Here is a 115,343-nt window from a genome sequence, read left to right as displayed (position 1 = left end):
AAAGAGAGTTAATAATCATATCCTAGATTAAAACTATCTTCTTCCTGTTGTTTAAGTTCTGCTTCTTCTTTTTTTCTAAAATCAGCAAGTTCAGCTATTACATCAATATCTCCACCATGAGTTCTTCCTTTAAACTCATCAATTTTAACTAAAGTAGGAACTTTTGTCATCAAACCTAAAATAATAGCTTCACCAACATTTAAAGAAGGTAACTGTTTAACTAAATCAGAACTAAGGCTTTCACTAGCTGCCTGAACATGTCTTTGATCATCTGGTTCTACTAACCTTAATATAATCATATTGTTCATCTGAGAAAGAGCATCTTGGTCAACAGTTTTTGGAGATTGACTTACAAGGCATAAACCTAAACCGAACTTACGCCCTTCTCTTGCAACTCTTTGAATCCAGAACTTGGAATTAGAATCTCTCTTATGAGGAGCTAAAATATGTGCCTCTTCCAGAATATAGAAAACAGGAAAATCTAAAGTAGCTGTACTGTTTTTATGGAAAGCATTTTTCCTACGTTGAAGAGAGTTTCTTAGAATATGGCTAACAAGCACTTCAGCAGCATATTCATCTGTTTGGCTTAAATCTAAAACATTAGCTTTTCCAACTTGAATTTTACTTAAAATATTGCCTTCATTTACATTAAATAAATTACTGTACTTCTCAATTAGGTCTTCAATCTTATTTAGAACAGCCAATATGTTATTTCTCTCATCTGCAGGCTTGTCATCATCATTGTACTTAATTTCTAAAACATTTTTAATTATCTCTAAAAAGTCATTGGAATTCGCCAATCCATCTTCAACAGCCTGATTTGCCTCTTTAAATGCCTTTCTAAAATGTCTTTCCTGTTTATATGCATTATTTGGAATATTAGCTAATTTTTTAATTTCAGTAAAAGACATATAGCGAGGGTTAATTGTAGGTCTAATTACATTAACTTCACCATTTACAAATTCAGCATTAACATATTCTCCATGCATGTCAAAAATAAAGACTGGCACATTATAATCTAAAAGACCATCAATTAAAACACAAACAGTATTTGATTTACCTGCACCAGTCATTGCTAGAATAGCTAAATGACGATTTAAAAAAGAATTTGCATTAACAGAAACTTCAACATCATCCTGATTAATTAAAGTACCTAACTTTAAAGGATTATCTACTGTGAAAACCTTTTTTAAAATAGCTTCACTAGCTAACTCAATAGGAGTTCCAGGGGGTGCAGGAGTTCTTGGAAGTTTTAAATGATTGTTTATATCTCCCAATACTCTAATTTTCCCTTTAACATAAAATTCATCCAATCCATACTCTACGATTCTTTCTATATCTTCTGTGTTATAAATTTCTGAATTTAAGGCAACATTACCTCTAACCAAGTCTTCAATCATCCCTAAAATAAGTTTACCATCGTAGTTCATTGAAACATATTCACCTACATTTGGCATTTTATTTGAGATAAAAGTAAGTTCAGTTAGTGAAGTTTCACCCATACATCTTCCAATAATCATGAAAAAAACACCCTTAAATTATCTTAACATTTCCCTTCCTGATTTTTCACGTATATGCATAATCTTTAAAAGTTCATCCATATTTTTATTTGAAATAACAACATCTTTATGAGTTTTTTTAAGTAAAAATGGATATCCTCCTGTTGAAAATTTTTTAATCTTACCCACTAACTTAACAACTTCCTTAAAAGATGCCTTGTAGGGCAACTCTACTTTTAAAACATTTTTATTATCAGCTAGTCTTAAATAGAATATTGTAAAAGTTAGTTGATTGAAAAAGTCATCTTCAACTGGAAAAGATTGTTTAATACTTTTTGATACATCTTTATAAATTAAATTTGAAATTCCCTCTTTTTTGGTGTAATTATCAAAAATAGCTATGTCTGGAATTCTACTTTTAAAAATATCATTATTATCTGAGTTTTTTGAAATAGCTATTATATTTTTAGAATTGTTTAAAATATCTTTTAGTACCAATAATTTTTCAATAGAACATAAAAACATCAAATAATCATATTTTTTACCAACATATGTCTCTTTATAAAAGTGATTCACAAGTTTCTGTGAGGAGATAACCTTCTGATGTTCATTTAATCTTCTTTTAAGCTCATCTAAACTCTCTTCAAGAATTTCTTCTTTTACTTTTTTTGATAATCCAATTCCCCTAGGATAAGGATTCTGCAAATCACCATAAAGAGATCCATCAACAAGATAATAATCTACATCAAATTCATTTACAGCTCTAAATGCATTTTTAAGCTCAAAAATAGACATATAATAACTTAAAAGCTCATCAGTATACTGTAAATGTTCCAATAAGTCCAAATCATAATTTTCAATCTTTTTAAGTTCACCATCATAAATTAATGATTCAGCAGCTACTGCATAAAAATTGTAACCCATAAACTTCTTTTTATTGAAACTTCCATCTCCAGCACCAATAGAAAACTCATCATCACTATCAAAAGATAATTCATTCCAACTATTAGCAATCATATCATTACTTTTAAGATCTGGAGAAATTTCTTTTATTGAGCCTTTCTTACGAGCAGCTTCCACATATAAAGATTTTAACATAAAATCACTATAAAATAAATAAAAAAGAGAAAGAAATAGGATAAACCTATTGTGAAGCCTTTTTAATAGCTTCAGTAATTTCTAAAATTTTGGATTTAACATCATCGGTTTCTTCTACAATAGTTCCAGTAACAATGATATCTCCACCAGCTTTTGCAGCTGTGTATGCTGCTTCAGCATCTCTGATTCCTCCACCAACAATAATAATCATATCATCAGTAGCTTTTTTACTGTAAGCTATCATTTCTGGAGGTATTGGCTTATCAGCACCAGAACCTGCTTCAATATAGAAGAACCTTTGTCCTAGATATTGTGAAGATAAAGCATAAGCTGCAGTTAATTTAGGTTTGTTTCTTGGAACTAATTTTGCATCTCCAACCCAACCAACAGTTCCACCAGGTTCTACAACCATATATCCCATTGGTAAAACTTCAATACCAGACTGTTTAACTGCCATTGATGCCAATGCTTGAGCTCCAACAATCCAATAAGGATTTGTGGAATTTACATAAGTCATGAAAAATATTGCATCAGCATACTTACTTACACTATTAATATTACCTGGGAATAAAATAATTGGAACATCAATATTTTCAGATAAAATTTTACAGGTTAAATCAACTTCTTCATTATTAACAGTTGATCCTCCAATCATAATACCATCAGTTCCACCTTCAATAGCTAATTTAGCTATTTCTAATGCAGATTCAGGAGTTTGTTCATCAGGATCAATTAAAGTAAAATGAATTTTTCTAGTTTTTAATATTTCTCTAATTTGCTCTTCAACAATTTTCATAAGCATCCCAAAAAGTAACTATATAATATAATCTTTAACTAATTAGTATAAAAAACATTCTAATAATTATTATGCTATTATTAATATAATTTTAAAAATCAATTTAATAAATTTTTAGATAATTCCATTAATTTACAATAAATAAATACTATGAACAAGATGAAAATTTTATGAAATAGAAATTGGAAAATAAGTTCTTAAAATTAATTAAAATAAATATCAAAATTAAAACATAAAATAAAATTCATAAAAATAGTTTTTAATTATAATAAAAAAAGAAAAAAATAAGGTAAAGAGAATAAATCTATCCTCTTGGTTCTTTAGCTTTGAATCTTAAACCTTTGTAACCACATTTTCTGCAAGTTTTTGCACTAGCTGGGTTACGAGCATTACATTTTAAGCAAATTTTTACATTGAACATTCTGTTTTCAGCTTCTTCAAATCTTGCCATTAGTAACTCCTCCCTATATTCCTAAATTAATCAATAATAATCAACAAAACATTATGAAACAAAATCAGTTAAATTACTGTTCATAAATATTATTATAAAATATAAACTTAATAGTATTTAAACCTTTAGTTAAAATAAGGTTATTCATGAGAATTTAAGAAATCATTTTGAATTTCAACCACTTCTTTACTACTATCAGCTTCACTATATGCTTCTAAAAGGTCATGATTCAATTCTAAAAATGTATGACCCCATTTAAAACCATCAAGAAGATTCTTAGCTTCATCTTTAAAACGAGTTATATAAAGAGTAGCAGCTATTGCTTCAACAGTTGATAAAATACATGGTTTTCCATAGTTTACTGGATTGGTAGCTATTAAAAAAGGAAGAGATCTATGGTATTTAGATAATGAAAAGAATTTTTTTGATTTAGAAACTTCATTCCAAGAGCAGTCCAAACCAACAATTCCTCTCCTAGATACCATTTTACAGTCTTCATAAGAAACAGCCTTATCAGAATATGGATTTAAAACCAGTGCACCACTTGGAATTTTATTAATATTATAAACAAGTCTGCATTTACCCATCTTTTCTAATTTAATAGCAGTACATTTCTTTTTATCACATTCATCTGCATGAAAAACTGTAATTCTCATCAATATCCCTACTAAATTGGATTTCCATTAATATCTACTTCACCAGCTTTATATCTCTCCATCAAATCAACATATTGCTGGAATGTTGCTTGATCCATACCTAAAAGCTCATATAGTTCAGGCACTTCAGAGTTAGGTTTTAATTGGGAACTTTCCAATAATGGAACAACATAATTTTCATAAGCTTCACAATAAAGAGAACCGTCAACTTCAACAGAAGAACTATTTTCAAATATAGCATAGGTTAAAAAGTCCTGATTTTCTTTATTAGCAACACACATATAGATATAAACTGTTTGATTAGTTGAATTAGTGGTGTTATTACCGGCATTCATCATTCCAGTCAAAGTGTAAATATCCCATTGCTGACCATTGAATTCCCTTTCATCAGGCCCACTCATTCCTTGAACTAAATAAGTATCTATAATATAAGAAGCATTTTTACAAGTAGACATGTTATATTGAATTTTATTAGCTTCATCGGCATATGCAGATGCCCATTCAGTTGAATTATTTACTAATTTAACATTACCTGCAAATTCACCACTCATAAAAGAATTATCAAAAGGTGTTGTGGTTGATTCACCTTTATCTGACATAGTGAAAGCATAAATTCCACCAATAATGACAACTACCACAATAATAACAATAGCTGCAATTATCTTTTTATTAAATTCCATTAAGAAAAAACCTCCATCGAGTATTATTTTATTTAATTTTATTAAAAGTATTTAATATAAGTTAGTATAATTTAAAAAAACATTATTTACATTACAATAAAATTTTATTAGTTAATAGAAAATAATTTAATTAAAGTTTATTTTACCTATAAAAAGAATGTAAAACAATGTTTTTAAAGAAAAAAATATTTATAACTAAAAATAAATAAAATAATTAAATTAAATCCTAAAAGGCAATAATATGAATAGAAAACAATATAAAATCCTTTTAGTAATACTAATTGCTATAGTAATTATTAACACAGCTTTTATTATTAGTGCTGATTCTAACGTATACAGTACCGAAGAAATTGGTACAAATGTAAATGGAACTGTATACAAGATTACAGCAGGAAATAATCAAAGTGAAGATGTTGTAACATTAATATTAGGAATACACCCTAGAGAACATCAAATACATGAAGCTGTAAACTCCACTCTCGCAGAAATTTGTGGTGAAGACGGTTCTCAGAATTTAACAAAAAAATATGTAGTATACTATGTTGATATTAATGACAATATCACTTCTCGTGAGGATACAAGGCCTGCAGGTGAAGGATTAGCAAGTCAATTTATTGTTCCAAATATCAAATCAGATAATCCTTTTATTGTCGTCGATATCCATGAAATAGATGCAACTTATGAATATGCTAACTTCATATATTCCATTTCAAATACAACAGAAGGAAATGAGTATGCACAAGAAATAGCTGAGAAAATAGATGTTGCCCAATTTAACTTTACAGAGGGAACAAGCCCTGAAAAAGTAACAATACCTATTGCAGAGCAAGGAGTTACAACATTACTCTTTGAAACATCTACAATTAACTCATATGATGAAAAAATGGATGTTGCAAGAAGTCTTATTTATGCATTAGATAATCTCCAACCAAGGTGAGTTCTATGAAAACAAATAGGGGAATTCTAATTGGAAGAATGCAGCCATTTCATAATGGACATATTCAGGTAATAAAAAAGATTCTAGAGGAAGTAGATGAAATAATCATTGGTATTGGAAGTGCACAGATAAGCCATGATCTTAAAAACCCATTTACTGCTGGAGAAAGATTGGTAATGATAAAACAATCTTTAGTTGAGCATAATATTGATCCAAGTAGATACTACATTATTCCAATGGAAGACATCAATAAAAATGCAATTTGGGTATCATATATTAAAATGCTCACACCTCCTTTTAATAAAATTTATTCAGGAAACTACCTTGTTAAACAGCTATTTTATGAGGAAGGTTATGAAGTAAAAACACCACCCTTATTTGATAGATTAAAACTTTCAGGAACAGAAGTTAGGAAAAGAATGCTTAATGATGAAAATTGGCAAGAATTGGTTCCTAATGCTACCGTTGAATTAGTAAATGAAATAAAGGGTATTGAAAGAATTAAAAATTTATCTAAAAAAGAAATAAGCGACATGTGAGATGTTAAAATGGTCATTAAATTAATTGAAGATAAAGAAGAAAAAATAGAAATGGCTGATTTAATAGCTGATTTAAAAAAGAGCAGAAAGGTTGATTATTCAGGAGCAATCTTTACTTTTGAAGGTATTGTCAGAGGAAAAGAAGATGAAATGGACTTGAAAAAATTAATTTTAACAACACCTGACAAAGAAAAAACAATAAAAGATATTGAAAGAATCGTTGAAAATGCCAAAATGAAATACGGTGTTTTTGAAATCTCTGTAGTTCATCATGTTGGAGAGTTCTACACCGGAGACTCATTATTTTTAGTTGCAGTACTAGGTAACCATAGAAAAGAAACCTTAGATGCATTACATGAAGTTATAGAAAAAGTAAAACATGATGTTGAATTTAAAAAAGAAGAAATTTCCAATGAAGGAACAAAAATAATAATGGCAGGAGGATAGTTAATGCCTTTATCTGCCACTGCTTTTTTTATTATTAAACTTTTAATATTATTTGGAGTTGTATACTTAATTATTAAAAATATTAAAGTTATAGCTCTTGTAATAGCTGCATTATTCCTGTTTTTTGCACTTCAGAATGTTTTCGGATATAATGCAGTAGACGTTTTAACTCAAATTTTCACATTTCCAACAAATTAAGATATAAACCTATCATCAGCTTTTTTTGTTGATGCATCCTGATGTTTATCTTCAAACCATCCTATTTTTAACTCATCAACAGTGCCATCGTATAAATGAGGTACAAAAGGTTTAATATCTAAAATTGGTGTTCCATTTAGCATATCTACATTTTCAACATGCACAATGTTATCTTCAACACCAGTAACTTTAATTACAGAAGCCCCAATACGATTAGGTCTTTTTGGTGATCTTGTTGCAAAAACTCCATGAGTCTTATCATCTAAAAAAGGTTTAACTTCCAAAGAATGTCCTTTAACCTTATGAAGCAAGTATAACACTTCAATATGTGAAAATCCTTCAAGGTCTTTTAATCCCTCTTTAAATTCATCTTTTAAGATTAATTGTCCCTTAACACCTTTAGCACCTACTGGCTGAATAGGCATACCTTCCAATTCTTCAAAAGGTGTTTTTATAATTCCTAAAGATTCAAGTTCAATTTTCATAACAATCAATCTCCAATAAAATGTAAAAAAAAAAGTAAAAGAAAGAATTAGCTATAATTCACCATTTTTCTTTCTTTCTTCAAGGAGTTTAAGTCCAATATCTCCAAGTTTATATTTTTGAATCTTACCACTTGTAGTTAATGGGAATTCATCAACAAAGAAAACATATTTTGGTACTTTATATCTAGCTATTTTTCCAATAGCATAATCTCTAATATCTTCTTCAGTTAAATCAGCATCCTCTTCTTTAATAATGAAAGCACCAACGATTTCACCATATTTCTCATCAGGAATACCTGCAACTTGAACATCCCTAATTCCATCTATTGTAAATAAGAACTCTTCAATTTCACGAGGATAAATGTTTTCTCCACCTCTAATAATCATATCCTTAATTCTTCCAACAATAGAATAGTATCCATCTTCATCTACAGTAGCTAGATCTCCACTATGTAACCATCCGTCAGGTTCAATAACTTCTGCAGTTTTTTCAGGCATTTTGTAATATCCTTTCATTACATTGAAACCTCTACACATGATTTCTCCTTTTTCACCAACACCCACTTCTTCACCAGTTTCTGGGTCAACGATTTTAACTTCAATATTTGGGAAAGGAGTTCCAACAGTGTTAACCTTTTTCTCAAAGCTATCAGATGCATTGGTTTGAGTAAAACCAGGTGATGCTTCAGTTAATCCATAAACACTGGTAATTTCAGTCATGTTCATTTTGTCAATTACTTCTTTCATTGTTTCAACAGGACAGGTTGAACCAGCCATAATACCAGTTCTTAAAGAAGACATGTCAAACATGTCAAACATTGGATGGTTTAATTCAGCTATGAACATGGTAGGAACACCGTAAATAGCAGTACATTTTTCTTTTTGAATAGCTGAAAGTGCAAGTAATGCATCAAACTCTTCAAGCATTACAACTGTAGCTCCATGAGTTATAATTGCCATAATACCTAATACAGTTCCAAAACAATGGAAAAGAGGAACAGGAAGACAAACTCTATCTTTATTAGTGTAGTTCATGTTTTCTCCAATGTAATAACCATCATTAAGGATATTACGACTGGAAAGCATTACACCTTTAGGAAAACCTTCAGTACCACTTGTATACTGCATATTAATAACATCATTGTTGTCAAATTTCTTTTTAGCTTCAACAAGAACATCATCACTTTGGTTTTTACCAAGTAAGATTAATTCATTAGTATTGTACATACCACGATGTTTTTCTTGGCCCACATGAATTACATACTCTAAAAATGGGAACTTATCAGATTTTAAATGTCCCCTTTGACATGTTTTTAATTCAGGGACTAACTCATAAAGCATTTCAATATAGCTAGTTCCTCTAAATTCATCAGTCATAGCTAAAGCTTTCATATCTGACTGATCTAAAACATATTCCAATTCATGAGATTTATAAGCAGTGTTAACAGTTACAAGTACAGCACCAATTTTAGCAGTAGCAAACATAAAAGTCAACCAATCAGGAACATTTTTAGCCCAAATTCCAACATGATCTCCTTTTTTAATACCAATAGCTAACAATCCTTTAGCTAAATTATTTGCACGTTCATTAAATTCTTTATATGAATATCTTAAATCCCTATCAGGATAAATAAGAAACTCATGGTCCGGTTGTTTTTCTACTTGCATTTCAAAAAAATCTGCTATTGTTTTCTCGGTGAATACCATTTAAACCACCTTTAAATTATTCTTTTCCAATGTCTTCTTCATTTATTAAATGTTGGCTTAATTTTTCCCTAATGTCATCTGGAAGTTTTACGGATTTTTGTTCCATGAAATTAAAGTGAACTAAAACTGCTTTTCCTTTAGCTTTAAGTTCACCACATTGCCATGCTTCATGACCTAATGTAAATGAACTATTTCCAATTTTAAGAACATAAGTTCTAATTTCAACATCTTCATTATAATAAATTTGACCTACAAAATCATATTCAGTACGAACCATGATTAATTTCCAGTCTTCATAACTTAAACTTAAATTTGGTGTAAAAAATCTGAAGATGTCATTTCTTCCAGTTTCAAACCAAATACCAACTATATTATTATTAACATGTCTTAATCCATCAATATCTCCAAATCTTGGTGTTACACTAATCTTAAACATTTCTATCATCTATTAAAAAATTAAATTAAAATGGAGTATACAAAACAGCTAATATTTTTGCATTTTCAGTGTGTGCATGAATATGATGTGGAATAATAGAGTCATAGTATAAACTATCTCCAGGATATAAAAGGTAAGTATTTTGACCGTAAATTAATTCAACTTCCCCTTCAAGAATGTAAATAAATTCTTCACCTTCATGTGAACTTAAATCATGTTCTTCTTCATCACGTTGCATATCAATAACAAAAGGTTCCATATGCCTATCAGATTTTCCAGCACCTAAAGAATAGAATTGTAAGCTAGTATCTTCTGTTTTATTTTCCTCACCAGAGAAATAAACAATTTCTTCACTTTTTCCTTTTCTAATAATAATAGGATCATCTTTAGGGTCATCATCAAGGAAGGTTCCTAATCTTACACCTAATGCTCTAGCCATTCTAGTAAGTGGTGTTAATGAAGGGATAATTTCTCCATCTAATATTTTTTCAACAAGTTCTGGGTTAACTGCGGAATTATTAGCTAATTCTTCAACAGATAGTTGTCTAAGTTCCATTATGTTTCTAATTTTAACTCCAATTTTATTCTTATCAGCCATTTTTTCACCATATTTAATAAATCAATAACATTAAAAAATATACATTTAATTATTTAAAAAGTTTTTTGTAAAACACTATTTTTTTAATAAAAATTGAATAAATTAACAAAATTAAAATATTATAAAACTTATAAAAAATAGGAATATTAATTCAAAAACAACTATTAATCATAGTTTTCTTTATCTTAAAAGAAAAACAATACAAAAAATGAATTAAAGAATGAACAAATCAAAATACAGATAATTAACTACTAATAACTCGAATAAACCTAAAAATAAATAAAATAATTTATATATGTCAATCCTTAAATTGAATAATATGATATGTCCAAATTGTGGTAATGAAAATAAAGAAAGTGCAAAGTTTTGTCGTGTATGTGGTAAACCATTACATACAACTGCTAAAAACCAAGCTCATTCAAAAAAATCAGGCATATCTCCAATGCTAACAATTGCTATAGCGATTATACTTTTAGTTGTAGCAGTTGGTGCAATTATAGGATATATTATTTATTTTGATACATCTGATGTAGAGATTCTTCAGTTAAATACAAAAGATGCTGGAGATGTGCTTCAAAATCCACAAATAGCTGCAAATATTCCAGATTCTGAAATTTCACATCAAATCTCAGAGGCTGCTAAATCAGGAGTTCCAATTTATAAAATTAGTGATGGTGATGGCCCAGTAACTTTAATCACAGCTGGAGTCCATGGAGATCAGTTAAGCCCACAAATAGCTGCTATGGAATTAATTGACTATCTTGATGGACGTAAAATAAAAGGAACAGTTTATGTAATTCCTTTTGCTGCTCCAGGAGCTACTGCCGACAACACTAAATTATCTGATGGCAGTAACTTAAACACAGTTGCTGATGAAGCTGGAACTACATCAAATGATATTGTAAATTTTGCTAAAGCTAACTCTGTTGGAGCAGTTGGGGACTTCCATGGAACTGAAGCAGGTAAAAATCCTGGAGTTACAACAGTAATGTGTTCAAAGGTTCCAACCTATGGAAGTTATCAGTTGGCAAATGACATGGCTTTACTTTCACTTGATACAACCTGGACTTATAGTGTAGCAGGTATCCAATACAGTGGAGCTATTGAAGATGTCTGTAATTTAAATGGCATTCCAGCTGTTACTCCTCTTGTGTTATCTGTTCATGGTCAAGTAGATGAAACATCTGTTGAGGAATCTTATAACCAAATGCTTGCATTGTTATTAGCAAATGGAAACCTTGACCCTAATGACAGTTACTTAAACTTAGCAAATGCAGATATTGATGGATAAAATTAAAAAATATATTGTTAATGTACTATAAAAGAATAAAAATTTTTTTATAGTGCTTAATTTTTTCAAATACTTATTTTAAAAAAAAAGAGTTAAAAAAGGTAAATAGTTACCTTTATAAATTGTTAATAGCTGTTGTAATTAATTGAATAGTAGATTCAATATCTTTCATACTACAGACACTAACAGTAGTGTGAATATATCTAGTTGGAACTGATAAAACACCAGTAGCAATACCTTCTTTTGTTAAGTGAATAGCAGTACCATCAGTAGTTCCACCGTCACTTACTTCAAGTTGGTAATCAATGTCATTTTCATCTCCAGCTTTCATTAGCATTTCTTTAATGGATTTTGCAGTTAAAATTCCACGTCCACTTGCATCTGCTAATACAAGAGCTGGACCTTTTCCCATTACAACAGGTGCTTCTTCAGGTTTAATTCCTGGATGGTCACCAGATAAAGTTACATCAAGAGCTATAGCCATGTCTGGATCTAATTTAAATGCAGAAGTTTTAGCTCCTTTAAGACCTACTTCTTCTTGTACAGTACCTACACCATAAACAGTAGCTCTAGTATCTACTCTTTTTAAAACTTCCATCATTACATAACAACCAACACGGTTATCCAAAGCTTTACCCATTATTAAATCATTAGGGAACTCTTCAAACCATGATTTGAAAGTAATAACATCCCCAACAGATACCATTTCTTCAGCATCTTCTTTGGAACATGCTCCAATATCAATGAACATGTCAGAAGCCTTAATGACTTTATTTCTTTCTTCTGGTTTTGTAACGTGAGGTGGTTTGGAACCTATTACACCAACAACATCACCTTTTGAACCATGAACTACAACAGTCTGATTCATTAACATTTGATCGTTAATTCCACCAATTGTTGTGAATTTAAGATAACCTTTATCATCAATATAACTTACCATTAATCCTATTTCATCCATATGGGCTGCAAGCATTATAGTAGGTGCTTTTTTTTCACCTTTTTTAGTAGCTATTAAATTTCCCATTGTATCTCTTTCAATAGAGTCAACAGTATCTTTTAATTCCCTTTCAATAATTTCAGCTATCTTTTCTTCAGAACCAGAAACACCTGGTGTTAAAGAAAGCTCTTTCATTAATTCCATCTTATCACCAATTAGGTATTATTGTTTCTTACTATTTAAAGATTTAAAACCAATTGGCACAGTACTGTATTTAGTTCCTGCAGCTGATACAACATCCTGAACTCTAGAAGTTAAATATGAAACAGGCCTCCATGGTGCATCTTTATCTTCAGCAACAATAGATACCTCATCAACAACATTATTTTCAAGTAAATTAATTAGAATAGCTGAAACTACCCCACCATCTTGACCAATAATAGAATCTGCTTTAACATCTAATAATTCAATATATTCTCCTAAAGGTTTTTCATCAATATCATTAGGATAAATCTCTTCACTTACAAAAGTCCTAGGGCAAGCGAAATAACATGCATGACAGTCTTCTTCACAATCTTTTGTAATAACTGGTTTTCTATGATTTATTTTAATCGCATCAATAGGACATACATATTCACATGCACCACAAAGAACACAAGACCCTACACTAATAACATCATCCTGTAAATTGTTAAATTGACAGATAGAACATTCATCAACAAATTCTTCTTCATTAACAGCTCTTTTTGAAAGTACTGGTCTTGCAACAGCTTCTCTTTTATTAATAATTTTAGTGTTTCTTTTAATTTTTTTATTAGCTATATTTCTTAGGAGTTTCTCTCCTTTTTCATCTAAAGGTTTAGCTTCAATGGAACCATTTTTAATACAGTTATCGATGATTTCTTTTCCTTTTTCTGTCCTTACAATAACTGTTGAATGGTTTTTACCAGTACCTACTGAACCAACAGCAATATCTGAAACATCAGAAGTGTAATCAGTACAAACATGACAATTTTTACGAGTAAATGGTTCTGTTTCAGCTATAGGAATCTTAAATATATTACCATCAATTAGATATGCAATAAAATAACCTTTTTCTATTCTAAACTCTTTTACTTCATAAAGTTCAATATCATTTTCTTTTAAAAACCTTTCAAGATAAGAATAAGAAAAATTTTCCATACAAAACAATCCTATTTTAACATCAATAGGAGAGCCACCAGTGAAATCTGCATATCTATTAACTTTTGTTGCAGCTAAAATCTGACAAGGAGTTCCTACCATAGCTACTTTTTTATTACTCAATTTTATTCACCTCTTTATCTCAACTGTTAATACTATATAGGATTATTAATAGTAAATTTGAACATCATATAATTTAAAGTTATCTAAAATATAAACAAATTAGTAAAATAGCTATGAAAAATTAATAAAATCTTGAACATAGCCTTTTAATAAACTTATTTACTGAACAATGTTTGAAATAAATCAATTATTCAAAAACAATTATATATTCTCAATTTAAAATATATAACTTAAAATAGGAAGTGAGAGTATGGTTAATATTAAAAAAATCATTAAAGCACATTACAGTCCTTCAAATACAACCAAAAAAGTAGTTAATATAATAGCTGACAATTTTGAAGGACCTACTGAAGAATACAACATATTAAATATTAAAAAAGACACTGAAATTAGAACCTTTGAAGAGGACGAACTTCTAATTATTGGTGTTCCAATTTTTGCAGGTAGAATGCCTCAATATGCAAGAAGCATTATAGAAAACTTCAAAGGAAACGACACTCCTGCAATAGCTATTGCAAATTATGGAAATGCAAATATTGGAGACTGTTTACTTGAATTAGTAGATTTACTTAAAGAAAACGGATTTAAAATACTTGCAGCTTCTACCCCAGTAAGTCAACATTCATTATTCACTAAAGTTGCAGCTGGAAGACCAGATGCTGAAGATACTGAAAAACTCAATGATTTCGCTGCAAAATGTATTGAAAAATTAGCAAATGATGAATTTAATGATATTGAAGTGCCTGGAAATAGGCCATATGTAGAACTTAAAGATATGCCTTGGGTTCCTATTTGTGATGAAACTCTTTGTACATTCTGTTACGACTGTGTAAGCATATGTCCTAATGATGCTATAAGCGATGATGATCCAGTTGAAACTGATGCAAGCAAATGTGATGCATGTACTGCATGTGTTGCAATTTGTCAAGACAATGCAAGGTCATTTAACACTCCTGCATTTGAAGAAAAAGAAAAAGAATTTTCAGCTAATTTTGCACAAAGAAAAGAACCAGAATTCTACTTATAGAATTTAATCTTTTCTTTTTTTAATTAATTTCATCATACATTTTCATTAGAAAACTGACCAATGAAACAATATCCTCACGATTATGTTCCACAATTGGAACTAAAGGACCTAGATTACTATTTTTTAAATAAGTATTGTAAAAACCTGGAACAAACTGACCAGGCACATCATTTTCCCGTTCAATACCAAAAATTTCCTTTTCGATTGTTTGCAGCTGACAGTTTGGCAACTGGTCTTTCCATAGATTCCTTGCAAAATACAATAAATCAAAATGGGGCTTATCTAGCTTATCATCAGGCATTCTATAATAATTTAATCTTTGTTTAATAAAAGGAACATCAAAAAATTTCCCATTAAAAGTTACATGAACAGAATCATCATCTAAATTATCCAAATAAGCTTCTAAAAGAGCAGGTTCCTCAACTGGATCTCTTAACAGGTACTGTTTTGAAATAATATTATTATTCTTAATACTTGCAACACCAATCAAAACAATTGGAACATTAGAAAGGCCTAAAGTTTCAATATCCATAAACTTAAAGTTTTCAGGTTCTACCAGACTAGCTGCTTTTAAACTATTAAGCCCACATTTTTTAGAATATTTATTATCTTCCAACAATGATAAAATATCCTTAAATTCCATATCTTCCAAACTATCTGATAGCTTTGAAGCATTATCACAAAAAGAATCATGATTTTTTAAATCATCCCATGTACAGTAACCTTTTTTCTTAAGTTTTTCCTCTGTTTTAATACCAATTTTAGGAATCAATTTAAGGTTGCTCTTTATCTCATTTTTAAAGTTGTTATCTTTCAGTTTAAAATTAACATTGTGTTTTTTAACTATTTCTAAAGTATCCCCATTAGATGTGCTAATTTCTTTATTATCAGAAAAATCATTAAAGTTAAATCCTTTATATTCTTCTAGAAGTTCATTTTCATAAGCCTTAAAAAAACTAGGTGAATTTTTATAAGCTCTTAATTTTGTTTCATCAGAGGGATTTTCTGAAGACAAGGAATGAGATAAAATAGCTTTCAACAAATATTTTTCATGTTCTTCTCTTTGTGACATTATATCATTGTATTATATTAAACAATTAAATAGTTATTCAAATGTTTTAAATAAAACACAATCATACTCTTTACACTTATCTGTCAATATACTAAACTGTAAATCCAGAGAATAAAGAGATATTAAAGAAAAGATACATTTAATAATGAAATAAAATGTGTTTAAAAAACAATAATCTACTTTAATTAGGATTAATATAAATAATATAAATTTAATAACATTATATTCTTTCATAATTAAGTTCAATGAAAGATAAAATTTATAAAAAAAAACAAACATTGATGATAAAATGGATTTAAAACGTGCAATAATTTATGGATTTCTTTCATGGCTATTTATATGCATTATCAGTTCTATTATTGCGCCTTTCCTTGATATTGATTCACTTCCATATATTAACCTTTCAATCCCAATAACAATCATTGTTGTAACTGGTTTCTTTGGAATTTTATATATTAGGGAGTTCAATGAACATGAAATCAGAGAAGGGTTTAAAGCAGGACTAGTCTTCTTTATAATGGATATACTATGCGATTTATCCTTTTTTATATTGCCTGGAAATCCAAATGCTATTGTAGAACCATACTCCATCCATTTGGTTTCTATGTTTGTACTAATGATATTAATAACAACATTTATCGGTTATTTAGCTCAAATGACAATAAGTTTAAGGTGATATTATGATACCAAAATCACATCCACGCTATGAATCATTACTTTTAAGGGAAAAAATGGTAGAGGCAAGTAAAGAAGGCATTTTAGCTGATTCTGCTTTAATAGCTCATGGTAGGGGAGAAGCTTTTGATTATTTGCTTGGTGAACGCACAACATTTCCAGCAAAAAGAGCAATGTATGCCACTGTTGCTTCAATGCTACTTGCAAATAACCCTGTAATTTCAGTTAACGGAAATACAACTGCATTAGCTATTGATGATATAATCAAACTTGCAGAAGTATTAGATGCAAAAATAGAAATAAATTTATTCTATAGAACTGATGAACGTGTTGAAAAAATAGCTGAAATGTACAAAGAAAGAGGATGGGAAAACATTCTTGGAACTAATGATGATGAACTTAAATATATTAAAAATATTGAAAATCCAAGAGCTTCAGCTAGTAAAACTGGAATATATAATGCAGATGTAGTTTTAGTTCCATTAGAAGATGGAGATAGAGCCGAAATATTAAGCAAAACTGGAAAAACCATTATAGCTATTGATTTAAATCCATTATCTAGAACTGCAATAAAATCTGACATCACTATTGTAGATAATGTAGTAAGAGCAATTCCATTTATGTGCAAAATAGCTGAAGATTTAAAGGAACAGGATAAGGAATTCCTTGTAAACATTAAAAATGATTTCGATAACAAAGACAATCTTAAAGAATCATTAGAACAGTTCAAAGTAAAAGGTTAGTTGATTATATGAAAATATTTGGAATATCAGGATTACCGGGATCTGGAAAAAGTTTAGTTTCTGAATTAGCTGTTGAAAAAGGAGCTATTATTGTAAGTATGGGAGATATAATACGTGAAGAAGCTAAAAAAAGAGGAGAAGACTCAAAAACAACTGCAACTAACTTAAGAAAAGAACATGGAAAATACATAGTGGCAGAATTAACTATTGCTAAGATAAAAGGCATAATAGAAGATGGATTTAATAATACAATCATAGTTGAAGGTATTAGAAGCCCATTTGAAGTTAATCTTTTTAAAGAGAATTTTAAAGACTTTATAATCCTCTCTATTTTTGCAAATCCAAATTTACGTTTTAAAAGATTGCAAAATAGAAAAAGAGAAGATGATTCCCAAAATTATGAGGAATTTGTAAATAGGGATCAAATGGAATTAAATTTTGGTATAGGAACTGTTATTGCCCTTTCTGATAAAATAATAATTAATGAAGGAAGTCTTGAAGACTATAAAAATAAAATAAATGAATTTTTAGAAGAAAAAATGTGAAAAAACATTTATTTTTCTTCTAATACTGCTTTTTCAATAATATACACACCATTATCAAAATGCCAATCCTTTTTAGCTTCTTTTATGCAAATTCTTTTTTTAAATATTGGTCCATCAACAACTAGAGTTTCTGCTTCTCCACCTTCAAAGGCCAGATTAACGGCACATTTCTTATTTATCTCAATTAGCTCACTCAAAGCTTTTTTATCAATTTTACGACCTAACCAAGATTCATCTAGACCATATGCAAAAACACCACTGATAATAACTTCAAAACCTAAAGAAATAATCTTTTCCATATATTCAAGTTCATCTACATGCCAGTAAGGTGAAACTACCTTAAGACCAATTTCATCGGCCAATTTTTCAATCCTTGATTTTTGATAAACTGAATATAAAGCACCAGTATATATACACTCAACACCATAATCTTTAAGATTTTTAAATTGCTCTTTTAAATCTTGCAATTCCTCTTCTTTAATACCATTAGTTTCAGCCACAATTAGAGGAATATCAAGAGCTTCTGCAAGTAAATTAGTGAGGTCAATATTAGGCACATGAAACATATAAGATTCATCATTAATAGACTTCATAGAAAGGAGATATAGAACATCTTCTCCTTTCTCTAAAGCACTGTGTAATGCCATGACACTATCTTTCCCGCCAGAAAATAATACTGCTACATTCATGAGTTAACTACCTTTTTACTTTTGCATTAAGGAATTTTTTAAATTTTCTAAATGCAACAACAATATTATCACAGTAAACTCCACAAATTGAAACAATAACCCCAACAACACCAGAACAAAGGATAAATTCAGTGTTAGATAACATAGAACTATTTGTATTTTCAATACTATCTTGAACTGGTCCTTCAATATTGGTTGCAACAATACCTCTAGCTAGTAAGTTTTCTTCAACAGTATCCAATGCAGAAGATTTTAAAACAACTTCAGCTTGAATCTGTGCATATGAAATAGATCCTCCATAAACTTCAGTATACCAATCTGAAAATGATTTTAAAGCAGATGAAGTATCATATCCTCTTTCAATATCAATATCAATTTTTCCAGACTGATTAACAGTGAAATTTTCATAATGAGAGTCAATATTAGGAATTACAGACTGGAAGTATGCATACTCATTATCATCAAACCGCCACATTTGGAACGTTATTCCAGTAGTTGTAAATGATTCAACACCTTCAGTCTCAGTTAAATTTTTTTCTAATTCATCAATATCCAATGATGAAGAAAACATCAAGTCCATTGTTTCTTCATTAGAAGGGACAACTTTCTCAAAATTACTCATCATTTCAGGAACATCATCATAAATAGGAGACAGGAAAAATGCCCCACCTAATGAACCTATAAAAAATGCAGAAATCAAAACTAAAGCCATTTCTTTTTTACGCATGAAAGGTTTTAACATCCCTATTGAAAAAACAAATATCATTAAAATAACAAATAGCACTATATAGACTATAAAAGTTAAAAAATCCATAAATTCACACGCCAGTAAAATAATATTTATCTTTAAATTGTAATATATTATAAAATTTGTAATTAAAATATCTTTTGATAAAATAAAGATAAGTGTATTTAAATTAATTTTATTCTCATATAACAATTTAATTTAATAAATTCCTATTTATTTAAAATATTATTTAAAAATAATTAAAAAATATGATTTATACCATTATTATTTTATTACAAATTATTTTTAGCCTAATTCTAATAAGTACAGGAGTTATTTTTGACTTGAAAAAAGGAATAATACCTGACAAAATCACATTATTTTTAATCATCTTCGGTTTTGTAACAAATGGATTATTATCATTAATCACACATAACATTAAATTCATTTTAAGTTCCATTATTTCATCAGTGATAACCTACAGCATATGTTATTTAATATGGAAATTAAAGATTTGGGGTGGTGGTGATGTAAAATTATTAACAGGAATATCTGCAGTTACACCATTTGCAGTAGAAATTCCAATTTTAAATATTTATCCTCAATTATCAATCTACCCCTTTTCATTTACAGTAATAATTAACTCAATTTTAATAAGTTTTCCTTTTTTAGTTATGTTAATTTTCTACCTAAATATGAAAAATAAAATATTTTCAAAAAATGAGGAACTAGCTATCAATTTGATAAATTACAGGAACTTTCTATTATTTATTAAAACACATTTCAATAAAATAATACCCATTCCTGAATTAAAAGAAGGAATGATAATTAATAATTTCTATTTTAATGATAAGCATATTTTAGATTTGATAACAGAAAATAAAGGAAATTTAAAAGTTTATAAAGCACCAAAAGAAGAAGGATACAACTACTATTTTAAATCTTCAACAGCTGGAGGATTAACAGAAAAGGACATGTATCTCTTAAAAATCATGTATAGTCAAAATATTATCTCCAAGAACATATCTATAAAATTAGGAATTCCTTTTGCTCCTTTTATAGCTATTGGTTATGTAATTGCATTATTCTTTGGTGATTTGACAATTATATTAATAAGAAACCTATTTCTCGTGATATAAATGATAAAAGATAAAAAAGGACAGCTTTCATTGGAATTCATATTAATATTTGCAATCTCTTTAATCATATTAACAATTTTTACAATACCCTTAAGTGAAATAGCTATTGGAAACACCTTAGAGATAGCAGATATTGCAAATACTAAATCAGATATAACAAAAATAGCTAATGGAATCAGTGAAGTTTACAGTCAGGGACAAGGATCTAAAAAGACAATCAACATAGATTCCAATAGAAGTTACATATTGAAAATCTCTCCAAAATCCATTTCAACAACATTAACACTGGAAAATGGAGATACTAAAACAATAAAATCATCACATAACTATAACAACATAAATACAAATATAAACATAGAAAAAGGAAAAAATAAGATTATTATTAACTGGAAAGATAATTTAGACTACCTAACAGTTCAAAAATGAAAAAGTTAATTTTTAGAATGCTCGTGAACAGCTTCTAAAAATGATTTAAATAATGGATGAGGTCTGTTAGGCCTTGATTTAAATTCTGGGTGGAATTGGCATCCAATAGCCCATGGATGATCTGGCAATTCAACGATTTCAACTAAGAATTCATCAGGGCTTGTACCAGAAATAATTAAACCTTTATCTTGTAAATCTTGCCTAAATTCATTGTTAAATTCAAATCTATGTCTATGACGTTCAGAAATATCTTCTTCACCATAAGCTTCATAAGTTTTAGTTCCTTTAACCAGTTTGCAGTCATAAGAACCTAAACGCATAGTTCCACCCATATTTTTGATTTTCTTTTGTTCTTCCATCATATCAATAACAGGGTGTTCAGTTTTTTCATTAAATTCAGAACTATTTGCATCAGGATATCCATTACGTTTTGCAAATTGGATTACAATAGAATGCATTCCAAGACATATTCCGAAAAGAGGAACTTTATTGACAATTGCATATTCTACAGCATCAAGTTTTCCTTCAACACCTCTTTCACCAAATCCACCAGGTATTAAAATTCCATCGAGGCTTTTCATAACTTCTTCATCTAATTCATCAACATCAGAACTTACAAATTTGATATTAGCTTTAACACCAATACTTGCTGCTGCATGTAATAAAGATTCTCTTATACTGATATATGCATCTTCAAGCTCAACATATTTACCAACAATACCAATTGTTACTTCAGGCTCTTCAATTTTAAGAGATTTAACAATATCACGCCAGCTATCCAATTTTGAGGAATCAGGAATAACATCTAAATTGATTCTGTCAACAATAAGTTTTCCAATGTTATTTTCTTCAAGAACTAATGGAACTTCATAAATTGTACCTGCATCAGGAGTGTTTACAACAGCTTTAGAATCAACATCACAGAAGTGAGCGATTTTACCTTTTAAACCATCATCAATAGGTTCCTGGGATCTGCAGACAATTACATCTGGATTAATACCCATACTTCTCAATTCTTTTGTAGAATGTTGAGTTGGCTTAGTTTTAAACTCACCAGCTGCATTTAAGTAAGGAATAAATGTAACATGTACAAACATTACATTATCAGAGCCTTCTTCATTTCTTAATTGTCTTAAAGCTTCTAAGAAAGGTTGGCTTTCAATGTCCCCAACAGTACCACCAAGTTCAATTAAAGCAACATCATATTCCCTTTTATCAGAAATATTACGTATCATCCTTTTAATTTCATCAGTAATATGAGGAATAACTTGAACACAAGCTCCTAAAAATTCACCTTTTCTTTCTTTAGAAATAACAGATTTGTAAACTTTACCAGTAGTAATGTTTGACAATCCAGGCAATTCTACATCTAAAAATCTTTCATAATGTCCTAAATCTAAATCAGTTTCCATTCCATCATTTGTAACAAAAACTTCACCATGTTGATAAGGATTTAATGTTCCAGAATCCCAATTTAAGTAAGGATCAATTTTGATAGCTACCACATTTAAGCCATAGGAACGTAAAATACGACCCATAGAAGCGGAAGTGATACCTTTACCAATGGAACTTACAACTCCCCCAGTAATAATAATATATTTTGTCAGAAAAATCCTCTCCATTAAAAATAAAAAAAAACTTTTTCTAATTTATTAATAAAATATTAGATTTATCTATAATATAAATTTTAGTAATTGCTTATAACCTAACAGAAAATCTAATTAAATTTTAAAAAAAGAAAAAATAAGAAAAGATAAAAAATTATTTTCTTCTATACTTCTTAATAGCAACAACACAAATAGCTAAAACAATTATTAAAACAGCTAAACTGTAATAGAAAAATATTGGTGTTGGAGCCTCATTCTTTTCTATGTTAAATGAATATAGATAACCACTTTCATCAGCAAATAACACATTATCTCCATAAATAACAGGAGAAGAAGATATTGGAGAATTAAATAGTATTGTTCCTGGATTATATGTGAAATCAGGAATTCCAGTATATTTATTTAAAACATATATGTTTCCATTATTGGAACCAACAACAATTTGATTATCCTTTATAGCTGCAGTAGATTCAACTGGTGAGCCTGTATTAAAGCTCCATTTTTCTGTTCCATCTCTTAAGTCAAAACATGTTATATTTCCACCATCTGACCCAATAAATAGGTTATTATCATAGATATCCATTGTTGGTGATGCTTTTACACTGTTTCCTAAATCTTCACTCCATAAAAGAGAACCTGTTGTTGAATTAAGGACATAACTAAAGCTATCTTGTGAACCAAATGCTATTCTTCCATCCGCATAGGCAGGAGAAGAAGTGATTTGGTCACCAGTAGTATAAATCCAATTTTCATCCCCATTCATTGTTAAAGAGTAGAATTCATTATTGGTTGAACCAACAAAGATTGTGTCATTTACAATTATTGGAGAAGATTGAATTTTTCCGCCTAACTCTACATCTAAAACTTTATCTCCATTATCTATATCTAAACCATATAAATGGCCATTATCACATCCAACATAAATTGTATCGTTATTTATGAAAGCTGTTGAATTAACTGGTTTTGTTGTTTCAAATTTCCAGCTTATTTCATGAGAAGTTAAATTAACAGCTATTAAACCATCATTGTTTCCAACAAATAGCTGATCATCTTTAATCACAGGAGAAGATAAAGTTGATGAGTTAATATCTAATTGCCAACTTAAATCACCATTTTCCATATTAAATACTTTTAAAATTCCTTCTTCTGAAATTAAGTAAATGAAATTATCTGAAATAGCTGGTGATGAAAGAACAGATGATTCTACATTAGAAAACCAAATATTAGATACAAAATCGGCATTTTCATCACTAAAAGCCTGATGGTCTACACTTCCCTGAAAAGATAACCAATTAGACTCGGCTGAAACTGGTGCAATTAATAATAAAAGTGTAAATACTGCTATTAAATATTTTTTATTGAAAATCATCTTTATACATCCCTATTAAATCTTTTAACACCAACTATGAAGAATACTATAGTAAAACCTATTAAAACTAATAAATCTAACCAAATATCTCCTAATCCTAAACCTTTAATCATGACTCCCCTCATTGCATCATTTAAATATGTAAGTGGGAAGATATAAGCTATTTTTTGGAAAATCCAAGGCATTGTTTCAATTGGGTAAAATACTCCTGAAACAAACATCATCGGCATACAGAAGGGCATTACTAACTGAGTGTAATCCTCTTGTGTTGATGCTCTTGAAGACAGCATAATTCCGAAACCAACGAAACATAAAGCACCTATGAAAAGAACGATAATTGTATTTATAATTCCTCCTTTTATAGTTACTCCAAATAGAACAATAGCTGCAAATAAAAGAACCAGTGTTCTCATAAATTCAACTGATAATTTACCCGCTATTTTTCCTGCAAGCACTGTAGCAACAGAAGTTGGAGTCATGAATAATCTTGCAAGTTCCCCAGTTTCACGCTCTCCAGCTACTGAAGATCCCATACCCATCATACAGGACATCATAACAGTCATTCCTAAAACAGCAGGAACTAGGAAATCAATATACTTAATTTCACCGAAAATCTTGTTAATGTGTAAAGTTATACTTTCCTGAACATCTTCTATTGAATTAGAAATAGATGGTTCGACTGTGGCATTTTCAGTAGTTATTGAAGTGGTCATTGTACCTGCTGAGGAACCCATAGCTGTGGAATACTCTCCAGCCATTGCAGATACTTTTGCGAATAATTGCTGAGCAACTGGAATGATTACTTGAGATGCCATCTGATCAGAAGAATCTAAATATAATGTTGCTGCCTTCGATTGGTCTGTTGTAAAATTATCAAATTCCTTTGGCAGTATAATAGCTGCTTTGACTTCACCAGAGTCAACTTTTTCTTTAGCAGTATTAACATCCGTAGTTATATCCTCAACATGAAATGTATCCGTTGATTTTACTGCTTCTAAGGTTGCATTTGTTAATACACCATCATCTTGAGCTACAACAACCACAGGCAAATTAGTTAAATCTCCCCCCATACCATAACCAAATAAAAGAATCATAATAATAGGAAAAGCTAAGATTGAAACTAAACGAGATGGATGTCTTTTTAATACAATAAACTCTTTTTTAATCATCCATTTAATTTTTTTAAGCTCTAGCATCTTCATCAACCTCTGAAGTAGTTCTTATAAATACATCCTCTAATGAAGGTTCTTCAGTAGAAATAGAAGTTATTACACCATCATTATGTGAAATAGTTTTAATAACACTATTAACAGCATTATCATTGAAATTATCAATAGCTAATGTAATTCTTCCATTATCTGAAACATCCATTTCATGAACATGTTCATTTTCCCCAATAGCTTTTAAAATATTCTCTGATGAATTATTAAGGATAAATGACATCTTTCTATATTTAATTTCATTTTCTCCATTAACATTAATATCACTAAGAGCTGAAACAATGTTATTTTCATACTCTTCTTTTTCAAGTTTAAGTAAGCTATCTTTAAGACCTTGAGGACTGTCATAAGCAACTAAATTACCTGTATTGATAATTCCAACATTATCACAAAGCATATCAACCTCATGCATATCATGGGAACATAGAATAATTGTATGACCACTATCATTTAAGTCAGTGATTAAATCCCATAATATCCTTTTTGTAGTTGGATCAAGACCAATAGTAGGCTCATCTAAAAACAGTATATCGGGCCTGTGAACTAAACTTGCAACTAGAGAAGCTTTCTGTTTCTGTCCACCAGACAATTGCCCAATTCTCTTATCTTTTGCATATTTAATGTCAACAAGTTCCATTAAATCATTAATTCTGTCATATTTAACATCCTCATCCACTCCATAAAAATCAGCACATAACTCTGCATTTTCAAAAACAGTTAAATCTTTATAAAGACTTACTTGCTGAGGAACCATTCCTAAAAGATTTCTAACTTCATTAGGGTTCTTTTTAATATCATAACCTCCAACAGTAGCTGTTCCTTCAGTTGGCTGGATTAAACAAGTTAACATTTTAATTGTTGTTGTTTTACCCGCACCATTAGGACCCAACATTCCAAAAATAGTCTTATTAGGGACTGTTAAGTTCAAGGAGTTAACTGCTGTAAAATTTTTATATCTTTTAGTTAGATTATTAGTTTCAATAGCATATTTCATAAGATTAATTTACCTCCTCTGTAACTGCTAATTTAAAAAACAATAGTTTAACATATATTTCCTTTTTATATTAAAAAGTTAACTTTTAAATGAATTGGAATTTTAATTTTTAAAAAAAGATATTGCTTAACCTATAAATATTTGATTTTTGTTTATAAAAATAGTGTAAATATTAATTTTTAATTCAAAAAATAACTTAATAATTTAAATATTTTTTAAATAATATTAAAAGTGTGAAATAAATATATTTAGAGGTAAGCTATGAAAGGAAAAGAACATGATGCTCATTTTAAGAATGCATTTCAAATCAATGGCCCCTATTTAAGTAGCATTATAAATCCCGAAGACGAATTTGGAGAAATAGGCCCGACTGAAATAATAAGTAACAAGTATAACAATTATAGAGCAGATTATACCTACTTTACAAAAGATAAAGAATATATAATAAATATTGAATTTCAAACCAATCTGCCCAACTCTGAAGATTATTTCAGATTTTACATTTATGCCTCCAATTTACACATTAATTATAAAAAGAAAGTTAAAACAATAATATTGTGTACTGAAAACATTAAAAATGAAACATATGTTTATAATTTTGGAAAAGGAGATTATGAATTCATTTTAAAATCACTGAAAAATTACAATGGAGACAAAAAATTAAAAATAATTAAAAAGAAAGTTATAAACAATAAGGAAATAAACAATAAAGATTTAGCTATTTTATTATTAATCCCCTACATGAACAGTGTTAACATAGCTGAAACATTATTCGAAAAAGTATGTCAAATAACAAACAATATCAAAACTGATTCGCTAAATAAAAACATATTAAAAGCATCACAAATAACATTGCTAGAAAAATTCATTAAACACAAATCTAAACAAAAGGAAATAATGGAGATAATTACAATGAATAGTGAATTATTAAATGAATTTATTGAAGAGAAATATGCAGAAAAAATAGAAGAAACACGCCAAAAAGCAATCAAAAAAGGAATTAAAGAAGGAATAGAACAAGGCATAGAGCAAGGCATAGAGCAAGGCATAGAACAAGGAGAAGAAAAAATAATAAAAAAACTGTTAAAACAAGGAATTCCAACTGAAACAATACAAAAAGCAACTGGAAAAACACTAGAGCAAATAGAAAAATTAAAATGAAAATAAAGTTATTTAAAAATTTAACCATCTAATAAATTCTTTGATATGTTCATCACAAAATTCCCATGTATGTTCACCAGAATCTATTTTAAAAGTTGGATTAATATTTTTTTCTTTTAAATAGCTATAATAATCTTTATTAAATTCCAGTAAAAAGTCATCTTCACCAATTGCCATGAATATACTTGGAACATTCATTTTGTTATCAATTAATTTATCAATAAGAAATTTAGGATCATTGTCACTATTTTTAATTTTATCTAAATCACCAAAGCAAGATTCAGCGAATTCACGAGATCTTAAAAGATATTTTTCTCCAGATTTCCAGTTTAAAACATCTTCAGTAATTAATGCTGCTGAAATCGCCCCAATATGGCCAAAAGTATTGTTATATTTCAGACCTAATTTAAGTGCTCCATATCCACCCATTGAAAAACCTGCAATAGCAGTATCTTCTTTTTTATGAGATAATGGAAAAATACTTCTTGTAAATTCAACCAATTCTTCACCTACATATTGTGCATAAAGTTCATGTGATTCAACTTTATCAACATAAAATGAATTGCCACAAGAAGGAATTACAACAGCAATATTATTATCTTCAGCAAATTTTTGAATGTTAGTATTTGCTAAGTAGATGTCATCACTTCCAAAAAGCCCATGCAATAAGTATACTGTCTTATATGGCTTTTCAACAACCTCTTCTTCGCCTCTAAGGAAATGAATATTGTCTGCTGGAAGAACAATACTAATTGAGGTCCTTCCCTGTAAAGATTTAGATTTAATATCTCCTCTAAATAGAACCATAGCTATTACCTAGATTATTTTTGATAATTTATCTTCACAAGTATCAACCTGTGATGAAGTAATGCCCAAACCTTCAAAAACTTCTCCATCAGTTAATTCTTCAATAAAAGAAACACTATTTCCTAATCCTCCACCACCATTGGTACAGATAGGTTGAATGGTTTTTCCTGCAAAGTCATGAGTTTCAAGGAAAGTTGCAACAACCATTGGAACTGTTCCAAACCAATTTGGGTATAAAAGGAATAGCTTATCATATTCTTCAATATTAATATCCTCTGCAAGTTCTGGTCTTTGGTTTTCTTCCCATTCCACCTTGCTTACATCCACAAGACTTCTGTATTCAGTTGGATATTCTTTTTTAGCTTTAATTTCAAAAATATCTGCATCCACTAAACTATTCAATTTTTCTGCAACTTTTTTTGTATTTCCTGAAATAGAAAAGTAAGCTATTAAATCCATACGCTTTTCTCCTTAAATATTTTTACCCATATTATATGCTTCTTCCATTGCAACAGTTCTTTTTACATCTCCTTTAAGCCAGGAGCTAACACCATAAATAGTTCCTTTTTCCTGAGCACCAGGCAAACAGTCCAAGTATCCTCTCATAGCTTCAAAGGTTCTTTCTAGGGCAAATCCTTCATTTACTGCTGCAGTAGCTATTAAATAAAATTCCTTATTTGTAATTTCTTCATATTTAGGAAGAGTTCTATCAATAAATGTTTTTAGCTGACCAGACATTGAATAGAAGTATACAGGTGTTGCAAGAACAATTACCTCTGCTTTCATCATTTTATCAATTAATTTATCCATTCCATCATCATGTACACATGGACCTTTTTGACATGCATAACAGCCTAAACAATAATTCAATTTGTAATCAGTTAAATATATTTTCTCAGTATTGTGATTTGACTCTTCTGCACCTTTTATTAATTGATCAGTCAATATATCTGAGTTTCCGCCTTTTCTTGGACTTCCTTCTATAATCAAAATATTTTTACTCAAAATAATCACCTTAACTCTATAAAAATCTAGTTAAATATTAAGTAGTGAAAAAAAAATAAAAAAAAGTTATCTGATAAAGTTAGTTTTAACTTTTGGCTCAGATTCATCTACTTTAAGACCATTTTCATGCCCTAATTTAATGCACTGTAAAAAGAAAGCCATATTGCGACCTAACTGTCTCATAATATAAAGACCTTCTTCATCTTGCCTAACTTCCTCAGGAGTGTTTCCATGAACCACATTCCAGTAGCAAGAAGAAATGATTGGCATCTGACTAATTCCAAAGAACTTATTTAATTGATCATAAGTTACTGTAGTACCTGCTCTTCTTGCTGATGCAATAGCTGAAGCAGGTTTAAATTTAAATGCTTTACTACCATCACCATTACTGTTAGAGTAAAAGGCTCTTCCTAAAAATGATGTAATTTGACCAGTAGCTGCTGCATAGTGTACAGGTGAACCAAATATAAATCCATCAGCATCATATGCCTTTTTAACAAATTCATTTACTTTATCATCAAAAGCACATTCGCCTAATTCACTACATTTACCACAAGCCATACAACTAGCTATTGGTTTAGTACCTACCCAAAAAATCTCTGTTTCAATACCATTTTCATTTAAAGTCTTTTCCACTTCGCATAACTCAGTGTAAGTACATCCATTTTTATGTGGGCTTCCATTTAAAAGCAATACTTTCATAATCAAACCTCTTAGAAATCATCATTAATAAGGCGTTTAACTAAATTGCAGCCTCTCTGTTTTTCAATTGAACCTTCACAAACATCCACTTCATTAAAACCAGCCACAGAATCTCCATCTTTATTACAGGAATACATTATGATTGGCACATCATCTCTTGTATGGGTTCCAACAGACAATGGAGTTGGATGATCCGGTAAAATAGCTGCTTTATATTCATTACCTTCTAAGAAATCTAAAACAGGGCCAACAATATGTTTATCAATCTGTTCAATAGCATTTACTTTTTCCTTAATGTCACCAGCATGTCCTGCTTCATCTGGAGCTTCAACATGAATAAAAAGTAAATCATGGTTTTTTAAAGTGTCAATTGCATACTTTCCTTTTGCTGCATAGTCAGTATCAAAGTATCCTGTAGCTCCAGGCACTTCAATAACATCCAAACCTGCAAATACACCAATTCCCTTTAATAAGTCAACACCAGTGATTACAGCACCATCAAGCCCATAAGTTTCCTTAAAGTTAGGTAATTTAGGAGTGACACCTTGACCCCATAACCAAACCATGTTAGCAGGTTTTTTACCTTCGGAAATCCTTTTTTGATTGATTTCATGGTCTTTTAAAACTTCCTGGGATTCAATCATTATATTTTTAATTTCCAATGCCAAATCTTTTCCCCAAGAATCATCAATTTTACCAGATGTATTTTCATCTAGATTCTGAGATGCAATATCATGAGGAGGCATGGTCTTAAGATTAGAAAGGAACTTTGCATCTTCTTCATTATCACAGGAGTATACAAATACATGCCTATAGCTTATACCTGGATAAAATTTTCCTTTGAATCCTTCATATTTTTCATTGAAATACTCATTTAATGCATCCATAAGTACTTCAGCTTCCTGTGATGTGATGTGGCCTGCATTGAAATCATCCATTATTCCATCTTTTTCAGTTATGGTGTTACATCTAAAGATTACATCAGTAGGTTCAGTTTCAATACCCATGCTTCCAGCTTCTAGGGGACCACGACCTGTATAAAAGTCATTAGGGTCATAACCAAAAATACTCATATTTGCAACATCAGAACCTGGAGTTAATCCTTCAGGAACATTATTAGTAAATCCTCCACATCCTTTACTAGCTAATTTATCAATATTTGGAGTGTTAGCATACTGTAAAGGAGTCATACCATCTAATTCATCAACAGGATAATCACTAGACCCATCAGGGATAAAAACAACATATTTCATAGTATCAAGAAAAAAAAATAAGAAAAATTAGTATTTATTTTTTAAAATACTAATTAAATCAGTCAACATTGCAGAAGCGGTTTCAAGAGAACCTGCACCTAAACCAACAACAGTAACATCACCAGCTAAATCAGTGTGAACAGTAGCCATGTTTAAAGTTCCATTTACATCATAAGAGCTACCTTGTTTAACTAGACGCGGAGACACTTTTAAGTTATCTGGTGATACTTCAGCTATTAATTTAATTAAATAACCATCTTTTTTAGCAAGTTCAATAGCTTGAGAGGTAATATTAGAGATACCTTCTACATCTACATCACTATATGTAGCATCAATTCCAAGTAAGGAATTAGCTAAAATAACAGTTTTACATGCAGCATCAATTCCTTCAACATCCTGAGTAGGGTCTGTTTCAGCTATTCCTAACTCTTGAGACTCATGTAAAATATCCTTATAGGAAGAACCTTCAGAAGTCATTCTAGATAAAATATAGTTAGTAGTACCGTTTAAAATACCTTCAATGGAAGAAATTTTACAGCTGGAAAGAGTATCTTTAACAAAATTAATAATAGGCATTGCTCCCCCAACAGTAGCTTCATATCTGAACTGAACATTATTTTTTTCAGCTGCAGAAACTACATCTTTGAAGAATAATGCTAAGTGTCCTTTATTAGAAGTTACAACATCTTTACCTTCTTCAAAAGCTTTTAAAGTTAAAGATAAAGCAGGTTCACCATCTTCAATGTTAGTTGGTGTTGCTTCTATTAAGCAATCATATTCAACACTATCTAATACATCTATTCCACAAACATCACTACCATATTCTGGATATGATGCTAAACTTCCATTATCATTTTTAACACTAACAAGTAACTGTTCATCTAACCCATCAGCACAAATAGCTGAAGATGATGAATCAGCTGCAGCAACAACCTTCACCTCGACGTTGTGCTCTTGTTTAATCATATCTTTTTTAAGAGAAATGGCATTAGCGACTCCTTGTCCTACTGCACCAAATCCCATAATTATGACTTTACATTCATTCATAAATATCCCTAAACCTCATTAATCACTAATAAATCCTTTTCAACGGCAATTTCATTAATTCTATCAAATACAACTTGTTTTTTGCCTACATCCGTCTCAATATTGATTAATGCAGAGGATTTAGCCTCACCATCTAATTTAATATCAAATCCAACAATATAAATGCCGTCTAATTCATTAATTCTATCCATAGTGTCCCTAATATCTTTATCAACAATGTGACCAATTAAGATAGTGCTAACTTTTTCTTTGCGAACAACACCATCCATTTCCAAAATAGAAACACCAAGTTCATTAAATTTGTCAATTACACGGTTAAGGTTTTTACGTTCACCTTCAATAGTCAATTGAACAGGAATTCTTCCTTTTTCATTTTTAATGTCTCTTTTATGGATAACAGTAACTAAATTAGCACCAAGTCCACTAATAGGTTTTAATACAGACACTAATTGTCCTGGAACATCTAAAAGCTCCAAAACCAAATCCATTCTCATTATAAAGTCCCCTATTTTTATATTTAATTAACCCAATCTGCTTTTTTAACAATAAGATTTCCATCTTTGTCAATATTAGCATTTCTCAATATTTTTTCAGGATTTTTCTCGTGAGATTCATCCTTACGTGTGAGATTTAAATTATCTGTAATATACCATGTTTCTTCAAGATCAGGAATATTATCTAATGTTTTTGAAAATTCTTCTACAATTTTTTCCGCGTCTTTTTCTATTTTCATTAATAAATCTCCTAAACGATTAATTATAATAATATTAATTTATTGTTTAACACTAATAAATGTTTAAGATTTCACAGATTAAAATTTTATAAAAAAGAGTTTAAATCATAATTTTTAATGATTTTTTTACGTAGAATCTTATCAATTCCAGTTCCATATTGTGCTGCTTTCTTAGGCCTAAATGCAAATTCATCATCAAGCCCTAATTCACTAGCTAAATTCCTTAAAATATGTTTTCTTATTTTATCATCCCTAGCTATAATTTTATACTCAACTGGAATGTTAAGTGCAAATTCCACTAATTTAGAATCAAGGAAAGGTAATCTCAATTCTACACCATTATCCATAGACACTGCATCATCACGCTCTAAGTTAACATGATACATATTTTCAATGTCATGTCTCAATTCCTCATCCAAATCTCCACTTTCAAAGGATTTTAGGTATCTATTGTATCCTGCAAAGAGTTCATCTGCACCTTGGCCTGAAATAGCTACTTTAAGACCATCTTCTTTTATCATCTTTGATGCTAAGTAAATTGTCATTCCAACTCCTATTTTCATCAGATTTGTATCATCAATAGCATTTATAACATTAGAAAGATTTTCCTTTACAGTTTCTTCTGAAATATCATGAACTTTTAAAGGCAAGTGAAGTTGTGATGCAAGTTTTTTAGCAGCCTGAACATCTTTTGAGTTTTTACCACCAACAGAATATAGTCTTATTTTAAGATCTCTCTGACTAGCTATTTTTTTTAAAATTAAAGTTAAGATAGCACTGTCTACTCCCCCTGAAAAGATTACTGCTATCTCTTCTAAAAACTCCACTCTTTTTGAAACTGAGTTAAATAGTAATTCTTTTAGATTAGAGATATCTATATTTTCTGTTATTTGCCATGGATGGGCTCTAAACTCCACCTCTTTCCAGTTGTATAAGATATTTCCAGGCTTTAAAGAGATTATTTCACTAAATCCAACTTCTCTTAGTGATTTTCTTGTTGAGGAAAATCCCTTTAAATTATTATTAACTGCATAGAATAATGGCTTGACTCCCATATCATCCCGTGCAATAGCTAAGTTTTTACCATCCCATATTACAAAACTGTAATCTCCATCAATTTTACTTACAGTTTTCTTAACAGCTTCAAGTAAATTACCTGACTTTTTAAAATAATGACATGCTAAATTTAGAAGCAAATCTGTATCACAGCTAAAGTCAGAATTAAGAAATTCAGCCAGCTCCCTGAAATTATAAATCTCACCATTAAAAACTAAAACAAGATTATCCTTAGAAACAGGCTGGTAAAATTCACTATTTTCAAGTTTAAAAATAGATAATAAGTTATGCCCCATTGCAAAGTTTAAATTGGAATCATTTTCATAATCATCTAAATCAATATTGTTTTCAAGGGTGTCAGGGGCTAAAAATACTCCTGATGAGTCAATACCTCTATTTTTAGATGATTTAAGCATTTTAGTTAAATCACTTGCTTTGAAATTACCTTCTAAACCTGCAATTGAGCACATTATATCTAAATCCCACTATCAATCTAAATAGTAATTATCTAATTAATAGCTATTAAGATTATTCATCCATTAAATTTAGCTCTATATCTAAATCAAGTAAATCTGGATGAATGTTAAATAGGTTTCTTTCCCTTTCAATATTGATAGCAGTTCTATTGTTTTCATCTTTTGTAATGGTTCCTATATTTTTTAAGAACTTGTAGTCTTCTTTATCCATAAATGATTGATGTTTTAAGAATTTGACAATGTTCCCCTCGCTTTCTCCTTCAGAAGTTAAATTTTTCAATATAACCAATATCCTTTCAATAAATGCATCGTAAAATATCTCAGAGAAGTCAGTGTATTCGTTGTCCCCTTCAAGACCTTTTACATACCATTCATATGCATCATTTAATTTAATGTTAACTTTTCTTGCTGCCTGTTTAGGTTTATTATGCTTTATAATTTCCTTTAAGAAAAGCAACATTTGTCTTTCACGAATTTCATCATTTAACTCTTCTTCAAACTCCATGAATTCATCATTTGTCATGTCTGAATTCTTTAATGCCTTTAACTTGGATCCTTTTTTGATAAAATTACTAATATATTTCTCTTTTTTTATCTCCATATAACTGTCATAAAAAGTAATTGGATTTTCTTCATCTTCTTCTATCTTGCACCAGTTTTCTAAATCTTTCTCAGTGATTTTTAGAGATTTGAGTACTTTGGACTGTTGTTTTGTTTCAAATTCCTTTAGGAACTTTTTCATTAAATTAGGAACTAAAGATTTACTGTATTCTTCATACAATGCATGATATTGAGATTCTTCATCTTTACCCAATTCAAGATATTCATTTAATTCATTTAAGCTGATATCTACCTTTAAGATTGTTTCTTCCTTGGTTTTTCCCTCTTTAAATGAATCAATTATTAAGTCCGCCTTGATTTTTTCAAGCTTTTGCCTGCATTCCTCATTCATCTTATTGTCCAATAGGTTTTTAACAGATTCAACTGTTTTGCCTATTTCCTTTGCAGCTTCTTTTTTCCTTTTTCCATTTTTACGGGCTTCCACATACTTGTTAAGCAATATTTTTGTAAGTTTTGAATAAAATGTGATGAACATGTCATTAGAATCATCGTACTGTCTTTGACCTTTTCTTATCCAGCTATCTAAATCATCCCTTTTAATTTGAGAGTTTACAAATGCATTTTCAATATCTGTTTTTCTAAGCAACCTTAAATATTTGTCCATTAAAGCTTTAGTATACTTTAAACAGAAACTTTTGAATGGTTCTTCCCTTGTTTTACGGCCTTTTTCCACCCATTGGTTAACCTCTTCGATAGATAGCTTAGATTTGACTGCAGATGTTTCAATGCTTTCCTGATTTAAATAATGAATAAATTTGTTAGATCTCTTTTCAACATATTGCTCATTGAACTTCTTATTGAAAGAATCATCATTAGCTAATTTATCACTTAAATCTTCTTCAGTGATTTCAGCTATTTTCAATGCATCTTCCCTTATATTTCCTTTTCTAAGTTCCTTTAAAAAGATTTCATATTTAATCTCTTTAATGTTTTCAAAGAAGTCTACAAATAGCTCATTATCAGATGTTTTCCAGTAATTCCAGATATCTTCATTTATGAACAGCTCTTTTTTAATTTCTTCATTATCCCTGCCTGCTCTTTTCAATTTCAAGAAGTTGTTAATGAGTATCTGATTAAATTTCTTAAAGTCTGGACTGAAACTGGTCTTTTCCTGATTATACCATTGGTAAACAATGTCAATGTCAAATTTCAAGTTATCAAAGGATTCTTTTAGGAAGAAATTTCTTAAAAAAGTTGTAATGCATAATTTAGAGATGATTTTATAGATTTCAACAAAAGGAGCTATGCCCTTTTTACCTAATTCATAGCACTCTGAATTTCTAACTTCTTCAAGTGACAAGTTTCTTGAGTTTAAATTATATAATGTATTTTCAACTTTTCTGTATTGGTCTGTTTCCTTTATAAGTTCATTAATTTTTTCATTGTTGAAATAATTTAATCTGCCAACAATTTTTACATATCCTTCATTTCTCAATTCAATTAATAGCTGATTTCTAAGCTCTTTTGAATAGCCTAATTCAATTAATCTGTCTTTTTTAAATGGAGTCTTTGATCCTATGGATTTTCTAAGTGATTTTAGCTCATCACTTTTGTGAAGCTTTTCCTTACAATGAGGACAGAAGAGGCTGTTTTTGGAGCCCAATGGTGTTCCACATGCAATACAATTTTTAATTTCAATGTTGTTTTCATTGAAAATTCCCTTGTTTATCTTATCTGGATGAATATATGATGGTTTTGATGACTTGAAGATATCATCACAGAATTCATCATAATATAACCATGCACTGATAAAGAGATATTTATGCATGTTCACTGCACGTAGCTTATTTAGCTTCAAGTGGTCTTCCACATTATCATTGATACTGTGCATAGAATTTCTGATTCTATATGACCTTAAAAGATTTTTTTTCAAATTAATGCTAATATAATTTGATTTAGCTAAAAATTCCACTTTATCAGCAAAGGGAATGCGCAAATCTAATTCATGATTTACTCTTTTAAAAATATCAAAAATTAAATTCTCTAAAAAGGTTGTACCATCTGCTAGAACCGCTGATGGTGCAGTGTAAATTTCTTTTTCAATTGTGTCTGCTAAAATATACAAATTTCTATTAAAGTTTTTTAAAAATTTAAAATTGGAACTCATGTTATAATAATATGTTTTCATTATTAATAAATTATACACAATTTAGTATCATATTATGAGGTGATTGAGTTTAATCATCCATGAAAAATTGAGGTTCTAAAATAATAAATACTGTAATTTTTATTTAATTTTATTGACTTATGTTAAAAATTTTTAAGTTAAATTAAAATATTGTTCATAAATTACAGCAAATTTATAAATATTTTTATTAATTTAATTAAAAAATGGTGATTATATGGATAAAGAAAATCCCGATAATATTACTATATCCACAAACACTGAAGAACCCTACAAAAAAATATATAAATTTGCAGATACCTTTTTTAAAACACAGGAAAACTAGAACAGACATACATGGTTGAATTTTTTGACAAAAATAATCAGATAGTGGAAGAATTATCTACAGAATTCATAACCACAGATCCGGTTTATAGATATGCTGATAAAGTGCTTAAAAATGATAAAAATGAAATAATCATAGTGGAATATCAAAATAGTAAATTAAAATCACAAGATATAAAACGATTTATGGTTTATACAGCTCTTGCAATTGAAAAGCAAAAATCCAAAGTGAGAATATTTATACTGTATACATACCATGTGAAAACACAGGAATTATGGGATTATGGACCAATAATATTCAAACCTGAAATTTTCTCACTAAAAGAGATAGAAGGAGACAAAGTATTAAAAAGATTAAAAGAAAAGATAAAAAATAAAAAAACACTAACAAGACAAGAACTTCATGAATTAAGATTTTTACCATTTTTCAAATCAAAAGAACAACCTAAAGAAATATTAAAACAAACCGTTAAACTAACAAATGAATTAACTGAAATTGAACAGGAAACATTAGAAACTTTAAAAAAAGGTCAAGCCATATTAGCTAGAAGATTTATTGAAGATGAAAAAGAGTTTAATCTTATAATGGAGAAAATAAAAATGAAAACTAATGTTTTTAGAGAACTTGTAGATGAGGGAATTGAAGAAGGCGAAAGAAAAGGTAGAAATGAAGGAATAGAAACAGTTGCAAAAAGAATGAAAAAACAAAACTACCCAATAGAAGAAATAATGAACCTCACAAAACTAACCAAAAAAGAAATAGAAAATTTATAAAATTACTTATTTTTTAGAGTTTTCCTTAAAATGGGAAAACTATTAAATTTTTAAATTTCCATATATTTTACTAGTGATTAAATATGACTAATAAAAGAAAATATGGAGAAAGAACTTTAGAAGTTCATGCAGGAGAAGAAAGAGCAGATCCTGTAACTGGTGCAAGAGCAACCCCAATTTATTACACAAGTTCTTATGCCTTTGAAAGTGCCGAAAAAGCTAAAAAACTATATGCACTTGAAGAAGAAGGACACATTTACACAAGAATATCAAATCCTACCACTGAAGTATTAGAGAAAAGGGTTGCAGCTATTGAAAATGGAGTAGGTGCACTAGCTCAATCAACAGGAATGTCTGCAATTTTACTAGCTATTTTAAACATAACAAATGCAGGAGATGAAATTGTAGCTTCAAATAACCTCTATGGAGGAACCTACACTTTATTTAAGAATACAATGGTTAACTGGGGAATTAAAGTTAACTTTGTAGATACTCATGACCTTGATGCTTACAGAGAAGCTATCAACGATAAAACAAAAGCAATATACTGTGAATCTGTTGGAAATCCTCAATTAGATATCCCTGATTTTGAAGCAATAGCTGAAATTGCACATGAAAATGGAATTCCTTTAATTGTAGATAATACCTCAGCTATTACAATGGTCAGACCAATTGATTATGGTGCAGATATTGTTGTTCATTCAGCTACCAAATTCTTATCTGGAACAGGAACAAGTATGGGTGGAATTATTGTAGATGGTGGTAACTTTGATTGGACCAATGGAAAATTCCCACAATTTACAGAACCTGATGAATCCTACCATGGTTTAATTTACTCTGAGGCTTTTGGAAACAAAGCATATATCATGAAAGCACGTGCTCATTTAATGAAAGACTTAGGAACTGTAATGAGTCCAATGAATGCATTTATGATTTTACAAAGTACTGAATCCCTAAGTTTAAGAGTAAATCAACATTGTGAAAATGCTTTAGAAATAGCTAAATTCCTTAAAAACCATGAAGCAGTTTCATGGGTAAATTATCCTGGTCTTGAAGACAATGAAAACCATGAAATGGCTGAAAAATACTTAAATGGCAATTATGGTTGTATTGTTGGATTTGGTATCAAAGGTGGAATTGAAGAGGGTAAAAAATTCATTGAAAGTGTTGAATTGTTATCCCATGTAGCGAATATTGCTGATGCTAAAACCTTAGTAATACACCCTGCAACCACTACACACTCAAATATGAGTTCTGAAGAACAATTAGAAAGTGGAATCACTCCAGACTTCATTAGAATGTCTGTAGGTATTGAAAATGTTGAAGATCTTATTGCAGATATAGATCAAGCATTAAAAAAAGCAGTAAACTAAAAATTAAATAAATGAAAGGCTTTTCAACCTTTCCTTAAATCTTTTTTTTAAATATAAGAAATTAAATGACTTATTTGGTCAGTTGTAATTATTCCCTGAAGAATCAAGTCATCATCAACAACTGGAAGACAGGAAATATCAAACTTCTTCATTTTATGAGATATCTCTTCAATTGTGTCTTCAGCTTTACAGAACTTAACTGTTTTTGTCATTATATCCATTAAATCCTTAGAATCAGTTGCAATAGACTTAGACAAGTCCCAGCTAGTTACAATACCAATTAACTTCTTGTCATCTGTAACAACAGGCAAGTGAGTAACTTGATTATCAAGCATCAAACGGGCAGCTTCCTCTACTTGAGCCTTTTCTGTTATTGTTATTACATCAGTTCTCATCAAGTCCTCTACAACATTATCTGCAAGGAATCTTGAAACGATATAGTTAAGTTGTCCTTTCTCAAGAAGGAATGCATCATGACCATAGCTGGATTTAAGCTCTGAGAAGGATACTTCCACATCATTAGCCTGAAGAGCTGTTAGAATATCCATACTGTGCTCTGTTGGATAAAGCCAGTCAGAATCAACAGAAACAACTTCAACTTTAGCTTTAACAGGACTTAAACCATCAATTAATGAGTTGTTAATTGACAAATCAAATAAATCAATAGCTTTTGTAATGTAGAGATAGCTATTTGCATCAAAACGTTTTACAAAGGATGCACCTTGATGATGAAGATAGCTTTCAACCTGGAAATCCATTGACAAGTCATAGGTAACTTCCTCTTTATCCTGCAAGTCACGTCCAAATTTAAGATACATTGACTCATCACTTAGATAGGTAATATGAGCAACCATACGTGCTACAGAAAGTCCATTTTTAGGAACTTTACCAGTTTCATAGTAGTTTCCTCCAGCCCAGTCAGGGTCAGCAACTATTGACTGACGGCCAACCTCATTAAAAGCTATTTGCTGAGGAGAAGACCTTGCTGTTGTAGCTATTGGAATTGCCTTTTTAACCATCTCAGGATAGGAAACAAGCCATTGCATAACCTGCATTCCACCCATAGATCCTCCAATAACAGCAGCTAACTTATCAATACCAAAGGAATCAACTAGAATCTTTTGAACATTAACCATATCCTTAATGGTGATTACTGGAAAATCAGTACCATATTGCTTTCCGGTTTCAGGATTAATAGAAGCAGGACCTGTAGTGCCTTTACATCCACCTAAAACATTAGAACATATAATAAAGTATTTTCTGCTGTCTAATGCTTTACCTGGCCCTATTAAAATTTCCCACCAACCAGGTTTCTTATCTCCTTTATGCCAACCTGCTGCATGAGCATCTCCTGATAGAGCATGACAAATAAGAACTGCATTGTTTTTTTCTTTATTTAGTTCACCATAAGTTTCATAAGCTACAGTAACATTACTTAGAGTCTTACCGCTCTCTAATTTAATAGTGTCTGCAATATCAAAATATTTTGTTTCAACAATTCCTACAGATTCCTTTTTCATAGAAACCCACCTAATACTTTTCAATACCTAATTTTTCCATAGCTTTTTCAGCTGCTTTCTGTTCAGCTTCTTTTTTGTTTTTTCCTTTTCCAATTCCCATTTCTTTTCCATCCACCAAAATGGAAATTATAAAGGTTTTATCATGAGGAAGACCATACTCTTCAATGATTTCATAGCTTACATCAACTTCTTCAGCATCCCCATATTCTTTCATAGCTGATTTATAATCAGCAAAGAAGACTTTTTCTTGGTCTATATACTTAAAAATAATTTTAGAAATGTAATCTTTGGCAAATTCTATTCCCTGATCTAAAAAGATTGCACCTAAAAATGATTCAAAGACATCTGCAGTTATAGATAAAATCTCATTATCACTAATGTTGTTATCTTCACTGAATATTTTTATATGCTTATCCAATCCCAATTCATGTGAATAAAAGATTAATGCAGTCTGACAAACATAATTTGCCCTAAGTTTAGTTAAATCTCCTTCCTTATAATCAGAATACTTTTTAAAAAGGTATTCAGATACAATCATGTTTAAAACAGAATCTCCAAGAAATTCTAGTCTTTCATAAGTATAATCAACTCCAATCTTAGCACTATATGAACCATGCATAAATGCAACCTCATATAAGTGTTCATCATTTGGAATAATGTTAAATTTTTCTAACAAGTTCATAATTAATACCACATTATAATATGATATTTATTTTTCAATTAATATAAAGGTTTTATAAAAAAAAGAAGAATGGATTAATAAGTTTCATAATGAACTCTGGTTTCATCATACTTATCAACAAACTTATTTTCAAATCCTTCAGCAGGATACCCAAGTGAAATAATATTAAAAGGACGTAGTGATTCACTTTCTAAATTGAAGATTTCACGTATTTTATTCATACGTTCTTCAACAGGTGCAATACCTAACCATACAGCACCAAGACCTAAGTTTGCTGCTTCAAGAAGAAGATTTTCACTAGCTGCAGCCATATCCTGTTGCCATACTCTTTCATAATGAACTCTTTCCATATTAGCAATTGAAACAATAGCTAGTGTTGCAGTCTTTAATGGTTTTGTATTGGAATCAAGCTCAGATAATTTCCCAATAGTTTCCTTATCTTTGACTACTATAAATTCCCAAGGTTCAGCACCCATTCTGCTTCCAGCTGCCTGCATTGCTGCCCTTAAAAGTTTATCAACATATTCATCTGGAATTTCTTTATCACTGTATTTTCTAATGCTTCTTCTGTTTCTAATGTTTTCTTCTACTGCATCCATAAGTTAACACCTTTTAATTTATTAAAAATTGAAGGTTAATAAAACTTTTCACATGCTCTTGGTGATGTCCTTTATAAATAAAAAGTTAATTATAGACTATGTTACTTAATTGGAAAGAAGAAATAACAAAAATTGATCCAGATATAAAATTCAGATTAAATGGCGGATGGCTGAAAACTGTTGAGGAACTAGACAAAAGTGTGAAAAATGGATATTCCCTAGTTGGAGACTTTGTAAAATCTGGAGACTTCGAAGTTGAATACAGTGAAGGATTATATCTAGACTGCAATAAAGAAGGTAAACAGTCAAAACCACAGCAGGATTACAGACTATTTCGTTTTAAGGATGGAAAAGTCAGATTGCTTGATATGGTAATTGATGGAAAACAAGACTGGGCGCCTGAATTATGGGCTGCAGTTGAAGATGAATTTTAAATCTAAGATTAACTAAAAAATAATCTTTAATCTCTCTTTTTTAAAAAAAATAGCTAGTTTATAATTAATTTAAAATATTGAAAAATAAAAAAAAGTTTTAAACAAAGATTTTATACTAATCTTTGTCTGGTTGTAGGTTTTTTGTTTTGCCAACTGTATCTTCTGATTTTTTTGGATTTACCGAATCCACAGGAAGCACAAACTTTTTTACGTATATGGTAAGTGTTTCTACCACATCTTCTACATCTTATATGGGTTTTTTTATTCTTTTTACCCATTGATGGAGTTCCTTTTGCCATTGAGACACCTCCTTTATATTAATTTTATTATTTAACAGTAGCTTAAAGATAAAATAATCTGAATTATCAGATTAAAATATTGTTGATACCTAAGCATCAACTAGAAAAAAGCATTACAATAGTATTTATGGTGAAATATAAACTATGTTGTCTCCTCTAATAAGAACAACACCAAGTCTTCTAGTGACTTCGCCATCTTGTAATTCTTCTGCATCATTAAGAACTAAGTTCATGTGCAAGTCAAAGCTTTTAAGTATTCCTCTAAATTCACGATCTCCTTTAAGTTTTATTAGAACAGGAGAGTTTACAGCTTGTCCTAATGCATCAAGTGGTCTTTGAACATTTTGTCCGCTCACAATATCACCTTATTATACTATGTTATTTATTGTTTGAATAATATTTAAATGTAACTACAAAAAATAATATTTATTATAGTTAAAAAAGTATCATAATTAAGTTAGTAAAAACCTAATTAAAAACTAATACTAAATATTATAATTATTCTTATATATAAACCTTTTTCTATTTCTAATAAAAATGATGAAAATTTACATTTTATTTTAAAAAAGAAAAATTAATAGCTAGAAAAGGTTATTAATAGAATTAAAATAATATCTATTTTAAATATAAAAAAATCTTCGAAGTGGAAAAATTATGAATATCAAAGTTAAAAAAAGAAATTTCTTAAAAAAGAAAAAAGTCAAAGAACTTAAAAAAGATCTTGGCCAATACAGTGACATACTTGCAGACAGCAAAAATGTGGAAATATTAGAAGCTGAACCATACTCTTTTATCTTAGTTGATGGTGAACCTTACATCATAATTATTGATGATAAACCATTCCCAACCCTAAAAGCAGCACTAGCTAATGAGATTAATGGAAAAACTGTTGTAGTGGATATGGGAGCAATCAGATTTGTAAGTAATGGTGCAGACATAATGAGTCCTGGAATCGTTGAAGCTGACAGCGATATTGAAGAGGGAGATATTGTTTTAATTGTTGATGAAACCCATAAAAAACCATTAGCTATTGGTGTTAGCTTAATCACTGGTGATGAAATGGTTGAAAATGATTCTGGAAAAGCTATTGAAACAAAACATTATGTTGGAGACAGTATTTGGAACTTTGAAGTGTGAAAGGTAGATAAAATGGCACAGCTAAGATATGAAGCAGGTAGAATAAACAATCCAAATGTTCATAAAGTTGGAATTATTGCTTTAGGCTCACACCTTGAAAATCATGGCCCTGCACTTCCAATTGATACTGATGCTAAAATTGGATCCTACATTGCACTGCAATCTGCTCTGGAAAGTGGTGCTAAATTTTTAGGTGTTGTATTTCCTGCTCATGAACTTGATGAAATAGATCATGGAATTCATGTTTCCCTTGAAGAGCTAAAAAAGAATTTAATTGAAACATTAAAATCAGCAAAGAAATATTTGGATATTGAAAAGGTTGTTATTGTTAATTCCCATGGTGGAAATACACCAATAATGGCTGAATTAGCTGATGTTGAAGATGAAACTGACATTACAATTATTTTTAACAATAAAGTAATTTCAACTGAAGGACCTCATGGTGGAAGTGGAGAGCTTTCAATGGGTAAGGTTCTTGGAATACTAAATGAAGATGAAATTGATAATCAGACAGACCTTGAGAAATATGAAGAAGTTGGTCTACATGGTTTCAACAAAGCACGTGAAAATGACCCTGGCATTGAAGAAGGTGCAAGGGACGTTGAAGAAAATGGTGTTTATGTTGATGAAGTTTACGGAAAACAACTCTTCGAGTTAGCTATTAACTCAGTAATTTTAGATGTTCAAAAGTTATTGGATTTTTAAAATAGAAAAAAAGTAAGGAGTTATTTTTTCTCCTTTAATTATCCTTCAGAAGGAGTATCTTCACCACCAGTTGGAGGTTCTTGAGGTTGTGATGGTTCACCACCTGTATTTTCACCACCTTGATGTTGGTGACCATTATCTGTTGATTCTTCATAATAATCATCTTGAGAAGAATCATCTGAACTTGAAGTATCATAAGATGATTCAGAATAACTAGTATCTTCTACAGGAGCATCCTCTTGAGAAGAATCATTAGTTAAATTAAAATCAAAAGTATTATTAGATTCATTTAGTCCTAGAGATATTTCGCCTGTTAAAGATGCACAAACACCAGCAAAGCAAAAAGCAATAACAGCTACAACCAATACAACAACTATCTTGGCAGATTTACTTGACAAAATATCACCTCAATAAAATTAATTACTTATTTTAAATATAAATTAACTAATATATAATAGTTATAGACGATATTATGAAAACAATAGCTAAACCAACACAAAGTGAAATAAAAATAAAAAAATCACAGTTCATCTGCAGACTTTTCCCTTCAAAAACAAAAGAGGAAAGTAAAGAGATTATTTCAAAAATTAGTGAAGAATACAGTGATGCAACTCACAACTGCAGTGCTTACATTACCTCCAATGGTGAAGGATTTGATGATAATGGAGAACCAAGCGGAACTGCTGGAAAGCCAATGATAAATGCTCTTAGAAAAAATGATTTACACAATGTTACAGCTATTGTTACAAGATACTTTGGTGGAATAAAACTAGGTGCTGGCGGACTTGTAAGAGCCTATGGAAAATCTGTTCTTGAAGCCATTGAAAATAGTGAAATCATTGAAATTGAAATATATGATGTTTACAGGATTAATTTCGGATATGAAAATATCAAATTAATAGATCAGGAAATCAGAAACAACAGATTACATATAACTAATAAACTCTTTGATGAAAATGTAACCTATAATGTTGTATCCCCAAATAATCAAGACATTGAAAAAATCTTTGCTAAATTCACATCAAAGGTAAAAGTAGAATCTGTTGGCCAGGAAGCTCTGGAAAAATTATAAAAAAAATAAAAAAAAAGGTTTGAAAAAACTTATTGTTTTTCAAATTGTTCTTTTGGGACAGCACATAATGGGCAGGTCCAGTCATCAGGTAAATCTTCAAAAGCAGTTCCTGGTTCAATACCTTGTTGAGGAGAACCTTGTTCTGGGTCATATACATATCCACAAACTTTACAAACGTATTTATCCATATTATCACCTTAATTAAATTTCTTTAAACATAAATTTTCCAGCACCACATGCAGGGCATTTAAAATCGTCTGGGAGAGAATCAAATGAAGTTCCTGGTTCAATTCCTTTGTCAGGTAAACCTTTGTCTTCATCATAGACAAATCCGCAGATTTTACATTTCCATTTACTCATAATAATCTCCTTAAACTACTGTTTTTTCACTGATAGATTTCAAAGGAATTCTAAAAGCTACTAAACAAAAATATATAAGAAAGTTATAGTATTTAATAGTTTTGAAATTAGTTCGATAAGTATCAAATAGAATTCAGAAATGGAATGTGAACTAAATAAAGAATATTAAAAAAAAGATTATAAGATATTTGGAACTTTAAGATGATCAGCTAGTGGCTTGATTTTAGCAGGTGTTCCAATAGCTAAGTAAAATGGAGGCACACTGTGAATTACAATAGCTCCAGCTGCTACAATAGCTCCTTCTCCGATTTCAACACCAGATAAAAAAGTAGTATTTCCGCCAATAGAAGCTCCTCTCCTTATTTTAGGACCCTTAAGTTCATATTTAACTCTAACTGGATATTTGTCATTGGTAAAGCATGCACATGGTCCGATAAATACATTGTCTTCAATAACAGAATTTGTAGGAATGTATACATTGGATTGGATACTGACATTATTTCCAATTACAACATCACCTTCAATAACTGTGTTGGTTCCAATTAGTACATCATCACCAATATTGGTGTTTTCACGGATAACTACATTATGGCCTGTTCTAAAATCATCCCCAATTACAACATCATTATATATAATTGAATTAGAACGTATTGTATAATTATTACCTATAACTGGTGGTTTAGAGCCCTCTTTATAGTTAACACCAAACTGAATGTTATCTTCTGGAGGGAATCTAGGTGCAACTTGGGGTCTTGAGCTTTCTTTTACTCCAACAGGAGAATCATTTAAATTTGAAAACTCATTGTTAGGCCTTATGTTTCTATTTTCCATTAATCTGTTATAAGAGTCATCTAAATCTAAAAATTCATCTTTTGGTTTTGAATTTCTATTTTCATTTAGACCTCCCATAAATCTTACCATAAAAAACACCTTAAGAAATTAATTTAATTTTCATTATTTATTTATAAACTACATAGTATATAATATAAATAGATGGAATAAATATGCCGATTTTTAGAGGCTTCAAAACAAGTGAAATTGGTGTTAAATTGTACAGTGAAGAACTTCTTTTATGTGAAATAAATGAAATCAGAAAAGAGATAGGTCATGAAAGTGTTGATATCCAGATTTATGACATTATCTACAATGAAAAGACCAAGGAATTATGGATAATCACTGAAGACCGACCTGACAAGGCAGCTATTATTGGAAAAGGAGGATGGGTAGTTGGAAAGCTAAGAGAAAAGCTAAAAGTAAATTCCATCCATGTTGAAAATTATGCCAATTACCTGCAAAAGGAATACCAGTTAAAATTAGCTGGAAAAACCTTAACTAGATTCCAGGACAAATCACAGGCCATTTTCAACCTTAAGAAAGTTCTAAATGAAAAATTAAATCATATCTACAGTTTCAGCATCAATGAATATATGAAAAATAATGAATTTGAAGAATGTGAAATGCCACAGGCTGTTGTTGCACTGTCTGGAGGAGTAGACAGCAGTTTTTCACTGATACTTGCTAAAAAATTAGGTTTTAATCCAATAGCTGTTACAGTGGATGCAGGAACAATAATTCTTCCAAATCAGTTTAAACACAATATCAAAGACTTATGTGAACTCTTGGATGTCAAACATCACTACATCAGTGCAGATTACAGTGAAATAATAGCTGAATCTTTAAATGGTAAGTTTCATCCCTGTGGAAAATGTTCCAAAAAAACAGAAGAGCTGGTTTATGATTATGCAGAAGAAAACAATATTGAGTTTGTCATCTATGGTGATATGCTTTCAACTGGAACACAATGCATAACAAAACAAAGGGAAAACATATATAGAATCAATCTTCCAGCAAGCCTTTCAACTTCCAAACAGGAAATCAAATCAGTAACAAGAGACTATGAATTAAGGGAATTTGATGGCTTTGGATGTCCTCTGCTTTATGAGGTTCACAGGAAGTTTCCTCACCATAAGAAGTTTTCAATACAAAGGATTCTAAGAGAAACAAGAGCTTCAGCATTGGAAGTTGGAGAAGCACTTGATTTAATCTGGAGCTTCTATAAAACAAAATAAGTGATTAAAATGCGTAAAATATGTCCAAGATGTGGATCAGATAGAGTGGAATGGGTTGTACCTCAAATGTGGTCAAGATGGATCTGCTATGACTGCGGATATCAGGGTCCAATTATAGAAGGTGATGAAAACCTGGCTAAAGAAATAAGAGATGATTTTATAAAAAGTCTAAAAGAGTCAGAAGAAAAATAGCTAGTAAATAAAAAAAAGTTAATAAAAAAAGAAATTAAATTCCTTTTTTCTCAAATTCTTCATCTAAAAATTCTTTGATGTCTGCTCTTGCAATTTCAACCATTTCTGGAGAAGGACCACCAGGAACAGTTCTCATTTTAACATTTTCTAAAGGATTTAAAGCTTTTTGAACTAATTCATCATCAAGTTCAAGTTTATCAAAGCCCAATTCTTCAGCAATTTCATCAATGTATTGGGATGTAACATCTTTTTCAGTTAATCCATGAGCAGTAGCCTCATTTACAATTCTACCAACGATTTTATGAGCAGTTCTGAATGGAATCTTTTTCTCACGAACCATAATGTCTGCCAAATCAGTAGCAGTTGCAAAGTTAGTTCCAGCTAGTTCCAAACATCTGTCTTCATTGAATTTAACAGACAAGAGCATTTTGGTAACAATACTTAAAGTGTCCTTAGTTACATCAACAGCATTCCATAAATGTGGAGTAATCTCTTGTAAATCACGATTATATGTATATGGTATAGCTTTTAAAATTGAAAGTATTGTCATCAATTCACCAGTTGCAATTGTTGACTTACCACGTGCAAGTTCAGCAACATCTGGGTTCTTTTTTTGAGGCATTATTGAAGATGTTGAAGAATATTCATCAGCCATTTCAATGATACCAAATTCATAGGTACTCCATAAGATAAGTTCTTCACAGATTTTTGCAAGAGTACTGCATAATGCAGATAAGTCAAAAACTGTTTCACTTATGAAATCTCTTGAAGAAACACCATCCATAGAGTTTCTAAGATAATCATCAAAACCTAATAAATCAGTGGTTAATTGCCTGTTAATAGGAAAACTAGTTGTGGTCATAGCTGCAGAACCTAAAGGATTTAAGTTAACCCTTTTATAAGTATCATCTAAACGTTCATAATCTCTTTTAAGAGCTTGTACATGAGCCATTAAATGATGAGCTATTGTAATTGGCTGAGCATGCTGAAGATGAGTGTAACCAATAAAAACAGTTTCCAAATGTTGACCAGCTAGTTCAACAAGACCTTCAATAAACTCTAAAATGCCAACTTGGATTTCAATAATCCTATCACGTAAAACAAGTCTAATGTCAGTAGCTACCTGATCATTACGTGATTTTGCAGTATGCATAAATCCAGCTTCAGGACCAATCTTTTCAGTTACATAATTTTCAATAGCCATGTGAATGTCTTCAACAGAAGGATCAAAGACTAAAGCATTATAACCTTCTTCTTTTAACTGGTCAAGAGCACCTAAAATTTTATCAGCTATTTCTCCATCAATAATGTTCTGTTCCTTTAACATTAAAGTATGAGCAAAATTAGTTTTTATATCAGCTTCAAAAATTATTTTATCAAATTCTAAAGATGAAGTGTATTCCGCTGCTTCATCAGTCATTTCAGTTTTAAGTCGTCCACTTCTTAAATTCACAGAACTCACTTCTTAAAAAATTAATTAAAAAAAGGAAAAAAAAGATTATTTAATCTTTTTTCATTTCAGTGTATCCACATTTACCACAAGCGTATCTATCACCATGGTCAGCCATAAATACACCATCAGAACAACGAGGACAAATAGGGTTTTTTCTTTCTAATTTGTCACCATCTACTTTATAAAGATTAGATACTTTCATATTTTACATCTCCTTATTCTTCTGCTTCTTCTTCATCTTCTTCGGTTTCTTCAACAGGTTCGGTGTTTTTAGCTATTACACTGTCAGTTTCAATGTATTTTAAATCATCAACAGTGCCATAAACTTTTGCATAACCTAATGCTTTAGGTTCACCATAGTGAGGTTGAACATTATCAACAACAATTAAATCTTTTTTAGTGTTTAATAAAGCAACTAATTTTGATTTAATGTCTAAGATTTTAGGAGTAGCTTCTCCTTCATATTCAACATAAAATTTAATTTCAGTTCTGTTAAAAATTTTATTTTCTTTTTCTTCAAAAATGTCAATTTCCATTTTAAAGCCTCTTTATAATTATTCTTTAGTAAATCCATTAATAAGCTCTTGAGCTTTATCTTTTAAATCAGAAACGTTCAAAAGAACTAAACCCTCATTAGGTTGTCCATATAATATGACAGTTTCCTCAGGTGCTAGTAAAATGCAAGGAAGAACCGCAAGATCTTCTTCCCCATCTACAAGAATTATATGACTATCTCCATCGTCAGATAATTCAATAGCATGTTCTATGGTTTCCCATAGATCCTCAGTAATTGTCCCTGGAGGATTTTCAGCTCTTAATAACTCATCTACAGGTATAATGTCATGAACATGATTTTCTCTTTGAATCAAATTATCAATTATGCCAATATTAGGATATAATTCATATTTAATGAGATTATTAAAAGTTGCATCACCAACAGAAATAAAATACTCAGAAGAAACTATATCATCAATTGCATCTTCAAAGTTAGGATATAATTTGCCTAATGGTTTTTTAAGCTCCATTATTATATCTGCATTTAATTCTGGGTCTAATCTTAACAACTTAAAAACCTCTTTATCAATTTAATCTATCTTACTCTTAAACAATATTCACCAGGAATGGTGATATTTAATTCTTTAGCTAATTCAGATTCTTCAGGGTCAGTGATAATTAAAAGTCCACTCCAATTAGAGGAAGTAGGATTACCACAAACATCACAACGTTCTTTTGGAGTTAATCTTTTACAAACAGTACATGCATTCATTTTTTACCCTTCTTACTTTTTTCTTTAGCTTCTTCAATCCACTCAAATCTACCTAAACCGTTTTGTCTCATTGTAAGACCGATTTTAGTATTTTTAGTGGAGTTATCTTTAAGACTAATAGCTATGATTCTAGATCTGACTAAGTCTCCTTCATCTAAAGTTTTATTAGATTCTTTAGCTAAAAGAGCACCTCTTTTTGAATCATAGTTAATATAATCATCAGTTACTTGAGAAACGTGTACTAAACCATCCATTGGTCCAATTCTTACAAAAGCACCAAATTCAGCTATTTCAATAACTTCACCATCAATGATTTCTTGTTGTTCTGGTTTGAAGAAAACAGCATTGAAAACAACATTATGGTATGAAGCACCGTCACCCATAATAAGTCTGCCTTCACCAATTTCTTCAATTTCATTAACACAAATTAATAAACCTAATTTTTTATCTAAACGACCGTCGTAAGTATCGTTTAAAGTTTGAAGAGCAACTTCTTCAAGTGGGTCATCGAATCTATAAGGTGGTATTCTTACAGTATCCTCAATTTTAGTTATATAATACAAGATGAATCCCTCTATTCATATTGTTCTTTGTACATTTCTAAAGATCTTTCAATTTCAGCTTTTGCAGCTTTTGCATCTTCCCAACCTAAGGTTTCAACTTCTTTACCTTGGAGAGTTTTGTATACACTGAAAAAGTGTTCAATTTCTTTTAATAAATGTGCTGGAACATCATCAATATCATTTACATCATCAAAACGTGGATCTTCAGCAGGAACAGCTAAAACTTTGTAATCTTTGTCTCCGCTGTCAATCATACCCATAATTCCAATAGGTCTTGCTTCAATAATACAACCAGGGAAAGTAGGTTGTTCCATAATTACAAGAATATCCATTGGGTCTCCGTCATCATAAGTTGACTTAGGAATAAAACCATATTCTGTAGGATAGTGTACAGGAGAATATAAAACTCTATCTAACATGAATGCTTCCATTTTTTTGTCATACTCATATTTATTTCTTGAACCTTTAGGAACTTCAATTACTGCTGTAACAACATCAGGAACATCGGAACCTGCTTCAATTTCACTCCATAAATTCATATAATCACCTAATATTATAATCTGATAACTTAATAAGTTTTATAAACATCAGTTATATCTTACCATCAATAGATATATATTTTTTTTGTCTAAGATAAACTACTGAAATACCTTTATTTTTTGCACGTTTTTTTAAATCAATGTCATTTGTAGCTAAAACCTCAGAAACCCTAAGTAACGCATCATCCACGGTTTCTCCTTCATTTAATGAAATATCCTTTATTTCAATATTTGAGGATTTAGCTAATTTAAGAGCTAAACTTGCATTTAGTCTTATTGTATTGTTTTTGTTATGTTTTAAACCTTTTAATTCATTAATAACAAATTGTGGAGTAGTTAATTTATAAGAAGGTAATAATTTTTCAAGTTCGTCGATTACATCAACATTGAACTGAAAAGGAACCATAAAAAAATTGGTATCAATTACAACTTCTTTAGAACCCATTATTCCCCTCAAAAATTATACAATAATTCCATATCCAATTAATCTCCAACGAGCACCAACTCTACGGCTTAAAGCTATCCTATCACCTGGACTTGCACATACAGGTAATTTTAAATTAACTTTAACAGTATTCTTTTTAGTAGCTGTTACAACACCAATAGTAGTTGTAGTACCACAATTAATCATTAAAGGTTCTTTAAGTTTTATAGGAGCTACATCACGCTCTTCTTTAGTACCAACTACTCTATCAAGTAGATGATCTTCCATTTCCAATTCGAATAATACATCAGGTAAAGTACCAACTTCACCAGCAACAGAACCAGATAATGAATCAGCTTTAGTTAAAGAAGGATCTAACTTTGTTGCAACACCAATAAGACCACCAGGACCAACTTCATCAACATCTTCACCATTAGCTTCAAGGCCAATGATTTCAGAAGTTAAATTAATCCATTCATTATTATTACTAATTCCAGGTCTTATTTCAATGGAATCACCAATTTTAAGAGTACCTTGAACTAAGGTTCCTCCAATAACCCCACCTTTAATTTTGTCAGCACCAGAACCTGGTTTGTTAATATCAAAAGATCTAGCAACATGCATTAAAGCACTTTTTTCAAAGCTTCTTTCAGGAGCTTTAATTTTTTTAAGCATAGCTTCAATTAAAATATCGATATTTGCACCTTGTTGAGCTGAAACAGGAATGATTGGTGCATCTTCTGCACAAGTACCTTTAACAAAGTCCTTAATTTCCTCATAACTTTCAATAGCTCTTTCATGAGAAACAATATCAATTTTATTTTGAACTACAATAACATCTTTAACACCAATAACATCAAGTGCCATTAAATGTTCTTTAGTTTGTGGCTGTGGACACTCTTCATTGGCAGCTATTACTAAAACTGCACCATCCATTATTGCAGCACCAGATAACATAGTAGCCATAAGAGTTTCGTGACCTGGAGCATCAACAAAAGATACTTTCCTAACTAATTCAGTTTCACTCCCACAGTTTTCACAAGTTTTAGAAGTAGTGTAACATTCAGGTTCATCACAGTTAGGACATTTTCTAAATTCAATATCCGCATAACCTAAACGTATTGAAATACCTCTTTTTGTTTCTTCACTGTGAGTATCAGTCCAAACTCCGGATAATGCTTTAGTAAGAGTAGTTTTACCATGATCTACATGACCTACTAAACCTATATTAACATCTGACTGTACATTCACAGATAACCACCTTTTTAATTAATACCTACATTCAACAATAAAAATAAAATGAGAAAAATAGTAGAACTATTCTTCCTCTTCTTCATCAGCACCTAAGATTTCAGCTATTGGTTTACTTCCAGCTGAGACAACAACAGTGTTGATTTGTACAATATCTTCAGCAATGGTGTTTCCTCTAACAGTTTTTCTCCTTTTTACACCTTTTCCAATAGGTTTGTATCCTACACCACCACTTAATAAACTTTTGATTCTTCTAGTGCCAGAAACATCTTTTTTCATGGTAAAACCATTTTTGTCACTACCACCAGTGATTTTTAAAGTGTAACCATCTAAACCTACAATAGAACCATCAAATTCATCACCGATGACTAAACCATTAAGTTCTTTACCATCTTCAACTTCAATTTGATGACTAATAGCTTTATCAGAAACAACTACTTTAAATGCCATGGTATTCCTCCTTTTAATTTATTTAAGTATAAAATTTTATTATTCAAAAAGACCAAAACGTCCCCAGTCAGGTTCTTGTTTACGTTTAATTTCTAAAAATTCATATAATGTTTCAAATTCATCTTCAGTTAATTTATCCTTAAATTCTCTTTCAATGAATTTATAATGTTTTTCAGGAACATCAACAAATAATTCGTCTCCCTCATCAAAGTGTTTTCCAACAATAGCATCTTTAATTGCCATAGCTACTCTTTGACCTCTAGTAATATCAGGTAAAGTTTCACCTTTATCTTCCATACTAGCTATGGAACCTACAATTTCACCATTTTTATTAACAAGCTTTTGTCCTTGTTTTAAAGTACCGCTTAAAGATTCAATACCAACAATAGCTGGTTTACTTTGACGGAAAATCAATTTTGGGAGAACCATGAATTTTGCAGGTTTGACAATAGCATCGTAGAAAGCTTTTTTCTTAGCTTCTTCTTTTTGCTTAATCCATTCTTCATACTCTTCAATAATTTGATAGATTACATCTCCTTCAAATAAGCGAACATCTGATTTATTTAAATCTTCAAGAGAGTTTGGATGTACGCCTACATTAAATGCAATAATAGCACCATGAGCATCATCTTCTTCAAGAGCAATAGATGAATTAATTATATCTCTACGATTTACATCACCTATATCTGCTGATCTAATTGGAATATTTAATTCTTTAAGTAATTTTACAATAGCTTCAAGAGAACCAAGAGTATCTGCTTTAACAAGAATACCTTCATCTTCAGTATCAATAGTAATATCTTCAATCTCTTTTAAGATTTCTTCTTTAACATCCTCTTCTTCGTTAACAACACGAAGTGGAGAACCAGAAACAACATCATCTAAGTTAGGTGCAGCTATTTTAATACCTGCTGCTGCAACTACTTCATCAACTTTCTTGAATTTTTTCTTAGAATCTCTCATTTCTTCAAGTGGAAGTGGTCTTAATATAGATCTGATATTAGTGGTTAATACTTCATTTGAAGATGACATTAAAGCTAGTTCATCATTAGTTCTTAAAACACCATCATAAATAATAGCATCAATTGTCATTCCAAGACCAGTTTCTTCCTTAATTTCTAAAACAGTACCTTTAGCCGGTGCATCTTCATGGATTTCAAGTTGTTCAGTTAAGTATTCTTGAGCAAGTCCTAAAAGCATTGCTAATACTTCAATGATTCCTTCCCCAGATTTTGCACTAATTGGAATAATGGAAATCTGAGAAGCAAAATCACTTACCCTATCAAATCTTTCAGACTGGAATCCTTCTTTATATAATGTTCCAACAATTTCATAGACTTTATTTTCTAACTCTTGTTTAACACTTTGAGCTTGTTGGTTAAATGATTCTTTGAAAGAAGCATTTTCATGAGATTCCCAACCAAATATCATGTCAATTTTATTTGCAACAACAATAAAAGGTGTTTTATACATTTTAAGGATATTTAAAGCTTCAAAAGTTTGTGGTTTAAAGCCATCATTAATATCAACAATTAATACGGCCAAATCAGCTAATGCTCCACCACGTTTTCTTAAGCTTGTAAATGCTGCATGCCCTGGAGTATCAATAAAGAACAAACCAGGAATTAAATCTTTGATAGCTAGTTTTGAAATAAAATTACCGCAGATATCTTCAATAGTATCATTAGGTATTTCAGTAGCTCCAATATGTTGAGTAATACCTCCTGCTTCTTTATCAGCTATAGTACTTCCTCTAATATAATCTAACAATGTAGTTTTTCCATGGTCTACATGACCTAATACTGATACAATTGGTGACCTGATTTTCATGTTATCTCTTAATAATAAAATTTTAAATGAATAATTTATTCATAAATCCAAACATTATCTACGATTGAGTATTCACAAATTTCATCTTCATCAAAGAAAAGACTAATTTCCCTTTCAGCAGATTCTGGAGAATCGGAAGCGTGAATAATATTTCTTCCAGTATCCATAGCATAATCTCCTCTGATAGTACCGAGATCTGCTTCTAAAGGATTGGTTGCTCCGACCATTTTTCTAATTGTTGAAATAGCATCTTCTCCTTTGATTACCATAGCTAAAGATGGTGATGAAGTAATATATTTGACTAAATCATCAAAAAATGGTTTATCTGCATGTTCTCCATAATGAGTTTTTGCTAACTCTTCGTCGATTTGCATTAATTTTACACCTATAATTTGAAGACCTTTTTCTTCAAAACGGGATAAAATTTTACCCATAAGACGTCTTGCTACAGCGTCTGGTTTCATCATTACAAAACTTTTTTGAATCATTCTTTAACCCATTTAACTTTTCTTGGAACTCTACCAAGTTTTATCATGTTTTTTTCACATTTACTGCTACAAAAGAAATAAATAGAACCGTCTCTTTTAACATACATTTTTCCAGTTCCTTCTTCGATTTCTTTATTACAGAATGAACAAGTTCTCATGTTCTTACACCTTCTTATAAGGATTAAGGAGTTTTAATTTCCTTAGCTTCTCTAATAGTATCAAGTAACATTAAAATGTCGCCTTCTCTTACAGGACCCATAATGTTTCTTGTTAAAATTCTTCCCTTATCTCTTCCATCGAGGATTCTGCATTTAATTTGCATTACTTCCCCAGTCATACCAGTTCTTTTTAAAACTTCAATGACTTCTGCTGGAGTACCTTCTTCCATCTTTAATCACCTTCAATTAAACAAATGTCACAGGACATCTATTCTTTGAGTTCAGCGACTTTTTCAACGATTTCAGCAACTGCGTCAGCAGCATCTCCAGCGTCTACAATACAAGCGGATGCAGTACCAACAGTTAAACCTGCAGCTCCACCAACTTGTTCTTTAGTAGGTAAGTAGATGTATGGAATTTCTTTTTCATCTGCAAGAACAGGAATGTGAGCAACGATTTCAGCAGGATCAACATCTTCTGCAATAACTACAAGTTCTGCATCTCCTCTTTCGATGAATTTAGTTACTTCGTTAGTTCCTTTTGCTACTTTACCGGTTTCTTTTGCGGTTTCTAAAGCTTCTTCTGCTTGGTTAGCTAATTCTTCAGGTGTATCAAATTTTACATAAATTGCTTTTGCCATATTAGTTACCTCCTTTTTCATCTGGCTGTGCCATCCATCGGCGATACTACAATTCGATTAAATTTTTTTTGAACTGTAATATTTTGTAATTATAAATAGTTAATTTTTTTAACTACAGAAATTACACAATTATTCAATTAATCTATTGAATAATACTAATTCTTGAATATAATCATATATCACTAAATATAACCCTAATAAATAAAAACAAGAGGGTTAAACTTTCAATACAAATACTTCTGAATTTTTATGTAATTTTTAGCAAAGCTAAAAATAAAAATTTAGTAATTAATGAAATAATTCTAGAGAACTAGACAATATTAAATAGGTTTTAATAGTTTATAAATGTTATGTTTAAAACAAGAAAATAAGATAAAATAATAGAAAAATAAGTTGAAAGAAGTAAAACTAAAAAAGTTTTACTTTTAATTAAAAACAATAAAAGAGAAAAAATAAATTTAGCAAGTTTTAGTTGCTAATTTAATATCTTCTGCTTTTACGGTTTTTCTTCCAGCGTGACGTGCAAATCCAACTGCTTTTGCAGCAATTTCGTTTCCACATTCTTCGATTGCTTCTGCTAATGCGAGTTTAGCGTCATCACTTACTCTACCAGCACCAGCGTTTTTTAATATTCTTCCTACAGGAGCGATTGGTAATTCCATAATTAACACCTCGTTTTTTGTAATACATAGTGTATTTTTTATTATATATAAATATATTGGTCAATATCGCTTAATTTTTCGATGGTGCATCGGTTAGTAAACGATTTTTTTCATACATCAACGACAATTATTATAATAGAAAAAATAAAAAAATGATAAAAAAATTCTAAATTATAAGTTATAAAAATTTAGTATGGAAAAAAAGGAGACTTCTAAAAAAATTGATAAAAAAAATGGATTTAAAAGTTATTTATTTAATAATAACTTTTTTAAATCGTCTAAATTAGCATCTACTTCAACTGGTTTGGTACATGCATCAATAGCTGTGTTAGGATCTTTTAATAAGTGACCAGTAACAACACAAGTTACAGTTTCACCTTTATCAATTTCACCCATTTCAACTAATTTTTTAAGACCTGCAATTGAAGCTGCAGAAGCTGGTTCAACACCAATACCTTCTTTTCTAGCAAGTAATTTTTGAGCAGATAAAATCTCCTCATCACTAACAGTTTCAGAGTATCCATTGGAATCATAGATAGCATTTAATGCTTTAGTATAACTAACAGGAGCTCCAATACGAATTGCAGTAGCTATTGTTTCTGGATTTTCAACTGGCACTATTTCTTTGGAATGTTTTTTAAATGCATTAGTAATAGGGCATGCACCTTCTGCTTGAATACCAGTCATCATAGGTTTAGAATCAACAAAACCTGCATCATAGAATTCACTTACACCTTTCCAAATAGCTGAAATATTACCTGCATTTCCAACAGGTAAAATAATCCTATCTGGTGATTGCCAGCCTAATGAATGTAATATTTCATATCCAATTGTTTTTTGTCCTTCTAATCTAAATGGATTAATTGAATTTAATAAATAGAGATGTTTTTCTAAAGCAAGTGCAGTCATAGCTTCAAGAGCTTCATCAAAATTACCATTAATTGAAATAACTTCTGCACCATGGAACATTGCTTGAGCTAATTTACCTAAAGCCACTTTACCAGAAGGTAAAAATACAATACATCTTAATCCAGCACGAGCAGCATATGCAGCTAGTGAAGCAGAAGTGTTACCAGTAGAAGCACAACCAACAGTACTTACACCAAGTTCCATTGCTTTAGTCATACCTACAGTCATTCCACGATCTTTGAAACTTCCTGTAGGATTTGATCCCTCTACTTTAACATAAAGGTTTACTCCCAATTCTTCTCCTAATTTATCACATTTACAAAATGGAGTTCCTCCTTCTTCAAGAGTAACAATTTTACTTTCATCTACAGGAATAAATTCTTTATATTTCCATAAAGTGTCTTTTCTTCCATCAAAAATACTTTTATCAACATCTACACTTTCAGGAACAAGTTCCAAAACAGAACCACATTTTTCACAAGTGTAAATTACATCATCATTATTATATTCTTCACCACAAGAAACACATCTAATCATAAAATCACACTATTTACTATTTTTAATTATTAAATTATATAAAAATTATACTTAAATGCCAAAAATTGAAAAAATCCAATAGGCAAAATCCAGAGTAACATAAACCTCAATAAAAGCAGCAATCATCATTAAAATAGCTGAAACTACCAATAATACAAGTGCCTGTTTAAAATATTTGAATTTAATATCAACTGCATTTTCCATTTTATTTTTAAAAGAACCTTCAGAATCATTATTATAATATTTAACTGACTTATAAATAAATTTAAACAATACAAAACCTGCTGAAGTAGCCAATATCAAAGAAGGCAGTTCAAAAATTCCATGTGGAATAATAAGCATCAATGAATAAAAGAGATTATCCTGAGCTCCAATAAAGTATCCTAAAAAGAAACCATTGAAAAGCAAAATAACAATTGAAAAGCAAAAGATGATTCCTAAAATAAACACTTCAAAAACAATTACAATATTGTTAATGAAAATATCCTTAAAGGAAAATGTAATAACACCCTGCTCTAAATTATTGGAAATCTCCTGAACTACTGGTGCAAAGGTTTCATGTAAACTGGCCTGATAAACATATCCCAATATTAAAGAAATAATAAACGCAGTTGCAGAAAATAAAATTAAGAATTTATTATCTGCAAATGTAGATTTAATTTCATTTTTAATATCAAACATTTATATCATGACTTAAACTAAAGTTTTAGCTATTTCACGAGCTTCATCTTTTTTATCTGCCAAATCATCAAACATCTCTTTCATCAATTGAGCAGCATGAGCTTTACAGTCCCCACAACGGAGACTACCATCTAGACATTCCTGTCTGATTTTTGCAAGTTCACTGTCATCATCAATTAAATGATAAACAAACATCTCATAAACAACACATTTATCAACTTCTCCACCTAATTCTTGTTGCTCTTTTAAGCTTTCCCTACCACCAGTTTTAGCAGTTTTAACTTTTTTAGCTGCAACATCAGAATCTTCATTAAGGTAGATAGCTGTTGAAGGTTTACTGCTGGACATCTTATCTCCACTTAATCCAGTTAAGAATCTATGATAAGTTGAAGCAGGAGATAAAAATCCTAATTCCTCAGATAACTTATGGGCAATATCCCTAGTTAATCTAATATGAGGATCCTGGTCAACTCCAACTGGAACTACAACCTTTTTAGGACCTCCAAATTCTTCTAATTGAGGAAGTAAAATATCGGCAACCTGCATTAAAGGAGCTTGCATATGAGCCATGTTTGTTGATTGTGTAAATCCATAAATAGCTTTAAGCTCATTAAAATTAGTTCTCTTTGAAGCCTTAAATCCTAAATTATGAAGAGCCTCATTATCAGACTGCAAATATACATTTACATTATCTTTAGTTAAATCAAGGCCTAATGCAATATAATTAGTCAAATATTCATTAACAGCTATATCACGTGCTTTTTCATAACTCATTGACCTTGCTGCATAGGATTCCATATCAGCTATTGGAAGAGAAAGCATTGCACCCTGCTTTTGATACCAAATAAGCTGATCAACTACCATCTTATGACCAATATGCATCTGTCCACTTGGCATCATACCAGTAACAACAGCAAATTCTTTATTATCATTCATTAATTTAATAATTTCATTAAATTCCCTATGTCCAAATATTACGCCTCTATCCATCAATCTTTGAGGATTTTTAATATCTGAAATTATATCTGAAAATTTTGAAATACCAAACTGATTTATTAATTTATCATAATCAACACTAGTTGATGCCCATGGATCAATCATATAACTCACTTTACTCCAATATAATTAATTAAATTAAAAATTCTTTTTAAAATATAAAATTAAATTAACACAAATATTAAAATATTAATCGTTCTTTTGATTTAAATCAATAGAAATTAGTTAAGGTCTAGTCCATTCCACATTGTAATAGGTGATATCAAAATCATCATCAACAATAGCTAGAAGAAGATTCTTATTAACACCATGTGCAACACGAATATAACTTGCAAAATCTAAAACATTAATATCATAATTTTCAAAGACAACTTTCACTAAATAATCAGAATGACCTTTACCCGGGCTTCTACCCCTATCATAAAGACGGAAATCTGAACCATACTTAAATCCAGTTTTAATAATATATCCCCTATCCTTTAAATCACGATATACAATGTAATTTCCATAAAGACCTTGATTTCTTAAAATTTCAATGAGATAATCAACACTACATTTCTCATCATTTTCAAAAACATCAAGACGGCCTTTTTCTAACAGATAACATGCTTCAATAACAGAAAGATTCAATGTATCAGCTTCAATTTTACCAAAAAAACTTTTTTCATTTAAGGCAATAGGTTTTTTACTGCCTTCTTCAATTTTAACTGATACAATATCATTAGATAAATTTCCACGCATTAAAACACCAAAAGAAAGTAATTATTAATAATAAAATTATGTTTCAATGCTATATAAAATTATAGTAAAAAAAGAATTAAAGTTTAACAAAAATATTATTTGCTAAATTTTGAGGAATATCAACTTCTCTGTCTAAAACAGAAAATACATAGGTTTCATGTTCCTCTTCATTAGATTTGTACCTGATTATGCTTCCAATGGTTATACCTAACTCATCAACAGCATCTAAAATATTGGAATTTCCTCTAATGAAACATACCACTCCTTCTGCATCACCATGTAATTCAGACAAAGCTAATAAATTGTTATCCCTTTTTAATACATTATCAAAGTCTTGTTCATTAAAGCAGTCTAAACAGCTTTTAAAATTAAAGTTACATGCAGGAATTAGATGATCATCAGGACATAAATCAGGATGTTTGAGCATAAGACATAATGCCCTTTCTGCTTCATCAGATAATGTATGTTCCATTTCACAAGCTTGTTCATGAATGTTTTCATATTTGATTTTTAAGACATCATGTAAGAATTTTTCTAAAATTCTGTGTTTTCTTGTGATTTTTTGAGCTATTGCCATACCACTATCTGTTAGGGAAGCTCCTTTATACGGAATATAATCAATATATTCTAATTTTTCTAATTTTTTAAGCATTTGAGTTACACTACCTGGAGCAATGCCTAAATCCCTAGATAATTGAGTTGTAGAAACTTGTTCTTTATTACTTCCATTACGGTAAAGAACTTCTAAATATTCTTCAATATTTTCACTAATATTATTTCCCATAAAGTTCACCCAAGTAAAAAACAGTTAATATATTGAACTTATGAGTATAAAAAGTTTTGGTTTACCTAAAAAAATAAAAAAGAGAGGATAGAAATCCTCTAGAATGGTAAAATATCGTAGGTTCCTTTATGATAATAAGAACTAGTATCCCAATTCTTAACTACACCTAAAGAGTTTCTACTACTTGTTGTATCAGCAATAACCCATTTTCCATCGATTTGGATTTGAGTCCATACATGACCCCATACATTACCACTAGATGTGAAGTAACAGTCACCATGAACAAATCTAATAGTTAAACCAACAGATCTAGCAAGTTCAACTAATAACCATGCTTGGTCACAACAGTTACCTGAACCAGAAGCTAAAGCTCCTTCTGCACCTTTTATAGTATTATAGTAAGTTTCATAAGCAATATTATCTCTTACCCATGTAAATAGTGCATTAGCTTTATCCCAAGTACTGGTTAATCCAACAGTTAATTTTTGAGCCAATTCTGCAATGGTTGATGAGGAAGAACCTCCAGATTGTGATATTGAAACAGTATTAGGTAAATAATCATTTTCTAAGTAGAATGCTAAAATCCTTGCAAAAGCATCAGTTAATTCATCAAATGATATTTTACCAATAGATGATGAAGCATAATTAGGAGCATAACCATATTCTAAAATAAATGAAGTTACTCTAGATGCAAGATCTAAGTATTCAGTTAAATTTAATTTAGAATTAACGAAAGCACCTTCAGGACTTGGAGCTTTATCAACATTGATAACTGTAATTACACCAAAGTCACCTTTATTTATCATATCAATAGCTACAGAAGCTAAATATAAGAATTGATAAATTGAGTACTCTTTTCCGTTAATAGTTACATACTCAGGTAATGCACCGTGAGCTTCAAGATAACCTTTAACATAAACAGATGCATCGATTACATCATCAACAGTTACATTATCACCAGCAGCACCTATATCAGACTCATTGAAATCTCCTAGTGATACATAATTTGGTAAATAACCATTATTAGAGTAGAATGCTAAGATTCTTGCAAACATATCAACTAAATCATCATAAGATATTTTACCTAAAGATGATGAAGCATAATTAGGAGCATAACCATTTTCTAAAATAAATGAAGCTACTCTAGATGCAAGATCTAAGTAATCATTTAATTCTAATTTAGCACTTATATTATCACCAGATGGATTTGGAGCTTTATCGATATCAACAACAGTAATTTCACCAAAGTTACCGCTGTGTACCATACCAATAGCAGTAGAAGCTAAATATAAGAATTGATGAATAGTGTATTCTTTTCCATTAATAGATACAGTATCCGGCAATACACCATTTGCTTCTAAATACTCTTTTACAGTAACAGCAGCATTTATAACATCTTCAACAGTAACCTTATCAGAAGAAACCTCAGAAGCAGGAATACTTGGACTTAATCTAGTTAAATATACAGATGAACCAGATATTTTTTCTTTACCTGTAACACCACAGAAATCACAGCCACAGTAGTCACAGGTTAATTCCCCTTCGTAAGTTCCTTTTGGATTGATTAACAATGAACCATAATAACCACAATTTGGACAGTAGTTTAACCAAGTAGTTACATATTTAATATACTTATAATCAGATGTTGTAACACTTGGCAACATTGTTACAGTTAAGTTGTAATAATCTAATAAATTAGAGATATATACCATTTGAGGCAATTGGTTATTGTTAAGGTTTGCATAACTTACAATTTTAGAGAACATGTAAGTTAATGTTTCATATTTTACATCCCCTAAAGAACTACTTACAGAACTTGGTGCTTTATTATTTGCCATCATACTGTCAACAATAGATTGAGCCATAGTTAAGAATTCATTAATGTATATCCTACCATGGAAATCATCTCCAGTATTAGCATCTGGAGCTGATACATCAATTGAAACAATATCTGATGAATTACCTGAATTAATATTGATTATAGCTTGAGCCATAAGGTATAAGAATTGAGGTACTGAGAATCTGACATCTCCAACAGTAACATAATTTGGCATTACACCATGTTCTTCAATATAGTTTTTCAAGTTAGTAGCAGCTTTTTTAATATCATCTAATGTAACAGTTGCATTACCTGAAGGAATATCTCCAGATTGATTGTAATCTAAACTATCAAAGTCTACTAAATTAGTAGCACCCCATCTAAATATTAAAACACCACTTGCACCTGCAGAAATTGCAATTTGAGCATCATTGGTTATTTCATCTAAAGGAAGATTAGTAACATCATAATCAGATTCATAACCTTGTAAACCTACCCAAACTTCTGCACCTTGAGAATTCTCTACAAACCATTTGGTCATAGAAGAAATCCAAGAGGATCCAGAATTATAATTACCTTTGTAAATCATTGGAATGATTACATCCATATATTTTGAAATATGGGCAAGGTCTTGACCATAATAATAGTCAATTTGTTTTTCTGGCATTAAAGCAGCAGATAATATTAAATTAGGGTTAACTTCTCTAATTGCAGTAGTAACCATAGTAACAAATTCATTGATAGCTTCTAAAGAACCTTCATGTTTATAAGCGGTACCTGGTACTCTTAAGTAATCAAAGTGGATACCTGCAACACCTGGTAATGAAGCATAGTATAAAGCTTCTTCAATTTTTTTATTAAAGTGTTCGTAATCAGGTGTTCCATCATCTAACACAGGTAAAATCCAACCACTATCATAGAATACTTGCATCCAAATATGAACTTTAATATGTAAATCATTAGCTTGTTGAATCCAGTCTAAGATACTAGCTTCAGTATATAATGAAAAGGCATAGTAATTTAGGAAGATATTTCCAACTCCTTGACTAGCTAAAGCAGCTAAATCAACTTTAAACATGTCTTTTGCTTGAACCCAATATCCATTACCATTAATTTTAGATACTACTTCAATAGTAGCAGAGCCATTTGAAGCTGCATAATCGCCATTACCTTCAAATCTGTAACTTACATTGAAAACTCCTTCACCTAAATCAATAGTAATCCTTACAATACCTTTTTCATTAGTGATTCTTTCATAATCAATTCCATTTATGGTAATAATAACTTTTTGATTAGCAATAGGATTACCATTAGCATCAGTTAAAATGACTTCAAATGAAGATCCTGATCCTTGGACAAATTCAAATTTTCCAGAATCTGTAATAATAGTTTCAATTATTTCCTTAAATTCGATTTTAGCAGTAGCACTAGCTGAATTCAATTTATTAGAACCAGCAAAGGTACATGAAATATCAAATGTACCGCTAGTTAAATTAAATATTACAGTTGCAATACCTTTTTCATTAGTGATAGCTTTATAAGACTTACCATTTATTTTGAATATTACTTCTTTACCAACAATAGGAACATCACCAGCAGTTAAAGTAGCAGAATATTTAATATTAGTACCGTCAGAAACAGTCATATTATCCATAGTAATGGTTGTTTCTTCAGTGGTAACAAAAGATACATAACTAGAACCAGAAGCATTTTGATATCCTTCATGTTCTATACTATAACTAATTTGGTAAAGTCCTTCAGGTAAATCAAGACTTGCAATACCTTTTTCATTAGAGGTAATATAATAGTCAACACCATTAACAACAAAATGAACAGTTATACCTTTTAAAGGATTGTTATTTTCATCAGTTACATATACATCAAATGATTCATTTTTGTGGATGTTTACAACATTATCACCAGGAGTAACATTAATTGGTAAACCTGAAATGATATTAATTAAAGAAGTGTTTGTACATGCTTTATATACACTAGATCCAGCGACTGACAAAGTTGCAGTATATTCACCTACAGGTAAATTAATATTCCAATATATTTTACCATTAGCATCAGTTTTAAGAGTATAAGATTGACCATTAACAGTTAAAATGACATCATAATTACGAACTGTATTTCCTAACTCATTATATAAAGTACCAGTTAATGTACCTTTTTGAGAACCAACAACAGTAACATCATCTACTTCAATATATGTACCTAAATTATTTAATATAGTAATAGTATTAGATCTCATAAGACCATCAGGACCAATAACAGTAATAATATACTTACCTGGAATAAGATTAATATTAAGAGAAGCTACACCATTATCATCACTAACACGAGTATACATAACACCATTAACATTAAAAGTAACATCAACACCAGCTAAAGGATTACCATTACCATCCAAAACAGTAGCATGATAATCATTAGTATCTTGGTATCCTTTTACAACATCATTATTATTAATAATAGTAGGTAACACAGTAACATTATTAGATCTCATAAGACCATCAGGACCAATAACAGTAATAATATAGGTATTAGGATCAAGATTAATATTAAGAGAAGCTACACCATACTCATTAGTAACACGAGTATACATAACACCATTAATATTAAAAGTAACATCAACACCAGCTAAAGGATTACCATTACCATCCAAAACAGTAGCAGTATACTTAGTACCATTCTTATAATACATAACAATATTCTCATTATCAACAATAGTAGGTAACACAGTAACATTATTAGATCTCATAAGACCATCAGGACCAATAACAGTAATAATATAGGTATTAGGATCAAGATTAATATTAAGAGAAGCTACACCATACTCATTAGTAACACGAGTATACATAACACCATTAATATTAAAAGTAACATCAACACCAGCTAAAGGATTACCATTACCATCCAAAACAGTAGCAGTATACTTAGTACCATTCTTATAATACATAACAATATTCTCATTATCAACAATAGTAGATAATACAAGGATAGAGTTAATTACTTTTTCACCAGTTACATTGTTAATTGAAATTATTTCATAACTACCCGGTCCAAGATTAATAGAAATAATAGCTAAACCTTGGTCATTTGTAGTACGGTCATAATAAATTCCATTAATAACAAAAGAAATCTCAGCATTAGCTAATGGATTACCTTCTTTATCAAAAAAGGTAGCTTCAAATTGAGAACCATTCTGATAATATTTAGTTAAATCATCACTAACAATGGAACTTGAATTTGAATTACTAGTTTGATTTTCTAATGGAGCTTCAGATATTACATTTTCAGCACCATTAATAGCATTATCCACATTAATTTCATCATTACTCAAACCGTCATCAGCATCAGCTGATTCTGATTGCGAAGATTTAGTAACCAAATCATCAGCTACAGAATCTTCTAATTCAACGTATTCGGCATTATTAATTGAAGAGAAATTATCAGAACTTTCACTAACTTCATAGTTGACACTATCTATATTATATAGAACAACATCAGAAGACTCTGAAAAATTTCCATCAATATCATTTGCATATATGGATCCTGCAGATAAGAATATCAAACTAAGAACCAATGCAAAAAATATCATTCTCATCTTCAAAATAATAAACCTCCTATTTTTTTAGAAAAAAATTGTTACATCATATATTTATTTTGAATATCTTATATAAACCTATTTATTGAGATAAATTGATAAAAGAGAGTTATTTTTAAAAATAAAGCTTAAAAAACAATAGAAATATCTAAAAAAATATTTATAAAAGCAATATTACAAATAAAAACATTTTAAATTAACCAATTATATTTAACTAAAAAACTTACATAACATCCACTAACCAAGATGTGAAAAATAATTATATTTAATATAATTAAATGTTTATATCATTACACCATAAATAAAAACATTAACTTATCTAATTGAAAAAATGAGTGAAAATAATGAATAATTACTAAATTAAAGCAAAAAACAGCGAAATTTTAAATTTGATGTAATTTTTTTCTTTTATGAAAAATTCATCTTGAAAAGAAAATAGAAAATAGATAAAACTAACCTATTTTAGTTAACTCATATACATGTTAACATATCAATTATAAGTTTTTAATCAAAAAAGTTTTAAAGTAGGAAATAGCTAAAAAATAAAAAAAGAAAGGTTATAAAATAACCTTTTAATGAATAAAGAAACAACAATAGTCAAATGAATTACATCATTGGTGGCATTCCACCCATTCCTCCAGCACCAGGCATTGGAGGCATACCACTATTATCATTTCCAGACTCATCAGGACCAGTTGAATTTAATGCATCTCTAGCTGCAATCATATCATCGATACGTAAAATCATTTCAGCAGCTTCACCGGAAGATTGAAGAGCTTGAACTTTAACTTTTAAAGGTTCTAAAACTCCTGCTTCTTTCATATCCACAACTTTTCCAGTAAATACATTAATACCCATTGCTTTTGAGTCTTCGTGAGCAGCTTTTAAATCTGCAATAAGATTAATTGAATCTAAACCTGCATTTTCAATTAAGGTTCTTGGAATAACTTCTAAAGCTTCAGCATATGCTAAAATAGCAAGTTGTTCTCTTCCACTTACAGAGTCACCATAATCTCTTAATTGTTTAATGAGTTCAATTTCACAAGCTCCTCCACCAACAAGAACTTTTCCATCTTCAATAGTAGCTGCAACTACACCTAAAGCATCATCTAATGCTCTGTTGATTTGTTCAGTTACATAACGGGTACTACCTCTTAATACAATGGAAGTAGCTTTTGGATTGTCACATTCTTCAATGAAGGTTAATTTGTGATCAAATATTTTTTTAACATAAATTTTACCAGCAGAACCTAAAACATCCTCATTCAAATCATTAATATCAGTTAAGAGTTTAGCACCAGTAGCTTTTTGGATTCTTTCCATGTCTGATTTTTTAACTCTTTTATAAGCCATGATTCCTGCTTTGTTTAAGTAGTGTTCTGCCATGTCATCAATACCTTTTTGACAGAATACAACATTAGCTCCAGATTCAATAATGGTATTTACTAAATCTTTAACCATTTCTTCCTCATTAGCAAGGAAAGCTTCAAATTGATCAGGACTTGTAATGTCAATTTTACTGTCAGTATTGATTTCTTTCAATTCAATAGGATATTTGAGAAGTGCAATTTTAGCATCGTTAACTTCAGTAGGCATTGCTTTAGATAAAGGAGCTTTATCCATAATAATTCCTTCAGCAAGGAAAGAATCTTCTACTGCATCTCCTGAAATCCTTTGGATGTTAATACTATCAATATCAACTTTTCCTTCATCTTCGATTCTTAATGCTGCATCTACTACTAAATCAGCTAATTGTTCTTTAGCATAGTCAGATCCTTTACCAGACATAGCAGTAATAGCTACACTTTTTAAAGTATCTCTATCATTTCCATCAATAGCTATATCATTTAAGATTTCAATAGCTTTAGCACATGCATTTCTGAATCCTCTAATTACAACAGAAGTTGCAATTCCATCTTCTAATAATTTTTGAGCTTTTGATAATAATTCACCAGCAATAACAACAACAGAAGTGGTTCCGTCTCCAACAATATCTTCTTGTTTTTTAGCTATTTCAACTAACATTCTAGCTGCTGGTTGTGCAATATCCATTTCTCTTAAAATAGTTGCACCATCATTAGTTACTGTAACATCACCCATTGAGTTTACTAACATTTTGTCCATTCCTTTTGGACCTAAGGTGGTTCTTACAATATTTTCTAAAATCTTAGCTGCAGTAATATTCATCCTTAAGGCATCTCTTTTGGAATATCTTTCAGTACCTTCAGGTAAAATGAATATTGGTTGATTTGCCATTATATATCACCTTTAATTAATTAAAGTTAAATAAATCATTTAACATTTAATAATGAGTTTAAGATAATATAAAAACTTTACTATAAAAATAAAAAAAAGTAAGAAAAATAGCTGTTATTTAAAAAATTAAAAAAAAGTAGAAAAGAGGTTTAGTCTTCTTTTAAAGATTCAACTAAACTTTTTCCAATGTCATAACATTTATCATATACATCTTCAGTTGGGATGTAAATTGTATCAAACTTATCAAATATCTCGAAACCAGCTGCAGTTAAGTCTGTTTCAAGTTTATTGGTAGCTCCTCCACCCCATCCTTTTGAACCAAAGATGACTGCTTGTTTTTTATAAGTAGTAGCAGCAAAGTTTAGAGCTGTTAAATAGTAAATAGTGTCACCAAGACTTGGATATGGATTGTTCATAACAGTAGGTGAACCTATACATACTGCTTTACTGTCCAATATATCAGTTACAAGATCACTTCTGTCATCTTCATGTAAGTAGTACATTTTAACTTCAAATCCTGCAGACATTATACCTTCAGCCATAGCTTGAGCCATTTTTGTTGTTGAGTGATGCATAGTGTCATAGACTAAAGTTACTTTATCTTTACATTTTCCACTTGCCCATTCATTATATTTTCCAATAATTTTAGCTGGTTCAGTCCATATTTGACCATGAGATGGAGCAATCATTTTAACTTTACTAACTAAGTCTAAATCTCCTAATTCTTTCATTTTAAGTAAATATAATCCAGAAGAAGGAGTGATTAAATTAGCATAGAATTTTTGTGCACTTGCCATTAAAATAGCTTCATCCACTTCATAATCAAATCTTTCACTAAGACAGATATGCTGACCAAATGCATCATTAGAACATAAAATTCCATCTTCTTCAATTAATGTAAACATACTATCTGGCCAGTGTAACATAGGAGCTTGAACAAAAGATAATGTTTTTCCTCCAAGATCTACAGAATCTCCAGTTGATACTGTTTTAAAATCAAAATCAGATAATGAAGGTAAATGACTTTTAAGACCTGCAACTGCCATTTGAGAACAGTAAACATCAACATCAGGGAATTTTTTAACAAACTCTACAAGAGATCCACTATGGTCATTTTCAATATGATTTTGAATAATTACATCAATTTTAAATTCTCTTCCTTCTTGTTCAAATGCATCTCTTACTCTACCCCATAATTGAGCAGAAGTTCCAGGGTATACATTATCAATTAAAGCAACTTTCTCTTCACCAAATACTAAATAACAGTTGTAAGTTGTCCCATTAAGTTTATATCCATGGTAATCTCTTAAATCCCAATCAAGGACACCAACCCAGTAAACACCATCAACTATTTTCTTTGCATCCGCTTTCATAATTAACACCTATAATTCCATTTTACAAACACATTTATCGCTGTAAGTGTAATAAAATCTGTATTCCATATTTACAACAGTGATATATTCAAAACATCCACCAATAATTTCCCCAATTTTTTGTAAAGCATCTACAGGTAACATTTCGCCTTTTGCAATACTTAAAGAGAAAATTACTTTTTCACCTTCAAAATCATAGTTTAAATAATCATCTGCTTTATTAGCAAATTCATATTCTTTAATTACATTAACTATTTCTTTTTCAATATCTTCATTAAAACGAAGCATAATTTTCAATCCCTATAAAGTTAATATTATTTAGTTATTATATCAACAAACTATATAAAATTAGTGTTATTTTTTACGAACAAAATCCTATATAAAATAATATTTATAATATAAAGATAGAAATTAATAATAATAATTAAAAGGTGATAGCTATGTGTTCAACTGGCGGACCAATGGCAGATATTGACATAAATAAATTAAAAACAAAAAGATACAAATGTCTTGATTGTGGAAATGACTTCAAAGGTCTTGGTAAGAAAGTAATATGTCCTTCTTGTCAAAGCGATAATGTCGAATGTAAAGAGTAATTTATTTACTCTTATTTCTATTTTTTGAGTGATAAATTGAATATTGATTTTAAAGATGATGAAATATTATTTCTTGAAGGTGAAACTGGTTTAGTAGGGATTGTAAAAGTAGCTTATGAAAACAAAATGCTATTTATTGCAACTCCAGATAATGATGAAATTGTACAATTTCTTGAAAAAGATGATTTAATTGCAGTTTCAGCATTTAATAAAGATAAAAGAGCTATTAGATCATTAGCATACTTAACACGTGAAGAAGATTCACCAATTGTTATTCTAGATAAAAATCATCCATCCACTAAAAGATTATCAATTGTTTTATCAGTAGGGGACAGTGTAAATCTTAACTGCAATATTACCCCCGGAACACATCCTGAACAGAATGTTTTATGTTCATGTGACTCATTATCTGGCTTATTAATTGAAAAAACAGCTAGTGGAGTTAAACTAAACAAAGAAGGAATAAAATACAGCATTGAAAAATTTTAGGTTAAATTATGATAGTAGAAGATATTTATCAGTTTTTAGGGCAGAGTATAATAACAATACTTATATTAGTAGCTATTTTATTAGTTGTAGCTATTATTCTGGGATTAGTAGTGGTAAAAAAGAAAATAATGATTTTTCCAAAGCTAATAATCTTTTTAAATGATGTCTTTTACTCACCACTGAAAAAACTATTTAAAGCTTTAAACTTTGATGAAAATCTTGTTGATACTATTGCTATTGAAGTTAGAAATGGGCTTAATGAAGAACCCTTTAAGGAAATTCCACCTGAAGAGACTTTAATCTTTTTACCTCACTGTTTAAGGCATAGAGATTGTGAAGCAGTTTTACAAGAACAAGGTTTAATATGTACAGACTGTAAAAAATGCTCTATTGGTGTTATTAAAAGAAAATCCGAACCTTTAGGTTATAAACTTTATATTGTTCCAGGTTCAAGTTTTGTTAAAAAAATCGTTAAGGAAAATAAATTTAAAGCAGTTATTGGTGTAGCCTGCCATGAAGATTTAAGTCAAACAATGATGTTATTATCTGATTACTGCCCTCAGGGAGTGCTACTTACAAGAACAGGATGCTTTGAAACAAAAGTAGATGTAAAAACAATACTTGAGTTAATAAACTCAAAAAATTGTTTAAAAGAAGAAGAATAAATTAATTATCCTCTTCCAAGTTGTTGGTGAGCTCTAGCAAGATGCCCTGCAGCTAAAGCACCAATTAATGATAATTCACCAGCAAGAACAGTAGATGCAACAATTTCTGCAAATTCTTTAGCTTTTCCAAAACCTGCAACACCTAAAATATTTAAACCTTCATTAGCAGTTTCAAGAGATGTTCCACCACCAACAGTAGCTACTGGTAAATCAGGTAAATTTACAGAGAAATATAAATCTCCATCCCTATTTTCTGCAGTTGTTATTCCTAATGAACCTTCTACTGCATGTGCTGCATCCTGACCTGTAGCAAGGAAAATAGCTGCAACCATATTTGCATAGTGAGCATTATAAGCAGTACTTCCAGCCACTGCAGATCCAATAAGATTTTTAGCTATGTTTACTTCAACAATAGCTTCAGCAGTTGTTTTTAATTTTTTACTTACAATATCTTTAGGTATTAAAACATCTGCAACAACGGTTTTTCCTCTTCCCTCAACCATGTTAATTGCAGCTGCTTTTTTATCAACACATACATTACCGCTTAAAGCGATGTGTTGTGCACTGGTTTCTTTAGTCATTTCATCCAATATCTTTTCAGTAGCTATTGTAACCATGTTCATACCCATACTATCCCCTGTTGAGTAGACAAAACGAGGATATACATAAGAACCAGCAATTAAAATAGGATCTATTTTTAATAGTTTTCCATGAGAAGTTGTAGATTCAGCTATTTCTTTCAATCTGTCAAAATTATCTTCAAACCATTGTTTAAGTTTTAATGACTCAACAGAAGAAGAAGTTTTAATAACTGGAGCTCTAGTCATAATATCTGAAATTACTCTAACATTAACTCCACCAGAAGCAGTTATAGTAGATGCACCTCTATTAATAGATGCAACTAAAGCACCTTCTGAAGTAGCTAAAGGAACAAAGACTTCTCTTTTACAAAACTCACCATTAATTTTCATAGGTCCTGCAACACCAATTGGTAATTGTAAAACACCAATTGAGTTTTCAATATTCCTTTTAGAAGCATTTTCCATATTTAAAGTATAATTTCCCATATTAGGCAATTGAGTTTTAGAATACTCTTGGATAAATTCTCTTCTAATATCACAAGCAACATCAGCAGGGAAATGTTTGTCTACTTCATATAGCTTCATTTCTTTATTTAATAATTTTTTTACAACTTCTTTAGAATCCATAGTATTCACTTTAAATTAAATTGAATCTTTAATTAAATCAGCAATTTGAGAAGGCATTTTAGCTACTTTAACACCTGCATCAGATAATGCATCAATCTTATTTTGTGCAGTACCTGAATTACCTTGGATAATAGCTCCTGCATGCCCCATTCTTTTACCTGGAGGAGCAGTGATACCTGCAATATAAGATACAACAGGTTTTGAAATATTATTTTTAATAAACTCTGCTGCTTTTTCTTCTGCATTACCACCAATTTCTCCAATTAATACAATAGCTTCAGTATCATCATCTTCTTCAAATTTAGTGAGAACATCAATATAATTAGTTCCAATAACTGGATCTCCACCAATACCCACACAAGTACTTTGACCAATTCCAGCACGTGTTAACTGGCTTGCAACTTCATAGGTTAAAGTTCCACTTCTTGAAATTACTCCAACATTTCCTTTATCAAAGATGTGAGTTGGCATGATTCCAAGTTTACCAACACCTGGACTGATAATTCCAGGAGTATTTGGACCAATTACAGTAGTTCCCATTTTTTCAGCATAATTCATAATTTGAAGAGAATCATGGACAGGAATATGTTCAGATATAATTACTACTAAATCTAAATTCCTTATTGATTCAAAAGCTGCATCTTTTGCAAATTTAGCTGGAACAAATATTATGGATGCATTAATTTCACAGTTTTCTTTTGCTTCTGCAATAGAATTAAAAATTGGAACACCCATAAAATCTTGTCCACCTTTACCAGGTGTAACACCCGCAACAATATTTGTATTATATTCTAACATTTGCTCAGTATGGAAAGAACCTTGTTTACCAGTAATTCCTTGAACTAAGCATTTTGTATCTTTATCTAAGTAAATCATAAAAACACCAAATTATCTTAAAATCCTAGTTTTATTCTCAAATGGAACAGATAAATCAATAATATTTCCATTCATAAAAGCAGTAGCTGAAAATATTACACTGCCAGGCAATACATCACAGCTAGTACCTCTTTTAACTAAATAAGTATTCTTATTTCCAAGAGCAGCACCAATCATGGCTCCTCCAACAACACCTATTGATTCTATGTTTTCTATAGTGGCAACAACAACAGGATCATCAGTTTCAGAAGAAACATAACCTACACCAGGTATTTTCTTGGATTTAACTTCAATTAAATCAGAAACATCAGTTACATTTTTCATACCACTTGCTGCCTCAATAGCTGAATTAGCTACATCACGAACAAATGGTTCACCACCATAGGTATCAAAACCCAAAACAATTGCATCAGGATATCTGTCTTGCCTTACACTGGCTTCTGCATAAGAAATTCCCTCACCAGCACTTGATTCATCTTGAGAAATTCCAGACAAATCACCTAAATTTTCAGCACAATCTTTTAAAATAGAGACAATGCCTTGATTTATGGTTTCAAGTAAATCATCTTCAACAAATGCACTAATAACTACATCATCACCAGTTACATTTGTTAAACCTGCACTATGAGCACCTAATGCCTTTAATTTATAAATATTTTCTTCAATATTATTTATTAATGAATTACTACAGGATACATCATTTTTAGAAATATCTGCACCTATAGATGTGATTTTCAAAATAACACCTTTTCTAATTAATTAAATTAATAAAATATGAAATTTTATACAATAATTATATGTTATTTAATTTATATAAGCTTTAGTAATCATTTTTATGAACATTACAAAGAGCACTATTTAAAACATAAATTAATCTTTATATAATGATTCTTACAAAATAGTATATCAAGGCGAAATCATGTATTCACAAACAAAAATAGCTATACCTATATTTCAAAATACAAAAGAAGCCGTGATAGCTGTAGCTGAGGATTGTATTGATAAAGGAGCAGATGTGCTTGAATTTAGAATAGATGCTTTAGATAATCCTAATTCAAAGGAAATTAAAGAAGTTATTGAGGAAATTAATTTCCCAATGATAGCTACAAATAGAATAACTAGTGAAGGAGGTTCTTTTAAAGGTAGTGAAGAAGAACGTGTAAACCTCCTTTTAGAATGTATTGATTTAGTTGATTATGTTGATATTGAGCTCCAAAGTGATGATAAATACATTTCCTTATTAAATGAGGGATCTGCAAAAACAATTATCTCCTATCATGATTTTGAAAAAACACCTGATCTTGATGAAATTTACTATATTGTTGAAAAGGAAAAAGAATTGGGAGATATCGCAAAAGTAGCTTTCATGCCAAAAGATTTAGATGATACATTGAAAGTTTTAGCTATTCTTTCACACTATTCAAATACAATAGCTATTTCAATGAGTGATTTAGGAAGTTATACAAGAGTTATGGCTTCAAAATTTAATTCACCAATAACTTTTGCTGCAGGAACTGATGTAACAGCACCTGGCCAAATCGATATAGAAACCATGAAATCCTTATTAAATATGGATTTAACTATTGAATAAGTGGTTTTATGAAAAATCTAACTAAATTTATCTTAATTTTAATCATAGTCATAGCAGGAGCTCTAGGACTTATATTTATTTCTAATCCAACAGTTGATTTATATATTGATGGTGAAAATATTACCTGCACCATTGACAGGCCTTTTTCTGAAGAATTAAATGAAGAGATTTGCAAATATGCTCTTGATTCAATGAACAACATATCTTCTAATGTCAGTAGTTTAGAGGCTGGAATAAAAGATATATGTCGTGAAAATGGTCTTGGAGAAGTTAATGTAAATATTAAAAGTCCTTATGGAAATAATCAATTCCCTGTTATCTATCAAGTTGAAGGAGACTCAATGGAACCTACTTTACAGGATGGACAGACTATTTTAGTTAATAAAACAAAAGATATTGAAATTAATGACATTGTAGTTGCAAACAGCTCTGAATATGGAAACATTGTAAAAAGAGTTGATAATATTGAGGGAAACAGCATCCATTTAGTTAGTGATAACAAAGAAGTTGATTACAATATCATTAATGGAATAATTTATGAATCACGTGGAATAACAACTTGGGTAGATTTGTCAGACATCTACGGAGTTGTTGAAGATTATTAAAAAAATATGGAAAAAAAGTTAGATAGCTTTTTTTCCACGTTCTCCAGTTCTTATTCTAACTACTTCTTCTATTGAACGGATAAATATCTTTCCGTCCCCAATATTACCTGTGTAGGCACCTTCCTGAATAGCTGAAATTACATTTTCAACATCTTCATCTGCTACAACAAGTTCAATTTTAGTTTTTGGAATTAAATCAATACAGTAGCTAGATCCCCTATAAGATTCTTTAATACCTCTTTGACTTCCCCTTCCTTTAACTTCACTTACAGTCATTCCATTACAGCCAATCTCTGTAAGTTTTTCTTTTACATCATGATATTTTTCTGGCCTTATAATAGCTATAATGTTTTTCATTTTTTAACCTCTAATGTAAATTATATGCAGATTCCTCATGAAGGTTAGTATCTAAACCAGTAACTTCTTCATGTTCTTCTACTCTTATTCCACCCATAGCTTTATCTAATACTTTAGCTATGACATAGCTTACAACAAAGGAGTAAACTAAAGTAACAACTACACTAAGTATTTGGATTAAAAGTTGTTCTGGATTTCCATATAATAATCCTGCAGCTTCATTTATTAGTGGTGTTGCAAATATACCTGTTGCAATTGCACCCCAAATACCAGACATTCCGTGAATTCCGAATACATCTAATGCATCGTCGTAACCTAATTTTGGTTTTAGGTAATAAATAGCTGCATATGATACTAAAGAAGCAACTGCACCAATAACTAATGCACCACTAACATCAACAAATCCAGCAGCAGGAGTAATTGCAACAAGACCTGCAACTGCACCAGAAATTGCACCTAACACTGTAGGTTTTCCAACAATATATGTATCTAATGCGGTCCATACAATTAATGCTATTGCTGCAGCGATATTGGAAACAAGAATTGCATTAGCTGCAAGACCATCTGCTGCAAGACCTGATCCTCCATTGAATCCCATCCATCCAAACCATAAGAGACCTGCTCCTAAAACAGCATATCCTAAATTATGAGGTAATAAGGAGGTATCTTTTCTTTTACCGAGAACAATAGCTGCTGCAAGAGCTGTAATTCCTGAGTTAATATGTACAACAGTACCTCCTGCAAAGTCTAAAGCTCCCATTTGCATTAACCATCCTCCTCCCCATACCCAATGAGCAATAGGGATGTAAGCGAATGTAACCCAAAGCACTATAAAAAGAATCCATGCTTTAGTTTTCATTCTTCCAACAATACCTCCTGAAACAAGAGCTGCTGTTAAACCAGCAAAAGCAAGTTGGAAAACAATAAATAAAATTTCAGGTATTGAGCCAGATAATGAATCAATTCCTATACCTTGAAGTAACAGATTAGCGGGCGCTCCAATAAATCCACTAATATCAGATCCAAATGCAAAGGAATATCCATAAATTACCCATATTACACTAACAATTGCAAAAGCTATAAAACTTAAAAACATTGTGTTTAAAACATTTTTCCGTTTACTTAAACCACCATAAAAAAAGGCAATAGCTGGGATACTCATTAACAATACTAAAATAGTACAAATTAAAACCCATGCTGTATCACCTGTACTAAAAATATCCATAATAATCAATCTTAATAATTTTTTAAAATATGCTAGTTAAATATAGTAAAATTTAATATATCGGAATACGGCTTCCACCTTCCGACAACATTTTCTTTGTTTTAAAACATATATAAATATTTCGGTGAAAATAACAAAATAATATAAACATTAATAAAATAGTAATATAAAATATAAAAATAACTAAAAATTGTTAAAAAAGACAACAATAAAAAAATATTTTGTTAAAAAATGTAATAAAAAAGATGTTAACATGAAAGAAAAAACAAAAGCTAAAATAGTAATAATTTTAATAATAAGCATTATTGCATGTGGCTTTGGTAGTTTAATTGGAACATTAACATCAGATATTGTAAACATAAAACTCGAAAATAATAAAATTGAAAAATTAAATGTTGTAAATGAGAATGGATTTGAGCCAAATACCATAGAACTAGTTCAAACTCCTGTAGAAAATGAAAATAATACAACAACAAATAACACAGCTATTGACAGCATAACTGGGAATATAAGCGAAACAATAAATGATACTGGAAATCTAATATGGGATACAATACAAAATTGGACAGGAATGTGATAATATGGGTATGAAAAAGAAATTCATTAGAGACAGCGTTTATGGAGACATAAGACTAAATGAAATTGAAGTTGAAGTAATGGACAATCCGCAATTTCAACGTTTAAGAAGAATAAAACAGTTGGGATTAATAAGCCTTATCTATCCTGGAGCAAACCATACCCGTTTTGAACATTCAATAGGAACCATGCATATTGCATCAAAATTAGCTGATAAATTAGATTTAAATCAAGATGATAAAGAACTTGTAAGAATTTCAGCATTATTACATGATATAGGTCATGGCCCATTCTCCCATGTTTCAGAGGGTGTTCTTTCATTCCCACATGAAGAATTAACCAAATATGTAATTAAAAACACAGCTATTCGTGATATTGTTGAAAAAAAATTCGACATAAACAAAATAATAGAAATTATTAATGGTGAAGGCAAATTCGGACCAATAGTATCTGGGGAACTTGATGCAGATAGAATGGATTATCTGTTAAGAGATTCACATTATACTGGAGTGGCATATGGTATTATTGATTACGAAAGAATCATCTCTAATATAAACTTAAATAAACACCTATCCCTTGATATAAAAGGAGTTCAAGCTGCAGAAGGGGCTCTTGTATCAAGATATTTCATGTATCCTAGTGTATATCAACATCACACAACTAGAATTGTTAATTCCATGTTTAGAAGAGGATTGAAAAAACTTATTGACAGCGGAGTTATTAATGAAAATGATATGTACAAATATGATGATGCAGATATCATTGGGATTTTCAGAAACTCAGAAGGTTATCCAAAGGAGATTATGGAAAGATTAGATAATAGAAATATCTTCAAAAGAGTTAAAACCATTAGGCTGGATAACTTTAAAACCCCTGAAAAGCTTTATAAAATTAAAAATAAAGAGCTTAGAAAAGCTGAAGAAGAAATAGCTATGGACTATGATATTGACAAAGATTATGTTATTTTAAATATAGCTGAGTATCCAAGATTTGATGAAATGAAAACAGAAGTCTCAGTTGATGGAAAGCTATACCCTTTAACTGAAATATCCAATATTATAGCTGCATTAAGTAAAGCAAGATTTAATATTCCGGATATTAGCCTTTATGTTCCTGAAGAAGAAAAATCTAAATTTAAGAAATTTAAAATGGAACATTATCTTGATTTACCAGAAATTGATAAAGAAAAATATCATAGTATTCATTATGATCAATTAAAATTATTTTAAGGAGATAAAATGATAGTGGTTGGAATAACAGGAGCAAGTGGAGTAATCTATGGTGTAAGATTACTGGAAGCTTTAAATGAGTTAAATATTGAAAACAGTTTAGTAATAAGTGATGCTGCAAAAACAGTGATTAATCATGAATTAGAAAGAGATGTGGAAGATGTTATTAAGTTAGCAGACAATTATTATGAGTTTCATGATTTAACTGCATCTATTAATAGCGGTTCTTTTAAATTTGACAGCTTAGCTATTGTTCCATGCTCTATGAAAACATTATCATCAATAGCTAATGGATATGGAGCAAATACCATTACAAGAGTTGCAGATGTAGCTTTAAAAGAACATAGAAAAACTGTTATTGTTCCTCGTGAAACACCACTTAGAAGCATACATATTGAAAATATGCTTAAATTATCCCAGGAAGGAGCAACTATTTTACCAGCAATGCCTGCATTTTACTCTGAAAAAGAAACTGTACAGGATCAAATTAATTTTATTGTAGGAAAAATACTTGATTCATTAGAAATTGAAAATAACATCTATAAAAGGTGGGAATAAATGATTGATGATTTAGATTTTATTAGCACATGTGATGTTCCGGGTCCAACAAAGGAAAATATAAGGGCTATTATCCTTTACAAATCGGAAGTTACATCAGATGAAACTGTTGTAGATATTGGTTGTGGAACAGGAGGAATAACCTGTGAATTTGCACAGCGTGCTAAAAAAGTTATATCTATTGATAAAAATCCCGAAGCAATTAATATAACTAAAAAAAATCTTAATAAATTTAATTTAGAAAATAATGTAGATTTAATATGTAATGATGGAATCAATGCTTTAAAAAATATTGAAGATATTGATATTGGAGTGGTTGGAGGAAGCGGTAGGGAACTTGAAAAGATTCTTGAACTTTTAGACAGTAAACTAAAACCAAATGGAAGAATTATCATTACAGCTATCTTGGTTGACACTAAAGTTGAAGCTGTCAATAAATTAAAAGACCTTGGATATAATCCGAAATTTGTTGAAGTGAATATATCAAAAGGCAGAATCCTTGACCGTGGCATAATGATGACAAGCGAAAATCCAATAGCTATCATTACTGCAAAAAAGAGAGGCTAAAAAATGAAAATTAACTGGAAACTTAAATTGGCAATTGGTTTAATCATTGCATCAGCTATATTGTATACAATAGCTTATTTCGGTTTTCATGAACCAGATAAAGTAATATTCTATATTGTTATTGATTTAGCTTTTATTCCCCTTGATATACTAATTGTAGCACTTGTTATTGAAAGTTTAATTGAGAAAAAAGAAAGAGAAACTGTTCTTGAGAAATTGGATATGATTTTAGGAGTATTCTTCTCTGAAATTGGTGATGAATTACTTGAAACTTTCACAAAAATCAATGCAAGTAGCGATGAAATAATTAAAAACCTTGAAAATATTGAAAATTGGAGTAAAAAGGATTATCAGAATGCATACAAACATCTTGAAACTAAAGGAGTTACTTTCAGCCCTTCAATTAAAGAAGAAGAAATTCCTACCTATATCAATGAATTAAAAGGAGTATTTGATGGAAAACGTGAATTCTTAGTGGGATTAATTGAAAATCCTAATATACTTGAAAAGGATAGTTTTTCAAATTTGATTTTAGCTATTTTCCACTTAGAAGATGAACTTAAATACAGAATACAACCTGAAGAAGTTGATATAGCTGATTTCAGACATATTGTTGGAGATATTGACAGAGTTTATAGTAAATTAACTCTTGAATGGCTTAAATACTTGGAATTCTTAAACAAGCATTATCCATATATGAGTTCAATAGCTCTCCGTACCAATCCATTTAATCCCAATAAAGATATTCATGTCCATGATTAAAATGAAAAGTTGTATTGTTTTATGTGGAGGACAAAGTAGAAGAATGGGTCGTGATAAGGGATCTCTTGTTATTGGAGATAAACCTATGATTTCCCATATACTTTCTACTCTTAACAATGAAATAGATGAAGCTATAATCGTTTTAAACAATCAAGATAGGATTGAAAAATATAAGAAATTTATTGAAAAATACACTTATTCTTTTAAAATAACCTTTGTTGAAGATGAAATAAAAAACAAGGGTCCTCTTTCTGGAATAAAAAGTGGGTTAAAATACACTCACAGCCAATACAGTCTTGTTTTACCTTGTGACAGCCCTTATATTTCAAAAAAATTAGTAAATTATCTGTTTAGTCAAATTGAATATGAATATGACTGCATTGTTCCTTATCATGACAAGAACAATAAGCTGCAAACATCTGAACCACTGCACTCAATATACAGTCAAAATGTAGTTGACAAAATAGAAAAGTTAATAAAAAAAGATATTCTACACATTAAAGGTTTAATTGAAACTTTAAATTGTAAATATGTAGAAATAGATAATAAAAAATTGTTAAAAGAAGAATTTAAAAATTTAAATAGACCAGAGGACATTTAAATATAATTAAATAATTCTTTTGATTTTGAAATAGCCATATTTACAGCACTAGATATTTCATCTGGAGTTAATGGGCTGGAACCGCCTTTTTGCATAGCACAGATTCTACCTTCATCAGTAACTCCAACATTTAAACGTGCATCTGCAACTTCTTCTTCAATTAAATTAGGATCAATAACTAATCTATCCCCAATTTTAACAAAAGTACACATTGCAACATTTTTATTAATAGATAATGGTACAGTGTTTTCTTTATCAATTACAGGTTCATCATCTACAATAGTTGCAGTAGGTAATCTAGTTGATTTTAATGCTGCCATAACAGCTAATTCACATGCATCAAAGAGGTTTCCACAGTTATCAATAATATTTAAGTCAATGAATAACATCCAAACATGTTTACCTTCTTCAACACAGAGTTTTTCTAAATCCACCATTTCACTTTCACGTATTCCCCTATCAACAACACGAGCAAGTTCAATAGATTCTTCACCAGGAGGACCTGGTTCAAAAGTAGGGTCAGCCATTGGCAACATTTCACAGTTAGTCATTAAGACACCTAACTCAGGAGTGTCTGGGAATGGAGCACCTAACTGAGGTTTTACACCAGCAATAACTTGAGTTCCACCTAATATAACCTTTGCAGAACCTTCTGCTTTAGAAATAACATTAGTTTCAATAGTTATATCCCTATATTCAGTAAGTTCCCTACCATCTTCCCTTTTATCATTGTTAACAAGATTTATAATACTTTCTTTAGTAATTTCAGGTGTAATGTTAGTCATCTAAATCTCCTCATTCTGTAGAATATTTTTCCATTAAAGCAGCTTTTTGGATTTCATTAACTTGTCTACAACCTTCCATAGCTAAATCCAATGCTTTATTAAATTCTTCTTCTGTTAAGTCCCCGTCACTTTGAAGTAAAGTAATTTCACCAGTTCTAGGCATCATAGCTATTGGAACATCTGCCTGACCTTCTTTATCTTCAACTTCAGATAAATCTAAAACAATTTCATCATTTACTTTACCTGCAGCACAACCAACAACAATATCCTTCATTGGAATTCCTGCATCAACTAATGCAACAGATGCAGCAGTAATTCCAGCACAACGGGTTCCTCCTTCTGCTTCAATAACTTCAATAAATACATCCACCATTGAACGAGGATAATTTTCTAACATTAATGCAGGCCTTAATGCATCTGCAGTAATTTTTGAAATCTCTGAAGATCTTCTATCTGGACCTGGTCTTTTTCTATCATCTACAGAAAATGGAGCCATATTATATCTGCATCTTATTACTCCAGTATTTGGTTCAAGTAATCTTCTAATATAAGATTCTCTTGGTCCATAAACAGCTACTAAAATTTTATTTCCACCAACTTCTAAATAAGCAGAACCATCTGCACGTTCAAGAACCCCTGCTTCTATTTTAATAGGACGTAACTCATTATATTTCCTACCGTCTTCTCTAATCATCTCTGACATTTTAATACCTCATTTTATAAAAAAGTAACCATCCTCTATTTAGTAATCCTTATTGTTTAGTATAAATGAATTTTGAGGCTTATTAGCTATTGAAATTGAATTATCTTTTTTGCTTTTTTTCTTAAACTCCTCAATTGTTTCATAGAACAAGTCTTTATTTTGCTTTTCTTTTTCTTCACGTTCTAATTCTTCTTTAAAATTTTGGAGTTTAGGTTTTTCAAGTTCTTCATAGTCATCCTCAGATTCATCATCCTCTTGTTCCTCTTCAAGAACTATACCATCAATTTCCAAGTATAATTTCCTTTTGATTTTATCAGTAAGACCAGAGGTGTGTGCTTCAGATTCAATTAAATGGATAATATTTTTAGTAAGTTGTTCCATGTCTTCTTCACCTTTAACCCATACAAGACCATTCTGACCTACAACAATCTTACATTGGGTTTTATCTTTAATCATGTTAATCATGGAACCTTTTTTACCGATTAATCTAGGAACTTTAGTTGGAGTAATTTCTACAACTATACCTCCATTGAATTTACCCATTCCTCTTCCTTTAAGGCCTAGTTTTGCTTTTTTAACTTCATCTACCTCAACAACTCTTAAAAACAAAACATCTCCAACATCAAACATTTTGTTGAGTTCTTTTTTTTCTCTTCCAAAGACTTCAAAAGCAGGTAAAATTCCAGAATAAGGGGAATTAATATCAACATCCCACATAGAAAACCTTACATCTTCTATTTTTCCAATTACAACATCTCCTTTTTTAGGAACATATTTGCTTTTAAGAGGAATAACTCTAATTTTTTTATTCCTTAAAGAAACAAGCCCCATTAAAGAAGAACATATTTTACCATCTTCTTTAAAAGTACCTCTTCCTGGATAGTAGTCATCATCTGCTAATACTTCACCAGGAATAACCAAATCTTTATTTTCCACATATATCATCGTAAAACCCCATAGGGTTGAAAAAACTTATTTAATAGTTTTTGTCTCTGCTTCTCCACCTGAAATTTCAGCCATTTTAGATGCAAATTTATCTTGAAGACCACCAGGTATTTCTACAATAGCTATCCAAGAACCATCTTGTTGCCATTCTTCATTAACAATTTCACCAAATGGATGAATTGCAGAGTAAGCACTACCTGCAGCAGATCCTGGAAGGCGAACAGCTACTTTAACTTTTTCAAATCTAATAGGAATAAGTGGCTTAATAGCTTTTAAAGCTGTTTGTACTTGTTGTTCAACTGATGTAAATGGATCAACTTTAACTTTAGCTTCATCCATTGCATTTTCAATCCTTTGAGCAGGATGCGGAAGACCAGTTTGAGGATTAATAGACTCCCTAGAAATTTTATTTATAATTAATTTCCTTTTATCCTTCTGCATCTGTCTTTTTTGCTCAGCAGTTAATTGAACAGTTCCTTTTTCAAGGATAATCTTAGAAACTTCAATAGGATCTGTAGTTTCAAAAATTTTATTCATAGCTTCATCAGAAGCTTTATCTCCTTTTTTAGAGTCTTTAAAAATTTCTTCTATAGCTAAAAGGTCTTCAATGGCAACATCCTTTCCATCAGGATTTCTAAACTCTGCAGCCAAATCTGGATCTACTAAAATCTCAAAATGTTCACCATAAGACTCATATTTTGCTATAATTGCATCATCTATATTTACCATTAAAAAACCTCCCAACTAACAATTTAAATTTAAATAAACTTATTCAGCATCATCTTCAGCATCAGCATCTTCATTTTCTTCTTCTTTTGCTTCTTCTTCAGCCTTTTTAGCTTCTTCTTCAGCCTTTTTAGCTTCTTCTTCAGCTTTTTTTGCTTCTGCTTCTAATTTTGCCATTAAATCATCAATATATTTTTGAACTTCTTCATCAGAAAGTTTTGAGTAACTGTTATCTTCTGCTGAAATAACCGCTATTTCAACATTGTTAGAAGAAGTGTCATGTTCAGTAGCATCATTAATAGCTTTTAATGCTAATTCAATGGATTCATCAAGAGTCATATCATCTTTATACTCTTCTTCAAATACATCCATTACAGTATTTCTTCCTGCACCAATAGCTGTAGCTTTGTATTCAATTAATGCACCACTTGGATCAGTTTCAAATAATCTGCAGGAACCATTGTATACTCCACCAATAATTAAAGCAGAACCAAATGGTCTTACACCCCCATTTTGGGTGTACATTTGTAACATATCACATAATTTTTTAGCTAAAGATTCAACTCTAATTGGTTCAGAATAGGTAATTTTATTAATTTGAGCTTCTACTCTTGCTCTTTCAACTAAAGCTCTTGCATCTGCAACAAGACCTGAAGTAGCTGCACCAATATGTTGATCTATCTCAAATATTTTTTCAATGGATTTAGATTCAACTAAGTTAGATGTAGTTCTTTTATCTACAGCTAATACAATACCTTCAGGACATTTAACACCAATAGAGGTGGTTCCTCTTTTTACAGCTTCTCTAGCATATTCTACTTGGAAAAGTCTTCCATCTGGGCTAAATACAGTAATTGCCCTATCATATCCAGCATTTTGTAAAGGTTGCATAATTTTACCTCACTTATTATTATTTATTAATAATCTTTATTTTGAAATAGTATTTCTTAAAAAAATAAAAACCATATCTCCGTGAAATGGTATTTAACAATAATAAATTTATCATCTATTGTTAAATTAAATAGTTATTCTTTAATCCATAAATTCAGTAAATTATATATTATTATATATTAATAAAGTTTTCTATTTTAAAATAACCATTAGTAACTAAAATATTTTTATAAGAAAAATCCTAAACAAATTTATTTACCGACGCTTTTATAGTTCCAGACAAACCAATTACATTAATAGCTACTTTTTTAGAATTATATTTAGAAACACAACATAAAGCAGCCCTTACATTATCTTCAAAACCTCTTTGACATCTGATAACTGCCTTATAATAGTTATACTCCTCATTTTTTTCAATTTCATAAAAGCGCATAACCCATAAATTAAAATTAGATGTTGTTAACTCACCCCAAAAACGGATACATCCATCCCATATCAATCCAACAAATTCATCCTTATTTAAATCACCTTTAACCTTAATATCAACAGTTAAATAGCGATTATTTTTTCTGAGAGTAGGAGGCAATACTTTAAGCTTCATTATTAACCACCCTCACACCTTTAAACAGTAAATTTTTCCTATCCCTATTATAATCAAGAATTTCTTTGGGATAAGCCATAGCTTTTAAAACTTCATCTTCACTAAGACCAGTAGCTATGAAAAAAGCTTTAAAATCATTAACAGAGCGAATATCAAAAATATCCTTAGCCCTGGAGGATAATATTAATGGGAAATTAAATTTCCTATGTAAAATGTAGATATCTTTAAAATTAGAAATGATTTTAGCCCTATGTGAGAGATAGCTATTTAAGATATCTTTAAAAACAAGCTCGACAGCTACATTATTCCTAAAAGCTTCTTTTGCCAATACTTGATTTAAACCAGAATCTTTTCTCTTAAGATAAGGCCTTGAGAGTACATCAAGCTGAATATTCTCACAAACTGCCCTATTGATTTTTAAATCTCCACCAACAACAGAAATACAGTTTACTTTATCCCTAAATTTTTTTGAAATTTTTCTAATTTCATTAACATTCTTAGGTTTAATTTCCAAAGTGTAATCTATAGAAATAACATCAGTTAACTCTTCTTTTAAATCATCCCTAAATTCTAAAGAGTTTTTAAAGTTATCCTGATTATATGAAAAATTAATATGATTCCAACCATATTTTTTAGCTTCAATAGCTAATTCAAGATTATTTTCAAAAGTATTTCCCTTAATATTCAAATCAAAAAACATTAATTAGAAATATATATTTTATTATCTATTAAATTTATGATTTTTAAAAAAAAAAAGTTTAGAAGCGTAGAGAATCTACAGCTTCAATTAATTCATCCATATGATCTTCCATCAATTCAAAAGAATTTCGGTCAAATTCTTCATAGATAAATGCCGGAACACCACCTTCAATTAAAGGTAATGTTAAATAATCAGTACTTGTAGGGTTTGGAGGAATATAGTATGTAGAAAATCCAATATCCCTTACAACCTGATTAGCATAATCTTTAGAGATATCCATTTGATTTGGAGAGAAAATAAATTGATTTTCATCCCAATTACCTTGATTTGAATGAACATCTACAACTAATGAAAGATTTTTATCAATTGCATCAGGCACAATATAGTTTTGAGCAAGTAACTGGCCATTCATTCTTCCGCTATCATAATCATCTCTATTTTGGGTGACATTTATCTCATATAAGTAATATGCATAATCTAAATCATCACTTTCATCGTAAAACTCATTTAAAAATGCACTGTGAGCCTGATTTTCCAAAGGATGAAGACCAACAACATAACCTATTTTAATATTGGAATTTGGATTACCAAAAGGTCCTGAAATTTTAACAGAACCATAACTTTCTTCACCTAAAACATTGTCCGGCAGATTAGTGTTAATATTACTATTCTGCTGTTGTACAGATGCAACAGACTGGGAATTGTTTGTGAGCATAGCTGCTGCAAAAACTGCAATCAAAGCTATAATCACAACTAAAATTATTAACAAAATTTTATTATTTTTCATAAGAATCTAAACAACTGCAGTTTCAGGTAGCTGACCAGTATTTTTATAATCTATTAAAATATCAGAAGCTATACGTAGCATATTTAATGGTGAAATATCAGGAACTCCACCAGTATAAATACCAACATAATTTGGAACCTGACCATTTGATTCAATCCATGATGAAAAACGACCACAAATGTCTACATATTCATGAATAGAAATTGTTTGGGTAATATCTGCTCCACTTGGAGACGGTGCATAAGCAGGATTTCCAACACTAATTGTTCCTCCAGTATTACCTGAATTTATCTCAACAATAGATTTTGTTAAAATGTACAAACATTGAGAAGTATCCAAAGTAACAGATTTAAAGTTAATTGAACTTGGATAACCTTGTTCAGACAAAGCTTGTGCTAAATTTGGAGCTTCTGAAACTGGAAATGCAGAAAGTGAAACAGATTGAACTGTATCTTCAGCTACTTGTCCACTACTTGATTGGCTAATTCCAAATACATTACTATTTGAACTGCCATTTGAACTATCATCACTATTTAAAACACCCATAGCTAGTACAACTAAAACTACTAAAACAATAGCTGCAACAACAACTGCACCAATTAAAACAGGGGATGTCTTTTCATCTTTTTTATCATTATCTTTTTTTACAATACGACTTCTACCATGCCCCTTATTTTTCTTTATTTCATTACCACAAAATTTACAAAATTTTGCATCATCCGGGATTTTCTTTCCACATTTTGGACAAAACATTATCTTTTAACCTCATTGATATTTATAAACCTCAACACTCCAACTTTCAGTTTCAAAATAATCAATTGTAAATGTAGTGGTTGATGAAGATGTGAAAGACAGGGAATCAGATTTTGATGCAACAGCACTTGTTGAACCCCAATCAACACCAGCAGATTCACCATTAGACCCTGTTAAATACAAATGATTAGTAGCATAGTTTTTAATTGGAAATGCACTTATGTCAATTCTTATCTCACCTGATGGAACACTTATTGTCTGAGAACCTGATCCTGAGCCTGAAAATGAACCAACAGAAACCCATGACTTTTCAGCACTTGCAGATGAACTCTGAGAACTGGAAGAAGTCACAGCAACAGACGATTCTTTATTAGCTTCAACAGCTTTTGCATCATCCCCACCATTATCTGAAGTGAGACTTAAAGCAGTGAAAACTAATGCAACAAGAACAATAGCTGCAACAACAATAGCAACTGCTAAAATTTTAGTATTACTGTTATTTTTAGAGTCAGAGGAAGTATCTGATTTAACATTAACTGATTGATTATTTTTACTAACTTGCGTACCACAGTACTTACAAAACTTCGCATCATCTTTAATTGCTTTACCACACTTAGGACAAAACATTAAATACCTCCCAATTTAATATAATAAAAATTCAATTGAAAAATAAAGTGTAAATTTAATTATATATAATAAAATAGCTAATAATAGCTGATAACATTATAATTACAATAATTAAACCAAATAAAATATAATTAATAGATTCTGGAAGATCTTCATCATCTTCAAGTTCTTCTTTTTGATTTTCTAATATGGGCATGCCACAATTAGAACAAAATTTTGAGAACTCACTCATCTCATAACCACAATAATTACACTTCATTATACCAACATATTTATATTTAAAAAGGACATATATAATAAATTATCTATAAAATATTATATTTTAAGTTAACTAATAAAAATATATAACATACATAACAATAAAAAAGATACTATAAAAAAAGAAGCAAGAAGAAAAATATTTATATTAAAAAATATTAATATTCTTTGAAAATAATTAAAAAAACAATAAAATATTATTGTAAAAAATTAACATAATTATATTTTTTATTAAATAAATTGTGTTTAACATGAAACAATAATATTGAAAACAGTTTTATATTAAAAGAAAGAGAATTATAATCATGGTTAATGAAGGAGATGAGCTTCTAAAACTTGTTTCATATGTGAAAATTTCCAAATATAGGGAAAAAACTGTGAAATCAATAGGAGAAAATGTAAAAATACCTACCAAAATTGCAAAAGATAGTGGTATAAGAACTAATCATATCTCCAAAGTTTTAAGTGAGCTTAAAGGAAAAGAAATTGTTGAGTGCATCAACGAAGAAGCTAGAAAAGGTAGATTATACCGTTTAACTAGCACTGGAAAAGAAGTACTAGACAATATTAAGGATAATGATGGGGAAGACAAAGAATAAACTAAAAGTTTTCTAGCCCCTCCTTAATAAACATTAACTCATCCCGATTTCTACTTAAGGTGGCTTCATCAAAAATAACATTTAATAATTGAATCAATTGCTTATTTTTTAAATCTAAATCTAAGCATTGATTTGTTTCTAATTCTATCGAATCAAATTTGGGAACTGTTGAATCTTTTTTATACTGAATTTTAATGAGATTTCTTAAATCATCATCAATATATTTTTCAAGATAAACAATAATCTCATTTGCAAAACTATTTCCTAAAATAATAGCTAGTTCTAAATTGTCTTCACTAATATCAGACTGCCTAACTAGATTATTGAAAGATCCGTAATTCTGATATCCATAAGGAATAAATCTGCCTTCTACAGTATGGGCACAATATTCAAACATTATTTCAAGTTCTCCAAATGTTAAGAAGAACCAGACAAAACTTTCCAAGGTTTTAGAAGTTTTTACATCAAATGCTTCACATAAAACATTTAAGATAATTTTAAACAATAGACAGTGAGCTAATTCATGAATTATAGTAGCTATTTGAACAGAATCATCTAACCTATCATCATATTCCAGGGTAGTGCCCATATTAGCTCCAAATTCAACACCTCTAGACTTAGTCTTGCACTTTGCAAATTTACTGGCAATATCTAAGACTTTATCTTTGGCTGTAGTGCCCACAATAGGTGTAAATGCCTGTTTATTAAAGATATTGTTTAGAATAGAGTAATATTCCATAACTGATAAATCGAAGTTAGCTAATTGTTCCCTATAATAATCTGAGAATAATATATCAAAACTCTCAATAGTGAATGTACTTAACGGAGAACCGCAGTTACTACAGATAGTTGCCTCATCCTCATTTAATGTAGCGCAAAGAGGACAAATATTATCCTTTAATAATTTGTTACCGCAATGAAAACAATATTTATTCTCTTTAGAGTTATATGTACCGCAAATATCACAGATTTTCATATTAATCATTTAAAAATATCTTTAATAAAATTTGAAACTTTACCCATATTTCTATTAAACTTAATAGATTTTCCACAATTTAAACAGTAATCACTATTATAGTCTAAAATAGCACCACAGGTACAGACGATTTTTGATTTAATAATTCTATGAGGATTTAATGGTCTGCCACATTTCTGACAAACTTTTACATTTAAAGGATTTTTAGTACCGCAAATACAGATTAAAGATTGCTGCTCTTTATTTAATTCTTTCCCACAATTAATACAGAACATATCATTAATGCTGTTTAATGTAGAGCAATCACAAAGTATCTGTATATTATTTGAAGAAGTACCTATATTTAAAAGAGGGGCTCCACAACTATTACAATAAGCATCCCCAATCCTATTTTCTTCACCACAAAAACAGAATACTGAATCATTATACTTCAAGTTAAAATTACTTTTTAAATCTTCTTCAACAATTCTTTCATCATCAGAAAGTCTCATTCCACAAATTTCACAGTATAAATTTTCACTTGAATTAATAGCTCCACATTTACATTTAATTACACTATTTGAATATGGACTGCCACTGCTTAAACTTCTTCCACAGTTATAACAGTAATAACTTCCATTATCATTTAAAGCACCACATTCACAGCGAATTGTTTTTATTTTCTTTTTAACCTTTCTTTTAATTCTTAATTTGTCAAATTTACTTTTTTTAAGGTTTTCTCCACAGTTAAAACAATGCTTATTTGAAATTTCATTTAAAAAACCACATGAACAAAGTTTATAGTTAAACTTAACACCAGGTCTTTTAATAAATGGTGAAAAATCAATATCAAAATTAAAAAATCCAACATCATAGAGAGGAGGTGTGAAAATAGCTGGATTATCATATTTTTTCAAACCTGTTTCAGCACCACAGCTACTGCAGGTATCTTCACCTAGATGAATCCTTGAACCACATTCCACACAATAATTTCTTAAAACCATTAAAATCAACTATGAGACTGTAAAAATTGATAAATTTTCTTTATTATAAAAAGTCCAACTGCAGAAGGTATGATAAATATAACTACTATACATAGAGCAGCAATTAAACTTACAAATATATCTCCTTTTGATGAATCAATATAAAACCATAAGTCATTAAATGCCCATATGAAAATAGCTACTGCTTCAACAACTAAAAATGATTTAATTTTAGCAATTCTATACTTATGTTTTTCCTCATCAAATTTATAAAATATCTTTTTAATTAATGAAGGTTCTTCCACTACTTCAAAATGATTATCTGTGTTATCAAAGGATTTTCCACACTGTACACAGAATTTAACATAATCTTCATTTTCACTTCCACATCTAGAACAGATTTTCATAGAATAACCTTTTTTAATTAATTAAAAAAGAAGTTAAAGTTTATTCATTGATTTAACTTCATTAGTAAATTCAGATAGTACTTCCTCACCAAGTCCTTCAACATACTTTATAGATCCTGCACATTCATGGCCTCCACCATCAATACCTGCAGAAGGAATTCTTTCAGCCAAATTATCTACAATAGTATTTACACTAAATCCAAACTGTTCATTAACAGCATCAGTAGCTCTGATTACACCAAAATCAGGACCATGTCCAAGAGTTACAATAGGTTTATCCTCACCAATTTCTTTTACAATTTTATCATGGACAAATCCACATGTTTTACCTGGAGCAGGGAATGTAAATTTATGAGCGTACTTTTCAACATCCATAATATTAAAGTAAATTCCATTATCAAACTGCATCTTCTCAATATTAGGAAGTGCTGCTTTAAGTTGAGTGTTTACTCTTTTTTGATATTCCTTATAAAGTGCATTTACCATTTTTTCATGCTTGTCAATATTATCAACCGCTAAAATAGTATCCATTATTCCTCTACCATTCATAAATCTAAGGAAATATGCTTCAAAGTCAACACATTCAGCTATAATAGCTAACCCTTCTTTATTAAAGCCTTTCTTCTCAGCTAGTTCAATATATTGATATACTTCACCAGATTCTGCATGGTCACCTAATGCAGCTATTGCTGGAAGATGTATGATTAAATCTTTAACATCAGGGTTGATTATATGAGCAACTTCAGTAGCTAATGCACCAGCAGTTAACTGAGAGTCTCCTCCAACTAAATAAGGGTTAACATGAGTATCTACATATTCATCTACTTCAACAGTTCCTCCAATGATTTCTCCATCTTTTTCCTCTTTAGTGATTAGTTCTCCTGGGAAGTGATGGTCAATTACAACGATTTCAATATCATAGATTTTTGCCTGCATTAAAGCAGTTATATCCTCTTCTGTTGAACCATTATCTAAAAGAACAATTAATGGTAATTTCTGACCATGTCTTTCCTGATCTTCTAAAGCAAAAGATAAGTCCTTAACAACATCTTCCAGTTCATAGAAAGGTGCTTTACTTGGAGATCTTTTGAAATAGTAGTATTGAGCATCATTATTTGGATTTACTTCTTCAATTAATGGAATTAAAGCTTTTTCCATAGCTACTCCTGCACAGATACCATCAGCATCTGCATGATGTCTAACAAGAATAGATCTACCATCTAAAATAGCTCTTCTTATTTTTTGAGCAGCTTCTCTCATCTTAGGTTTAAGTCTGTTTAATACATCACTTTTAACTAAGAAATCAACATCTTCAGGTTCAGCTCTTTTATTTAAAGCTTCATCAATTAATATTTTGAGTTTTTCTTCTTCATGTCCTTCCAATTTAGTTAAAGACTGATTTTCAATTTGAGTTTTACCGTCATGCTGATTTACATCACCAATAACTTCTATAACATCTCCAACATCAACATCAGGATATGCCCTTACTCCTGCTTCATCAAAAGCAGCTACTGCAGTAACACCTGTTTCATCAGTTATTGTGAAAATTGTTGGACCAGAAGTCTGTTGAACCTGTAAAACTTCACCATCAATACGAACTAATTTACCCATTTTATTTTCAAGCTCTTCAATAAGAGTCCTGTTAATAGATTTAGTTAATTTTTTAATCTTATAATTATTAACTTTAGCTGGAGCCATGTCAATTTTTCTTTCCCTTGATTTAATTGATGTGATTCTTGTAATTACTTCATCTCCAACATTATAATTTGAAGTATTACACCTCATAAGACCCCATACATTATTATTTAAGGTTACAAAAGCACCATATTTTTCTACACGAGTGATTTTTCCTTTATATAAACAATCTTTATCCATGTCACTCATTTCACATAAAGGATCCAATACATAAACTTCTTTTTCTTCATTAAGGCGCCTTTGTACTTCATTTTCTTTATTCATTTTTTCCTCCTTAATCTTATCATAGCAGTCTTTACAGTGGTCATATTTAGTGTTAATTCTTTTTCCACATCTTCTACAAACATTTACACGACCTTTTCCATTACAATAATCACAGTCTTCAAAAACTTTAATTTGGCCTTTTCCATTACAAATTTCACATGGGATGTCTTGATCTGCACTTAAATCAAATTTTGCACGTGCATTACTATTTACTCCTTTAAAATGACTTCCCACATCAAAAGAATCAACATAACCAGTTCCACCACAGTTTTCACATTCTTTATAATCAACAATGACAGAACATTTACCTTTACATTTCGGGCAATCAATCATCAAGTTTAAAACCTCTTAAATAGCTTTTAAATTAAATTAAAGTAATCAGGATTATTATTCACTAAATTATCTCTTGAATTTTTTAAATCTACAGCTTGACTCATTAAATCATTTGCTTTAGATGCATATTCATTACCTAATTCATCATCACCATTATTATAATAATCAATAGCAGTAATTAGATTATTATTAGCATCACTTTTTAGGGAAACTTCACTATACAGCAAATCAATATAATCCACCTGCACCTCTTCTATAGTTTCACTATAATTACTTTTAATCTCAAGCAAACTCTTTAAAGCATTATCATATTCAACAGTGGCTAATTTGGCTTTACTAAGTGCATTTGAATAGTTATTATTATTCATAAGGTCAACAGATTCATTATAATAAGAGTTACCTCCATTTATAGCATTTTCAATAGAAGATATCTCATTATTAATTACATACACTGGACCATTAATACATCCACTTACCATCACTGTTAACAGTAAAACAAAAATAAAAATTAGCTTTTTTATTTCTTTTTTCACAATATCATTATTTATATTTCATATATTAAATAGTTGCTATATGAAAAAATATAAAAAATAACAAAATAAGGTTTAAATTAAAAAATAAATAAATTATAATAATTATTTATAAAAATATCAACTTAAAATCAATATTTGTTAAAATAAAGGAAAAATATTCATTTAATTTTATAACATTAAATAAATTGTTTTAAAATAAACGAAATAATTATATAGTTTTTAAATACTATTGTTAATTAATAAAATTAATAGGTTGTGTTATATATGACTAACATTGGTGAATTTTATAAATGTAATGTATGTGGAAACTTTGTTGAAGTAGTTGAAAATGGAGCAGGAGAACTTACCTGCTGTGGACAAGCTATGGACTTAATGGAAATCCAAACAGAAGGAGAAAAAGCACCTAAACATGCTCCAGTAGTTGAAATTGACGGAGACAAAGTAACTGTATGTGTTGGAGAAGTACAACACCCAATGGATGATGATCACTACATCCAATTTATCGAATTAACTGTTGGGGATGAAAAATATCTCAAACAATTAAAACCTGGAGATGAACCTAAAGCAACTTTCATTGTAGATGCTGCAGATGATGTTGTTGCAAAAGCTTTATGTAACCTCCATGGTCTTTGGAGTAACTAAACTCCCTTCTTTTTTTCTTTTTTTTTATTAAATCAATACACTTTAAATTAATCACTTCTTTTGTTAAATCATAACTATTTAATAACAAGTATATACTATTAAAATCAATATTATCCAATAGTGAATTAATATGAGTAAAAAATGTCCAAAATGCGGTGCTCAATTAGAAGACATAGCTAAATTTTGCACAAAGTGTGGTTGTTCATTAACAGAGATTAATTCAAAGGATAAAATAGAAGCAACACCTTTTTCAAAGGAAAATAACAACTCAAAAAGCACTAAAAATAATTCTAAAAAAATAAAAATTGATCCAACAAATAAACAATCCTCAAAACCTGATTCAGGAGTAAATACTAAAACTGTAGGAATTGTAGGATTAATAGCTATTGGTTTAATTATTATAATAGCTGCAATGAGTTTTATGCCAAGTGGAAGTGATGTTGTAGAAAAAGTTACAATCAGTGTAACTCAAACAGAATCTTATGCCACAAATGAAGTAAATTACACAACAGCTAATCTTACTGAAACTGGAAACCTAGAATACTGGTACTATGTAAATGCTAACATCTATCCTTCAGATTTAAGTATGGATTTAGAGGAATATGATGCTAAAATAACTTTTTATAATGGTTCTGAAGTCATAACAGCTGTAGAAGCTTATATATACAAATATGATGATGGTACCTTTGATGTTACAGGTTCCTATACAACAAAAGAACTAGCTAATGTCACAGATATTCAAATTGAAGTGATTAACCCTACAGGAGATATAGTGGGCTCTCAAAAATCCCAGTTTACAATGGGAGATATGAGTACAGCAAGATTTTAAACCTATAAAATTAATCTCCTTATAATGCATTCCCTTTTTTAGGAATAGAAAATTTAGATAAATCAATTCCTTCTAATTTTAAAAGCCCTATCTTATTTTCAATTCCACCACCATAACCTGTTAAGCTACCATTTGAACCAACAACTCTATGGCATGGAATGATAATGCAAATTGGATTCCAACCTACTGCTCCACCAACAGCCTGAGCAGACATTTTCTTTATCCCTCTTTTACTAGCTACTTCACAGGCAATATCATTATATGTAATAACCTCACCATATGGAATTTTATTCATTATATCAAAAACTTCCTCTCTAAAGGGTGTTAAATTTTCCAATTTATATTTTGGTGTGAAATCTGGATTATTACCATCAAAATAGCTATTTAACCAATCTATAGTTTCATCAAATATATCTAAATCTTTAAAAACACCCTGATAATTGTGTTTTTTATCATCTCTTGAACCATCAAACCATAAACCAGTTAAATACTCACCATCACTTCTCATATTAATAATACCTAACGGAGAATCATATGTTTTTTTATATATCACTTTAATCACTTAATCCTTTAAATCAAATTGAGCATCTAATACATATTAGTTATATGATTTAATCTAAAAAAACTATTTTAATTTAAATATCAATATGGAAATTATATATATAACATAAAAATCAAATAGTAATGTATAAAAACAAGGAGAGTAGTTAAATATGAAAACTGTTGTAATAAATGGAAGTCCTAGAAAAGGTGGAAACTGTGAAACTTTAATTAACGAATTAATAGCTGAAATTGATGGTGAAGTAAGTAACTACTTTTTAGAAGAATCTAATATTAACTTCTGTAAAGCATGTCTTGGATGTCAAAAAGGAGACTGTGTTAGAGACGATGATTTAAACAAAGCTATGGATGAATTACAAGAAGCAGACTTACTTGTTTTTGCAACACCTATTTACTATGGTCAAATGACTGCACAAGCAAAAACCTTTGTTGACAGATTCTACCAAATCTCTCAAAATTCAGATAAAAGCTTAGAAGGAACTAAAGTAATTGTTATTGCAACCCAAGCAAACCCAACTGATGCTTTCCAAGGTTATGTTGATGGATTAGCTGGAATGCCATTTGGATACATGGGAATGGAAGTTATTGGATCTGTAGTAGCTAAAGGAACTACTGGAAAAGGAGATAAAGAAGACCTTGCTGATGCAATAGCTGAAATTAAAAAAATAGGAGAAAACTTATAATCTCCTTTAAATTACTTTTTTTAAAGATTATAAATTCTCAGAATCAATACAAGCCTTACAGTCATCACCTAATTCAGACTTGTCAATATTTAATTGTTCTATAATATCACTAGTTTTAATCTGCTTACATATAAAACAGGTTTTACTAATAATATCTGATTTTTTAGCTTCACCAGAATAAAGCTCAGATGCAAAATCATTAATTAATGAATTAACTTCATCATTAAATTTTATTCCAGACCCTCTTTTATCAGTTATATACTGAGATACAGCTGGTTGAGTAATATCCATAAGTTCAGAAACATCTTTTTGTTTCATACCTAAAGAAAGCAATGATTTAGCTAATTCAGAGCGTATTGCAGGTAAAACATACCATACTACTAATTCACATGGTGGTTTCATATAATCACCTATAAAAATTAATTTTAAAAGCTAAAAATAATCAATTTAAGTATAAGATACATTTGTTTTAATAGTATAAAACTTTTAGCATTAAATATTCTTATCACATAGCTCATCTAATGGGCAGATTTCACATTGAGGAGATATTGGTTTGCAAATATTTTGACCAAATTGAACCATTAAATCATTTAAAAGAATTTTAATATCCTCAGGAACAAAATTATCCAATTCCTTTTCAGTGTCCTCAGGATCTTTAGTATTTACAAGTCCCAATCTATTAGAAATTCTATGAACATGAGTATCTACAGGAATAGCTGGCTCTTCAAATGCATATACTAAAACACAATTAGCAGTTTTACGTCCAACTCCTGGAAGCTCCAACAACTCTTTCATATTATTAGGAACTTCTCCACCATACTGATCGATTAATATCCTTGAAACTTCTTTAATTCTTCCTGCTTTAACTCTATAAAAACCAGAACATCTAATAAGTTCTTCAACATCTTCAGTTGGTGCATCAGCCACTTCATAAATATCTTTATATTTGGAAAAAAGGTTATTTGTTGCCTGGTCTGTATTCTCATCCCGTGTTCTCTGAGATAAAATTGTTCTAACAAGTACCCTATAAGGATCTTTATCCTCAAAAACCCTTACATCAAAGACTTCATTAAGTTTTTCAACTATTAAAAGTGATTTTTCCTCTTTTGAATAATCAGACATATTATAGCCTCAATTTAACTCCAATTCAATACCCAATTCTGCCATAGCACCTATAAAATTTGGAAAAGACACATCAAAGACTTCCCCATTGGTGATTTCAACATCTTCCTTTAATCCAGCTAGTGAAAATGCCATAGCCAACCTGTGATCACCATGAGAATCCACAACACCTGAAGATATTCCACCTTCAATAGTCATTCCATCTTCATGCTCAACTACATTACAGTTTAATTTCTTAAGTTCACTACATGTTGTAGCTATCCTATCTGTTTCTTTAACTCTTGCATGTGCCACTCCAGTAATTTTAGAAGTTCCTTCAGCCAAACTGGCTAGTACAGCAACAGTAATAAGCAAGTCAGGAGAGTCACTTAAATTAACATCAATAGCTTTTAGATTACCATCCGAAGATATTTTAACATAATCCTCATGAACCTCAATGTCTGCTCCCATATCCCTGATGATATCTAGAATAACTTTATCTCCCTGTTTTGAATCTTTAAATAAGTTAAAAATTTTAGCTTCTCCACCCAAAATAGCTATTGCAGCTAAAAGATAAGATGCAGATGAATAATCTCCTTCAACAACATAATCAGTTGCCTTGTACTCATTTTTAGGGATGTCATAATAGACAACTGCACAGGTTTTATAATCCTTACTGCAGTCATCATGTTTAAACTGGATTTCTTCAGTAATATCAACACCAAATTTGGACATAATATCTAAAGACATGTCAACATAAGGTTTGGATTTGAAATCTGGAAGTACAGATAGCTGAACACCATTTTCAGATAGTGGTGCAGATATTAAAATTGAAGATATGAACTGTGAACTGATATTACCTGGAATTGAAACTTCACCCCCTGCATAGCCAGGTTTAATTAAAATTGGTGCCTTTTCATTATCTTTTAGGGATTTAGTGCTGACACCCAAATCCTTAAGTGCATCCATTAAAACACCCATAGGTCTTGTCTTAAGTGAATCATCACCAGTTAAGATTACATCATTATCAGATAAACCGGCTAAGCTAGTCATAATCCTTAGAGTTGTTCCAGAATTTCCTAAATCTATGTAATCATCAGAAGAGTTATGGAAATTGCCTCCAGTACCAACAACCTCCAAATAACCCTCTTTTTCGGTAATTTTAGCACCTAATGTTTTACATACATTAATTGAAGAAATTGTATCCTCTGAAAAAAGCATATCATAAAGTTTAGATGTTCCTTTTGCAAGAGAAGCTAAAATAACTGCCCTGTGAGAATAACTTTTAGAAGGAGGGGCTTTTACCTCACCTCCAACATTAGAAATATTTTTAACTTTAAGATTCATGATAATCATTGAAATATTTCTTAGCCTCAATTAATAAATTTATTTATCATCCTATTTTTTCTTAATAAACACTAAAAATTAACAAAATTCAAAATTAATACTCAACTTTATTAGAACTTTATACTGCAAAATGTGAAATAAAGTTCCTAAAAAGACCAAAGTTTAAATATGGATAATGAAAATATAATATTATACTTCATAAAATATAATATTATACTTCATAATAATTTGCGCAGGTATGAAAAAATGTTATACGGAATTGTAGATATTGGTTCAAATACTGTCAGATTAAACGTATATGAAATGAATGACAGCAATGCAAAGTTCCTTTTTTCTAAAAAGTATGCATTGGGTTTGGCCAGTTACATTACAAAAAGAAAACTAAATAAAACTGGTCAGGAAAGGTTAATGAATGTTGTCGAAGATATCAAAGAAGATTTAACCTATTTAAATGTTGAAAACTTTAATTTCTTTGCAACCGCTTCCATAAGAAATGTTAAAAATTCTGAAGAAGTTGTAAATAAAATCTATGATGAACTTGAAATTCCTGTTGATGTACTATCTGAAGATGATGAGGCAAAATACAGCTTTTTAGGTTCAGTATCAATTATGAACAAAAACAATGGAGTTTTAATTGATGTTGGAGGAGGCAGTACAGAAATTGTAATCTACCAAGACAAGAAAATTAAAGAATCTTACAGCCTCCCTTTAGGTTCATTAACTTTATACAATTCTTATGTCAGCTCACTTGTTCCAAATACTGAAGAATGCCTAATTATTGAACAGAGAATCCAGTTTGAACTTGAAAAAGCTAAAATCAAACCACAATACATTAAGTATATGTGTGGTGTTGGAGGATCAGTAAGGGCTGTTCTCAAACTTATGAAAGACTTAAAGTTTGTAGAACGTGGCGAAAGAATAATTAACCCAAAAACCTTGAGTATTTTAAGAAGAGAACTTTGCAATAATGATAAACAGACTTATGATAAATTAATAGCTAGTAAACCAGCAAGAATTCACACATTAATTCCTGGTTTAATCATTATCCAGCAGATTTGTAAGTTCTTCAATATTGAAGAGATACAGGTCAGTAAGTATGGTGTTAGAGAAGGCTATTTAAATGCAAAATTAGGTATGTAAAAATGACAAGAGATTATAGCTTTACCCAAAACAGAGAGTTATCCTGGTTAAAATTCAACAAAAGAGTACTGATGGAAGCAGAAGATAAAACTGTTCCTTTATTAGAACGTTTAAAATTCATATCAATTTTCGACAGCAATCTTGATGAATTCTGTATGGTTCGCTGCGGTACCCTTCACGATATTTCAAATGTTAATGTAAAATATATTGATAATAAATCCGGTTTAAATGCACAGGAGCAGCTAGATGCAATTTTTGAGCAGATGACAGATCTTTATAAACTTAAAGATAATGTTTACAGCAATGTTTGTGAAAAATTAGAAAAATATGGAATAAAAGAGCTCACCTTTAATGAATTAACCTCTGATGAAAAGAAATATGTTGAAGAATACTTTAGAGACAGAATTTTCCCTATTTTATCTCCACAGCTTATTGATTTCCAGCACCCATTTCCAAATTTTAAAAATAATGCATTGAACATTGTTGTTGTAGCCACTAATGGAAAAGGTGATAAAAAATTAAACTTTGGATTTATTAAATTTCCTCCAAGCCTGGAAAAAATGATAATTTTACCTGGAGAAGATATCAGATTTATTCTAATGGAAAATGTTATCCTAGAATATGTTGAAAAGATTTTTAAACACTTCAACATCATCTATAAAACAGTGATGTGCGTTACACGTAATGCAGATGTTAACTTTGTCCATGAACAGATTGATGCAGAAGAAAACTACAGAGACCTTGTAAAACAGGTTCTTAAAAAAAGATTAAGACTGGCTCCAATAAGATTAGAATTTTATAAAAACCAGAACAAAGATTTAACTTCATTTCTAGTTAAAAATTTACATATAAAGGATAACCAGGTACAGATCTCCCAATCTCCTCTTGACATGAGCTATGTTTATGATTTAGTTGATTATATTGAAGACAATAGAAAAACACTCTTTGATAAATTATCCTATAAACCATTTGACCCATTAGTCCCACAGGGGCTTGATTTAAATAAAAGTATAATAACTCAAGTTGAAAATAAAGATTATCTCTTTTCATATCCATTTGAATCTATGGACAACTTTTTAAAATTACTTAAAGAAGCAGCAAAAGATCCCAATGTTGTATCAATTAAAATCACAATTTATAGACTAGCTAAAGGTTCAAAAATAGCACAATATCTATTAGAAGCTGTTGATAATGGAATTGAAGTTACTGCATTAATTGAGTTACGGGCAAGATTTGATGAACAGCACAATATCCATTATGCAGAATTACTTGAAGAAGCAGGATGTAATGTAATCTATGGATTTGAAGACTACAAGGTTCACTCTAAAATCTGTCTCATTACCCGTAAGAAAGGAAAGAAATTTGAATACATCACCCAGCTTGGAACTGGTAACTACAATGAGAAAACCTCTAAAATCTACACTGATTTAAGCTACATTACCTCTAGACAGGATATTGGTGAAGATGCAGTTAAATTTTTCCAGAACATGTCACTGGACAATCTTGATGGCCATTATGAAAAACTTATTGTTTCTCCAACCTCATTTAAATCAAGTATCATCAGCAAAATACATGAAGAGATAGAAAAAGCAAAAAATGGAGAAAATGCATGTATCATAATGAAGATGAACTCACTTACTGATAGGGAACTAATTGATCTTCTTAAAAAAGCATCAAAAGCTGGTGTTAAAGTCAATCTTATTATTAGGGGAATTTGCTGTATTCTTCCAGGAATTCCAGATGTAACTGAAAATATCAGGGTTATCAGTATTGTTGGAAGATTCTTAGAACACTCCAGAATCTACTGCTTTGGTGAAGATGACAACCGTGCAATCTATCTTTCAAGTGCAGATTTAATGACACGTAATACAGAAAAAAGAGTTGAAATTGGTTTTCCAATAGAAGATGATAAGCTTAAAAAGAGAATTATTAAGATGGTTGAATTAATGTTAAGTGATAATGTAAAAGCAAGAGAAATTGACTCCAATGGAGATTATAACAAAATAGCCTACACTGGAGAGCCAATTAGCTCACAGGATATTTTCCTGACCAACCAGTTCTATGAAAAAGTTCCTGAAGCTAAAAAAGAATCATTTATTGAAAAGATTAAAAACTTATTTAAATGATTCTTTTATTTTTTTAATCGCTGATTTCATAGCCCAAATCAACTAACTTATCCCTTATTTTATCTGAAAGTTCATACTGTTTGTTTGCCCTTAATTCAGTTCTTATATCTGCAATAAGGTCAAATAACTCCTTATCTTTTGAAGAATCCTGTTTTAGGTGGAAATCAATTCCTAAAATATAGCTGACATCATCTAAAAATTCTCGAATAGCTACTAATTCACTTTCATTAAGTTTTTCATCAAGAATATCTTTTTTACTTTCATTGATTAATTTAAATACTGATGCAATAGCTTTAGGAGTGTTAAAATCATCACTCATGCAGTCAATAAACTCTTTTTTAATATTTAAAACCAGTTCATAATCAGCACTGGCATTACTATTTTTATCTACCAGTTGACCAGAGACTAACTCACAATACTTTTTAATCCTCTCAAGCCCTTTTCCTGCATCCATTAATACCTTATCTGAAAAGTCAATTTTACTTCTATAATGTTTGTTTAAGATGAAAAACCTGATTACATCCCCATCAAAGTCATTTAAGAGGTCTCTGATTGTTATGAAATTCTTAAGGGATTTTGACATCTTTTCACCAGAAACCATTAAAAATCCAGTATGAAGCCAGTACCTGACCATTGGTGATTTTCCACTTACTGCCTCCATCTGGGTGATTTCTGCTTCATGATGAGGAAAAATCAAGTCAATTCCACCTCCATGAATATCATATTGGCTTCCAAAGTAGTACTCTGTAATAGCTGTATCTTCAATATGCCAACCTGGCCTTCCCATACCCCAAGGTGAGTTCCAGCGAGGTTCTGATGGATCATCTCTTTTTTTCCATAAAACAAAATCATTCTTGTTTTTCTTGGTTGATTTTGCAAGTTCCCTGTGAGACTGGAGTTCATCAACATTGATATGTGAGAGCTTTCCAAAGTCCTTGAATTTAGCTATTTCAAAGTAGACCCCATCTTCAGTTTCATAAGCATAACCTTTCTCTATTAATCTTTCAATTTGGTCAATTATTTCAACCATATGGTCAGTAGCCCTTGCAAATAAATTAACATTATTTACATTTAAAGCATTCATATCCTCAATGTAACGTTTTTCATATTTCTTAGCTATATCAGTTGTAGGGATTCCAGTTTCTTTTGAACGGTTGATAATCTTATCATCAACATCAGTAATATTTTGAATATAAAAAACAGAATATCCCAAGTACTCAAGAAAACGTTTGATAGTATCAAAAGCTACATAAGTCCTTCCATGACCAATATGAGCATCATCATAAACAGTAGGACCACAAACAAACATATTAATCCTATTTTCATTTATAGGAACCAGATTCTCTTTTTCATGTGACAAGGTAGAGTAAATATCCATCTAAAATAACCCCAATATAATTTTATTTTTTAAAGACTTCCTCATAAGGGCAAGTTTTATCTTCATTATCAGTTAAACAAATCTTATTTTTATCATACAACAGTTCAATTTCCTTATCAATCATTCTTTGATGTTCCAAAATAGATTCAATAACTTCTGCAACAGGGTCAGGAAGCTTATTGTGATCAAGGTCAACTTCATGAGGCCTTTTGCTTTTAACAATTCTTCCAGGAACACCAACACAGGTAGACTCAGGAGGAACATCCTTAAGCACAACAGCACCAGTACCAATTTTGGAATACTCCCCAATAACAATATTCCCCATTACTTTAGCACCAGCACCAATAATAGCACCTTTCTCAACAGTTGGATGTCTCTTACCCTTATTTGTAGATGTACCACCTAAAACAACACCCTGATAAATTAAAACATCATCTGCAATTTCAGCTGTCTCCCCAATTACAACACCCATACCATGATCAATAAATACTCTTCTGCCAATCTGAGCACCAGGATGAATTTCAATTCCTGTAATAAACCTAGATAAATTAGAACCTACTCTTGCAAGAAGTTTAAACCCATGCTTCCAGAAATAATGATTACTTCTATGAAATAAAATCGCATAAAATCCAGGATAGGTAAGAAATATCTCCAAAGTAGACCTTGCAGCAGGATCCCTCATCTTTATAGATTCAATATCCTCTTTAAGATTATCAAACACTGTTTAATCCTCCAACTTAAATCATATCAAAAATCCACTCTTCAGATAAATAGCGCTCCCCATTATCAGGTAGGATTGCAATTATTCTTTTTCCTTTATTCTCTTCTCTTCCAGCTAGTTGCAATGCAGCCCAAGTAGATGCACCAGATGAAATACCTGCAAAAATTCCTTCTTTTTTAGCAAGGTTGACTAAAGTCCTGCCTGCATCCTCATCTTTTACAGGAATTACCTCATCAATCAAATCAACATCCAGTATTGATGGAATAAAGCCTGCACCAATGCCCTGGATTTTATGAGGTCCCTTTTCACCTTTGCCTAATGTCTGACAGGTAAAAGGTTCAACAGCCACTATTTTAATATTAGAATCATATTCCTTTAGAACTTTTGCAATACCATTTAAGGTTCCACCAGTTCCAACAGCTGCAACAACAATATCAACTTCCCCTTCACAGTCCCTTAAAATCTCACGAGCAGTTGTCATCTCATGGATTTTAGAGTTTGCAGGATTGTCAAACTGATGCAAGATAATTCCATTTGGAATTTCCCTTTCCAATTCCTCAGCTTTAGCTATTGCACCTTCCATTCCTTCTTCTGCAGGTGTGAGGACAAGCTCAGCACCAAAAATAGCCAATAGTTTTTGTCTTTCCTTAGACATGTTTTCAGGCATTGTTAAGATTAACCTATAACCCTTTGATGCAGCAGCAAAACCTAAAGCTATTCCAGTATTTCCACTAGTTGGTTCAATAATAACAGAATCACTGTTTAATAAGTTCTTATTTTCAGCATCTTCAATTAAATAAACACCAACACGATCCTTAATACTTCCAGTTGGGTTGAAAGATTCCATTTTCACAATAACTTCAGCATCAGAATTGTTTAAACTGTTTAGTTTGATTAAGGGAGTATTTCCAATAGCTTCACAGGCATTATTAAGAATTCCCCTTTTAAGTTCAGGAATTTTGGGCATAAAAATCAACTCTAAATAAATAAAATAAGTCAGAAGTGATTTACAAAGGGCAAAAATACCATCACCACCATAAAAAAAAGTTTTTACCCACTGTAAATCAAAATAGAAATAACAAATTGATTTACACAGACATCACATCTCCACCATAAAAAAAGAATGTCTGCTTAATGTAAATCAACATAAAATAATATGTTTTTTGTATTATATAAAATTTTGTTTTAATTAAGTGTGTTTAAAAATAAATTTGAAAATTAGCCTTATTTAGAAATTATTTTTGCAATATATAAAAATAGCTACTTAATGGTTCCAAACTAGATCTTAAATTATTTAGTGGAATCTTTTCTGCAATACTGTTAAAAGAATTCTATAAAGTTAAAGTTAAAGATGTCGCAATCCTTATTTTATTGGAATCCTTTCTGCAATCAAACCCAATGTTTGATAAAAGTAAAAGGCTTCTTGTCGCAATCCTTATTTTATTGGAATCCTTTCTGCAATTAAAAGATTATAAAATACTAGACACTATAAAAGAAGAGTCGCAATCCTTATTTTATTGGAATCCTTTCTGCAATATGTATGAAAACATTAAGAAATTCATCAGAGAAGAGTCGCAATCCTTATTTTATTGGAATCCTTTCTGCAATTAAACATATGCTTTCACTACCAACAAATCATCGATGAGTCGCAATCCTTATTTTATTGGAATCCTTTCTGCAATAAGAATTATTAAAACACGACCCAATAAAATACTACATGTCGCAATCCTTATTTTATTGGAATCCTTTCTGCAATAATAAACAATATAATTATTGTGAGTTAGGAAAAATTAGTCGCAATCCTTATTTTATTGGAATCCTTTCTGCAATATAGATAAAAAATGGCAAAAAGCAATAAAAATACAAATGTCGCAATCCTTATTTTATTGGAATCCTTTCTGCAATATAGATAAAGATATTAAAACTTTATTTAATGTTTTAGTCGCAATCCTTATTTTATTGGAATCCTTTCTGCAATATAGATAAAGATATTAAAACTTTATTTAATGTTTTAGTCGCAATCCTTATTTTATTGGAATCCTTTCTGCAATAATTAAATTTTAATGAATTAGTAACAAAACAATTAATGTCGCAATCCTTATTTTATTGGAATCCTTTCTGCAATAAAAGGGATATTAGGGGTTTAAATAACCTTTTTGAGTCGCAATCCTTATTTTATTGGAATCCTTTCTGCAATAAAATGCTCTGTACAAAAACCTATTGTCGACAAAGAGTCGCAATCCTTATTTTATTGGAATCCTTTCTGCAATTAATATATTTTATGAAAAATACGGATCTGTCGACTCCGTCGCAATCCTTATTTTATTGGAATCCTTTCTGCAATGAATGAGTTGGTATATGATTGACTCAGGAGTTACAAGTCGCAATCCTTATTTTATTGGAATCCTTTCTGCAATACTACTAATTAATCTATTGGAGGTGGTTCATGTGAGTCGCAATCCTTATTTTATTGGAATCCTTTCTGCAATTAGTGTAAAAGGTGGTTTAAATGAATATAAGACAACGTCGCAATCCTTATTTTATTGGAATCCTTTCTGCAATATGACAGTAGAAGAGATTAAAAGCAGTATAGACAAGTCGCAATCCTTATTTTATTGGAATCCTTTCTGCAATACTTGAAGAAGTAATTGCAAAAATGGAGGCATTCTAAGTCGCAATCCTTATTTTATTGGAATCCTTTCTGCAATGCTCAAATTTGATAATCCAAATTTCTAGCTTGTATTGTCGCAATCCTTATTTTATTGGAATCCTTTCTGCAATACATTATATCATGAAATGGGGCATTGTCTTGACTTCGTCGCAATCCTTATTTTATTGGAATCCTTTCTGCAATAAAACAGTAGAAAAAATTCTTGATGAATATAGAAGGTCGCAATCCTTATTTTATTGGAATCCTTTCTGCAATAATAATAAAAAATTTGTGTAAGACTTTATTGTATGACGTCGCAATCCTTATTTTATTGGAATCCTTTCTGCAATGTGATAAATATGATAGTTTTAAAAATACTTAAAGAAGTCGCAATCCTTATTTTATTGGAATCCTTTCTGCAATATACAATCGTCCTTAACGTAAATAACCCATTCAGATGTCGCAATCCTTATTTTATTGGAATCCTTTCTGCAATAATAATAAGGATGAAGAATTAGGATATATAAATATGTCGCAATCCTTATTTTATTGGAATCCTTTCTGCAATAATTAGTAAAATCCAATATGAAGCAATGACCGAGGAGTCGCAATCCTTATTTTATTGGAATCCTTTCTGCAATTAGATATGTGGTTAAAAAACAGTGATGGATATGATGAGTCGCAATCCTTATTTTATTGGAATCCTTTCTGCAATAATAGAAGAAGGGAATGGTGCATGGATAATGGAAAAGTCGCAATCCTTATTTTATTGGAATCCTTTCTGCAATTTGAAAACCAAAATTTCAACAGATTTATCATAGGAAAGTCGCAATCCTTATTTTATTGGAATCCTTTCTGCAATACAAGAAGAAAAAGGAGAGCTTTAAGCTTTCCTTTGTCGCAATCCTTATTTTATTGGAATCCTTTCTGCAATAGGTCAAAAATTTACTTAATTTTTCCTATAACCTGCAGAAAAGTTGCGTTTTTACAAAGTTCATGTGCAAATATTAAAATAGAATACACTTAATAAATATTTGCACAACTAATATTTATAATTATACCATCCAAAGCTTAAATAAACAACCAAATATTCAAAATATAAAGGTATACTCTAAAGTTTATCAATAAAAACATTCAAAACATAGTTTACAGAACCAAAAAATAGCTTAAAACAAATTTTATTTTTAAAAGAAAAAATAGATAAAATTAAAAATTTAAAAAAATAGCTAACATTTGCACAATTACCATCTTAAGTAAAAAGGCACATATGGAATATTATCAATTAAAAAAGACACAATCTTCCTTGATTGACCCATAATAATATCACAATAAGCTATTTTCTTATCACCATAAGTTATCTTATTAGACAACTTATTTAAAATATTTTGAATCAATATTTGTTTTCCACTATTTTTAATTAAAACTGATCTATCATTTATTGAAAAATCATTAAGTGTAATTTGATTTTTATTAACTAAAGATAAGACCGTTTTATCAACTAGCTGCTGTCTAAATTCTTCCATTAAATCAAAAATCAAACTTGGCCTTCCATGCCTATCTGAATGCAGAAACCCACAGTATGGATCAAGACCAGATAAATGAAGCGATTTCCATATTTCAGACTGTAAAATTGCATAAGAATAGTTTAACATTGCATTTATTGGATCCTGTGCATATCTTCCACTTCTAATACTGAAATTAAAATCATCAGGAATTATTGATTTAACTGCCTTCCAGTATTCAACTGATGCCTGGCCTTCAACACCAAAAATCTTTGATTGAATTTCAGAAGAAGGCATTATCCTTATTTTATCAAGCTTAACCACTAGCTCAGATAATTTATCTCTTTGTTCTTTTAAAAAATCATTATCTTCCCTTGATTTGGCTAAAGTACCTAATGTTGCTTTTTGGTTTTCTATTTTTGATTTTATAAAAGCTTTTGCAAGAAATCCACTTCTTTTATCCATTAAAGAATAGTACTGCTCTTTTCTAATTTGAATATTCTTATTTTCACCAGAAGCCAACCTATACTTAACATCCCCTCTCCAGTCAATGCTTAAACAATCCACATCATTTTTAGCTAGCAATTCTAAAGCATCAAAAGTAATTGAACCTTTTCCTAAAATTAAAATCTGTTCTAAGTCTTTTGCAAGGAAAAAATCCAATTCCCTATCATCTTCTTTAATTACAATCTGATTGTCCCTTTTACGGATAGACTTCCCATAGCCATCTACTACTAATTTCATATTAATCTAAATAAATCTGAATACCTGATCTTTAACAGGTAATTCCACATCCCCTGAAAGTAAAATAGAATCCTTACAACTTTCACAAAAAGGAAAAAGAATCACACTATCATTATCAGAAGATAAATAAAGTTCAAAATTTTCTGACAAATCTAGTCTTGATTCTAAATCCAAATAACCTATAAAAACAGATTTCTGAATCCTGTGCAGACCAAAATGTTGCAATTGCTTAATTAAATTGGATCTGCTTGTATTATCCGCAATATCATAAACAACAACAGTTAACATTATTTAATCTCACAAACAGTTCCAAAACCATGACTAACACCTTTTCCTAGGCCAAAAAAGTCAGGAATATCATAATGAACCTTAAACTCACCAACAAATCCATTAAATATTACAGATTTATATTTAACTTGTTTAATTTCAAAGTGAGATTTAACATGAAGTCTTTTATTAACAATAATACCGAGCCCTTTAGACATGGAAAGAAGATTTCCAACAAGAATATTGTTTAAAAAGTTCTTTTTATCCTTCCAACCATACAACTCATTGTATTTAGAGTAATTTTTCTGATTTAAACCCAACCAAGGAGTTACAAACTTATAATGCTTTTCTTCAGAAGAAGGTTTTACATCCACCTCTTTTTCAGAGAGGATTTTCTCAGTAACCTTATACTCCTTATTTAACTTAAAAATATTCAAATCAGAAGATATCTCTTTTAAAACATCTCCTCCCTCTTCAATTCCTAAAATTACTACATCACCATTAATAATTTTATATTGTACTAAAGGGTATGTGAGAAGGTGATTATCATTACCATAATGATTATGTAAAAGAGGATAATCTTTAAATGTGTTTCCAATATACCCCCTTACCTTATTTGCACCTTCTACAACTGTTTTATCAGTTTTTAAAGTTAAATTTACAGTATTAATTTTCATATACTACTCCTTAAATTTAGGAAACTTCGCCATTTCCATATATTTTTCAATTTCTGGAAATACACCAATTGCATACTTTAAGACACCTTCAAATAGATTTTCAGCGTCATCTTTAGAAAATGGATTGAGACCATGAGCTAACAATGAATCATTACGTTTACTTACCATATCCTTTAATTTATTATCATCTAAATAATCTTTAGCATATTGGCATCCGAGATATCCTAAAAATTCAAAACTTTTAGATAATGCAAGTTTCACCACACCTTTTTTAGCATACCAATAATCGTCTAAACCTTTAATGTATTCAACAGCTTCTTTATTATCACAATTTTCAATAGCTTCTAATGGAATGCGGAATATTTTATGATCTCTTAGACGGGACAATTCAATAAACCCTTCATTTGCTAAACCAGTTTGTGCAATGAGTTCAGTAGCACGATATAATCTGGCAACAGCATCATCATATTTACCTTCTTCAATTCTTCTTGAAGCATTGTTTAATAAATCCGGCAGATAATATTTAACATCATTTTCTTCAATTAGACCTTTTCTAGAAATTTTTAGCTTTAAAAATTCAATATTATCTTCAAGTTGTGATAAAAATTTAGGAGATTCTTTTTCAATAGTATTTTTAATATTTTCAGAATCATTAATTTTCTTTAAAATGTGATTTTCCAAATAGCTATTCAAAGTTTTCTTGTTTATTTTGTTATCGAATTTATCCCAAACATCATACAATTCAACTAAATCAACATATAAATTAGCCAATTCCCTAAGATGTTCATCCTCTAATTTTTCACTAGCTGATTTGAAATTTGATTTAGCTGCAGTAAATTGATATTTATTGAAGAAATCCATCCCCCTACTAAATTCAACAACAGCATATACTTCATATGGGTCTTTTTGATTTTTAATCTCCTCAAAACCAGATAAAACAACCCCCACACCATTTTTGTCTCTTCCTCCACTACCTTTATTAGAGCCAACATAAGAAAAACTACATTTTTCACCAATAGATGCAAGAACCAAACCCGCACCCATTGGTTTAGTACCTCCAGTAAAATTTATATGAATCTCATAATCGTTCATTAAAAATTCCATAATTTCTCTAGATTTTGAAAAAGATTCTTCAAGACTTTCTGGATTTTTAAGTTCTTTTAAACGATACTGAGAACTATCATAATCAAAGTTGTTTAATATGATATCTACAGATTTTCTTGTATCTTTTGAATGAAGAAAATATATAAAATCTGGTTTAAATCTTTCAATAGA

Annotated in this window: 132 protein-coding genes and 1 CRISPR repeat array (1 of these 133 cut by a window edge); of the genes, 37 read left to right on the top strand and 95 right to left on the bottom strand. The window is 30.2% G+C overall.

Annotated features, from left to right (window positions below; genetic code table 11):
- Window positions 1–8: 8 nt before the first annotated feature.
- The 6 genes from MBBWO_RS05545 to MBBWO_RS05520 form a co-directional block, all read right to left on the bottom strand.
- Window positions 9–1,520: a helicase HerA-like domain-containing protein gene (locus tag MBBWO_RS05545; RefSeq protein ID WP_116669885.1), complete on the bottom strand. Its 1,512-nt coding sequence runs from the start codon at window positions 1,518–1,520 to the stop codon at window positions 9–11.
- A gap of 18 nt (window positions 1,521–1,538) precedes the next feature.
- Window positions 1,539–2,597 (bottom strand): DNA double-strand break repair nuclease NurA, encoded by a 1,059-nt coding sequence (locus MBBWO_RS05540; RefSeq protein ID WP_116669884.1) that lies wholly within the window; start codon window positions 2,595–2,597, stop codon window positions 1,539–1,541.
- A 46-nt stretch (window positions 2,598–2,643) separates the two neighbouring features.
- The gene (locus MBBWO_RS05535; RefSeq protein ID WP_116669883.1) at window positions 2,644–3,393 is read right to left on the bottom strand and encodes a phosphoglycerol geranylgeranyltransferase; all 750 of its coding nucleotides are present in this window, start codon (window positions 3,391–3,393) and stop codon (window positions 2,644–2,646) included.
- Between the two features lie 304 nt (window positions 3,394–3,697).
- On the bottom strand, window positions 3,698–3,844 hold the full coding sequence (locus tag MBBWO_RS05530) for a 50S ribosomal protein L40e (protein ID WP_116669882.1): 147 nt from the start codon (window positions 3,842–3,844) through the stop codon (window positions 3,698–3,700).
- Window positions 3,845–3,984: 140 nt separating this feature from the next.
- The gene (locus MBBWO_RS05525) at window positions 3,985–4,500 is read right to left on the bottom strand and encodes a DUF367 family protein (RefSeq protein WP_116669881.1); all 516 of its coding nucleotides are present in this window, start codon (window positions 4,498–4,500) and stop codon (window positions 3,985–3,987) included.
- A gap of 11 nt (window positions 4,501–4,511) precedes the next feature.
- On the bottom strand, window positions 4,512–5,180 hold the full coding sequence (locus MBBWO_RS05520) for a hypothetical protein (protein WP_116669880.1): 669 nt from the start codon (window positions 5,178–5,180) through the stop codon (window positions 4,512–4,514).
- 241 nt (window positions 5,181–5,421) lie between these two features.
- On the opposite strand from MBBWO_RS05520, the gene MBBWO_RS05515 reads away from it, so the two are divergent.
- From MBBWO_RS05515 to MBBWO_RS05500, 4 genes are read left to right on the top strand one after another with little or no spacing between them, the layout of a single operon-like run.
- The gene (locus tag MBBWO_RS05515; protein ID WP_116669879.1) at window positions 5,422–6,117 is read left to right on the top strand and encodes a hypothetical protein; all 696 of its coding nucleotides are present in this window, start codon (window positions 5,422–5,424) and stop codon (window positions 6,115–6,117) included.
- A gap of 5 nt (window positions 6,118–6,122) precedes the next feature.
- On the top strand, window positions 6,123–6,656 hold the full coding sequence (locus tag MBBWO_RS05510) for a nicotinamide-nucleotide adenylyltransferase (protein ID WP_116669878.1): 534 nt from the start codon (window positions 6,123–6,125) through the stop codon (window positions 6,654–6,656).
- A 9-nt stretch (window positions 6,657–6,665) separates the two neighbouring features.
- A complete protein-coding gene (locus MBBWO_RS05505) occupies window positions 6,666–7,103 on the top strand; it encodes a molybdenum cofactor biosynthesis protein MoaE (RefSeq protein ID WP_116669877.1) in 438 nt (145 codons plus the stop codon).
- Window positions 7,104–7,106: 3 nt separating this feature from the next.
- Complete coding sequence (locus MBBWO_RS05500) at window positions 7,107–7,301, top strand: hypothetical protein (RefSeq protein WP_116669876.1); 195 nt, start codon at window positions 7,107–7,109, stop codon at window positions 7,299–7,301.
- On the opposite strand, the gene tsaA is transcribed toward MBBWO_RS05500, so the two are convergent.
- The 4 genes from tsaA to MBBWO_RS05480 are packed head-to-tail and all read right to left on the bottom strand — an operon-like array spanning window position 7,298 to window position 10,527.
- Complete coding sequence (tsaA, locus tag MBBWO_RS05495) at window positions 7,298–7,786, bottom strand: tRNA (N6-threonylcarbamoyladenosine(37)-N6)-methyltransferase TrmO (RefSeq protein ID WP_116669875.1); 489 nt, start codon at window positions 7,784–7,786, stop codon at window positions 7,298–7,300. The two genes, MBBWO_RS05500 and tsaA, sit on opposite strands and share 4 nt — an antisense overlap.
- A gap of 51 nt (window positions 7,787–7,837) precedes the next feature.
- Window positions 7,838–9,493 carry an AMP-binding protein gene (locus tag MBBWO_RS05490; protein ID WP_116669874.1) on the bottom strand — a complete coding sequence of 552 codons (1,656 nt, stop codon included), beginning with the start codon at window positions 9,491–9,493 and terminating at the stop codon, window positions 7,838–7,840.
- Between the two features lie 16 nt (window positions 9,494–9,509).
- Window positions 9,510–9,929 (bottom strand): acyl-CoA thioesterase, encoded by a 420-nt coding sequence (locus tag MBBWO_RS05485; protein ID WP_116669873.1) that lies wholly within the window; start codon window positions 9,927–9,929, stop codon window positions 9,510–9,512.
- Between the two features lie 25 nt (window positions 9,930–9,954).
- Entirely contained in the window at window positions 9,955–10,527 is a 573-nt protein-coding gene (locus tag MBBWO_RS05480) for an XRE family transcriptional regulator (protein WP_116669872.1), read from the bottom strand.
- 319 nt (window positions 10,528–10,846) lie between these two features.
- Here MBBWO_RS05480 and MBBWO_RS05475 point away from each other — a divergent pair, with 319 nt between their 5' ends.
- Window positions 10,847–11,818 carry a zinc-ribbon domain-containing protein gene (locus tag MBBWO_RS05475; protein ID WP_165807930.1) on the top strand — a complete coding sequence of 324 codons (972 nt, stop codon included), beginning with the start codon at window positions 10,847–10,849 and terminating at the stop codon, window positions 11,816–11,818.
- A gap of 115 nt (window positions 11,819–11,933) precedes the next feature.
- Here the strand turns inward: MBBWO_RS05475 and MBBWO_RS05470 are convergent, their stop codons facing one another.
- Together MBBWO_RS05470 and MBBWO_RS05465 are read right to left on the bottom strand one after the other, a co-directional pair.
- Complete coding sequence (locus MBBWO_RS05470) at window positions 11,934–12,959, bottom strand: M42 family metallopeptidase (protein ID WP_116669870.1); 1,026 nt, start codon at window positions 12,957–12,959, stop codon at window positions 11,934–11,936.
- An 18-nt stretch (window positions 12,960–12,977) separates the two neighbouring features.
- Entirely contained in the window at window positions 12,978–14,060 is a 1,083-nt protein-coding gene (locus tag MBBWO_RS05465; RefSeq protein ID WP_116669869.1) for a Coenzyme F420 hydrogenase/dehydrogenase, beta subunit C-terminal domain, read from the bottom strand.
- Window positions 14,061–14,310: 250 nt separating this feature from the next.
- Here MBBWO_RS05465 and MBBWO_RS05460 point away from each other — a divergent pair, with 250 nt between their 5' ends.
- Window positions 14,311–15,087 (top strand): 4Fe-4S binding protein, encoded by a 777-nt coding sequence (locus MBBWO_RS05460; protein WP_116669868.1) that lies wholly within the window; start codon window positions 14,311–14,313, stop codon window positions 15,085–15,087.
- Window positions 15,088–15,106: 19 nt separating this feature from the next.
- On the opposite strand, the gene MBBWO_RS05455 is transcribed toward MBBWO_RS05460, so the two are convergent.
- Window positions 15,107–16,159, bottom strand: a complete 1,053-nt coding sequence (locus MBBWO_RS05455) for a ribonuclease H-like domain-containing protein (RefSeq protein WP_116669867.1) — start codon at window positions 16,157–16,159, stop codon at window positions 15,107–15,109.
- A gap of 289 nt (window positions 16,160–16,448) precedes the next feature.
- Here MBBWO_RS05455 and MBBWO_RS05450 point away from each other — a divergent pair, with 289 nt between their 5' ends.
- The 3 genes from MBBWO_RS05450 to MBBWO_RS05440 are packed head-to-tail and all read left to right on the top strand — an operon-like array spanning window position 16,449 to window position 18,122.
- Window positions 16,449–16,835 (top strand): hypothetical protein, encoded by a 387-nt coding sequence (locus MBBWO_RS05450; protein WP_116669866.1) that lies wholly within the window; start codon window positions 16,449–16,451, stop codon window positions 16,833–16,835.
- 4 nt (window positions 16,836–16,839) lie between these two features.
- Window positions 16,840–17,577 carry a 4-phosphopantoate--beta-alanine ligase gene (locus tag MBBWO_RS05445; RefSeq protein WP_116669865.1) on the top strand — a complete coding sequence of 246 codons (738 nt, stop codon included), beginning with the start codon at window positions 16,840–16,842 and terminating at the stop codon, window positions 17,575–17,577.
- 8 nt (window positions 17,578–17,585) lie between these two features.
- Window positions 17,586–18,122, top strand: coding sequence for an AAA family ATPase (locus tag MBBWO_RS05440; RefSeq protein ID WP_116669864.1), 537 nt, complete (start codon window positions 17,586–17,588; stop codon window positions 18,120–18,122).
- 8 nt (window positions 18,123–18,130) lie between these two features.
- Here MBBWO_RS05440 and MBBWO_RS05435 read toward each other — a convergent pair whose 3' ends face one another.
- A complete protein-coding gene (locus MBBWO_RS05435; protein WP_116669863.1) occupies window positions 18,131–18,811 on the bottom strand; it encodes a diphthine--ammonia ligase in 681 nt (226 codons plus the stop codon).
- Window positions 18,812–18,818: 7 nt separating this feature from the next.
- Window positions 18,819–19,577 carry a hypothetical protein gene (locus MBBWO_RS05430; protein WP_243408472.1) on the bottom strand — a complete coding sequence of 253 codons (759 nt, stop codon included), beginning with the start codon at window positions 19,575–19,577 and terminating at the stop codon, window positions 18,819–18,821.
- Between the two features lie 230 nt (window positions 19,578–19,807).
- On the opposite strand from MBBWO_RS05430, the gene MBBWO_RS05425 reads away from it, so the two are divergent.
- Together MBBWO_RS05425 and MBBWO_RS05420 are read left to right on the top strand one after the other, a co-directional pair.
- A complete protein-coding gene (locus MBBWO_RS05425) occupies window positions 19,808–20,677 on the top strand; it encodes an A24 family peptidase (RefSeq protein ID WP_116669861.1) in 870 nt (289 codons plus the stop codon).
- Window positions 20,678–21,103, top strand: a complete 426-nt coding sequence (locus MBBWO_RS05420) for a class III signal peptide-containing protein (RefSeq protein ID WP_116669860.1) — start codon at window positions 20,678–20,680, stop codon at window positions 21,101–21,103. It begins immediately after the preceding gene.
- 5 nt (window positions 21,104–21,108) lie between these two features.
- On the opposite strand, the gene MBBWO_RS05415 is transcribed toward MBBWO_RS05420, so the two are convergent.
- The 4 genes from MBBWO_RS05415 to MBBWO_RS05400 form a co-directional block, all read right to left on the bottom strand.
- Window positions 21,109–22,725, bottom strand: coding sequence for a CTP synthase (locus MBBWO_RS05415; RefSeq protein WP_116669859.1), 1,617 nt, complete (start codon window positions 22,723–22,725; stop codon window positions 21,109–21,111).
- A 139-nt stretch (window positions 22,726–22,864) separates the two neighbouring features.
- On the bottom strand, window positions 22,865–24,079 hold the full coding sequence (locus tag MBBWO_RS05410) for an outer membrane protein assembly factor BamB family protein (RefSeq protein ID WP_116669858.1): 1,215 nt from the start codon (window positions 24,077–24,079) through the stop codon (window positions 22,865–22,867).
- 2 nt (window positions 24,080–24,081) lie between these two features.
- Window positions 24,082–25,275, bottom strand: a complete 1,194-nt coding sequence (locus tag MBBWO_RS05405) for an ABC transporter permease (protein ID WP_116669857.1) — start codon at window positions 25,273–25,275, stop codon at window positions 24,082–24,084.
- Complete coding sequence (locus tag MBBWO_RS05400) at window positions 25,262–26,293, bottom strand: ATP-binding cassette domain-containing protein (RefSeq protein ID WP_116669856.1); 1,032 nt, start codon at window positions 26,291–26,293, stop codon at window positions 25,262–25,264. The genes MBBWO_RS05405 and MBBWO_RS05400 overlap by 14 nt, the downstream gene beginning before the upstream one ends.
- A 261-nt stretch (window positions 26,294–26,554) precedes the next feature.
- On the opposite strand from MBBWO_RS05400, the gene MBBWO_RS05395 reads away from it, so the two are divergent.
- Complete coding sequence (locus MBBWO_RS05395; protein ID WP_116669855.1) at window positions 26,555–27,454, top strand: RpnC/YadD family protein; 900 nt, start codon at window positions 26,555–26,557, stop codon at window positions 27,452–27,454.
- 12 nt (window positions 27,455–27,466) lie between these two features.
- On the opposite strand, the gene MBBWO_RS05390 is transcribed toward MBBWO_RS05395, so the two are convergent.
- From MBBWO_RS05390 to MBBWO_RS05345, 10 genes are all read right to left on the bottom strand, one after another.
- A complete protein-coding gene (locus tag MBBWO_RS05390) occupies window positions 27,467–28,261 on the bottom strand; it encodes an alpha/beta hydrolase (RefSeq protein WP_116669854.1) in 795 nt (264 codons plus the stop codon).
- A gap of 9 nt (window positions 28,262–28,270) precedes the next feature.
- Complete coding sequence (locus MBBWO_RS05385) at window positions 28,271–28,720, bottom strand: flavodoxin (RefSeq protein WP_116669853.1); 450 nt, start codon at window positions 28,718–28,720, stop codon at window positions 28,271–28,273.
- 12 nt (window positions 28,721–28,732) lie between these two features.
- A complete protein-coding gene (locus tag MBBWO_RS05380) occupies window positions 28,733–29,266 on the bottom strand; it encodes a flavodoxin family protein (RefSeq protein WP_116669852.1) in 534 nt (177 codons plus the stop codon).
- A gap of 66 nt (window positions 29,267–29,332) precedes the next feature.
- Window positions 29,333–29,968, bottom strand: a complete 636-nt coding sequence (locus MBBWO_RS05375; protein WP_116669851.1) for a flavodoxin family protein — start codon at window positions 29,966–29,968, stop codon at window positions 29,333–29,335.
- A gap of 11 nt (window positions 29,969–29,979) precedes the next feature.
- The gene (locus MBBWO_RS05370) at window positions 29,980–31,221 is read right to left on the bottom strand and encodes a cofactor-independent phosphoglycerate mutase (protein ID WP_116669850.1); all 1,242 of its coding nucleotides are present in this window, start codon (window positions 31,219–31,221) and stop codon (window positions 29,980–29,982) included.
- 27 nt (window positions 31,222–31,248) lie between these two features.
- Window positions 31,249–32,268: a homoserine dehydrogenase gene (locus tag MBBWO_RS05365; RefSeq protein WP_116669849.1), complete on the bottom strand. Its 1,020-nt coding sequence runs from the start codon at window positions 32,266–32,268 to the stop codon at window positions 31,249–31,251.
- Window positions 32,269–32,276: 8 nt separating this feature from the next.
- Window positions 32,277–32,762, bottom strand: coding sequence for an amino acid-binding protein (locus MBBWO_RS05360; RefSeq protein WP_116669848.1), 486 nt, complete (start codon window positions 32,760–32,762; stop codon window positions 32,277–32,279).
- A gap of 23 nt (window positions 32,763–32,785) precedes the next feature.
- A complete protein-coding gene (gatC, locus tag MBBWO_RS05355; RefSeq protein ID WP_116669847.1) occupies window positions 32,786–33,001 on the bottom strand; it encodes an Asp-tRNA(Asn) amidotransferase subunit GatC in 216 nt (71 codons plus the stop codon).
- Window positions 33,002–33,087: 86 nt separating this feature from the next.
- The gene (locus MBBWO_RS05350; protein WP_116669846.1) at window positions 33,088–34,527 is read right to left on the bottom strand and encodes an asparagine synthase-related protein; all 1,440 of its coding nucleotides are present in this window, start codon (window positions 34,525–34,527) and stop codon (window positions 33,088–33,090) included.
- Between the two features lie 58 nt (window positions 34,528–34,585).
- A complete protein-coding gene (locus MBBWO_RS05345; protein WP_133241505.1) occupies window positions 34,586–37,219 on the bottom strand; it encodes a hypothetical protein in 2,634 nt (877 codons plus the stop codon).
- 396 nt (window positions 37,220–37,615) lie between these two features.
- Here MBBWO_RS05345 and MBBWO_RS05340 point away from each other — a divergent pair, with 396 nt between their 5' ends.
- Complete coding sequence (locus MBBWO_RS05340) at window positions 37,616–38,377, top strand: RpnC/YadD family protein (protein ID WP_116669844.1); 762 nt, start codon at window positions 37,616–37,618, stop codon at window positions 38,375–38,377.
- An 83-nt stretch (window positions 38,378–38,460) separates the two neighbouring features.
- Window positions 38,461–39,750 (top strand): O-acetylhomoserine aminocarboxypropyltransferase/cysteine synthase family protein, encoded by a 1,290-nt coding sequence (locus MBBWO_RS05335; protein WP_116669843.1) that lies wholly within the window; start codon window positions 38,461–38,463, stop codon window positions 39,748–39,750.
- Window positions 39,751–39,797: 47 nt separating this feature from the next.
- Here the strand turns inward: MBBWO_RS05335 and metX are convergent, their stop codons facing one another.
- The 3 genes from metX to MBBWO_RS05320 all read right to left on the bottom strand — a co-directional run bounded on the left by metX (window position 39,798) and on the right by MBBWO_RS05320 (window position 42,551).
- Complete coding sequence (gene metX / locus MBBWO_RS05330; RefSeq protein ID WP_116669842.1) at window positions 39,798–41,270, bottom strand: homoserine O-acetyltransferase MetX; 1,473 nt, start codon at window positions 41,268–41,270, stop codon at window positions 39,798–39,800.
- A gap of 10 nt (window positions 41,271–41,280) precedes the next feature.
- Window positions 41,281–41,952, bottom strand: coding sequence for a ribonuclease III (gene rnc, locus MBBWO_RS05325; RefSeq protein WP_116669841.1), 672 nt, complete (start codon window positions 41,950–41,952; stop codon window positions 41,281–41,283).
- 74 nt (window positions 41,953–42,026) lie between these two features.
- On the bottom strand, window positions 42,027–42,551 hold the full coding sequence (locus MBBWO_RS05320; protein WP_116669840.1) for a nitroreductase family protein: 525 nt from the start codon (window positions 42,549–42,551) through the stop codon (window positions 42,027–42,029).
- Window positions 42,552–42,649: 98 nt separating this feature from the next.
- Here MBBWO_RS05320 and MBBWO_RS05315 point away from each other — a divergent pair, with 98 nt between their 5' ends.
- The gene (locus MBBWO_RS05315) at window positions 42,650–42,985 is read left to right on the top strand and encodes a hypothetical protein (RefSeq protein ID WP_116669839.1); all 336 of its coding nucleotides are present in this window, start codon (window positions 42,650–42,652) and stop codon (window positions 42,983–42,985) included.
- Between the two features lie 110 nt (window positions 42,986–43,095).
- On the opposite strand, the gene MBBWO_RS05310 is transcribed toward MBBWO_RS05315, so the two are convergent.
- Both MBBWO_RS05310 and MBBWO_RS05305 read right to left on the bottom strand, forming a co-directional pair.
- Complete coding sequence (locus MBBWO_RS05310; protein WP_116669838.1) at window positions 43,096–43,284, bottom strand: 50S ribosomal protein L37e; 189 nt, start codon at window positions 43,282–43,284, stop codon at window positions 43,096–43,098.
- Window positions 43,285–43,409: 125 nt separating this feature from the next.
- Window positions 43,410–43,640 carry an LSm family protein gene (locus MBBWO_RS05305; RefSeq protein WP_116669837.1) on the bottom strand — a complete coding sequence of 77 codons (231 nt, stop codon included), beginning with the start codon at window positions 43,638–43,640 and terminating at the stop codon, window positions 43,410–43,412.
- Between the two features lie 298 nt (window positions 43,641–43,938).
- On the opposite strand from MBBWO_RS05305, the gene MBBWO_RS05300 reads away from it, so the two are divergent.
- Both MBBWO_RS05300 and arfB read left to right on the top strand, forming a co-directional pair.
- Window positions 43,939–44,421 carry an RNA-binding protein gene (locus MBBWO_RS05300; protein WP_116669836.1) on the top strand — a complete coding sequence of 161 codons (483 nt, stop codon included), beginning with the start codon at window positions 43,939–43,941 and terminating at the stop codon, window positions 44,419–44,421.
- Between the two features lie 12 nt (window positions 44,422–44,433).
- Entirely contained in the window at window positions 44,434–45,126 is a 693-nt protein-coding gene (gene arfB, locus MBBWO_RS05295) for a 2-amino-5-formylamino-6-ribosylaminopyrimidin-4(3H)-one 5'-monophosphate deformylase (protein ID WP_116669835.1), read from the top strand.
- Between the two features lie 38 nt (window positions 45,127–45,164).
- On the opposite strand, the gene MBBWO_RS05290 is transcribed toward arfB, so the two are convergent.
- On the bottom strand, window positions 45,165–45,524 hold the full coding sequence (locus tag MBBWO_RS05290) for a hypothetical protein (RefSeq protein ID WP_116669834.1): 360 nt from the start codon (window positions 45,522–45,524) through the stop codon (window positions 45,165–45,167).
- 74 nt (window positions 45,525–45,598) lie between these two features.
- Between MBBWO_RS05290 and MBBWO_RS05285 the strand changes: the two genes are divergently transcribed.
- Complete coding sequence (locus MBBWO_RS05285) at window positions 45,599–46,198, top strand: YigZ family protein (RefSeq protein ID WP_116669833.1); 600 nt, start codon at window positions 45,599–45,601, stop codon at window positions 46,196–46,198.
- Window positions 46,199–46,227: 29 nt separating this feature from the next.
- Here MBBWO_RS05285 and rd read toward each other — a convergent pair whose 3' ends face one another.
- The 3 genes from rd to MBBWO_RS05270 form a co-directional block, all read right to left on the bottom strand.
- Entirely contained in the window at window positions 46,228–46,386 is a 159-nt protein-coding gene (gene rd / locus MBBWO_RS05280; protein WP_116669832.1) for a rubredoxin, read from the bottom strand.
- 13 nt (window positions 46,387–46,399) lie between these two features.
- Window positions 46,400–46,558 carry a rubredoxin gene (locus MBBWO_RS05275; RefSeq protein WP_116669831.1) on the bottom strand — a complete coding sequence of 53 codons (159 nt, stop codon included), beginning with the start codon at window positions 46,556–46,558 and terminating at the stop codon, window positions 46,400–46,402.
- Window positions 46,559–46,735: 177 nt separating this feature from the next.
- A complete protein-coding gene (locus MBBWO_RS05270) occupies window positions 46,736–47,479 on the bottom strand; it encodes an acyltransferase (protein WP_243408470.1) in 744 nt (247 codons plus the stop codon).
- An 83-nt stretch (window positions 47,480–47,562) separates the two neighbouring features.
- On the opposite strand from MBBWO_RS05270, the gene MBBWO_RS05265 reads away from it, so the two are divergent.
- Together MBBWO_RS05265 and MBBWO_RS05260 are read left to right on the top strand one after the other, a co-directional pair.
- On the top strand, window positions 47,563–48,627 hold the full coding sequence (locus tag MBBWO_RS05265; RefSeq protein WP_116669830.1) for a 7-cyano-7-deazaguanine synthase: 1,065 nt from the start codon (window positions 47,563–47,565) through the stop codon (window positions 48,625–48,627).
- 9 nt (window positions 48,628–48,636) lie between these two features.
- The gene (locus MBBWO_RS05260; protein ID WP_243408469.1) at window positions 48,637–48,819 is read left to right on the top strand and encodes a hypothetical protein; all 183 of its coding nucleotides are present in this window, start codon (window positions 48,637–48,639) and stop codon (window positions 48,817–48,819) included.
- 34 nt (window positions 48,820–48,853) lie between these two features.
- Here MBBWO_RS05260 and argH read toward each other — a convergent pair whose 3' ends face one another.
- The 25 genes from argH to MBBWO_RS05135 all read right to left on the bottom strand — a co-directional run bounded on the left by argH (window position 48,854) and on the right by MBBWO_RS05135 (window position 72,538).
- Complete coding sequence (gene argH / locus MBBWO_RS05255) at window positions 48,854–50,272, bottom strand: argininosuccinate lyase (protein ID WP_116669828.1); 1,419 nt, start codon at window positions 50,270–50,272, stop codon at window positions 48,854–48,856.
- 49 nt (window positions 50,273–50,321) lie between these two features.
- Window positions 50,322–50,474, bottom strand: coding sequence for a 30S ribosomal protein S27ae (locus MBBWO_RS05250; RefSeq protein WP_116669827.1), 153 nt, complete (start codon window positions 50,472–50,474; stop codon window positions 50,322–50,324).
- Window positions 50,475–50,487: 13 nt separating this feature from the next.
- Window positions 50,488–50,808, bottom strand: coding sequence for a 30S ribosomal protein S24e (locus MBBWO_RS05245; RefSeq protein ID WP_116669826.1), 321 nt, complete (start codon window positions 50,806–50,808; stop codon window positions 50,488–50,490).
- An 18-nt stretch (window positions 50,809–50,826) separates the two neighbouring features.
- The gene (locus tag MBBWO_RS05240) at window positions 50,827–51,336 is read right to left on the bottom strand and encodes a GTP-dependent dephospho-CoA kinase family protein (protein WP_116669825.1); all 510 of its coding nucleotides are present in this window, start codon (window positions 51,334–51,336) and stop codon (window positions 50,827–50,829) included.
- Between the two features lie 26 nt (window positions 51,337–51,362).
- Window positions 51,363–51,539, bottom strand: a complete 177-nt coding sequence (spt4, locus tag MBBWO_RS05235) for a transcription elongation factor subunit Spt4 (protein ID WP_116669824.1) — start codon at window positions 51,537–51,539, stop codon at window positions 51,363–51,365.
- On the bottom strand, window positions 51,536–52,093 hold the full coding sequence (locus tag MBBWO_RS05230; RefSeq protein ID WP_116670031.1) for a DNA-directed RNA polymerase: 558 nt from the start codon (window positions 52,091–52,093) through the stop codon (window positions 51,536–51,538). Before MBBWO_RS05230 ends, spt4 begins: the two co-directional genes overlap by 4 nt.
- Window positions 52,094–52,113: 20 nt before the next feature.
- Window positions 52,114–52,641, bottom strand: coding sequence for an inorganic diphosphatase (locus MBBWO_RS05225; protein WP_116669823.1), 528 nt, complete (start codon window positions 52,639–52,641; stop codon window positions 52,114–52,116).
- 52 nt (window positions 52,642–52,693) lie between these two features.
- Entirely contained in the window at window positions 52,694–53,086 is a 393-nt protein-coding gene (locus MBBWO_RS05220; protein WP_116669822.1) for a type II toxin-antitoxin system VapC family toxin, read from the bottom strand.
- Window positions 53,087–53,101: 15 nt separating this feature from the next.
- The gene (locus MBBWO_RS05215) at window positions 53,102–54,316 is read right to left on the bottom strand and encodes a translation initiation factor IF-2 subunit gamma (RefSeq protein ID WP_116669821.1); all 1,215 of its coding nucleotides are present in this window, start codon (window positions 54,314–54,316) and stop codon (window positions 53,102–53,104) included.
- Between the two features lie 66 nt (window positions 54,317–54,382).
- Window positions 54,383–54,766 carry a 30S ribosomal protein S6e gene (locus MBBWO_RS05210; protein ID WP_116669820.1) on the bottom strand — a complete coding sequence of 128 codons (384 nt, stop codon included), beginning with the start codon at window positions 54,764–54,766 and terminating at the stop codon, window positions 54,383–54,385.
- A 39-nt stretch (window positions 54,767–54,805) separates the two neighbouring features.
- A complete protein-coding gene (gene infB / locus MBBWO_RS05205; RefSeq protein WP_116669819.1) occupies window positions 54,806–56,596 on the bottom strand; it encodes a translation initiation factor IF-2 in 1,791 nt (596 codons plus the stop codon).
- A 35-nt stretch (window positions 56,597–56,631) separates the two neighbouring features.
- Window positions 56,632–57,084 carry a nucleoside-diphosphate kinase gene (gene ndk / locus MBBWO_RS05200; protein WP_116669818.1) on the bottom strand — a complete coding sequence of 151 codons (453 nt, stop codon included), beginning with the start codon at window positions 57,082–57,084 and terminating at the stop codon, window positions 56,632–56,634.
- The gene (locus tag MBBWO_RS05195) at window positions 57,081–57,242 is read right to left on the bottom strand and encodes a 50S ribosomal protein L24e (RefSeq protein ID WP_116669817.1); all 162 of its coding nucleotides are present in this window, start codon (window positions 57,240–57,242) and stop codon (window positions 57,081–57,083) included. The genes ndk and MBBWO_RS05195 overlap by 4 nt, the downstream gene beginning before the upstream one ends.
- Window positions 57,243–57,265: 23 nt before the next feature.
- On the bottom strand, window positions 57,266–57,472 hold the full coding sequence (locus MBBWO_RS05190; RefSeq protein ID WP_116669816.1) for a 30S ribosomal protein S28e: 207 nt from the start codon (window positions 57,470–57,472) through the stop codon (window positions 57,266–57,268).
- A gap of 38 nt (window positions 57,473–57,510) precedes the next feature.
- On the bottom strand, window positions 57,511–57,882 hold the full coding sequence (gene rpl7ae / locus MBBWO_RS05185; RefSeq protein ID WP_116669815.1) for a 50S ribosomal protein L7Ae: 372 nt from the start codon (window positions 57,880–57,882) through the stop codon (window positions 57,511–57,513).
- Between the two features lie 458 nt (window positions 57,883–58,340).
- The gene (locus tag MBBWO_RS05180) at window positions 58,341–58,547 is read right to left on the bottom strand and encodes a histone family protein (RefSeq protein ID WP_207771579.1); all 207 of its coding nucleotides are present in this window, start codon (window positions 58,545–58,547) and stop codon (window positions 58,341–58,343) included.
- A gap of 243 nt (window positions 58,548–58,790) precedes the next feature.
- Entirely contained in the window at window positions 58,791–59,990 is a 1,200-nt protein-coding gene (gene thrC, locus MBBWO_RS05175) for a threonine synthase (RefSeq protein WP_116669813.1), read from the bottom strand.
- A 51-nt stretch (window positions 59,991–60,041) separates the two neighbouring features.
- Window positions 60,042–60,671, bottom strand: a complete 630-nt coding sequence (locus MBBWO_RS05170) for a stage II sporulation protein M (RefSeq protein WP_116669812.1) — start codon at window positions 60,669–60,671, stop codon at window positions 60,042–60,044.
- 12 nt (window positions 60,672–60,683) lie between these two features.
- Window positions 60,684–61,772: a tryptophan--tRNA ligase gene (locus MBBWO_RS05165; RefSeq protein ID WP_116669811.1), complete on the bottom strand. Its 1,089-nt coding sequence runs from the start codon at window positions 61,770–61,772 to the stop codon at window positions 60,684–60,686.
- Window positions 61,773–61,892: 120 nt separating this feature from the next.
- Window positions 61,893–62,408 (bottom strand): tRNA-intron lyase, encoded by a 516-nt coding sequence (endA, locus tag MBBWO_RS05160; protein ID WP_116669810.1) that lies wholly within the window; start codon window positions 62,406–62,408, stop codon window positions 61,893–61,895.
- 76 nt (window positions 62,409–62,484) lie between these two features.
- Window positions 62,485–63,192 (bottom strand): metal-dependent transcriptional regulator, encoded by a 708-nt coding sequence (locus MBBWO_RS05155; protein ID WP_116669809.1) that lies wholly within the window; start codon window positions 63,190–63,192, stop codon window positions 62,485–62,487.
- 98 nt (window positions 63,193–63,290) lie between these two features.
- Window positions 63,291–68,621: a pseudomurein-binding repeat-containing protein gene (locus tag MBBWO_RS05150; protein ID WP_116669808.1), complete on the bottom strand. Its 5,331-nt coding sequence runs from the start codon at window positions 68,619–68,621 to the stop codon at window positions 63,291–63,293.
- A 606-nt stretch (window positions 68,622–69,227) separates the two neighbouring features.
- On the bottom strand, window positions 69,228–70,880 hold the full coding sequence (gene thsA, locus MBBWO_RS05145) for a thermosome subunit alpha (RefSeq protein WP_116669807.1): 1,653 nt from the start codon (window positions 70,878–70,880) through the stop codon (window positions 69,228–69,230).
- A gap of 146 nt (window positions 70,881–71,026) precedes the next feature.
- A complete protein-coding gene (locus tag MBBWO_RS05140; protein ID WP_116669806.1) occupies window positions 71,027–72,250 on the bottom strand; it encodes an FprA family A-type flavoprotein in 1,224 nt (407 codons plus the stop codon).
- Between the two features lie 9 nt (window positions 72,251–72,259).
- Window positions 72,260–72,538, bottom strand: coding sequence for a hypothetical protein (locus MBBWO_RS05135; RefSeq protein ID WP_116669805.1), 279 nt, complete (start codon window positions 72,536–72,538; stop codon window positions 72,260–72,262).
- 152 nt (window positions 72,539–72,690) lie between these two features.
- Here MBBWO_RS05135 and MBBWO_RS08125 point away from each other — a divergent pair, with 152 nt between their 5' ends.
- Genes MBBWO_RS08125 through MBBWO_RS05125 form a run of 3 tightly spaced genes read left to right on the top strand, consistent with a single transcriptional unit; the run spans window position 72,691 to window position 74,000 of the window.
- A complete protein-coding gene (locus MBBWO_RS08125; RefSeq protein ID WP_165807928.1) occupies window positions 72,691–72,846 on the top strand; it encodes a hypothetical protein in 156 nt (51 codons plus the stop codon).
- 36 nt (window positions 72,847–72,882) lie between these two features.
- A complete protein-coding gene (locus MBBWO_RS05130; RefSeq protein WP_116669804.1) occupies window positions 72,883–73,335 on the top strand; it encodes a hypothetical protein in 453 nt (150 codons plus the stop codon).
- An 8-nt stretch (window positions 73,336–73,343) separates the two neighbouring features.
- Window positions 73,344–74,000, top strand: a complete 657-nt coding sequence (locus MBBWO_RS05125; RefSeq protein ID WP_243408468.1) for a DUF116 domain-containing protein — start codon at window positions 73,344–73,346, stop codon at window positions 73,998–74,000.
- Between the two features lie 5 nt (window positions 74,001–74,005).
- Here the strand turns inward: MBBWO_RS05125 and hmgA are convergent, their stop codons facing one another.
- The 3 genes from hmgA to MBBWO_RS05110 are packed head-to-tail and all read right to left on the bottom strand — an operon-like array spanning window position 74,006 to window position 76,822.
- Window positions 74,006–75,208: a hydroxymethylglutaryl-CoA reductase (NADPH) gene (gene hmgA / locus MBBWO_RS05120; RefSeq protein WP_116669802.1), complete on the bottom strand. Its 1,203-nt coding sequence runs from the start codon at window positions 75,206–75,208 to the stop codon at window positions 74,006–74,008.
- 15 nt (window positions 75,209–75,223) lie between these two features.
- Entirely contained in the window at window positions 75,224–76,084 is an 861-nt protein-coding gene (gene sucD / locus MBBWO_RS05115; protein WP_116669801.1) for a succinate--CoA ligase subunit alpha, read from the bottom strand.
- A gap of 12 nt (window positions 76,085–76,096) precedes the next feature.
- Window positions 76,097–76,822, bottom strand: coding sequence for a hypothetical protein (locus MBBWO_RS05110; protein WP_116669800.1), 726 nt, complete (start codon window positions 76,820–76,822; stop codon window positions 76,097–76,099).
- Window positions 76,823–77,003: 181 nt separating this feature from the next.
- Here MBBWO_RS05110 and aroD point away from each other — a divergent pair, with 181 nt between their 5' ends.
- Window positions 77,004–77,675: a type I 3-dehydroquinate dehydratase gene (gene aroD / locus MBBWO_RS05105; RefSeq protein ID WP_116669799.1), complete on the top strand. Its 672-nt coding sequence runs from the start codon at window positions 77,004–77,006 to the stop codon at window positions 77,673–77,675.
- An 8-nt stretch (window positions 77,676–77,683) separates the two neighbouring features.
- Window positions 77,684–78,280 (top strand): S24/S26 family peptidase, encoded by a 597-nt coding sequence (locus tag MBBWO_RS05100; RefSeq protein ID WP_116669798.1) that lies wholly within the window; start codon window positions 77,684–77,686, stop codon window positions 78,278–78,280.
- A gap of 18 nt (window positions 78,281–78,298) precedes the next feature.
- On the opposite strand, the gene MBBWO_RS05095 is transcribed toward MBBWO_RS05100, so the two are convergent.
- Together MBBWO_RS05095 and MBBWO_RS05090 are read right to left on the bottom strand one after the other, a co-directional pair.
- On the bottom strand, window positions 78,299–78,637 hold the full coding sequence (locus MBBWO_RS05095; RefSeq protein ID WP_116669797.1) for a P-II family nitrogen regulator: 339 nt from the start codon (window positions 78,635–78,637) through the stop codon (window positions 78,299–78,301).
- Between the two features lie 10 nt (window positions 78,638–78,647).
- On the bottom strand, window positions 78,648–79,862 hold the full coding sequence (locus MBBWO_RS05090) for an ammonium transporter (protein WP_116669796.1): 1,215 nt from the start codon (window positions 79,860–79,862) through the stop codon (window positions 78,648–78,650).
- A gap of 253 nt (window positions 79,863–80,115) precedes the next feature.
- Between MBBWO_RS05090 and MBBWO_RS05085 the strand changes: the two genes are divergently transcribed.
- The 6 genes from MBBWO_RS05085 to MBBWO_RS05060 are packed head-to-tail and all read left to right on the top strand — an operon-like array spanning window position 80,116 to window position 84,155.
- Window positions 80,116–80,439 (top strand): hypothetical protein, encoded by a 324-nt coding sequence (locus MBBWO_RS05085; RefSeq protein WP_116669795.1) that lies wholly within the window; start codon window positions 80,116–80,118, stop codon window positions 80,437–80,439.
- 4 nt (window positions 80,440–80,443) lie between these two features.
- A complete protein-coding gene (locus MBBWO_RS05080) occupies window positions 80,444–81,667 on the top strand; it encodes an HD domain-containing protein (protein WP_116669794.1) in 1,224 nt (407 codons plus the stop codon).
- Between the two features lie 9 nt (window positions 81,668–81,676).
- Window positions 81,677–82,225 (top strand): UbiX family flavin prenyltransferase, encoded by a 549-nt coding sequence (locus MBBWO_RS05075; RefSeq protein WP_116669793.1) that lies wholly within the window; start codon window positions 81,677–81,679, stop codon window positions 82,223–82,225.
- Window positions 82,226–82,792: a precorrin-6Y C5,15-methyltransferase (decarboxylating) subunit CbiT gene (cbiT, locus tag MBBWO_RS05070; RefSeq protein ID WP_116669792.1), complete on the top strand. Its 567-nt coding sequence runs from the start codon at window positions 82,226–82,228 to the stop codon at window positions 82,790–82,792.
- Between the two features lie 3 nt (window positions 82,793–82,795).
- Window positions 82,796–83,554 (top strand): hypothetical protein, encoded by a 759-nt coding sequence (locus tag MBBWO_RS05065; protein WP_116669791.1) that lies wholly within the window; start codon window positions 82,796–82,798, stop codon window positions 83,552–83,554.
- Complete coding sequence (locus MBBWO_RS05060) at window positions 83,541–84,155, top strand: molybdenum cofactor guanylyltransferase (protein ID WP_394340364.1); 615 nt, start codon at window positions 83,541–83,543, stop codon at window positions 84,153–84,155. Before MBBWO_RS05065 ends, MBBWO_RS05060 begins: the two co-directional genes overlap by 14 nt.
- On the opposite strand, the gene rrp42 is transcribed toward MBBWO_RS05060, so the two are convergent.
- The 11 genes from rrp42 to MBBWO_RS05005 form a co-directional block, all read right to left on the bottom strand.
- Window positions 84,152–84,940 (bottom strand): exosome complex protein Rrp42, encoded by a 789-nt coding sequence (rrp42, locus tag MBBWO_RS05055; protein WP_116669790.1) that lies wholly within the window; start codon window positions 84,938–84,940, stop codon window positions 84,152–84,154. The genes MBBWO_RS05060 and rrp42 overlap by 4 nt on opposite strands.
- Before the next feature lie 10 nt (window positions 84,941–84,950).
- A complete protein-coding gene (gene rrp41 / locus MBBWO_RS05050) occupies window positions 84,951–85,643 on the bottom strand; it encodes an exosome complex exonuclease Rrp41 (RefSeq protein ID WP_116669789.1) in 693 nt (230 codons plus the stop codon).
- A 39-nt stretch (window positions 85,644–85,682) separates the two neighbouring features.
- Window positions 85,683–86,588, bottom strand: coding sequence for an exosome complex RNA-binding protein Rrp4 (gene rrp4, locus MBBWO_RS05045; protein WP_116669788.1), 906 nt, complete (start codon window positions 86,586–86,588; stop codon window positions 85,683–85,685).
- A gap of 27 nt (window positions 86,589–86,615) precedes the next feature.
- Window positions 86,616–87,317, bottom strand: coding sequence for a ribosome assembly factor SBDS (locus MBBWO_RS05040; RefSeq protein ID WP_116669787.1), 702 nt, complete (start codon window positions 87,315–87,317; stop codon window positions 86,616–86,618).
- Between the two features lie 39 nt (window positions 87,318–87,356).
- Window positions 87,357–88,205 (bottom strand): archaeal proteasome endopeptidase complex subunit alpha, encoded by an 849-nt coding sequence (gene psmA / locus MBBWO_RS05035; RefSeq protein ID WP_116669786.1) that lies wholly within the window; start codon window positions 88,203–88,205, stop codon window positions 87,357–87,359.
- A 241-nt stretch (window positions 88,206–88,446) separates the two neighbouring features.
- Window positions 88,447–88,806, bottom strand: coding sequence for an Rpp14/Pop5 family protein (locus MBBWO_RS05030; protein ID WP_116669785.1), 360 nt, complete (start codon window positions 88,804–88,806; stop codon window positions 88,447–88,449).
- Window positions 88,796–89,494, bottom strand: coding sequence for a ribonuclease P protein component 3 (gene rnp3 / locus MBBWO_RS05025; RefSeq protein WP_243408467.1), 699 nt, complete (start codon window positions 89,492–89,494; stop codon window positions 88,796–88,798). The genes MBBWO_RS05030 and rnp3 overlap by 11 nt, the downstream gene beginning before the upstream one ends.
- 70 nt (window positions 89,495–89,564) lie before the next feature.
- Complete coding sequence (locus tag MBBWO_RS05020) at window positions 89,565–90,293, bottom strand: hypothetical protein (protein ID WP_133241504.1); 729 nt, start codon at window positions 90,291–90,293, stop codon at window positions 89,565–89,567.
- A 6-nt stretch (window positions 90,294–90,299) separates the two neighbouring features.
- Entirely contained in the window at window positions 90,300–91,046 is a 747-nt protein-coding gene (locus MBBWO_RS05015; protein WP_116669782.1) for a zinc-ribbon domain-containing protein, read from the bottom strand.
- 12 nt (window positions 91,047–91,058) lie between these two features.
- Entirely contained in the window at window positions 91,059–91,673 is a 615-nt protein-coding gene (locus MBBWO_RS05010) for a zinc ribbon domain-containing protein (RefSeq protein WP_116669781.1), read from the bottom strand.
- A 55-nt stretch (window positions 91,674–91,728) separates the two neighbouring features.
- Window positions 91,729–91,932 carry a zinc ribbon domain-containing protein gene (locus MBBWO_RS05005; protein ID WP_116669780.1) on the bottom strand — a complete coding sequence of 68 codons (204 nt, stop codon included), beginning with the start codon at window positions 91,930–91,932 and terminating at the stop codon, window positions 91,729–91,731.
- Between the two features lie 304 nt (window positions 91,933–92,236).
- On the opposite strand from MBBWO_RS05005, the gene MBBWO_RS05000 reads away from it, so the two are divergent.
- Entirely contained in the window at window positions 92,237–92,530 is a 294-nt protein-coding gene (locus MBBWO_RS05000; protein ID WP_116669779.1) for a transcriptional regulator, read from the top strand.
- A gap of 1 nt (window position 92,531) precedes the next feature.
- Here the strand turns inward: MBBWO_RS05000 and MBBWO_RS04995 are convergent, their stop codons facing one another.
- Genes MBBWO_RS04995 through MBBWO_RS04975 form a run of 5 tightly spaced genes read right to left on the bottom strand, consistent with a single transcriptional unit; the run spans window position 92,532 to window position 97,700 of the window.
- The gene (locus tag MBBWO_RS04995; protein ID WP_116670029.1) at window positions 92,532–93,506 is read right to left on the bottom strand and encodes a zinc ribbon domain-containing protein; all 975 of its coding nucleotides are present in this window, start codon (window positions 93,504–93,506) and stop codon (window positions 92,532–92,534) included.
- 5 nt (window positions 93,507–93,511) lie between these two features.
- Window positions 93,512–94,489 (bottom strand): hypothetical protein, encoded by a 978-nt coding sequence (locus MBBWO_RS04990; protein WP_116669778.1) that lies wholly within the window; start codon window positions 94,487–94,489, stop codon window positions 93,512–93,514.
- A 5-nt stretch (window positions 94,490–94,494) separates the two neighbouring features.
- Window positions 94,495–94,875, bottom strand: coding sequence for a zinc-ribbon domain-containing protein (locus MBBWO_RS04985; RefSeq protein ID WP_116669777.1), 381 nt, complete (start codon window positions 94,873–94,875; stop codon window positions 94,495–94,497).
- Window positions 94,876–94,908: 33 nt separating this feature from the next.
- Entirely contained in the window at window positions 94,909–97,167 is a 2,259-nt protein-coding gene (locus MBBWO_RS04980; RefSeq protein ID WP_394340363.1) for a DHH family phosphoesterase, read from the bottom strand.
- A gap of 26 nt (window positions 97,168–97,193) precedes the next feature.
- Window positions 97,194–97,700 (bottom strand): outer membrane protein assembly factor BamD, encoded by a 507-nt coding sequence (locus MBBWO_RS04975; RefSeq protein WP_133241503.1) that lies wholly within the window; start codon window positions 97,698–97,700, stop codon window positions 97,194–97,196.
- 264 nt (window positions 97,701–97,964) lie between these two features.
- Here MBBWO_RS04975 and MBBWO_RS04970 point away from each other — a divergent pair, with 264 nt between their 5' ends.
- Entirely contained in the window at window positions 97,965–98,342 is a 378-nt protein-coding gene (locus MBBWO_RS04970; protein ID WP_116669774.1) for a desulfoferrodoxin, read from the top strand.
- Window positions 98,343–98,472: 130 nt separating this feature from the next.
- On the top strand, window positions 98,473–99,171 hold the full coding sequence (locus MBBWO_RS04965; protein ID WP_116669773.1) for a zinc ribbon domain-containing protein: 699 nt from the start codon (window positions 98,473–98,475) through the stop codon (window positions 99,169–99,171).
- A 19-nt stretch (window positions 99,172–99,190) separates the two neighbouring features.
- On the opposite strand, the gene MBBWO_RS04960 is transcribed toward MBBWO_RS04965, so the two are convergent.
- Window positions 99,191–99,724: a methylated-DNA--[protein]-cysteine S-methyltransferase gene (locus tag MBBWO_RS04960; RefSeq protein WP_207771576.1), complete on the bottom strand. Its 534-nt coding sequence runs from the start codon at window positions 99,722–99,724 to the stop codon at window positions 99,191–99,193.
- A 160-nt stretch (window positions 99,725–99,884) separates the two neighbouring features.
- Here MBBWO_RS04960 and MBBWO_RS04955 point away from each other — a divergent pair, with 160 nt between their 5' ends.
- Window positions 99,885–100,415, top strand: a complete 531-nt coding sequence (locus tag MBBWO_RS04955; RefSeq protein WP_116669772.1) for a flavodoxin family protein — start codon at window positions 99,885–99,887, stop codon at window positions 100,413–100,415.
- Window positions 100,416–100,442: 27 nt separating this feature from the next.
- Here the strand turns inward: MBBWO_RS04955 and MBBWO_RS04950 are convergent, their stop codons facing one another.
- The 3 genes from MBBWO_RS04950 to aroA form a co-directional block, all read right to left on the bottom strand.
- Window positions 100,443–100,817: a transcriptional regulator gene (locus MBBWO_RS04950; RefSeq protein WP_116669771.1), complete on the bottom strand. Its 375-nt coding sequence runs from the start codon at window positions 100,815–100,817 to the stop codon at window positions 100,443–100,445.
- A gap of 90 nt (window positions 100,818–100,907) precedes the next feature.
- Window positions 100,908–101,537 carry an endonuclease III domain-containing protein gene (locus tag MBBWO_RS04945; RefSeq protein ID WP_116669770.1) on the bottom strand — a complete coding sequence of 210 codons (630 nt, stop codon included), beginning with the start codon at window positions 101,535–101,537 and terminating at the stop codon, window positions 100,908–100,910.
- Window positions 101,538–101,546: 9 nt separating this feature from the next.
- The gene (aroA, locus tag MBBWO_RS04940) at window positions 101,547–102,863 is read right to left on the bottom strand and encodes a 3-phosphoshikimate 1-carboxyvinyltransferase (protein WP_116669769.1); all 1,317 of its coding nucleotides are present in this window, start codon (window positions 102,861–102,863) and stop codon (window positions 101,547–101,549) included.
- A 246-nt stretch (window positions 102,864–103,109) separates the two neighbouring features.
- On the opposite strand from aroA, the gene MBBWO_RS04935 reads away from it, so the two are divergent.
- Complete coding sequence (locus MBBWO_RS04935) at window positions 103,110–104,003, top strand: Ppx/GppA phosphatase family protein (protein ID WP_165807927.1); 894 nt, start codon at window positions 103,110–103,112, stop codon at window positions 104,001–104,003.
- Window positions 104,004–104,005: 2 nt separating this feature from the next.
- Window positions 104,006–106,129: a polyphosphate kinase 1 gene (gene ppk1 / locus MBBWO_RS04930; protein WP_116669767.1), complete on the top strand. Its 2,124-nt coding sequence runs from the start codon at window positions 104,006–104,008 to the stop codon at window positions 106,127–106,129.
- A gap of 13 nt (window positions 106,130–106,142) precedes the next feature.
- On the opposite strand, the gene cysS is transcribed toward ppk1, so the two are convergent.
- The 7 genes from cysS to MBBWO_RS04895 all read right to left on the bottom strand — a co-directional run.
- Complete coding sequence (gene cysS, locus MBBWO_RS04925) at window positions 106,143–107,507, bottom strand: cysteine--tRNA ligase (protein WP_116669766.1); 1,365 nt, start codon at window positions 107,505–107,507, stop codon at window positions 106,143–106,145.
- A gap of 22 nt (window positions 107,508–107,529) precedes the next feature.
- Window positions 107,530–108,228 (bottom strand): serine O-acetyltransferase, encoded by a 699-nt coding sequence (cysE, locus tag MBBWO_RS04920; protein WP_116669765.1) that lies wholly within the window; start codon window positions 108,226–108,228, stop codon window positions 107,530–107,532.
- A gap of 16 nt (window positions 108,229–108,244) precedes the next feature.
- Window positions 108,245–109,195: a cysteine synthase A gene (gene cysK, locus MBBWO_RS04915; RefSeq protein WP_116669764.1), complete on the bottom strand. Its 951-nt coding sequence runs from the start codon at window positions 109,193–109,195 to the stop codon at window positions 108,245–108,247.
- A 386-nt stretch (window positions 109,196–109,581) separates the two neighbouring features.
- Window positions 109,582–111,812: a CRISPR direct-repeat array (repeat unit 37 nt; unit sequence GTCGCAATCCTTATTTTATTGGAATCCTTTCTGCAAT).
- Window positions 111,813–112,119: 307 nt separating this feature from the next.
- The gene (gene cas1, locus MBBWO_RS04910) at window positions 112,120–113,124 is read right to left on the bottom strand and encodes a CRISPR-associated endonuclease Cas1 (RefSeq protein ID WP_116669763.1); all 1,005 of its coding nucleotides are present in this window, start codon (window positions 113,122–113,124) and stop codon (window positions 112,120–112,122) included.
- 6 nt (window positions 113,125–113,130) lie between these two features.
- On the bottom strand, window positions 113,131–113,412 hold the full coding sequence (gene cas2 / locus MBBWO_RS04905; protein WP_116669762.1) for a CRISPR-associated endonuclease Cas2: 282 nt from the start codon (window positions 113,410–113,412) through the stop codon (window positions 113,131–113,133).
- Window positions 113,412–114,068: a CRISPR-associated endonuclease Cas6 gene (locus MBBWO_RS04900; RefSeq protein WP_116669761.1), complete on the bottom strand. Its 657-nt coding sequence runs from the start codon at window positions 114,066–114,068 to the stop codon at window positions 113,412–113,414. Before MBBWO_RS04900 ends, cas2 begins: the two co-directional genes overlap by 1 nt.
- A 3-nt stretch (window positions 114,069–114,071) precedes the next feature.
- Window positions 114,072–115,343: the 3' portion of a TIGR02710 family CRISPR-associated CARF protein gene (locus MBBWO_RS04895; RefSeq protein ID WP_116669760.1), read on the bottom strand. The gene runs 54 nt beyond the window's last position; 1,272 of the gene's 1,326 nt are visible here — the last part of the coding sequence; its start codon lies off the right edge, out of view; the stop codon is at window positions 114,072–114,074.

The sequence above is a fragment of the Methanobrevibacter woesei genome, assembly GCF_003111605.1.
GTDB lineage: Archaea > Methanobacteriota > Methanobacteria > Methanobacteriales > Methanobacteriaceae > Methanocatella > Methanocatella woesei.
Note: the sequence above shows the minus strand (reverse complement) of the source record. Positions and strands in the feature narration are given on the sequence as shown.

Bases quoted from the DNA above. Each gene is read 5' to 3' on its own strand.
- MBBWO_RS05245 (WP_116669826.1), bottom strand. From the start codon at position 50,808: ATGGAAATTGACATTTTTGAAGAAAAAGAAAATAAAATTTTTAACAGA.
- MBBWO_RS05225 (WP_116669823.1), bottom strand. From the start codon at position 52,641: ATGAATTTATGGAGTGAAATTGAAGCAGGTTCCGATGTTCCTGATGTT.
- MBBWO_RS05315 (WP_116669839.1), top strand. From the start codon at position 42,650: ATGTTACTTAATTGGAAAGAAGAAATAACAAAAATTGATCCAGATATA.
- rrp42 (WP_116669790.1), bottom strand. From the start codon at position 84,940: ATGACTAACATTACACCTGAAATTACTAAAGAAAGTATTATAAATCTT.
- metX (WP_116669842.1), bottom strand. From the start codon at position 41,270: ATGAAAAAGGAATCTGTAGGAATTGTTGAAACAAAATATTTTGATATT.
- cas2 (WP_116669762.1), bottom strand. From the start codon at position 113,412: ATGTTAACTGTTGTTGTTTATGATATTGCGGATAATACAAGCAGATCC.
- MBBWO_RS05095 (WP_116669797.1), bottom strand. From the start codon at position 78,637: ATGAAAAACATTATAGCTATTATAAGGCCAGAAAAATATCATGATGTA.
- MBBWO_RS05455 (WP_116669867.1), bottom strand. From the start codon at position 16,159: ATGTCACAAAGAGAAGAACATGAAAAATATTTGTTGAAAGCTATTTTA.
- MBBWO_RS05020 (WP_133241504.1), bottom strand. From the start codon at position 90,293: ATGAAAAATAATAAAATTTTGTTAATAATTTTAGTTGTGATTATAGCT.
- MBBWO_RS05140 (WP_116669806.1), bottom strand. From the start codon at position 72,250: ATGAAAGCGGATGCAAAGAAAATAGTTGATGGTGTTTACTGGGTTGGT.
- ndk (WP_116669818.1), bottom strand. From the start codon at position 57,084: ATGATTCAAAAAAGTTTTGTAATGATGAAACCAGACGCTGTAGCAAGA.
- cysS (WP_116669766.1), bottom strand. From the start codon at position 107,507: ATGGATATTTACTCTACCTTGTCACATGAAAAAGAGAATCTGGTTCCT.
- MBBWO_RS04985 (WP_116669777.1), bottom strand. From the start codon at position 94,875: ATGAAAATCTGTTCTAGATGTGGAAGTGAAAATGAAGATTATGTTAAA.
- MBBWO_RS05485 (WP_116669873.1), bottom strand. From the start codon at position 9,929: ATGTTTAAGATTAGTGTAACACCAAGATTTGGAGATATTGATGGATTA.
- MBBWO_RS05350 (WP_116669846.1), bottom strand. From the start codon at position 34,527: ATGTGCTCAATTGCAGGTTTAGAAGGTAATTTCAAAGCAAGTGATTTA.
- MBBWO_RS05365 (WP_116669849.1), bottom strand. From the start codon at position 32,268: ATGAATGAATGTAAAGTCATAATTATGGGATTTGGTGCAGTAGGACAA.
- MBBWO_RS05015 (WP_116669782.1), bottom strand. From the start codon at position 91,046: ATGTTTTGTCCAAAATGTGGAAAGAAAATCCCGGATGATGCAAAATTT.
- MBBWO_RS05005 (WP_116669780.1), bottom strand. From the start codon at position 91,932: ATGAAGTGTAATTATTGTGGTTATGAGATGAGTGAGTTCTCAAAATTT.
- MBBWO_RS05320 (WP_116669840.1), bottom strand. From the start codon at position 42,551: ATGGATGCAGTAGAAGAAAACATTAGAAACAGAAGAAGCATTAGAAAA.
- endA (WP_116669810.1), bottom strand. From the start codon at position 62,408: ATGCGTGGAAATTTATCTAATGATATTGTATCAGTTAAAATTGAAGAA.
- MBBWO_RS05395 (WP_116669855.1), top strand. From the start codon at position 26,555: ATGAAAGGAAAAGAACATGATGCTCATTTTAAGAATGCATTTCAAATC.
- MBBWO_RS05540 (WP_116669884.1), bottom strand. From the start codon at position 2,597: ATGTTAAAATCTTTATATGTGGAAGCTGCTCGTAAGAAAGGCTCAATA.
- hmgA (WP_116669802.1), bottom strand. From the start codon at position 75,208: ATGGATTCTAAAGAAGTTGTAAAAAAATTATTAAATAAAGAAATGAAG.
- infB (WP_116669819.1), bottom strand. From the start codon at position 56,596: ATGAAAATCAGGTCACCAATTGTATCAGTATTAGGTCATGTAGACCAT.
- MBBWO_RS05000 (WP_116669779.1), top strand. From the start codon at position 92,237: ATGGTTAATGAAGGAGATGAGCTTCTAAAACTTGTTTCATATGTGAAA.
- MBBWO_RS04900 (WP_116669761.1), bottom strand. From the start codon at position 114,068: ATGAAAATTAATACTGTAAATTTAACTTTAAAAACTGATAAAACAGTT.
- MBBWO_RS05405 (WP_116669857.1), bottom strand. From the start codon at position 25,275: ATGCTAGAGCTTAAAAAAATTAAATGGATGATTAAAAAAGAGTTTATT.
- MBBWO_RS05065 (WP_116669791.1), top strand. From the start codon at position 82,796: ATGAAAATTAACTGGAAACTTAAATTGGCAATTGGTTTAATCATTGCA.
- MBBWO_RS05360 (WP_116669848.1), bottom strand. From the start codon at position 32,762: ATGAGAATGGATTTGGTTTTGGAGCTTTTAGATGTTCCAGGACAATTA.
- MBBWO_RS05420 (WP_116669860.1), top strand. From the start codon at position 20,678: ATGATAAAAGATAAAAAAGGACAGCTTTCATTGGAATTCATATTAATA.
- MBBWO_RS05490 (WP_116669874.1), bottom strand. From the start codon at position 9,493: ATGGTATTCACCGAGAAAACAATAGCAGATTTTTTTGAAATGCAAGTA.
- MBBWO_RS05040 (WP_116669787.1), bottom strand. From the start codon at position 87,317: ATGGTAAATATAGATGATGCAATTATAGCAAAATATGAGTCTTATGGT.
- MBBWO_RS05535 (WP_116669883.1), bottom strand. From the start codon at position 3,393: ATGAAAATTGTTGAAGAGCAAATTAGAGAAATATTAAAAACTAGAAAA.
- MBBWO_RS05125 (WP_243408468.1), top strand. From the start codon at position 73,344: ATGATAGTAGAAGATATTTATCAGTTTTTAGGGCAGAGTATAATAACA.
- psmA (WP_116669786.1), bottom strand. From the start codon at position 88,205: ATGCAACCTTTACAAAATGCTGGATATGATAGGGCAATTACTGTATTT.
- MBBWO_RS05250 (WP_116669827.1), bottom strand. From the start codon at position 50,474: ATGAAAGTATCTAATCTTTATAAAGTAGATGGTGACAAATTAGAAAGA.
- rnc (WP_116669841.1), bottom strand. From the start codon at position 41,952: ATGAACTTGTTAGAAAAATTTAACATTATTCCAAATGATGAACACTTA.
- MBBWO_RS04990 (WP_116669778.1), bottom strand. From the start codon at position 94,489: ATGGTTTTAAGAAATTATTGTGTGGAATGTGGTTCAAGGATTCATCTA.
- MBBWO_RS05515 (WP_116669879.1), top strand. From the start codon at position 5,422: ATGAATAGAAAACAATATAAAATCCTTTTAGTAATACTAATTGCTATA.
- MBBWO_RS05520 (WP_116669880.1), bottom strand. From the start codon at position 5,180: ATGGAATTTAATAAAAAGATAATTGCAGCTATTGTTATTATTGTGGTA.
- MBBWO_RS05425 (WP_116669861.1), top strand. From the start codon at position 19,808: ATGATTTATACCATTATTATTTTATTACAAATTATTTTTAGCCTAATT.
- MBBWO_RS04995 (WP_116670029.1), bottom strand. From the start codon at position 93,506: ATGAAAATCTGTGATATTTGCGGTACATATAACTCTAAAGAGAATAAA.
- MBBWO_RS05300 (WP_116669836.1), top strand. From the start codon at position 43,939: ATGAATATCAAAGTTAAAAAAAGAAATTTCTTAAAAAAGAAAAAAGTC.
- MBBWO_RS05210 (WP_116669820.1), bottom strand. From the start codon at position 54,766: ATGGCATTTAAAGTAGTTGTTTCTGATAAAGCTATTAGTCATCAAATT.
- MBBWO_RS05155 (WP_116669809.1), bottom strand. From the start codon at position 63,192: ATGGGAAATAATATTAGTGAAAATATTGAAGAATATTTAGAAGTTCTT.
- MBBWO_RS05220 (WP_116669822.1), bottom strand. From the start codon at position 53,086: ATGGGTTCTAAAGAAGTTGTAATTGATACCAATTTTTTTATGGTTCCT.
- sucD (WP_116669801.1), bottom strand. From the start codon at position 76,084: ATGATTTACTTAGATAAAGATACAAAATGCTTAGTTCAAGGAATTACT.
- MBBWO_RS05075 (WP_116669793.1), top strand. From the start codon at position 81,677: ATGATAGTGGTTGGAATAACAGGAGCAAGTGGAGTAATCTATGGTGTA.
- MBBWO_RS05525 (WP_116669881.1), bottom strand. From the start codon at position 4,500: ATGAGAATTACAGTTTTTCATGCAGATGAATGTGATAAAAAGAAATGT.
- MBBWO_RS05500 (WP_116669876.1), top strand. From the start codon at position 7,107: ATGCCTTTATCTGCCACTGCTTTTTTTATTATTAAACTTTTAATATTA.
- MBBWO_RS05505 (WP_116669877.1), top strand. From the start codon at position 6,666: ATGGTCATTAAATTAATTGAAGATAAAGAAGAAAAAATAGAAATGGCT.
- MBBWO_RS05460 (WP_116669868.1), top strand. From the start codon at position 14,311: ATGGTTAATATTAAAAAAATCATTAAAGCACATTACAGTCCTTCAAAT.
- MBBWO_RS05170 (WP_116669812.1), bottom strand. From the start codon at position 60,671: ATGTTTGATATTAAAAATGAAATTAAATCTACATTTGCAGATAATAAA.
- MBBWO_RS05475 (WP_165807930.1), top strand. From the start codon at position 10,847: ATGATATGTCCAAATTGTGGTAATGAAAATAAAGAAAGTGCAAAGTTT.
- MBBWO_RS05150 (WP_116669808.1), bottom strand. From the start codon at position 68,621: ATGAGAATGATATTTTTTGCATTGGTTCTTAGTTTGATATTCTTATCT.
- MBBWO_RS05260 (WP_243408469.1), top strand. From the start codon at position 48,637: ATGCGTAAAATATGTCCAAGATGTGGATCAGATAGAGTGGAATGGGTT.
- MBBWO_RS05390 (WP_116669854.1), bottom strand. From the start codon at position 28,261: ATGGTTCTATTTAGAGGAGATATTAAATCTAAATCTTTACAGGGAAGG.
- MBBWO_RS05385 (WP_116669853.1), bottom strand. From the start codon at position 28,720: ATGGATTTAATAGCTTACTTTTCTATTTCAGGAAATACAAAAAAAGTT.
- MBBWO_RS05135 (WP_116669805.1), bottom strand. From the start codon at position 72,538: ATGCTTCGTTTTAATGAAGATATTGAAAAAGAAATAGTTAATGTAATT.
- MBBWO_RS05400 (WP_116669856.1), bottom strand. From the start codon at position 26,293: ATGAAATATGCTATTGAAACTAATAATCTAACTAAAAGATATAAAAAT.
- rd (WP_116669832.1), bottom strand. From the start codon at position 46,386: ATGGATAAATACGTTTGTAAAGTTTGTGGATATGTATATGACCCAGAA.
- MBBWO_RS05270 (WP_243408470.1), bottom strand. From the start codon at position 47,479: ATGGTAAGATTTATGGGAGGTCTAAATGAAAATAGAAATTCAAAACCA.
- MBBWO_RS05060 (WP_394340364.1), top strand. From the start codon at position 83,541: ATGTCCATGATTAAAATGAAAAGTTGTATTGTTTTATGTGGAGGACAA.
- MBBWO_RS05275 (WP_116669831.1), bottom strand. From the start codon at position 46,558: ATGAGTAAATGGAAATGTAAAATCTGCGGATTTGTCTATGATGAAGAC.
- MBBWO_RS05470 (WP_116669870.1), bottom strand. From the start codon at position 12,959: ATGGAATTAATGAAAGAGCTTTCTTTAACACCAGGTGTTTCTGGTTCT.
- MBBWO_RS05085 (WP_116669795.1), top strand. From the start codon at position 80,116: ATGAAAGAAAAAACAAAAGCTAAAATAGTAATAATTTTAATAATAAGC.
- MBBWO_RS05335 (WP_116669843.1), top strand. From the start codon at position 38,461: ATGACTAATAAAAGAAAATATGGAGAAAGAACTTTAGAAGTTCATGCA.
- MBBWO_RS05165 (WP_116669811.1), bottom strand. From the start codon at position 61,772: ATGATTGATCCATGGGCATCAACTAGTGTTGATTATGATAAATTAATA.
- rpl7ae (WP_116669815.1), bottom strand. From the start codon at position 57,882: ATGGCAAAAGCAATTTATGTAAAATTTGATACACCTGAAGAATTAGCT.
- MBBWO_RS05370 (WP_116669850.1), bottom strand. From the start codon at position 31,221: ATGAAATATGTTGTTTTTATCCCTGATGGGTCTAGTGATTATCCTGTT.
- MBBWO_RS05080 (WP_116669794.1), top strand. From the start codon at position 80,444: ATGGGTATGAAAAAGAAATTCATTAGAGACAGCGTTTATGGAGACATA.
- MBBWO_RS05545 (WP_116669885.1), bottom strand. From the start codon at position 1,520: ATGATTATTGGAAGATGTATGGGTGAAACTTCACTAACTGAACTTACT.
- rrp41 (WP_116669789.1), bottom strand. From the start codon at position 85,643: ATGTCAGAGATGATTAGAGAAGACGGTAGGAAATATAATGAGTTACGT.
- cysK (WP_116669764.1), bottom strand. From the start codon at position 109,195: ATGCCCAAAATTCCTGAACTTAAAAGGGGAATTCTTAATAATGCCTGT.
- thrC (WP_116669813.1), bottom strand. From the start codon at position 59,990: ATGATTAGATGTGTTTCTTGTGGTGAAGAATATAATAATGATGATGTA.
- MBBWO_RS05415 (WP_116669859.1), bottom strand. From the start codon at position 22,725: ATGGAGAGGATTTTTCTGACAAAATATATTATTATTACTGGGGGAGTT.
- MBBWO_RS04980 (WP_394340363.1), bottom strand. From the start codon at position 97,167: ATGATTGATTGCCCGAAATGTAAAGGTAAATGTTCTGTCATTGTTGAT.
- MBBWO_RS05310 (WP_116669838.1), bottom strand. From the start codon at position 43,284: ATGGCAAAAGGAACTCCATCAATGGGTAAAAAGAATAAAAAAACCCAT.
- MBBWO_RS05030 (WP_116669785.1), bottom strand. From the start codon at position 88,806: ATGAAGCTTAAAGTATTGCCTCCTACTCTCAGAAAAAATAATCGCTAT.
- MBBWO_RS05410 (WP_116669858.1), bottom strand. From the start codon at position 24,079: ATGATTTTCAATAAAAAATATTTAATAGCAGTATTTACACTTTTATTA.
- MBBWO_RS04950 (WP_116669771.1), bottom strand. From the start codon at position 100,817: ATGAAACCACCATGTGAATTAGTAGTATGGTATGTTTTACCTGCAATA.
- MBBWO_RS05440 (WP_116669864.1), top strand. From the start codon at position 17,586: ATGAAAATATTTGGAATATCAGGATTACCGGGATCTGGAAAAAGTTTA.
- spt4 (WP_116669824.1), bottom strand. From the start codon at position 51,539: ATGAATGCATGTACTGTTTGTAAAAGATTAACTCCAAAAGAACGTTGT.
- MBBWO_RS08125 (WP_165807928.1), top strand. From the start codon at position 72,691: ATGTGTTCAACTGGCGGACCAATGGCAGATATTGACATAAATAAATTA.
- MBBWO_RS04935 (WP_165807927.1), top strand. From the start codon at position 103,110: ATGTTATACGGAATTGTAGATATTGGTTCAAATACTGTCAGATTAAAC.
- MBBWO_RS05090 (WP_116669796.1), bottom strand. From the start codon at position 79,862: ATGGATATTTTTAGTACAGGTGATACAGCATGGGTTTTAATTTGTACT.
- MBBWO_RS05480 (WP_116669872.1), bottom strand. From the start codon at position 10,527: ATGGCTGATAAGAATAAAATTGGAGTTAAAATTAGAAACATAATGGAA.
- MBBWO_RS04955 (WP_116669772.1), top strand. From the start codon at position 99,885: ATGAAAACTGTTGTAATAAATGGAAGTCCTAGAAAAGGTGGAAACTGT.
- MBBWO_RS05195 (WP_116669817.1), bottom strand. From the start codon at position 57,242: ATGAGAACTTGTTCATTCTGTAATAAAGAAATCGAAGAAGGAACTGGA.
- MBBWO_RS05375 (WP_116669851.1), bottom strand. From the start codon at position 29,968: ATGAAAGTATTGCTTTTAAATGGAAGCCCACATAAAAATGGATGTACT.
- MBBWO_RS05435 (WP_116669863.1), bottom strand. From the start codon at position 18,811: ATGAATGTAGCAGTATTATTTTCTGGCGGGAAAGATAGTGTCATGGCA.
- gatC (WP_116669847.1), bottom strand. From the start codon at position 33,001: ATGAAAATAGAAAAAGACGCGGAAAAAATTGTAGAAGAATTTTCAAAA.
- ppk1 (WP_116669767.1), top strand. From the start codon at position 104,006: ATGACAAGAGATTATAGCTTTACCCAAAACAGAGAGTTATCCTGGTTA.
- aroA (WP_116669769.1), bottom strand. From the start codon at position 102,863: ATGAATCTTAAAGTTAAAAATATTTCTAATGTTGGAGGTGAGGTAAAA.
- aroD (WP_116669799.1), top strand. From the start codon at position 77,004: ATGTATTCACAAACAAAAATAGCTATACCTATATTTCAAAATACAAAA.
- rrp4 (WP_116669788.1), bottom strand. From the start codon at position 86,588: ATGATATATGTGGAAAATAAAGATTTGGTTATTCCTGGTGAAGTATTA.
- MBBWO_RS05010 (WP_116669781.1), bottom strand. From the start codon at position 91,673: ATGTTTTGTCCTAAGTGTGGTAAAGCAATTAAAGATGATGCGAAGTTT.
- MBBWO_RS05430 (WP_243408472.1), bottom strand. From the start codon at position 19,577: ATGATATTTGTTTTTTCAATAGGGATGTTAAAACCTTTCATGCGTAAA.
- tsaA (WP_116669875.1), bottom strand. From the start codon at position 7,786: ATGAAAATTGAACTTGAATCTTTAGGAATTATAAAAACACCTTTTGAA.
- MBBWO_RS05100 (WP_116669798.1), top strand. From the start codon at position 77,684: ATGAAAAATCTAACTAAATTTATCTTAATTTTAATCATAGTCATAGCA.
- MBBWO_RS05450 (WP_116669866.1), top strand. From the start codon at position 16,449: ATGGATTTAAAACGTGCAATAATTTATGGATTTCTTTCATGGCTATTT.
- MBBWO_RS05510 (WP_116669878.1), top strand. From the start codon at position 6,123: ATGAAAACAAATAGGGGAATTCTAATTGGAAGAATGCAGCCATTTCAT.
- MBBWO_RS05340 (WP_116669844.1), top strand. From the start codon at position 37,616: ATGGTTGAATTTTTTGACAAAAATAATCAGATAGTGGAAGAATTATCT.
- MBBWO_RS04945 (WP_116669770.1), bottom strand. From the start codon at position 101,537: ATGTCTGATTATTCAAAAGAGGAAAAATCACTTTTAATAGTTGAAAAA.
- cbiT (WP_116669792.1), top strand. From the start codon at position 82,226: ATGATTGATGATTTAGATTTTATTAGCACATGTGATGTTCCGGGTCCA.
- MBBWO_RS05265 (WP_116669830.1), top strand. From the start codon at position 47,563: ATGCCGATTTTTAGAGGCTTCAAAACAAGTGAAATTGGTGTTAAATTG.
- arfB (WP_116669835.1), top strand. From the start codon at position 44,434: ATGGCACAGCTAAGATATGAAGCAGGTAGAATAAACAATCCAAATGTT.
- cas1 (WP_116669763.1), bottom strand. From the start codon at position 113,124: ATGAAATTAGTAGTAGATGGCTATGGGAAGTCTATCCGTAAAAGGGAC.
- MBBWO_RS04965 (WP_116669773.1), top strand. From the start codon at position 98,473: ATGAGTAAAAAATGTCCAAAATGCGGTGCTCAATTAGAAGACATAGCT.
- MBBWO_RS05285 (WP_116669833.1), top strand. From the start codon at position 45,599: ATGAAAACAATAGCTAAACCAACACAAAGTGAAATAAAAATAAAAAAA.
- MBBWO_RS04970 (WP_116669774.1), top strand. From the start codon at position 97,965: ATGACTAACATTGGTGAATTTTATAAATGTAATGTATGTGGAAACTTT.
- MBBWO_RS05530 (WP_116669882.1), bottom strand. From the start codon at position 3,844: ATGGCAAGATTTGAAGAAGCTGAAAACAGAATGTTCAATGTAAAAATT.
- MBBWO_RS05190 (WP_116669816.1), bottom strand. From the start codon at position 57,472: ATGGAAGAAGGTACTCCAGCAGAAGTCATTGAAGTTTTAAAAAGAACT.
- MBBWO_RS05445 (WP_116669865.1), top strand. From the start codon at position 16,840: ATGATACCAAAATCACATCCACGCTATGAATCATTACTTTTAAGGGAA.